68 protein-coding genes and 1 tRNA gene are annotated in these 82849 nt (G+C 31.3%); 26 read left to right on the top strand and 43 right to left on the bottom strand.

What is annotated here, in order from left to right; all coding sequences use genetic code 11:
• Nucleotides 1–227 precede the first annotated feature (227 nt).
• The 6 genes from IU405_RS05465 to IU405_RS05440 all read right to left on the bottom strand — a co-directional run bounded on the left by IU405_RS05465 (nt 228) and on the right by IU405_RS05440 (nt 5889).
• Complete coding sequence (locus tag IU405_RS05465; RefSeq protein WP_197437604.1) at nt 228–2570, bottom strand: TonB-dependent receptor; 2343 nt, start codon at nt 2568–2570, stop codon at nt 228–230.
• Between the two features lie 282 nt (nt 2571–2852).
• Nucleotides 2853–3260 (bottom strand): alternative ribosome rescue aminoacyl-tRNA hydrolase ArfB, encoded by a 408-nt coding sequence (gene arfB / locus IU405_RS05460; protein WP_197437603.1) that lies wholly within the window; start codon nt 3258–3260, stop codon nt 2853–2855.
• A 13-nt stretch (nt 3261–3273) separates the two neighbouring features.
• Entirely contained in the window at nt 3274–4020 is a 747-nt protein-coding gene (locus IU405_RS05455; RefSeq protein ID WP_197437602.1) for a YoaK family protein, read from the bottom strand.
• A 19-nt stretch (nt 4021–4039) separates the two neighbouring features.
• A complete protein-coding gene (locus IU405_RS05450) occupies nt 4040–4636 on the bottom strand; it encodes an AAA family ATPase (RefSeq protein ID WP_197437601.1) in 597 nt (198 codons plus the stop codon).
• Nucleotides 4597–5229, bottom strand: coding sequence for a nicotinamide riboside transporter PnuC (pnuC, locus tag IU405_RS05445; RefSeq protein WP_197437600.1), 633 nt, complete (start codon nt 5227–5229; stop codon nt 4597–4599). The genes IU405_RS05450 and pnuC overlap by 40 nt, the downstream gene beginning before the upstream one ends.
• Before the next feature lie 33 nt (nt 5230–5262).
• Entirely contained in the window at nt 5263–5889 is a 627-nt protein-coding gene (locus IU405_RS05440) for a 4'-phosphopantetheinyl transferase family protein (RefSeq protein WP_197437599.1), read from the bottom strand.
• A gap of 60 nt (nt 5890–5949) precedes the next feature.
• Here IU405_RS05440 and ahcY point away from each other — a divergent pair, with 60 nt between their 5' ends.
• The 5 genes from ahcY to IU405_RS05415 all read left to right on the top strand — a co-directional run bounded on the left by ahcY (nt 5950) and on the right by IU405_RS05415 (nt 11587).
• Nucleotides 5950–7257 carry an adenosylhomocysteinase gene (gene ahcY, locus IU405_RS05435; protein WP_197437598.1) on the top strand — a complete coding sequence of 436 codons (1308 nt, stop codon included), beginning with the start codon at nt 5950–5952 and terminating at the stop codon, nt 7255–7257.
• Between the two features lie 150 nt (nt 7258–7407).
• Complete coding sequence (locus tag IU405_RS05430) at nt 7408–8832, top strand: alpha/beta hydrolase (protein WP_197437597.1); 1425 nt, start codon at nt 7408–7410, stop codon at nt 8830–8832.
• Nucleotides 8833–8895: 63 nt separating this feature from the next.
• Nucleotides 8896–9261, top strand: coding sequence for a S24 family peptidase (locus tag IU405_RS05425; protein ID WP_197437596.1), 366 nt, complete (start codon nt 8896–8898; stop codon nt 9259–9261).
• Nucleotides 9258–10565, top strand: a complete 1308-nt coding sequence (locus IU405_RS05420; protein ID WP_197437595.1) for a Y-family DNA polymerase — start codon at nt 9258–9260, stop codon at nt 10563–10565. Before IU405_RS05425 ends, IU405_RS05420 begins: the two co-directional genes overlap by 4 nt.
• 248 nt (nt 10566–10813) lie before the next feature.
• Complete coding sequence (locus tag IU405_RS05415) at nt 10814–11587, top strand: hypothetical protein (RefSeq protein ID WP_197437594.1); 774 nt, start codon at nt 10814–10816, stop codon at nt 11585–11587.
• Nucleotides 11588–11853: 266 nt separating this feature from the next.
• On the opposite strand, the gene IU405_RS05410 is transcribed toward IU405_RS05415, so the two are convergent.
• From IU405_RS05410 to lpdA, 9 genes are all read right to left on the bottom strand, one after another.
• Nucleotides 11854–12996, bottom strand: coding sequence for an AEC family transporter (locus IU405_RS05410; protein ID WP_197437593.1), 1143 nt, complete (start codon nt 12994–12996; stop codon nt 11854–11856).
• Nucleotides 12997–13002: 6 nt separating this feature from the next.
• The gene (locus tag IU405_RS05405; protein WP_197437592.1) at nt 13003–14193 is read right to left on the bottom strand and encodes a pyridoxal phosphate-dependent aminotransferase; all 1191 of its coding nucleotides are present in this window, start codon (nt 14191–14193) and stop codon (nt 13003–13005) included.
• Nucleotides 14194–14342: 149 nt separating this feature from the next.
• The gene (locus tag IU405_RS05400) at nt 14343–15881 is read right to left on the bottom strand and encodes a YifB family Mg chelatase-like AAA ATPase (RefSeq protein ID WP_197437591.1); all 1539 of its coding nucleotides are present in this window, start codon (nt 15879–15881) and stop codon (nt 14343–14345) included.
• A 418-nt stretch (nt 15882–16299) separates the two neighbouring features.
• Nucleotides 16300–18879, bottom strand: a complete 2580-nt coding sequence (locus IU405_RS05395; RefSeq protein ID WP_197437590.1) for a phosphoenolpyruvate carboxylase — start codon at nt 18877–18879, stop codon at nt 16300–16302.
• Nucleotides 18880–19032: 153 nt separating this feature from the next.
• Nucleotides 19033–21021 (bottom strand): protein-disulfide reductase DsbD family protein, encoded by a 1989-nt coding sequence (locus IU405_RS05390; RefSeq protein ID WP_197437589.1) that lies wholly within the window; start codon nt 21019–21021, stop codon nt 19033–19035.
• Nucleotides 21018–22334, bottom strand: a complete 1317-nt coding sequence (tilS, locus tag IU405_RS05385) for a tRNA lysidine(34) synthetase TilS (RefSeq protein WP_197437588.1) — start codon at nt 22332–22334, stop codon at nt 21018–21020. The genes IU405_RS05390 and tilS overlap by 4 nt, the downstream gene beginning before the upstream one ends.
• 21 nt (nt 22335–22355) lie before the next feature.
• Nucleotides 22356–23177 carry an alpha/beta hydrolase gene (locus IU405_RS05380; RefSeq protein ID WP_197437587.1) on the bottom strand — a complete coding sequence of 274 codons (822 nt, stop codon included), beginning with the start codon at nt 23175–23177 and terminating at the stop codon, nt 22356–22358.
• Nucleotides 23178–23228: 51 nt separating this feature from the next.
• Nucleotides 23229–24524, bottom strand: a complete 1296-nt coding sequence (locus IU405_RS05375; RefSeq protein WP_197437586.1) for an anthranilate synthase component I family protein — start codon at nt 24522–24524, stop codon at nt 23229–23231.
• A gap of 89 nt (nt 24525–24613) precedes the next feature.
• Nucleotides 24614–26014, bottom strand: a complete 1401-nt coding sequence (gene lpdA, locus IU405_RS05370) for a dihydrolipoyl dehydrogenase (protein WP_197437585.1) — start codon at nt 26012–26014, stop codon at nt 24614–24616.
• 97 nt (nt 26015–26111) lie between these two features.
• Between lpdA and IU405_RS05365 the strand changes: the two genes are divergently transcribed.
• Nucleotides 26112–26585, top strand: coding sequence for a heme-binding domain-containing protein (locus tag IU405_RS05365; protein WP_197437584.1), 474 nt, complete (start codon nt 26112–26114; stop codon nt 26583–26585).
• Entirely contained in the window at nt 26586–27824 is a 1239-nt protein-coding gene (locus tag IU405_RS05360; protein ID WP_197437583.1) for a glycosyltransferase, read from the top strand.
• 21 nt (nt 27825–27845) lie between these two features.
• Here the strand turns inward: IU405_RS05360 and IU405_RS05355 are convergent, their stop codons facing one another.
• The 4 genes from IU405_RS05355 to IU405_RS05340 form a co-directional block, all read right to left on the bottom strand.
• On the bottom strand, nt 27846–29861 hold the full coding sequence (locus IU405_RS05355; RefSeq protein WP_197437582.1) for a M3 family metallopeptidase: 2016 nt from the start codon (nt 29859–29861) through the stop codon (nt 27846–27848).
• Nucleotides 29862–29908: 47 nt separating this feature from the next.
• Entirely contained in the window at nt 29909–30391 is a 483-nt protein-coding gene (gene purE / locus IU405_RS05350) for a 5-(carboxyamino)imidazole ribonucleotide mutase (RefSeq protein WP_197437581.1), read from the bottom strand.
• A gap of 130 nt (nt 30392–30521) precedes the next feature.
• Complete coding sequence (locus IU405_RS05345) at nt 30522–31679, bottom strand: 5-(carboxyamino)imidazole ribonucleotide synthase (protein WP_197437580.1); 1158 nt, start codon at nt 31677–31679, stop codon at nt 30522–30524.
• Nucleotides 31680–31729: 50 nt separating this feature from the next.
• Nucleotides 31730–32149 carry a phosphoribosylaminoimidazole carboxylase gene (locus tag IU405_RS05340; RefSeq protein ID WP_197437579.1) on the bottom strand — a complete coding sequence of 140 codons (420 nt, stop codon included), beginning with the start codon at nt 32147–32149 and terminating at the stop codon, nt 31730–31732.
• Between the two features lie 106 nt (nt 32150–32255).
• On the opposite strand from IU405_RS05340, the gene greA reads away from it, so the two are divergent.
• Together greA and IU405_RS05330 are read left to right on the top strand one after the other, a co-directional pair.
• The gene (gene greA / locus IU405_RS05335; protein ID WP_197437578.1) at nt 32256–32729 is read left to right on the top strand and encodes a transcription elongation factor GreA; all 474 of its coding nucleotides are present in this window, start codon (nt 32256–32258) and stop codon (nt 32727–32729) included.
• Nucleotides 32730–32782: 53 nt separating this feature from the next.
• Nucleotides 32783–33175, top strand: a complete 393-nt coding sequence (locus tag IU405_RS05330) for an HIT family protein (RefSeq protein WP_197437577.1) — start codon at nt 32783–32785, stop codon at nt 33173–33175.
• On the opposite strand, the gene IU405_RS05325 is transcribed toward IU405_RS05330, so the two are convergent.
• Nucleotides 33155–34306 carry a sensor histidine kinase gene (locus tag IU405_RS05325; RefSeq protein WP_197437576.1) on the bottom strand — a complete coding sequence of 384 codons (1152 nt, stop codon included), beginning with the start codon at nt 34304–34306 and terminating at the stop codon, nt 33155–33157. The two genes, IU405_RS05330 and IU405_RS05325, sit on opposite strands and share 21 nt — an antisense overlap.
• A 79-nt stretch (nt 34307–34385) precedes the next feature.
• On the opposite strand from IU405_RS05325, the gene IU405_RS05320 reads away from it, so the two are divergent.
• Nucleotides 34386–35246, top strand: coding sequence for a flavin reductase family protein (locus IU405_RS05320; RefSeq protein WP_197437575.1), 861 nt, complete (start codon nt 34386–34388; stop codon nt 35244–35246).
• Nucleotides 35247–35254: 8 nt separating this feature from the next.
• Nucleotides 35255–35632: a DUF3127 domain-containing protein gene (locus IU405_RS05315; protein ID WP_197437606.1), complete on the top strand. Its 378-nt coding sequence runs from the start codon at nt 35255–35257 to the stop codon at nt 35630–35632.
• A gap of 93 nt (nt 35633–35725) precedes the next feature.
• Here the strand turns inward: IU405_RS05315 and IU405_RS05310 are convergent, their stop codons facing one another.
• Nucleotides 35726–35965 carry a DUF1456 family protein gene (locus IU405_RS05310; protein WP_197437574.1) on the bottom strand — a complete coding sequence of 80 codons (240 nt, stop codon included), beginning with the start codon at nt 35963–35965 and terminating at the stop codon, nt 35726–35728.
• A gap of 20 nt (nt 35966–35985) precedes the next feature.
• Entirely contained in the window at nt 35986–36561 is a 576-nt protein-coding gene (locus tag IU405_RS05305) for a YqaA family protein (RefSeq protein WP_231749562.1), read from the bottom strand.
• Between the two features lie 199 nt (nt 36562–36760).
• Between IU405_RS05305 and aat the strand changes: the two genes are divergently transcribed.
• Nucleotides 36761–37393: a leucyl/phenylalanyl-tRNA--protein transferase gene (gene aat / locus IU405_RS05300; protein ID WP_197437572.1), complete on the top strand. Its 633-nt coding sequence runs from the start codon at nt 36761–36763 to the stop codon at nt 37391–37393.
• A gap of 47 nt (nt 37394–37440) precedes the next feature.
• On the opposite strand, the gene tsf is transcribed toward aat, so the two are convergent.
• From tsf to rplM, 4 genes are all read right to left on the bottom strand, one after another.
• Nucleotides 37441–38412, bottom strand: coding sequence for a translation elongation factor Ts (gene tsf, locus IU405_RS05295; protein ID WP_197437571.1), 972 nt, complete (start codon nt 38410–38412; stop codon nt 37441–37443).
• A gap of 29 nt (nt 38413–38441) precedes the next feature.
• Nucleotides 38442–39218, bottom strand: coding sequence for a 30S ribosomal protein S2 (gene rpsB / locus IU405_RS05290; RefSeq protein ID WP_197437570.1), 777 nt, complete (start codon nt 39216–39218; stop codon nt 38442–38444).
• A 199-nt stretch (nt 39219–39417) separates the two neighbouring features.
• Nucleotides 39418–39804: a 30S ribosomal protein S9 gene (gene rpsI, locus IU405_RS05285; protein WP_197437569.1), complete on the bottom strand. Its 387-nt coding sequence runs from the start codon at nt 39802–39804 to the stop codon at nt 39418–39420.
• Nucleotides 39804–40259: a 50S ribosomal protein L13 gene (gene rplM, locus IU405_RS05280; RefSeq protein ID WP_197437568.1), complete on the bottom strand. Its 456-nt coding sequence runs from the start codon at nt 40257–40259 to the stop codon at nt 39804–39806. Before rplM ends, rpsI begins: the two co-directional genes overlap by 1 nt.
• A gap of 438 nt (nt 40260–40697) precedes the next feature.
• Here rplM and IU405_RS05275 point away from each other — a divergent pair, with 438 nt between their 5' ends.
• Nucleotides 40698–43322, top strand: a complete 2625-nt coding sequence (locus IU405_RS05275; RefSeq protein WP_197437567.1) for a DUF5916 domain-containing protein — start codon at nt 40698–40700, stop codon at nt 43320–43322.
• A gap of 114 nt (nt 43323–43436) precedes the next feature.
• Here IU405_RS05275 and IU405_RS05270 read toward each other — a convergent pair whose 3' ends face one another.
• The 3 genes from IU405_RS05270 to IU405_RS05260 form a co-directional block, all read right to left on the bottom strand.
• The gene (locus IU405_RS05270) at nt 43437–44519 is read right to left on the bottom strand and encodes a YbjQ family protein (RefSeq protein WP_197437566.1); all 1083 of its coding nucleotides are present in this window, start codon (nt 44517–44519) and stop codon (nt 43437–43439) included.
• 23 nt (nt 44520–44542) lie between these two features.
• Nucleotides 44543–44995, bottom strand: a complete 453-nt coding sequence (locus IU405_RS15760) for a hypothetical protein (RefSeq protein ID WP_197437605.1) — start codon at nt 44993–44995, stop codon at nt 44543–44545.
• A 645-nt stretch (nt 44996–45640) separates the two neighbouring features.
• Entirely contained in the window at nt 45641–47326 is a 1686-nt protein-coding gene (locus tag IU405_RS05260) for a glutamine--tRNA ligase/YqeY domain fusion protein (RefSeq protein ID WP_197437565.1), read from the bottom strand.
• A 107-nt stretch (nt 47327–47433) separates the two neighbouring features.
• Here IU405_RS05260 and IU405_RS05255 point away from each other — a divergent pair, with 107 nt between their 5' ends.
• The 4 genes from IU405_RS05255 to IU405_RS05240 all read left to right on the top strand — a co-directional run bounded on the left by IU405_RS05255 (nt 47434) and on the right by IU405_RS05240 (nt 48637).
• Nucleotides 47434–47649 (top strand): zinc ribbon domain-containing protein, encoded by a 216-nt coding sequence (locus IU405_RS05255; RefSeq protein WP_197437564.1) that lies wholly within the window; start codon nt 47434–47436, stop codon nt 47647–47649.
• Nucleotides 47650–47724: 75 nt separating this feature from the next.
• On the top strand, nt 47725–48141 hold the full coding sequence (locus IU405_RS05250) for a DUF2452 domain-containing protein (RefSeq protein WP_197437563.1): 417 nt from the start codon (nt 47725–47727) through the stop codon (nt 48139–48141).
• 6 nt (nt 48142–48147) lie between these two features.
• Complete coding sequence (gene folB / locus IU405_RS05245; RefSeq protein ID WP_197437562.1) at nt 48148–48504, top strand: dihydroneopterin aldolase; 357 nt, start codon at nt 48148–48150, stop codon at nt 48502–48504.
• Between the two features lie 62 nt (nt 48505–48566).
• A tRNA-Cys gene (locus IU405_RS05240) sits at nt 48567–48637 on the top strand.
• Between the two features lie 63 nt (nt 48638–48700).
• Here IU405_RS05240 and IU405_RS15895 read toward each other — a convergent pair.
• Nucleotides 48701–48928 (bottom strand): T9SS type A sorting domain-containing protein, encoded by a 228-nt coding sequence (locus IU405_RS15895; RefSeq protein ID WP_197437561.1) that lies wholly within the window; start codon nt 48926–48928, stop codon nt 48701–48703.
• Between IU405_RS15895 and IU405_RS15755 the strand changes: the two genes are divergently transcribed.
• Entirely contained in the window at nt 48885–49007 is a 123-nt protein-coding gene (locus tag IU405_RS15755) for a hypothetical protein (RefSeq protein WP_262894633.1), read from the top strand. The genes IU405_RS15895 and IU405_RS15755 overlap by 44 nt on opposite strands.
• A 258-nt stretch (nt 49008–49265) precedes the next feature.
• Here IU405_RS15755 and IU405_RS05230 read toward each other — a convergent pair whose 3' ends face one another.
• Nucleotides 49266–51836: a lectin-like domain-containing protein gene (locus IU405_RS05230; protein ID WP_197437560.1), complete on the bottom strand. Its 2571-nt coding sequence runs from the start codon at nt 51834–51836 to the stop codon at nt 49266–49268.
• A 221-nt stretch (nt 51837–52057) separates the two neighbouring features.
• Here IU405_RS05230 and IU405_RS05225 point away from each other — a divergent pair, with 221 nt between their 5' ends.
• The 4 genes from IU405_RS05225 to IU405_RS05210 all read left to right on the top strand — a co-directional run bounded on the left by IU405_RS05225 (nt 52058) and on the right by IU405_RS05210 (nt 58095).
• A complete protein-coding gene (locus IU405_RS05225) occupies nt 52058–54847 on the top strand; it encodes a two-component regulator propeller domain-containing protein (RefSeq protein WP_197437559.1) in 2790 nt (929 codons plus the stop codon).
• A 42-nt stretch (nt 54848–54889) separates the two neighbouring features.
• Nucleotides 54890–55507 (top strand): response regulator, encoded by a 618-nt coding sequence (locus tag IU405_RS05220; protein WP_197437558.1) that lies wholly within the window; start codon nt 54890–54892, stop codon nt 55505–55507.
• Between the two features lie 90 nt (nt 55508–55597).
• Nucleotides 55598–56881: a BspA family leucine-rich repeat surface protein gene (locus tag IU405_RS05215; RefSeq protein ID WP_197437557.1), complete on the top strand. Its 1284-nt coding sequence runs from the start codon at nt 55598–55600 to the stop codon at nt 56879–56881.
• A 188-nt stretch (nt 56882–57069) separates the two neighbouring features.
• A complete protein-coding gene (locus IU405_RS05210; protein ID WP_197437556.1) occupies nt 57070–58095 on the top strand; it encodes an alpha/beta hydrolase family protein in 1026 nt (341 codons plus the stop codon).
• A gap of 129 nt (nt 58096–58224) precedes the next feature.
• Here the strand turns inward: IU405_RS05210 and IU405_RS05205 are convergent, their stop codons facing one another.
• The 11 genes from IU405_RS05205 to IU405_RS05155 form a co-directional block, all read right to left on the bottom strand.
• Nucleotides 58225–59934, bottom strand: a complete 1710-nt coding sequence (locus tag IU405_RS05205; RefSeq protein WP_197437555.1) for a glycosyl hydrolase 53 family protein — start codon at nt 59932–59934, stop codon at nt 58225–58227.
• Nucleotides 59927–60796: a glycerophosphodiester phosphodiesterase family protein gene (locus tag IU405_RS05200; RefSeq protein ID WP_197437554.1), complete on the bottom strand. Its 870-nt coding sequence runs from the start codon at nt 60794–60796 to the stop codon at nt 59927–59929. The genes IU405_RS05205 and IU405_RS05200 overlap by 8 nt, the downstream gene beginning before the upstream one ends.
• 32 nt (nt 60797–60828) lie before the next feature.
• Complete coding sequence (locus IU405_RS05195) at nt 60829–61608, bottom strand: polysaccharide deacetylase family protein (RefSeq protein ID WP_197437553.1); 780 nt, start codon at nt 61606–61608, stop codon at nt 60829–60831.
• A complete protein-coding gene (locus tag IU405_RS05190) occupies nt 61609–64158 on the bottom strand; it encodes a cellulase family glycosylhydrolase (RefSeq protein WP_197437552.1) in 2550 nt (849 codons plus the stop codon).
• A gap of 98 nt (nt 64159–64256) precedes the next feature.
• Nucleotides 64257–64916 (bottom strand): T9SS type A sorting domain-containing protein, encoded by a 660-nt coding sequence (locus IU405_RS05185; RefSeq protein ID WP_197437551.1) that lies wholly within the window; start codon nt 64914–64916, stop codon nt 64257–64259.
• 99 nt (nt 64917–65015) lie between these two features.
• Entirely contained in the window at nt 65016–66236 is a 1221-nt protein-coding gene (locus IU405_RS05180) for a glycosyl hydrolase 53 family protein (protein ID WP_197437550.1), read from the bottom strand.
• Nucleotide 66237: 1 nt separating this feature from the next.
• A complete protein-coding gene (locus IU405_RS05175) occupies nt 66238–66984 on the bottom strand; it encodes a GDSL-type esterase/lipase family protein (protein ID WP_197437549.1) in 747 nt (248 codons plus the stop codon).
• A gap of 25 nt (nt 66985–67009) precedes the next feature.
• Nucleotides 67010–67837, bottom strand: coding sequence for a SusE domain-containing protein (locus IU405_RS05170; RefSeq protein WP_197437548.1), 828 nt, complete (start codon nt 67835–67837; stop codon nt 67010–67012).
• A gap of 48 nt (nt 67838–67885) precedes the next feature.
• On the bottom strand, nt 67886–69439 hold the full coding sequence (locus IU405_RS05165) for a RagB/SusD family nutrient uptake outer membrane protein (protein WP_197437547.1): 1554 nt from the start codon (nt 69437–69439) through the stop codon (nt 67886–67888).
• 32 nt (nt 69440–69471) lie between these two features.
• On the bottom strand, nt 69472–72375 hold the full coding sequence (locus IU405_RS05160; protein ID WP_197437546.1) for a SusC/RagA family TonB-linked outer membrane protein: 2904 nt from the start codon (nt 72373–72375) through the stop codon (nt 69472–69474).
• A 229-nt stretch (nt 72376–72604) separates the two neighbouring features.
• On the bottom strand, nt 72605–76537 hold the full coding sequence (locus tag IU405_RS05155; protein WP_197437545.1) for a two-component regulator propeller domain-containing protein: 3933 nt from the start codon (nt 76535–76537) through the stop codon (nt 72605–72607).
• A gap of 506 nt (nt 76538–77043) precedes the next feature.
• On the opposite strand from IU405_RS05155, the gene IU405_RS05150 reads away from it, so the two are divergent.
• The 4 genes from IU405_RS05150 to IU405_RS05135 all read left to right on the top strand — a co-directional run bounded on the left by IU405_RS05150 (nt 77044) and on the right by IU405_RS05135 (nt 82415).
• Nucleotides 77044–77238, top strand: coding sequence for a hypothetical protein (locus tag IU405_RS05150; RefSeq protein WP_197437544.1), 195 nt, complete (start codon nt 77044–77046; stop codon nt 77236–77238).
• Between the two features lie 9 nt (nt 77239–77247).
• A complete protein-coding gene (locus IU405_RS05145; protein WP_197437543.1) occupies nt 77248–77994 on the top strand; it encodes a hypothetical protein in 747 nt (248 codons plus the stop codon).
• A 256-nt stretch (nt 77995–78250) separates the two neighbouring features.
• Complete coding sequence (locus IU405_RS05140) at nt 78251–80761, top strand: hypothetical protein (RefSeq protein WP_197437542.1); 2511 nt, start codon at nt 78251–78253, stop codon at nt 80759–80761.
• A complete protein-coding gene (locus tag IU405_RS05135) occupies nt 80754–82415 on the top strand; it encodes a hypothetical protein (RefSeq protein WP_197437541.1) in 1662 nt (553 codons plus the stop codon). Before IU405_RS05140 ends, IU405_RS05135 begins: the two co-directional genes overlap by 8 nt.
• A 337-nt stretch (nt 82416–82752) precedes the next feature.
• On the opposite strand, the gene IU405_RS15890 is transcribed toward IU405_RS05135, so the two are convergent.
• Nucleotides 82753–82845: an integrase core domain-containing protein gene (locus IU405_RS15890; protein WP_410896734.1), complete on the bottom strand. Its 93-nt coding sequence runs from the start codon at nt 82843–82845 to the stop codon at nt 82753–82755.
• Nucleotides 82846–82849: the final 4 nt, after the last annotated feature.

Raw genomic sequence — 82849 nt, 5'->3', positions numbered from 1 at the left:
ATGGCAACAATCTGGTTTTCGGTAAATTGGGTTGTCTTCATAAGTTTTCGGCTTTAAATTTAATAATTTTTACTGAACGCGCTCCTGCGTCGCTTGTCGAATTCTATTTTTAAATGGCCGAATTTTGGGGAAGCTTACACTAAGGTACAAAAATTAAGCCGTTTTAACTAAAAAACGGCTTATTATAATGGAATTTTAACCAAATTCGGCTAAAAATTAAGAAAAGTTTAAAAACTTAGTGTAACTCCTAATAAAAAATTTCTGGTTGCTTGAGGATAATATCCAGCTCCATCCAAAGTGGTTACTGAATTCGGATTTGACCACGTATCATCAAACGTGTAATAATAGCCTCTATCCACATATTCTGCATTGAAAATATTGTTGATCAATGCAGTAAAGGTCACTGATTTGAATATTTTGGATGGTTTTAGTTGATACACCACATTCAAATCGCTTGTAAAAAAGGAATCCAACACATCATTTTCAGAAATGCTACTACTCAAATTGCTCATCCATTGATTGCCAACAAATTTTGATAAAAATGAGATTTGAAAAGCTTCTTTTGGCTGATAGGTAAAAATATTTCCTAGAATTACATTGGGCGAAAATGACAAATTTGTGTTGCCTAAATTTTGCAAAACACCATCAATTTCCGAAACAAAATCTCGGTTTTTATTCGAGCTAAATGCCGCATTTGGTTTGATAGAAAACTGATTACTTAACTGAATATCAGCATCAATTTCTAGTCCCAATCTATAACTTTTTCCTGAAGTTGCTCTTATTGGCGCGCCAACTCCATCAATGGCGCCTGTCAATACCAACTGATTTTTATAATCCATAAAATACACATTTGTATTTAATTTGATGTTTTCTGTGTTCAAACGCCAACCCAATTCATAATCAAAAAGAGTTTCATGAGTAGAAACGCCTACTTCAAAATCATTTCTATTTGGTTCTCTGTTTGCCACTGCAAATGAGGTGTAAAAATTGTTATTTTCATTGCTTTTATAAGTAAAACCAAACTTCGGATTGAAGAAATTAAAATTTCTATTCACATCAATAGGAACAATATCGTTGGTAATTCCTTGGGTTTGATAATTCACAAAACGTCCTTGCAAATCTGCATACGCAGAAAGTTTTTCACTAAGACTAAAGTTCGCTTTTGCAAACAAAGAAAAGTCCGATTTTTTTGCATCCGAAAAATAATAACGGTCTCTAATTTGTGTGTTTGGCGCCAAATTTTCACCCCAAATTACCTCACCAAAATGATCTCCAGTATAATTAGAATAGGAAATTCCTGTGATGAAATTCAGTTTGTCAGTTTTATAATTGGTGTTGAAATTGATGACATAAAAATCGTTGTCAAGCCAACGTCTCACAATGGCATTTGTTCCATCAACAATCAAATTATTGAGTGCAGTTGCATCTTCTGTTTCTTTAAATTGTTCAAAATATCCTGCACCTTTGGTGTAGTTCAAACCTAGATTTGAGGACCATTGTTCATTCCATTTTTCGTTCCAATGCAATTGATAATGATCTTGCTGATAATTGTCTGTTTCATTTTCGTAGGTGTATGGATTTTGTCTTCTATTTTCAGCCAATTCATCTGCTGTTAATCCAAACCAGGATTGATAGGTGCGTTCATTTCCGCCAAAAGCAATCGCTTTGATGAGCGTATTTTCATCCACAAAACTCGCTTGTAAAAAGTAGGATTTCAAATCCGAAAAAGCACGATCTACATAGCCATCAGAATAAATATTTGAAAATCGACCTGCAATTTCGATGTTATCATTGATTTTTCCTGTACTGAATTTTACAGTGTGTTTTCGGGTGTTGAATGAACCAAATGAATTGGAAATTTCGCCAAAAGCTTTTTCAGAAATGGCATCTGTCAAGATGTTTAAACTCGCACCAAAAGCTCCAGCACCATTGGTTGATGTACCAACTCCACGTTGCAATTGCAAGTTTTCTGTGGAAGAAGCAAAATCGCCCAAATTCACCCAAAAAGTACCATGACTTTCTGCGTCATTGTATGGAATTCCGTTGACAGTTACGTTAATTCGCTCGTTATTGGAACCACGAACGCTCATGTATGTGTAACCAATTCCTGCTCCAGCATCAGAAGATGACACTACAGAAGGCAAATAATTGAGCAAAATGGGAATGTCTTGACCCAAATTTCGCTTGGCAATTTCCTTTTTTGACAGATTTGAAAACGTCACAGGAATGTCCGCATTTACACGAACTGCAGAAACCAACACTTCGTCTAAAAGTGTTTGATTGGTTTTTAAAGCAATCGTAATTTCATCATTTTTTGTTGCATTAACTTCTTGGTTCACAGTTTTGTAACCAATAAATGACACTTGAAAAACATAGGTTCCTTTGGAGAGCGTCAAACTGAATTTTCCTTCATTGTCAGCGGAAGTACCTTTGTTGATTTTTTGAACCAAAATACTTGCATTTGGCAAAGGTTCGTTGTTTTCATCTACAATTTTTCCTGAAATTGTGACTGTTTGTGCGTTTGCAAGCATGCTTACAAACAAGAATAAAAAAATGGATATTTTTTTCATTTTAAAAAAATTTAAAACGAATAAAAAGAGGTAATTATTCTTGTGGTTATTGTTGAATAATTCATTTTTTGACATCAAAAGATGTCTTTTTCCCTAAACAGCATTACCTGTTCCAGGTTCATTGGGTATGATCTCAGCCTTTTTAGTTCAAAATTTTTAGTTCAAAATTCAACATTGCTGTAAACTAGAAACTATCAACTGACAACTAAATCAGCACCCCTTTGTGAGAACGATGCAAAAGTAAGCACGAAAAATGAGATTTAAAACAGAAAACTAAAAATATTATGAATCAAGCTTCGGTTTTTTACGCAACGCTTTTTTTACGGATGTTTTTTCTTTGGTTTCCAATCTTTTTTTAATGACAGCTTTGCTAGGTTTTGTGGGCGTTCTTTTTTTTGGTTTTTTTAGATTTGTTTCCATCAAAGAAATAAATTTTTTGATCGCCAATTCTTTGTTTTTATGCTGAGAACGTGTTTCTTCAACAGTTAAAATCAAGCTGTTTTCAGTAGTTAATTTGGAAGAAAGTTTCGATTTTAGGAGTGTTTTTTCATCATCATTCAATGCTTCAGAATTTTCCAAATCAAAGGTCAGTTCAATTTTTGAAGAAACTTTATTCACATGTTGACCACCTGCGCCTGAACTTCTGATGGCTTTGAAATGGAGTTCTTTGAGGATGATTTCTTTATTCATTTTATGACAAAATTTATTTATTTACTCCGTGTTTTCTAATGTGTTTTCTTTTCGTTTTGATGATTTTATATCTAAAATCGTCATAAAAAAGACTCATTACTAAAATAATTCCAGCAATTGTAAGCGTAAATAATTCTAAATTTATTTCTGAATATAAAAATCCACCAAACAAACCTCCTGCAAAAAAGGAAGCAATGATATAAATTCTGAGTTTGATATTTGCAATCAATTTTTCTTTTTGTGAATCCTCTTTTTTGAAAAATAAAAGAGAAATATCTATGCCCAAATCTGTAAATAATCCAGTGAGATGTGTGGTTCTTACAATCGCATTTGAAATCTTTGTTACAAATGAATTTTGAAGTCCCATGGCGAAAAGCATCAAACAAGCAATTAAATTATAGGAATTAATTTCAATAAAAATAGTTGAAATTCCAATGGAAAATAGCACAAAACTTTCGAGTAAAGTTGGGAAAAGAAATATGTTTAGTTTTTTACTTTCAGCATATTTTTCAATCAAAAAGCTTGACAAAAACGATCCAAAAAGAAAAGAAAATATGTAAATAAAGTAAATTGTTCCTTTCCAAAAATCTAAATTTGCCACATCGTAAATGAACAAAGCGAAATGTCCTGTTACATTTGTTGTTAATTGCTTAAAAGATAAAAAACCTGTAACATTTACAATACCTGCCACAAAAGATAAAATCGTTGCGATTCGAAGATTGTGTTGTAAAGTTCTGCTTTTTCCTTGATGGCGAAACATTTTTTAGTGGGTTGTTTTTTTAAAAATTAGTAGAAAAAGAATGCAAATTTTCTTTACTCGAAATGATTTTATTGATGGCTTCAGTGGCTGTGAAAAGTCTTGTTTTTTTGTCTCCTTTTAATAAAATATAAGGACGTTTGTGTTGTATCAACGCATTTTCAAAAGCGGTAAACATTTCCAATCGCTGTTCAGGTCTGTCACGCAAATCGTCCTTTTCCCAAGGTGTATCAATGTAGGTCAATAAATACAAATCATAGGAGTTTTCTAAAGCCGCTTTTTCCAAAGTTGCCTCTACAAAACCATTATAAAATTCTTCTGAATATACTTTGGTTTCTAATAAATCAGTATCGCAAATCAATACTTTGTCTGCTTTGATAGCCAATGTATTTTCGAGTTTCATTTGCCCAATGGCAATGGGTAAAAAATCTGACATTTCGCAAGTTTTACGTTCGTTATTCCATTTTTGTTGTAAATAATCTCTTGCAAATTCTGGCACCCAAACTGTGTTATAATAGCGAGCCAATTGTTGAGAAAGGGTTGTTTTGCCAGAAGATTCTGGACCAAACAACACTACTTTTACAAGATTGATGGGGTGTTGTTGAAGCTTTTTTTCCATGCGAAATATCCTTGAATGGCTAAAATAGTAAAAATTAGATATTGTAAAGACAACATTCCTAAACCGCGATACGCGTATAAAGGAATGGTAATGATATCAGCAAAAATCCACAATGTCCAATTTTCTATTTTTTTAGTTGCCATAAACCACATGGCTGTAAAAAAGATGCCAGAAGTGAAAATATCAATATAGTTTTCCAGTAAAATCTCATTTTTAAAATAAGAATACACTCCATAAGTCACAATCATTGTTATCAAAACAAGCACAAAACCAATGATTTTCTCCCTAAAAGTGGTTCTTGAAATTGGCAAAGAAGTGCTGTCGTTTGTTGTTCTAGACCAATTCCACCAACCATAAATACTCATCACAGAGTAATAGAAATTCATCATCATATCTCCAAAATAGGCAGCTTTGTATAACAAGTAAACAGTGATCGTTGTTGCAATCAATCCTGTGGGATATACCAAAATATCTTCCTTTTTAGCATACCAAACACTGGCGATTCCAAATACAAAAGCAATCGCTTCTAAAATGATATCAATAGTGGATGCTTGTTGATAAGCAGCTAAAAAAAAGTCGAAAAGTTCATTCATTATCCGTGCAATGAAGTGTAAAAGTAACGGTTTTTAATAGGCAAATACGCACGTAAAGTCTTCAAATTCTAAAAAATTGATGTGATGTTTGGATTCTTCTCCTTCATAACGAATGATTCCTGTGGTTTTTTCATCCTCAAAATTGAAATCTTCAATAAAAATATGATGCAAAAAGAGTAGTTTTTTCTTGCCATAAATTTTGTACAAACTCTCTTTGCCTCCCCAAACAATCGTCAATTTTCGAGTCAAAGCAGCCACATTTGCAATGGTTTTATACTCCTCAATTGGGGTGAATTTATGCGCAATTTTCAATATTTTTTCACGCTGTTTTTCAATGTCAATCCCTACGCTTTTTTCTTCAGAAACAATCACTCCAGTAAACTGAAAAGAATGTGTCATCGAAATAAATCGCCCATCTTTTAAGTGTGGTTTTCCATGTTCATCATAGTGTAAATCAGTATCTTGTAAATCAAATTCTTTCAACAAATGTCTGATACTTAAAAATCCTTTTTGATGAATTTCCGATTTCATAGAGTGCAATCGGTTTTTACTATTTACAGAAAGCGAAATCCCTTTCTGTAAATCATCGATTGTTTCTTCAATTTTCCAAATAACAACTTTTGTTTTTTCGTTGACCGTTAATGTTTTGTAAAGTGGCATATTTTTAAAATGGAGTTCGTAACTTTGCACTCGCAAAAATAGACCATAAATATACAGAATATGAGCACAAAAACAGCGTATGTACCTTATAAAGTAAAAGATATTTCTTTGGCAGCTTGGGGTAGAAAAGAAATTGAATTGGCAGAAGCTGAAATGCCAGGTTTGATGGCATTGAGAGAAGAATACAAAGAATCGCAACCTTTACAAGGAGCAAGAATTGCAGGATGTTTGCACATGACGATTCAAACTGCGGTATTGATTGAAACTTTACAAGCTTTAGGAGCAGAAGTTACTTGGAGTTCATGTAACATTTTTTCAACTCAAGACCAAGCAGCAGCAGCCATTGCAGCGCAAGGAACAGCAGTGTATGCATGGAAAGGAATGAATGAAGTAGAATTTGATTGGTGTATAGAACAAACCTTATTTTTTGGTGAAGACCGCAAACCATTGAACATGATTTTGGATGATGGTGGAGATTTAACCAACATGGTTTTGGACAGATATCCTGAATTGGCAGCTGGCATCAATGGTTTGTCAGAAGAAACCACCACAGGAGTTCACAGATTGTATGAGCGTATGAAAAACGGCACGTTGCCAATGCCAGCCATCAATGTGAACGACTCTGTTACCAAATCAAAATTTGACAATAAATATGGTTGTAAAGAATCTGCAGTAGATGCCATTCGTAGAGCAACAGATATTATGTTAGCAGGAAAAAGAGTGATTGTTTGTGGTTATGGAGATGTTGGTAAAGGAACTGCAGCATCATTTAAAGGCGCAGGTTCTATTGTAACCGTTACTGAAATTGACCCAATTTGCGCTCTGCAAGCAGCCATGGATGGTTTTGAGGTAAAGCGTTTGGAAACCGTGATTACAACTGCGGACATCGTAATTACAACCACAGGAAATAGAGATATTGTGCGTGCTGAACATTTCAAAATGATGAAAGACAAAACGATTGTGTGTAATATTGGTCATTTTGATAACGAAATTGATGTTGCTTGGTTGAACAAAAACAGCGAAAAAATCGAAATCAAACCACAAGTAGACAAATACAATATCAATGGAAATGACATCATTTTATTAGCTGAAGGACGTTTGGTGAATTTAGGTTGTGCCACTGGTCACCCAAGTTTTGTAATGTCAAATTCATTTACAAACCAAACGTTGGCTCAAATTGAATTGTGGACAAACAAAGATGCCTACGAAAATAAAGTATATATGTTGCCAAAACAGTTGGATGAAAAAGTTGCCAAATTACACTTAGAAAAATTAGGTGTAGAATTGACAACCTTGCATCAAGAACAAGCAGATTATATTGGTGTTTCTACAGAAGGTCCTTTCAAACCAGAATATTATAGATACTAATTTTTAAGAATCCTTTTAACTTCAACAACCTGCAAGGTTTTAAAAACCTTGTAGGTTTTCAGAATCAATACTCTTACCATCAAAATGTAAGGGTATTTTTTTTTGTCAATAAATTGTATCTTTATACCGTCAATAAAAAAATGATATCCAATGAAATACCTTTTTCTAACTCTTTTTTTTATTTTTTGTTCCCTCACGCATGCACAAAAAAACCAAGTTGTTTTTGAACTTTCTGACAACACAAAAACGTACAACCTTACCAATTGTTTAAACAATCTTACGGATGATGCTACCCTGCAATTAAAAATTGTTGAAGGAGATGAATCCATGATTCAGTCTTTCAAGATTCTGGTTTTTTTAGATGATAATTTCAGCATTACGTTTACGGATTACAATCAATTTAAACAAACACAATTGATAGGTTTGCTCAGTGGCAACAATGCTTTTCAGAATTTTACAGCCATCACATTTACGATTGATGTTACTCTTCAAAATCAACAAACGGAAACTCAAATTCTGAAAGTTTGTCTCCAGCAAGAAGCATCAGAAAAAATCATAGCTTCTTCAGGCAATTCCAAAAAAGAATTTATTGAAATTCCGGTTTCTTTTGCAACCGATAGAAATGATACAAAAAACAGCGATTTAAACGAGCGTTTTGGCGGAAAAAGAAGCGAACTTCAATATGGTAGAATTGTAGTTAGTGTTCCTTACACACATACTTTGGGCGAAATTGAAAGACCTTCTTATTGGCGATTGGAATTTTCTGAAGACCCAAGCAAGCACATGATGATGCAATCATTGCGAAAACAAAACAAGGAAGATTTTTTCAAACAGATGAAAGAACGCATTGCCAAAAATGGGAAAAGTACCTTCCTTTTTGTGCACGGTTACAACGTTTCTTTTGCAGATGCTGCTTTTAGAACAGCACAAATTACCTTCGATTTACGATTTTCAGGAGAAGCCGTTTTTTATAGTTGGCCATCACAAGCCTCTACCACAAGTTACACTATTGACGAAGCCAATATTGAATGGGCAACCTACAATATGAAAAATTTTCTGAAAGATTATTTGACAAAAACCGAAGCAAAAAATATCTATTTGGTGGCTCACAGTATGGGAAATCGAGGTTTGACGAAAGCGTTGATTGAGTTGATGAACGAACAACCTGAATTAAAAAACAAAATCACAGAAATCATTTTAGCTGCGCCAGATATTGATGCTGATGTTTTTAAAAGAGATATTGGCCCCAAAATGATATCAAAAATTGGAAAACCAATCACGTTGTATGTTTCTTCTGATGATTTGGCATTGTTGGCTTCCAAAAAAGTGCATGGCAATCATAGGGCAGGTGAAGCTGGCGAAAAAATAGTGATTGTAAAAGGCATTGAAACGATTGATGCTTCAGGCCAAGATTCCAGTTTTTTAAGCCATTCCTATTTTGCAACTACGAGCAATCTCATCAAAGATATTTTTGATTTGATGAAATCAGGAAAACGCGCCACAGACAGAGAAACTCTGGAAAGAGTCAGCAAAGCAAATGTCACTTACTGGAAAGTGAAAAAGGGGCAGGAGTAGTTTTTTGTTCATACTTTTTTTAATTTTAACAATACCGTATTTCTTTTTCTGCTATTTTTAAGCATGGAATTTGGCAAAGCAAAACAGGTAGAAAAATCAAAGAAAAGCTATAGAGTGGCACGCTCCACGCAAACAGGCTTTGCGAGTCCTGCTACGCATTATACAGAACCAAGAATCGATTTGAACGACGTTTTGGTGGCAAATCCTGCAGCTACTTTTTATGTTCGAGTTGCTGATAATAGTTTCAGTGAATTCGCTATTCTTGAAAAAGACGTGTTGATTATTGACAAATCATTGACTCCTAAAGACAATCAATTGGCAGTTGTTATTGAGGATGGATGTTTCAATATTATTCGAATTGATAGCAATTCAACAAAAGAAATTCAGTTGTGGGGCGTCATTACCTATATCATCAAACACACGTTATGATTGCGCTCGTAGATTGTAACAGTTTTTATGCTTCTTGTGAGCAAGTTTTCAGACCCGATTTGTTAGGAAAACCGGTGGTTGTTCTCAGCAATAATGATGGCTGTGTGATTGCAGCTACGAAAGAAGCAAAAGCATTAACACAAATTCCGATGTTTGAACCTGTGTTTAAAATAAAGCACATTTTAGAGGCAAATAACGTTGCTTGTTTTTCGTCAAATTATACGTTGTATGCTGATATGTCACAACGAGTGATGGAAACCTTGCGAACATTTTCGCCTTTGGTAGAAGAATATAGTATTGACGAAAGTTTTGTGGATGTTTCTCAGTATCCTGAAAATAAGTTGCACGAAATCGCCAATAAAATTAAAGATGCCGTTTTTAAAAACACTGGAATTCCTGTAGGTGTTGGGATTGCCAAAACAAAATCATTGTCAAAAATTGCGAACAAATTTGCTAAGAAAATTCCCGAAAATAAGGGAGTTTATGTAGTAGATTCTGAAGAAAAAAGAATCCATTTATTGACAAAAACTTCTTTGAAAGATGTTTGGGGAATTGGACGAAAACATGCCATCCGAATTTCAAATACAGGTGCCAAAACAGCCCTCGATTTTGCAAACATGCCTTTGCCTTGGGTGCGCAAAGAAATGACAGTTGTGGGCGAACGTTTGTGGCGTGAACTCAATAATCATCCGTGTTTGGAAATGACAACTTTGCCCGACATTAAAAAAGGAATTGGCACTGCAAAATCTTTTGGTCAAAAGCTAACAGATTATCATTTGATTGAAGAAGCGACCAGTTATTATGTGGCAGAAGTAGCAGATTTATTGCGTCAACAAGGTTCTGCAGCTACCTGTATTGAAGTTTTTTTACAGACCAATTTTTTCAGTAAAAACGAAAACCAATATTTCAAAAACATCTTTATCACGTTAGATTCACCCACGAATAATACCATAAAACTCACCAAAGAAGCCTTGTCAGGTTTGCGAAAAATATACAAACCTGGTTATCGTTATAAAAAAGTAGGCGTTCATTTGCATCATTTGGTTTCAGAAAATGAGCTACAAATGAGTTTATTTCATGAAGAGCACAAAGTTGAAGACAATCGTTTGTCAAAAGCGATGGATGCCATCAACAGCAAATATGGCAAAAACAAAGTAAAGTTGGCAACAGTTGGCAACAGAGAAAAAGAGTGGGCGCTCATCAAAGAACACAGAAGTCCTAGATTTACCACGCAATGGGATGAATTGTTGACGATTGGGAAAAAAGATAAATCCATGCAAGCGGAGAAAACCTGCATGAAATAGGGAATAACTTCCATCTGATAAGAGAAGTAAACTAAAACTAAACTTAATCTCACAATTTGTGACATCAAGTTTAAAAAAGGAAGCATTTTTCATTGAAGATTATTATTTTAGTGCTGCAAGAAATGATGCAATAGTGGAAAATGAATTGGATGTAAATGTTTGTGATTTGTTTTGAATGTTGTTGTTACGGATTGGAAATCCTCACTATTGGTGAATAGAATTTTAGATTTTAAAACCCATTGAAAGCTATGAAACCTAATTTAATTTTTTTTTTAATCTTCTTATTAACTTCCAATTTTATATTTGGACAATCTAAAGTTTTTGTTGGATATAAGAATGATAAACCTGTTTTTGATTCGTTTAATGAGAATATAATATATTTCCAAAACGATGAAAGATTAGAGATATTAATAAATTATCCCAAAGACTATACAGTTCAGCAAGTCAAAGAAAATTTCATATGTTACATTCAAGAATTAAATAATGGACTAAATATAATTATAAACAATGGAAAAGAAGAAATAAAGTATTTTAGTTCTACCGAAGTTTATTATTTAAATTTGGATATCAATGGAGGGTTATATTTTACAAATACAAAAAATGAAATTAACTATTTAAAAGATGGAATATTAGTAAAAACAGGGCTTGAGGGTATAGTGGAAAGTGTTATAAATAATTGTTTATATTTTACTAAGATTCATAATCCTGATTTATTTTATGCCAATGTTGATTTATTTGAAAAAGATCTTTTAAACTCAACTAAAAATCCAGAATTAATTTTATCAAATATTTCTGGCGAATCCTTAAGAATAGATAAAACAGGAAAATATATTTATGATAAAAAATTAAGTAATGGAACATTTAAACCATTTATTTACAATAAATTCAAAAAGAAACTAAAAATAATAGAATCAATTGATAAAAATTTTTTAAAAGCCACTCCTTTTTTCTCATACAAGAAAAATGAACTAATATTCTATAATCCTAACACCATGGAATTTTTTGAAACTTTTTTTGAGTAGTTAATTTAAAAATACACCCCTAATCGCTCGAATATTTTCAACGTCCAATAGGCAGATTTACAATCTATGCCCATCACTAACATCAAACAAAGAATAAACTAAAAAGGAAGCATTTTTCATTAAAGATTATTATTTTAGTGCTGAAAGAAATGATGCAATTGTAGAAAATGAATTGGATGTAAATGTTTGTGATTTGTTTTCAATGTTGTTGTGGGAAAGGATTGGAAATCTTTGCTATTGGGGAAAAAGAGAACATCTAGTGGTCCTTATTCCGTAAATCGAACTTCTTTTTTGCTTTCTATAATTTTTTCAGAAGTTGTTTCATCAATTGTAGTGCTTTTTATTTTCAAAAAAACGGGATACATAATTCCAACTAAAAAGAGCACACCACTTAGTGCAAAAATTGAATTGAGTTCAGTAAAAGTGTCACCAGCACTAAAAATCCCTAAAATCAAAAGCACAGAAATTGGCAATGACAATCCAATAATAGACAATGCAAAATTGACATCAAAAGTCATTTTTTCTTCATGTTGATTCATTTCTTTCGCGCTTATGCTCGAAATATGTGCAAAAGGCCAAAAACTACAGGAACTCAAACCAAAAACAAGCATTACTAGCATATCGTTTGTATCAGAAACGTTTAGCAATAGTGCAATTCCTGCAACAACTAGCAGTGTAAAGGAAGCTCTTAACAATAATAAAGAAAAGATTTGGAAAAACTGCTTCTTTTTTAATTGTACAGCCAATCCAATAAATAAAAGTACCAAAGGTGTCATCATCAAACTGAGTCTATCAATGGTTGATGCTATAAAATTTGGGATTTTATCAAATGTAATTCCAGAAAAAATCAACACAAGAGCCACAAAAATGAACATATTTACAGGTTCATAAATGAGTGCTTTGCACAGCGATTTTAGTTTTGATTTTATGGATGTTTTTCCAAAATCGATGGCATTCTTGTAATGCCATTTCAATGCAATCAAATACAAGAGAAATAACACAAAAAACTTGTTTCCCAAATCGGCCATTGCTGCTTTTGCTAAAGAATCGTTTCCTAAAAATTCTAAGATAAAAGGAAAACAAGACAATCCAGGAGCTAAAGAAGGAATCAATAATTGCGCACTTCTGCCAGAAGGAGATGTTGGAGAAACTCCAATAATTTTTAATAAAAGAGGCGTTATTGAAAATAAAATACTGTTGAAAAAGAGGGCAATTACAGGCAGCCATAACAAACTGCTAGTCACTTGAATTTTTAACAGCGCAATAAAAATGGTTGCTGGTAAAGCAATTGTTAAAATGATACTTTTGATGCCATTGGTTTGTTCAGCTTTTGAAATTTTCGTTTTCAAAAGAATTCCAATAACAATAAATAGCAAGAATGAAATGGATTTTTCTAGTGCATTATCCATAGATGTCTAGGCAAAAATCTCACCCATTGCTTTGGTAAAAAGTTTCATTTCATCCATCGTTCCAATACTTACTCTACACCAATTTTTATCCCAAAATTTGAATGATCTCACAGCAACATTTTTTGCATATATTTTTTGTAGAAATTCTTTTCCTTCCATTGGAATTTCGAAAATCACAAAGTTGGTTTCTGAAGGTAAATACGAAAACTTTTTAGTTTCTAAGAATGAGATTGTATATTCTCTTGCTGCTGTAATTTTTGCTCTACAGTCATCTAAAAAATCAGTATTTGCCAAACTTGCACTTGCAGCAGCAATAGAAGGTCCAGTAATTCCCATGCCACCTCTGGTAATTTCGTTGATGCTGTCTAGGGTTTCTTTTTTGCCAATGGCATAACCAATTCGTAAACCTGCCATTCCATGAATTTTAGAAAAAGTTCGGGCAACAATCACGTTTTTCCCTTCAGCAACTAAGGTATTCATAGAATCTTTGAGTCCGTTTTTAGACAATTCAATATAGGCTTCATCTACAAAAACAGGGACTTTTTCAGAAACTCTGCTGCAAAAATCTCGCAATTTTTTAGCATCCGTAATAGAACCTGTTGGATTGTTGGGGTTGCAAATGTAAACGAGTTTTGTGTCTGCATCAATGCCAGCTTCCATGGCATCTAAATCGTGCTGAGAATCATCTAACAATTTGTATGATTTCCATTGCCCTCCAACTGCTTTTGCTACAATCATTAACGACATATAACTTGGGTCTGCACTAATCACATTTCCGCCATTTTGAAAAAGCACCATAGCCACTTTTTCTAAAATGTCTGATGAACCTGGAGCCATCAATATTTGGTCGGTTTTTACCCCTTCGTTTTTAGCAATGGTTTCCATCAAATCATCCAATGTTTTCCAAGAATAGCGATTTCCTGTAAACACCTCATCCTGAAACGCTTTTGCAGCTTTTGGTGGTGGACCATAAGGGTTTTCATTGGCTCTTAAAATGACCAACGATTCATTTTCTTCAACAATTGGTGGCGTAAATTCATTAAAATAATTGCTTGAATTGTATAAGAATGGGCTGTTTTCACTTTGCGCCTTTAGTACATTATTCGTCCAAATTTCTGATGGAATTAAGGTTAATGCACCTAAAGTAAGGGTACTTTTTTTAAGCCAATCGCGTCTTGAAAAATTTGTTGTATTCATAATAAAAGTTTGGTTTTTTATTCGTCACTAAAAGTATGTAATAAAAAGAAATAAACAGCTATAGCATATTTAATAAATCATCAGCTAAAATTCATTTTTAATAAAAATAACGCAATAAAAATGCGTTTTATGTATTTAAAAACAAAAATTTACCCCAACCAACCATCTCTATCCAAACTGCGATATTGAATGGCTTCTGCAATATGTTCAGGTGCGATGTTTTCGGAGTTTGCCAAGTCTGCAATGGTTCTGGATACTTTTAAAATTCGATCATAGGCTCTTGCAGAAAGGTTTAGTTTTTCCATGGCAGTTTTGATTAACTGTTTGCTTTGTTCGGACAATTCGCAATATTTTCGGATGTGTTTTACATTCATTTGCGCATTGTAGTGTAAGTTTTCAGTGTCTTTAAATCGCTCTGTTTGAATTTCTCTTGCTGCAGTTACTCGCTTTCTAATTTCTACAGAAGATTCTCCTTTTCTCTCGTCAGATAATTTTTCAAAAGGCACAGGAGTAACTTCAATATGGATGTCAATTCGGTCTAATAAAGGCCCAGAAATTTTACTTAAATAACGCTGCATTTCATGAGGAGAAGAAGTCATTGGCGAATTTGGGTCGTTAAAATAACCACTGGGACTGGGATTCATACTTGCCACCAACATAAAACTACTGGGATAAGTTACTGTAAATTTAGCTCTAGAAATAGATACTTCACGGTCTTCCAAAGGCTGACGCATCACTTCTAAAACAGAACGTTGAAATTCGGGCAATTCATCTAAAAACAACACCCCATTATGTGAAAGTGAAATTTCGCCAGGTTGAGGTAAGTTGTTTCCTCCACCAATTAATGCAATATTTGAAATGGTATGATGTGGACTTCGAAAAGGTCGTTGATACATCAAACCTGCATTTTTTACCTTGCCAACAACTGAGTGAATTTTTGTAGTTTCTAAGGCTTCATGCAATGTCATTGGTGGTAAAATGGAGGGCAAACGCTTGGCTAACATCGTTTTTCCAGAACCTGGAGGGCCAATCAAAATAATGTTATGACCACCAGCAGCTGCAATTTCCATACAACGTTTGATGGATTCTTGTCCTTTGACATCGGCAAAATCGTGTTCAGGAAAATCAACATTTTTATAAAATTCGGCTCTTGTATCAATAATGGTAGGTTCAATTTTTTCTTCGCCGCTAAAATGATTGATGACTTGCTGAATAGTATCCACTCCCAACACTTGAATATCATTCACAATGGCAGCTTCTTTGGCATTTTGTGTGGGTAAAATAAAATATTTAAAACCCTCTTCTCTGGCTTTTATCGCAATTGGCAAAGCGCCTTTGATGGGTTGCAAACTTCCGTCCAAAGACAGTTCGCCCATGATGATGTATTCTTCAATGGCGTCTGATTTTATTTGATGAGAAGCAGCCAAAATTCCTACAGCTAAGGTTAAATCATAGGCAGCACCTTCTTTTCTGATGTCTGCAGGAGCCATATTGATGATGATTTTTTTCCCAGGAAGATTGTAGTGATTGTTATTGAGCGCAGCAGAAATTCGGAAAGAACTCTCGCTGACAGCTTTATCTGGCAAACCAACTAAATGATAACCAACACCTTTATCGATATTTACTTCCACAGTGATGGTCGTGGCTTCAATACCAAAAACGGCTGATCCATAAACTTTTACTAGCATATTTTTTTGGTTTTAAAAATACAGAAAAAAACCATACTAGCTGTGATTAATTTTGATGGTATAAATTCTAGCTATTATTAGACCTTGAATGTCAGGAATTCAAACTTACCATGTCTAAAAATCATTCAAAATTAGTGGGATTCGCGGCTAATAAGTATTCTATAGTATTTTACAATAAAATGTATTGCTATACCCTTGTTGCAATTAAGACAAAAATTGAAATAACGTATTATATAGCCACATAGAAACATAGAAAAAAGGTATAGAAAGCCCAATTTTTGGGATTCACATAGCTTTGGTTTTCTAAAATTGAGTGAAACGACTATAAAAAAAGTATTAACTATGTTTCTATGTGGTTTATATTATTAAAAGCTTAATGACATCAAAGAGTTTATTACTAACGATATCAAAACTAAATTTACGCCGAATTTCTACTAGCATTGATATTCCCAAACAACGAACGCATCACCATTTTTTCGAAAACTTCAATTTCTTTCGATTCTGGATTTGTTTTTTGCAATTCCTGAATTTTTTTCAATGCATATTGTTGAATTGTTAATAAAGGCAACACAATTTTTTCTCGAATTTCAATAGAGGCTTTTCCGACAGGGAAATCTTCCATCAATTCTTGATAGCCTGCTAATTTAAGAAGCAATCGTTTTGTAGTTTTATATTCTTCGTAAATCAGTTTCCAAAAATCGCCAAAAACAGGATCATCAGCCATGTATTGTGTCAATCCAAAAAAGGATTTTTTCAAACTCATCATACTGTTTTCAAGCAATGTTTTGAAAAAGTCAGAAGTATTGTAAAATTCTACAATTTCGTCAAAACGTCCTGCATCTTCATATTTTTTTAAGGCAGTTCCTACTCCAAAAAATCCTGGAACATTTTGTTTTAATTGACTCCAACTTCCTACAAATGGAATGGCTCTCAAGGAAGCAAAATCCAACTTATCTGAAGTGGAACGTTTGCTTGGTCTGCTACCAATATTGGTTTTTGCATAGTATTTTAGCGTACTCATTTTTTCCAAATACGGCAAAAACTGTGGATGATTTTTAAAATCTATATAGGTTTTATAACTTGTTGAAGCCATGTCTTCCATCAGTTTTCTGTGATGGTCATTCAATTGGTCTTTGGTAAACATCTCATTTTTGATACCCGAACTCAACAATTGTTCTAAATTGAATTGCGAAGATTCTTCTGTGCCAAAATTAGAGCTAATTGTTTGACCTTGAATAGTTAACTGAATTTCTTTGTCTTCAATAGTTGGGCCTAAAGAAGCGTAAAATTGGTGTGTTTTTCCTCCTCCTCTTGCAGGTGGTCCTCCACGTCCGTCAAAGAAAATAACTTCCACATCAAACTCTCTTGAAATTATAGTAAGTGCTTCTTTGGCTTTGAAAATTCCCCAATTTGCCATCAAATAACCTCCATCTTTTGTACCATCAGAAAAACCTAGCATCACTGTTTGTTTGTTTTTTCTTTTGGTTAAATGATATCTATAGGCATGATTGGAATATAAAGTTCGCATGACATGACTTGCGTTTTCCAAATCATCAACGGTTTCAAAAAGCGGAATGATATCTACTGGCAATTCATTTTCAAAACCACATAAATTGAGCATGGCAAAGGTTTGCATCACATTCAAAGCAGATTGATTATTACTGATGATATACCTATTTGCTCCACGTTCGCCATTTCGTTGCTGAATGGTTTTTAATGCATAAATAGATTCAATGGTACTTACGGACATTTCATCTGACAAAATACTTGGGTCAATACTTCCCTTTACCAAAGATAAAATTTCGATTTGTGCAGCTTCAGAAAGCGAATGATAATTGCTTGGAAATGTAGTATCGCCAGTAGTTAATAAATCAGTGACAATTTGTGTAAACGCTTGGTGATGCACTCTGCTATCTTGTCTGATATCAAGCGTTGCAAAATGGAATCCAAAAATGCGCACTTTATTGATAAAATCATTCAATTCTTCAATAAATAATGACTGATGTTCTTTTTCGATGATATCTCTGGCTTCATACAATTCTTCTAATAAAATTTTTTGCGAAAAATTGATTTTTTCATAACTGCGAATCACATGTTTATACAAGCGTTTTTCAACTCTTGTCAATATTTCTTGAACGCCATCAAAAGTGAAACGTCTTTTTAGCCTTCTAACATCTCTGTAGTAATTTCTTAAAATCGTTTGACGCAAACGTTCAGCAACATCCAACGTAATTTGGGTAGTTACATAAGGATTTCCATCTCTGTCACCTCCAGGCCAAAAACCAAGGTCAATAATCTCATTATCAATGGGTTTTCCGTCGTAAATATTGTCTTGAATGTAATTATAAATTTTACTTACGGAATGATAAAATACGTTTTCTAAATACCAAATCAAACTAACTGCTTCGTCAAAAGGTGTTGGTTTTTTCTTTTTATAAAAAGGTGTTTTTCCTAATTGCGCCATCAATTTTTTGATGAGCAACAAATCGTCTTTTCTGATGGCTTTGTCCAAATCCGTAATGATTCCTAAAACGCTTCCAGGGTAAAATTGAGTTGGATGCGCTGTTAAAACAACACGTACTTTAAACTCTTCCAAATGTCTTTTTAACGCTTCCTTTTTATCGTTCAAAAATGCAGTTTCTTTTGAATTTCTGAGGGTTCCAATTCCATCCATATTATTTACGATAGGAAAGGCTGCATCTTCAATAGCATCAAACAAAACTACTTGACGTTCAATGTATTGAATAAAACGAAATAGCAAATCATTTTCTTCTTTTTCTGATGGATTTTCTTGGTATTTTTTGAAAAAAGTGGCAACAATTTCTGTTGGATTTTTTCCTTCTTGAAATCCTTTTTCACAGACTTTATGGAAAAGCGGTAGCAAAACGCCAGTATTGGTAATTGTATCAAATGGAAGCGTTATAAAAATGCTATTATAAATTTGATATTTAGTCAGCACATTGTTATGGAATCTTGCCAATTTGGGAATTGCAGTCATTGTCTATATGTTTTAAGTTGTGAAATTACAAAAAACCAAAAACAAAGAAGCTAGCTTTCTGCAAATAATATGCAAAATAATTACGAAAACGATATAAATTATGAAGATAAATTATCAATAGTTTAGTTTCTAAACAAAATCAGTTTTTTTTGTTTAAAATTTGATAATCATTTTTTTAGTATCGTTAAATTTTTTCAACCCAACTTCTAACCAATTTTGATAACTTTTGATATCTGTGTATTGCTGAGGTGAGTTTAAAATTTCCAAATCTGGACTCATCAAAACATAAAAAGGTTGAGAAGCGTTGTTGAAATTTACTACTTGAAAAGTTGCCCATTTGTCGCCCACAGTTTTGATTTCTTTGGTTTTTCCATTGTCTTTTAAGAAGGTAAATTGCGCTTCTTTTGGCAATTCCTTTTCATTGTCATCCACATACAATGAAATCAAAATATACTCGTTTTTCAGAAGTGAATATATTGCAGGGTCACTCCAAACATTTTCTTCCATTTTACGACAATTTACACAAGCCCAACCTGTAAAATCAAGCAAAATTGGTTTGTTTTGCAATTTTGCAGCAGCCAAACCTTCATCAAAATCTTTGTAACAGTCCAATCCTAAAGGACAATCGTTTTCTTGGTCATAAATACTGTAAAATTGTGGTGGAGGAAAACCACTCAGCAAACTCAAATTCCAAGTTGGATTTTTCAAAACGCCAGGTGAAATATACACTACAAACGCAAAAATGAAAATACCAAAAGAAATTCTTGAAAACGACAACTTTTTGATGGGAGAATCATGTGGAAATTTGATTTTTGCAAACACATACAAGGCAAGAAGTATGAAAATCAGCATCCAAATTCCGATGAAGATTTCTCTTTTTAAAATGCCCCAATGACCTACTAAATCTGCATTTGACAAAAATTTGAACGCAAAAGCCAACTCAATAAAACCCAAAACAACTTTGGTAGTATTCAACCATCCACCAGATTTTGGCAAGGAATTCAACCAATTTGGAAACAACGCAAACAATGCAAAAGGCAATGCCAATGCCAAACCAAAACCAGTCATTCCTGCTGTTAATTGCATTGCGCCACCATCAGAAGTTAATGAACCAGCCAATAACGAACCTAAAATAGGCCCTGTGCAGGAAAATGATACAATGGCCAATGTCAATGCCATAAAGAAAATTCCGATAAAACCTCCCACAGAAGAGGCAGAATCCATTTTGTCTCCCCAAGAATTGGGCAGCGTGATTTCATAAAATCCAAAAAACGAAAATGCAAAAAATACTAAAATGGCAAAAAAGAACGTATTCAACCAAATATTGGTAGAAATGGTATTTAAAATTTCAGGGTTTATATTGTCTAAAAAATGAAAAGGCGCACTTAATAATATGTAAATCAATACAATAAAAAAGCCGTATAAAATCGCATTCCAAGTTCCTTTCTTCTTGTTAGAGGATTGTTTTGTGAAAAATGACACTGTCAAAGGAATCATTGGAAATACACATGGAGTTAACAAAGCCAACAATCCACCTACAAATCCTAATAAAAAGATGCTTACGAAACCTGATGATTTTTGAGAAGTTGGAGAAGTTGAAGATGTCAAAAGCTCCGTATTTTTTAAATCTAATTGTAATTCTTGTGATAATTTTTTGCTTTTTTCATCAATAGAAATGGTGTCTGTGATGGCTTTTCCTGTCAATGAAATGGTAAAATTTTCATCCACATTGATACAAGCAGTTTCACAAACTTGTCCGAAAAAATTCAGTTTTATTTGTGTAATTTCTTTGTTCGTCAGTTGAATTCTTTGGGTGATTTTTGCGGTTTCTTTAAAAACAATTTCTTCTTGTTCCCAAACTTCCGAATATTTTTTAAAAGGATTTTCTTCTTTCGCTTTTCCCACTAAAACATAGCCTGTTTCTCCTTCTTGCATCGTAATTTCTAAAGGCAAAGAAGCGCCTTCAGGATTGTATTGAGAATACAAATACCAACCCTTAAAAAGTTGTGCTTTGAAGACGATGTCATATTCCGTTTCAGAAATTTTTTGAACTTCTGTGGTAAGTAAAATAGGGTTGTCAGCAGTTTGCGCTTTTGAATAAAAAACACTTAAAAATGAGAGTATAATAAGGAATTGCTTCATGTTGTATAGGTAATTTGTACGCTATTTTCAGTAGCTGAGTTTGCTAAAAAACGCCTGTCTTGTCTGTGATTAATGACCCAAATAATTTCATTATCAGCAGTGCATAACAGCCAAATTTTCTCTTTTTCAATGACTGAAATTTTTTCATCTTTGAAATACTTGCTCAATTTCTTTTTCCCTTGCATTCCTGATGGACAAAAGTAGTCCCCATTTTGCCATTTTCTTACAATTAATGGATATTTTAACAACTTTTTAGCTACTGAAATAGTATTTCTATTTTCGATATTTTTGTAAGAATTCTCCTCAAAGTTTAAAAAAATAGGGCTTGAAATTTTTGATTGATGTTCCAAAATCTCAAAGTTTTCTGAATCTCTTTTTTTAGAAGGGATTTCGGACAAAATCAAAAAATCTCTATCTTTCAGCAATATATGTGTTTTAGAAAAAACCTGTTTTCCTGATTGTGATGTGAGCAAATCAACAACATTATTCCATTCCGTAAACTGATATTTTTTCAAGAGTTGATACAAATACGCTTTTGGATTTGACAATTGGTTGATTTTTGAAATATCAAAAAACAACATTCCGTCTTTTTCATTTATAACTTTCGCTTCAATTTCATCAATTTGATCATCAATAATTTGTTGTGCATCTTGTAAATATTGAATTGTATTTGCAAAGGAATCTAACAAACTTGGATTGATTTCTTTCAAAATCGGAATTATTTGATGCCTGATGTTATTCCGAAGGTATTTTGTAGTTGTATTGGAGCTGTCTTCTCTCCATTCTAACTGATTTTCAGTAGCATATTCCAAAATTTCAGCTCTTGAAAATGGCAATAAAGGACGAATAATATTTCCGTTTGTTGAGGGAATTCCAGTAAATCCTTCCAAACCTGAACCGCGAGTTAGATGTATCAAAAAAGTTTCAAGAGAATCATCTAAATGATGTGCTGTCAAAATAAAGTCAAATTGATGTTTTTTTACCAATTCTTGAAACCAAGTATAGCGCAATTCTCTTGCTGCAATTTGTATAGAAATCTGTTCTTTTTTAGCGACTAATTCAGTGTTAAAAAATGTTGTAAAAATCTGATTAGACGATATTTGAGAAATATATTTTACAAATTCTTCGTCCAAATCACTTTCTTCATTTCGTAATTTGAAATTGCAATGTGCTAATGAAATTTTCAATTGTAGTTGATTGCACAAATGCATCAATACCACAGAATCCAATCCGCCAGAAATCGCCAACAATAGTTTTGAATCCTTTAAAAAAGGAAAATTCGTATGTATATGTTTTTCAAATTTTTGGAGCATTTCAAGTCAAAAGTACGTTTTTTAGAGTTGTGAGTTCAACCAATCAATCACATCTTGCCCTAATTCATCTTTACACAAATCATGCTGCAATTCGTGATAACCACCTTTGTAGAGTTTTAGGGTTGCTTTTTTTGAATTTTCAACAAAAGCTTTACTGCCTTTATAATCGATAATTTTATCTTCAGTTCCGTGTGCAATCCACATTGGAATGGACAATTTTGAGGCATTTTCAATGGCCCATTTTCCTGATTCAATGAACGTTATGGAAAAATTAGGACTGATTTGATTGTGAACCAATGCATCATTTTTATAATTCTTAACGGCTATTGGATCTCTGGAAATATCAGTTGGATTCAGTTCATTTCCCATTGTTATGGAAGGCGCAATATGTTGTAAGATTTTTCCTGCAAAAAGTTTGATTTTTGGTGGTTCAAATGCCAATTTCAAAAATGGACTTGTAGCAATAACCCCTTTTAAATGATGATTTTTTCGCAATACAAAATTGATGACTGCATTGCCACCCATAGAATGACCATATAAGAATATTGGTTTTTCAGGAAATAAATTTGCTGCTTTTTCTATTGCTTTTTGGATGCTTTCTAATACCGCTTCAAAATTGGGATTGTGGCCTCTTTTTCCCTCAGTTTTACCATGGCCAAAATGATCAAAAGCAACCACAGAAAAATCATTCTCTGTCATTTTTTTTGCTATATGCGCAAACCTTCCTGAATGTTCTCCCATTCCATGAACCAACACAATTACGGCTTTTGTGTTTGCTGCTTCCCAATATTGTCCATAAAATTCGGTATCAAAAAATGTGAAATTGAATTCTTGATGTATCATTTTACTTGAATTTATGGTAAATTTAATCAATTTCTAGAAGCGATAAAAAACTTATTTTGAAAGCACGAATTTCATCGCTTTTGCTTTCAATAAACATTCTTCGTATTCTTTTTCGGGATTTGATTTTGCAGTAATGGCACTACCCACTGAATACGAAACGTATTTTTTTTCCTGATTGTATAAAATGCTACGAATGACCACATTAAAATCAAAATTACCATTTGGAGTGAAATATCCAACTGCTCCAGAATACAATCCACGTTTGGTATTTTCGTATTTTTCAATGATTTTCATCGCAGAAACTTTGGGTGCACCAGTCATACTTCCCATAGGAAAAGTGTCTTTTAACACTTGAATTGGTGCTATTTTTTCATCGATTTCACAAACAACCGTTGAAATCATTTGATGCACTTGTTTGAAAGAATACACTTTGCACAATTCTTCCACTTTTACACTTCCTTTGATGGCAGATTTTGACAAATCATTGCGAACCAAATCTACAATCATCACATTTTCAGAACGTTCCTTGGCGTCTTTTGCCAAATCTGAAGCAATTTTTTCATCATCGAATTTACTTTTCAAACGTTTTGCAGTTCCTTTAATTGGCTGTGAAATGATTTTATTTCCCTCTTTTCTGATATATCTTTCAGGTGAAGCAGACAACAAATAGTGATGATTTATTTTCAAAAAAACCGCAAATGGAGGTTCAGAAATTTTGTTCAAATCCTGATATGTTTTCAATGGATTTATTTCGGTATTTTCAGCATAAAATTCCTGACAAAAATTTGCTTCATAAATATCACCTCTGTGAATATGTTGTAAAATAGCAGTTACTTTTTCTTGATATTCATCTTTGTGGGTTCGTAATTTTATTTTGATATCAGGAGTAGATTGTTGGATTTCTTGATGATTAGTTTGTTGGATTTTTGCAAAATCACTTTCCATTTCATCATCCACCATTTTTAAATACTGTAATTCAACGATATTTCCTTTGATAAATATGATTTTCTGAGGTTGAAAAAAGAACAAATCCGCAAAGTCCAATCCATCAAAATTGTTAGAAGAAAGTTGTTCAATATCATTTTTGACGTCATAAGAAACGTATCCGAAAATATAATCTTTTGTAGTAGTTTGATATTCTTGTAATTTCCCGAAAGCGTTTTGAAAATCGGTTTTAATGGACGTAAATTCATCTACTGCAAGCACTGCATCAAAACTAGTATATTGCTGTTTATAGTTGTTTGAATCTAAAAAAATAGCCGTTTCAAATTGCTGAGACCAACACAATAATTGCTGCTTGAATTGGGTAATATCCTCAATTGAAAAACTAAAAATAGTTCGTTGCATTTTTTTTGTAAAAATACTCTAATGTTTTTTAAAAGAGAAGACCTCACAGGTTTTTAAAACCTGTGAGGTCTCATCAAATAGAATGAATTTTAAGCATTCAAAGGTTTGCCATCCCAAGCCGCTTTTGCAGCTTCTTTTACAGCCTCAGCATATGTTGGATGTCCATGACAAATTCTTGCTAAATCTTCAGCAGAAGCTCTGAACTCCATAGCAACAGCAGCTTCCATAATCAAATCAGCTACTCTTGCACCAACCATGTGAACTCCTAAAATTTCGTCTGTTTTTTTATCAGCCAATACTTTTACAAATCCGTCAATATCACCACTCGCTCTTGATCTTCCCAAAGCGCGCATTGAAAATTTACCAAGTTTATAATCGATTTTTGCGGCAATTAATTCTTCTTCAGTTTTTCCAACAGCAGCTACTTCAGGCCAAGTATATACAATTCCTGGAATCAAATTATAGTCAATATGTGGTTTTTCGCCAGCAATAAATTCGGCTACAACAACACCTTCTTCCTCAGCTTTGTGCGCCAACATGGCACCTTTCACAACATCACCAATTGCATAAATATTAGATACATTGGTTTGTAAATGACTATTGATGTCAACTTGTCCTTTTTCGTTTACTTTTACGCCTACTTTTTCCAAACCTAAACCTTCTGTATACGGTTTTCTTCCCACAGAAACCAAGCAATAATCACCTGTAAAAGTAACTTCTTCACCTTTTTTATTGGTAGCAATAACCGTAATTTCATCGCCTTTTCTTTCTACAGATTTTACACCATGACTTACAAAAAAGTCCATGCCTTGTTTTTTCAATACTTTTTGTAATTCTTTAGAAATATCACCATCCATAGTTGGTGTAATTTTTGGAGCGTATTCAATAACTTGAACATTTGCACCTAAACGCGCGTACACAGAACCCAATTCAAGACCAATAACTCCACCACCAATGACAATTAGATTTTTAGGAACTTCTTTTAATTTTAGAGCTTCAGTAGAAGTAATGATGCGTTCTTTATCCAAATTGATAAAAGGCAAATTCGCTGGTTTTGAACCTGTTGCAATGATGATGTTTGCGCCTTCAATAATTTCTGACGAACCATCATTTTTAGTAATTTTTACATGCGTTGCATCTTCAAATGAACCCAAACCTTCAAAAACATCAATCTTATTTTTATCCATCAAATATTTGATTCCTGCTGTGGTAGTTTCTACAACATTTGCCTTGCGTTCAATCATTTTTGAAAAATCAAAAGAAGGTTTTTCTACCGAAATTCCATGCTCCTCAAAATGGTGTACAGCATCATAAAAATGATGAGAAGAATCCAACAAAGCTTTTGAAGGAATGCATCCAACATTTAAACAAGTTCCTCCTAAAGTGCTATATTTTTCGATGATAGCTACTTTTTTCCCTAATTGTGAGGCTCTCACTGCAGCAATATATCCTCCAGGACCAGAACCAATAACAATGATATCGTATTTCATACTAAAAATTATTTTGGGTTACAAAAATACAGATAATTTTAAAGAATGAAGCTAGAATTTTGTAGATTTACTTGTTGAAAATTTTAAAATCTGAATTATGAAAATTTTAAAAAAAATAGGAATTGTTTTATTGATAGTAATTGTTGTTGCACAATTTTTCCGTCCTGAAAAAAACGAAGGAGATATGACATCTGTAAATGCATTTATTGCTGAGACAAATCCACCAAAAGAGGTACAAGAAATTTTGAAAAACACCTGTTTTGATTGTCATTCTAGCAACACAAGATATCCTTGGTATAGCAATATTACGCCTGTAAATTTTTGGTTAGCAGACCATGTAAAAGATGGAAAAAAACACTTGGATTTTTCGAATTGGAATTCTTATGAATTGAAAAGAAAAGAGCACAAAATGGATGAATTGCATGAAGAAGTTGCCAAAGGAGAAATGCCTTTAAATTCATACACTTGGACACATGCAGATGCAAGATTGACGCCAGCACAAGTTGAAGCTATTGTGGCTTGGGGAAAAAAAGCGCAAGCTGATTATAAGCAACAAATGAGTGTAGAATAATTGTCAAAAAAATCACTTTTAATCATTGGAACAGTTTGGGTAGCACCCAATGCTTCTGCAGCTGGCAGTAGAATGTTGCAGTTGATAACTGTTTTTCAACAACAAAATTTTCAAATAACTTTTGTGTGCGCAGCCAAAAAAGTTGCGCCTTTTTTTTCATTAGCTTCTCTTGGAATTGAGGAAGTTGAGATTCAATTAAACGATGCTTCTTTTGATGATTTTGTCAGAAAATTGAATCCAGAAATGATTCTTTTTGATCGATTTTTGACAGAAGAGCAATTTGGATGGAGAGTTTTCGAAAACTGTCCAAATGCAATGACGATTTTAGATACGGAAGATTTGCATTGCTTGCGAAAAACGCGTGAAATTTGTTTGCAAAAAAACAAAGATTTTTCGATTGACGAACTCAAAAAACAAGAGATTACCAAACGTGAAATTGCTTCGATTTTACGCTGCGACGTTTCTTTGATTATTTCCACTTTTGAAATGGAAATCTTGACTTCCGTTTTTAAAGTTGAAGCTGCTATTTTGTATTATTTACCTTTTTTATTAGATAAAATTGAAGATTCAAAAGTCAATAAATGGTTGTCATTTGAGGAAAGAAATCACTTTGTTTTTATTGGGAATTTTTTTCACAAACCAAATATAGATGCTGTTCAAACACTCAAAAATCATATTTGGAAAAACATTAGAAAACAACTTCCAAAAGCTGAATTGCATATTTATGGTGCTTTTTTAACTGTGCAAATCCAACAATTACACAATCCAAAAGAAGGATTTTTTATCAAAGGATTTGCAGAAAATGCGGAAGAAATTATTACAAATGCAAAAATCGTTTTGGCACCTTTGCGTTTTGGAGCAGGAATCAAAGGGAAATTAACAGAAGCTATGTTGTGTGGAACACCAAGTATAACTTCAACAATTGGCGCAGAAGGAATGCATCAAAATTTGCCATGGAATGGTTTTATTACGGATGATTTTGAAGAATTTGCCAACAAAGCCGTAGAATTGTACACCAACCAAATTGTATGGGATTCTGCTCAAAAAAATGGCATAGAAATCATCAATGCATTTTATGACAAAACGAAACTGGAACCCCCTTTTATCAATCGTATTTTGGAAATTCAGCAAGATTTAGAAAACCATAGAAGTGAACATTTTCTTCAAAGTTTGTTACAATATCAAACATTGCAAGCCACTAAATATTTGAGCAAATGGATTGAGGCGAAGAAAGGTTAAAACGTTTTTGAGAATTTCATTTTAAATCAATCCAGCACGTTTTAACAACGCATCAGGTTTTGGTTCTTTCCCTCGAAAACGTTTATACAGATTCATTGGTTTTTCTGTTCCGCCTTTTGAAAGCACATTTTCTTTGAATTTCGTAGCGATTTCTTTGTTGAAAATTCCGTTTTCTAAAAAATATTCAAACGCATCTGCATCCAACACTTCTGCCCATTTATAGGAATAATAGCCTGCAGAATATCCGCCCTGAAAAATATGGGAAAACGAAGTACTCATACAATTTTCGGCCACATCAGGATACAATTTCGTGTCAGAAAATGCGTCATTTTCAAATTCCTTTATGGAAGCTATTTCTGATGGATTTTCACTGTGCCATTTCATGTCCAAAATACCAAAACTCAGTTGACGTAAGGTTTGCATTCCCTCATGAAAACTCGCTGATTCTTTAATTTTCTCCACATATTTCATCGGAATAATTTCGCCAGTTTTATAATGTTTTGCGAACAATTCCAACGCTTCTTTTTCATAACACCAATTTTCTAAAACTTGACTTGGCAACTCTACAAAATCCCAAGAAACAGACGTTCCTGACAAACTTGAGTAGGTTGTGTTTGCCAACATTCCATGTAAAGCGTGTCCAAATTCGTGAAATAATGTAGTTACTTCATTGAAAGTCAGTAAAGAAGGTTTTGTGGCTGTTGGTTTTGTAAAATTGCAAACAATAGAAACATGAGGTCGTTCATTGATGCCCTCTTTGATATATTGCGATTTATAGGAAGTCATCCAAGCGCCATTTCTTTTCCCTTTTCTAGGATGAAAATCGGCATAAAAAACAGCAATAAAATTGCTTTTTGAATCCGAAACTTTATACGTTTTTACATCTTGATGGTATTTGTCAATGTCAAAAACTTCTTCAAATTTCAGGTCAAATAATTTATTTGCAATCGTAAAAACACCTTCAATCACGTTTTCTAATTGAAAATAAGGTTTTAGTTGTTCTTGATCTAAATCAAACAATTCTTTCTTTAATTTTTCTGCATAAAAAGCGCCATCCCATTTTTGGAGTTGCTCAATTCCGTCTAATTTTTTAGCATAATTTTCAAGATGTTTGAACTCTCTTTCAGCAGCAGGTTTCGCTTTTTGAAGCAATTCGTTGGAAAATTCAATGACTTTTTCTGGAGTTTCGGCCATTCTTTCTTCTAAAACAAAATGTGCATGAGACTTGTACCCCAACAAATTTGCTCTTTTATGACGCAATTTTACGATGTTTAAAACAATTTGTTCATTGTTAAATTGATTGCTTTGAAACCCTTTTTTGCCAGCGGCAATTGCCATTTTTTTGCGCAATTCTCTGTTTTCTACATAGGTTACAAATGGAATATAACTTGGAAAATCGAGGGTAAAAACGAATCCTTCTTTGCCTTTTTCTTTTGCTATTTCTTGTGCTGCTTCTTTGGCAGATTCAGGTAAGCCTGTCAATTCTTTTTCATCTAAAATATGCAATTCAAAATTGTTAGTTTCAGCTAATACATTTTCACCAAATTGCAACGTAAGTTTTGATAATTCAGCGTCAATTTTTCGCAAAGTATCCTTTTTTTCTTCTGATAAATTGGCGCCATTTCTTGCAAAACTTTTGTATTGTTTTTCTAACAACATCTCCTGTTCTGACGATAATTGCAAACTGTCTATTGTTTCAAAAACCGCTTTTACTCTTGCAAATAATCCTTCGTTTAAAGTTATATCATTTTTGAATTCACTCAACCAAGGTGAGATTTCTTGTGCAATTTTTTGAATTTCGTCATTGGTTTCAGCGGCATTCAAATTGAAAAAAATACTCGTTATTCTGTTCAGTTTTTCTCCAGCAAAATCTAAGGTAACTGTGGTGTTTTCAAAAGTTGGTTTTTCAGGATTTGAGACAATCGCATCAATTTCTGCTTTTGCCATTTCAATTGCTTTTTCAATAGCTGGTTTGTAATGTTCAGGAGCAATTTTAGAAAATGGCGCTGTATTAAAATGGTGTAATAAAGGATTCATACGGTAAGTTCAAAGTTTAAAATTCTAGGTTCAGAGTTAATTTTGAATTATGAATTTCGAACCTTTTTTGAAGCTTCTTCCACTTTCATTTTCAAACCTTCTTTGTAGGCAATAATTTTGTCTAAAACGCATTTGTCAGATGCTCCAATAATTTGAGCTGCTAAAATACCCGCATTTTTAGCGCCATTCAACGCTACAGTTGCCACAGGAACGCCTCCAGGCATTTGTAAAATAGACAACACAGAATCCCAACCATCAATAGAATTGCTACTTTTTACAGGCACTCCAATTACGGGTAAAGGGCTCATACTTGCTACCATTCCTGGTAAATGCGCTGCACCTCCTGCACCTGCAATAATCACTTTTATGCCACGTATATGGGCATTTTTTGCGTAATCGAACAATTTTTCTGGAGTTCTGTGCGCAGATACAATATCCACTTCAAATGGAATGTCAAAACTTTCTAAGACATCAATGGCATCTTGCATTACTGGAAGATCAGAGTCACTTCCCATTATGATTCCTATCATGATTTTAGTTTATTAGGTTGATAATTCTTAATTTTTCAGTATTAAAAAAAATCTATTTATTCATTTGAATTTGCATTATGCATTTTTTACATATTTCTTATTAGATGTAAAATTATGAATTTAGATTCCATCATTTACTAATCACTCTAATAGTTTCTTTCACTTTTTGGGCAATTTCTCTAGCTTTGTCAAGGTCTTTATTGACAATCGTAACATGTCCCATTTTGCGAAATGGTCTTGTTTCTTTTTTTCCGTAAATGTGAGGAGTTACACCAGGAATCTTTAACACTTCTTCGATATTTTCATAATAAACATCGCCTGAAAATCCTTCTTCACCTACCAAATTTACCATAATTCCTGCAACTTTACTTTCTGTATTTCCCAAAGGAAGATTTAAAATCGAGCGCAAATGTTGTTCAAATTGATTGGTAAAACTCGCTTCAATAGAATAATGACCCGAATTATGAGGTCTTGGAGCAACTTCATTTACCAATATTTCGTCATTGATTGTTTGAAACATTTCAACGGCCAACAATCCAATAAAATCCAATTCATTGACTACTTTTAGAGCTACTTCTTTCGCTTTTTTTGCCACTGATTCTCCAATTCTTGCAGGACAAATTACATATTCTACTTGATTTGCTTCCGGATGAAATTCCATTTCTACAACTGGATAGGTAGTTGTTTCGCCATTTTTATTTCTGGCGACAATGACTGCCAATTCATTTTTGAAAGGAATCAGTTGCTCAGTGATGCATTCTACATTTGGTAAACTTTCCAAATCAGCAAAACTTCGCACAATTTTCACGCCATTTCCATCATAGCCAAAACGTGCAGATTTCCAAACAAATGGAAAATCTAAAGCATCATTTTCAATAGCATGTTTTATTTCTTCTAAATAGGCATAATGAGAAAAAGGTGCTGTTGGGATTTGATGATCAATATAAAAATGTTTTTGACGCGCTTTACTTTGAATAACTCGCAAGTTTTCGGGTTTTGGAAAAATTGGTAATCCTTCTTTTTCCAATTGTTCTAAAGCATCAATATTTACATTTTCGATTTCGATGGTCAGTAAATCAACTGATTTTCCGAAGTTGTAAACTGCATCATAATCTAGTAAATTCCCAATTTCAAATCGATTGCAAATTTCAGCACAAGGAGCATTTTTACTACTATCTAAAATGGCAGTATTGATATCAAATTTGTGCGTTTCCGCCAATAACATTTTTCCTAATTGACCTCCACCAAGAACGCCTAAAGTAAAGTTGGATGAGAAATAATTTTTCAATTGTAAGTGTGTTGAATTTCAGCAAAAATAAACATCTTCTCGCTAAGAAACTAGTTAAAACTACTGATTTGAAGTGTACTGCCATTTTTCACAACGCGATATTCTATAGCTGGACATTCAAAACCATTGGTTTGAGGGGCTCCTCCAAAATCAACGCTATATTCACTGTTATCACAGGAGCATTTTAACTTTCTATTTTCAAAAATCATTGGCGAAGTGCAATCATTTACAGGGCACATTTTGTCAAAAGCTACAAATTCAGTTCCGTTTTTATTGAACAGTAAAATGCCTTTATTTCCACCCACAATTTCTGCAAATCCACCTGGAGTTTGCACATTGATGAGTTCAGGATTGTTCAAATCTCTTAAAATATTTAAAGGCAACGTTCGGATACAATTTTGCAAATTTGCTGTATCTGAGCAGTTTATCATCAATAAAAAACTAAAAAGCAGTGTTATTTTTCGAATCATTTTTCAAGACTGTAATTACAAAACGATGCCAAGTTACAAATATTTTGTATATTTGTTTCACAATCTCATTCCCAATAAGGTAATGGGATTTTTAAATTTTAGAAACATGAGCAACATATCGTATTATTCGCCAGAAGGATTAAAGAAATTGAAAGATGAATTGTTGTATCTAGAGCAAGTTGAGCGCCCAAGAGTTACTCAAGAAATCGCAGATGCAAGAGATAAAGGAGATTTAAGTGAAAATGCAGAATACCATGCTGCAAAAGAAGAACAGTCGCATTTAGAAACGAAAATCGCCAAACTAAAAAATGTCATTTCCAATGCTCGAATTTTGGATGAAAGTCAATTAGACACTTCAAAAATATTGATTCACTCCATAGTGAAAATCAAAAACACTGCCAATAAAATGGAATTTGTGTACACTTTAGTTGCTGATTCTGAGACGGATGTTCGCAATGGAAAACTATCCGTAAAATCGCCCATTGGACAAGGATTATTAGGAAAAGAAGTTGGTGATATAGCAGAAATTAAAGTCCCAAATGGCATTATGAAGTTTGAGATTTTGGAAATTTCAAGATAAAAGAGTTCAAAATTCAAAGTTTAAAATTCAAGACTTAATTCTACAAACGAACAATGAGCATTTTTACTAAAATTATTACAGGAGAAATCCCAAGTTATAAAGTAGCAGAAAACGACCAGTTTATTGCTTTTTTAGACATCAATCCCAATGCAAAAGGACATACGTTGGTGGTTCCAAAAAAAGAAGAAAATAAGCTTTTTGATTTGTCAAAAGAGGAATATAGTGCCTTGATGGATTTTTCATATAACGTTGCAAAAGCATTGGAAAAAACACTGAATTGTAAACGAATTGGAATGACTGTTATTGGTCTGGAAGTTCCACATGTTCATGTGCATTTGATTCCAATTAATGAAATGGCTGATATGCAATTTCAACGAAAAATTAGTGTAACAAAAGAGGAATTTGAAGATTTAGCCAACTCTATTTCAGCTAATTTTGGGAACTAAAATCTCAAAAGTAGTGCCTTTTCCAAGTTCCGATTTTTGCACGAAAATTTTTCCTTTGTGATATTCTTCTACAATTCGTTTAGAAAGGGATAATCCTAAACCCCAACCTCTTTTTTTGGTGGTAAATCCTGGTTTAAAAATTTGGTTGAACAGTTTTTTGGGCATTCCTTTTCCTGTATCAGAAATTAATATTCTAACATTTTTTGCTGAATTTTCTATGACTAATGAAACTTCGCCCTTTCCAAGCATGGCATCAATGGCATTTTTTATCAGATTTTCTATTACCCAGCCAAAAAGTTCTTCGTTTAAAAGCGTTTTAATTTCGGTTTCTGACGTAGAAAAAGAAAAGGAAATTTGCTGAGAACTTCGTGATTGTAAATAATCAAATGCTTTTTTTGTGATCAACACAACATCTCTTTTTTGTAATTCTGGAATGGAACCAATTTTTGAAAATCGATTGGCAATGATATTCAATCTGTGAACATCTTTTTCTATTTCGTCTATATAAGTTTCATCTACTTTTTCGGCTTTCAAAATGGCAATCCAACCCAATAATGATGACAAAGGTGTGCCAATTTGATGTGCTGTTTCTTTGGCCATTCCTGTCCATAATTTATTGGTTTCAGCAGCTTTATTGGAACTATAAAAAAGATAAATAACGGATAAAAACAGCACTAAAATTAGGATTAATGCCAATGGATAATAGGTCAATTTTTTTAGCAAATCTGAATCTCGATAGTAAATATATTGCTTGTTTTTTCCATCATAACTGATTTCAATTGGCTTGTTTTCTTTTTTCATAATCGCCAGTTGTTCTCTCAAATACAAGGGATTTAATGATTTTATTGAATCCAAATTATTAGCATAAATGATTTCGTCTTTATCATCTACCAAAATCATGGGAATGCTATTATTGGTTGTAATTATTTTATCAGGTAATGCAATGTTTGAGTTCAAATCTGCTGTGGACAATTCTTTTTGGGCTTCTGCCAAAATTTCCATTTTTATACGCTCTTCTTGTTTGAATTTTTGGAAAAAAGTGTACGTATTCCATAAAATCAAGGAGACAATCACAAACGAAACAATGATGCTAATTCGTTTAAATAAAAGTGGTTGGTTCAAAATATTCATTAAAACAAATATAAAGTTTTCTTGATATAACTCATGTAAAGATTTGATAGTATCTTTATGGCATAAAAAAAAATATGTCATGCTTACAATTACTCCCCATGAAATTTCCACTGGAAAATTACATTCCTACCTTTTAGGAGCCATTGCGCCAAGACCTATTGCGTTTGCTAGTACCATTGACGAAGAGGGAAATCCTAATTTATCTCCTTTTAGTTTTTTCAATGTCTTTGGTTCAAATCCTCCAACATTGATTTTTTCTCCTGCAAGAAGAGTGAGAGGAAATACCACAAAACACACGTTAGATAATGTTATGATCAACAAAGAAGTGGTTATAAATGTGGTGAATTACGATATTGTTCAACAAATGTCATTGAGTAGTACTGAATATCCAAAAGGAGTGAACGAATTTGTAAAAGCAGGTTTCACCATGTTGAAATCAGAGGAAATCAAACCATTTAGAGTGGCAGAATCTCCTGTTCAATTTGAATGCAAAGTGAAGGAAGTTATTATTACGGGTGATGAAGGAGGTGCAGGAAATTTGATTATTTGCGAAGTGGTAAAAATGCATATTTCTGAAAGTGTTTTGGATGAAAATGGCGAAATTGACCAATATAAAATAGATTTGGTTGCCAGAGCAGGAGGTAATTTTTACTCACGTGCAAGAGATGGTTTTTTTGAAATTCCAAAACCACTTTCCTCACTTGGAATTGGAATTGATCAAATTCCTTTAGCGATTAGAAATAGCGAAATTTTATCTGGGAATGATTTAGGAATGCTAGGAAATGTCTCAGAATTGCCATCAAAAGAAACTGTTGATAACTTTGGAAAAGAACATCCGCAATTTATTGGGCTAGAAACCATAAAAAAACATATTTTTGCGAAAGAGTTTTTAAAAAATAATCAAATTGAAAGTGCTTGGAACGTACTTTTGTTAAATTAAAAAATAGTATGGAAGTTATTGGAAATATAAAATTGATAGGAGACGTTCAAACGTTTGGTTCTGCTGGATTTAGAAAAAGAGAATTGGTGGTCACTACAGATGAGCAATATCCACAAATGATTATGGTTGAATTTCTACAAGACAAAGTAGATTTATTGAACAATTATAAAGTGGGGCAAGATGTTAAAGTTTCTATCAATTTACGTGGTAGAGAATGGATCAATCCACAAGGTGAAGCAAAATATTTTAATTCTATCAATGGTTGGAGAATAGAGAGTTTGGCTCAAGCTTCTTCAAATACACAAAATTTACCTCCTGTTGATCAGTTTCAAAAAGCAGCAACTAATTTCACTCAAGAAGAGCCTGAAGATGATTTGCCTTTTTAATTTTTAGAAATTAGAGAAAAGAATACAAAAAAGAGAGTTAAAAATGACTCTCTTTTTTTATTTTTATAAATATAAGCTTTCTAAAAATCTATTTTATGCGTCTTTTTTAGGCATTGGACCTCTCAAATGAATAATCAATCCATTGAGGAAATTTCTTAAAAATTGGTCTCCACATTCCACATATTTTGGATGGTCTTCATTCCTGAAAATGGCACCAATTTCTCCCTTTGCCACTTTAAAATCGACCAAAGCACAGATGTCAATAATATCTGAATCACGCAATTTGTGCGCAACTCTTAGTTTTTTAAAAATGTCGTTGTTTGATAATCCCATAGCGTCAAAAATACAATTTTTTAGTGAACAACTTGAAATATTGCCCAAGCATAAATGGCAAAACGAGCAAATCTAAATAATCCATAAAAAGCAACATTTTTAAAAGGATATTTAATCATTCCTGCAGTCATACAAGCAATTGAAAAAGGCAATGGTAGTAACGCGCCAACTAAAATTAAGATACCTCCCCATTTTCTGGAATTTTTCAAATTTTTTTCCATTTTTACTTCTAAATAATCTCTTAATGAATCAATTTTAAGTGTTAATTTTCCTAAAAAATAGGAAATCAAACCGCCTAAATATGACAAAGCTGCCAAGAAAAATAAATTCAAAATTGGTGTTTCTGTCTTTTTCGTCCAAGCAATAAATATTTCTGGCGGAACCAATCCCAACAACGTTTCTGAAATAAAAAAAGTGATTAAAATTCCGATTCTAGAAAAAGTTTCGGTCATGTGTTGCAAAGCTTCATTGATATTGAAAATATATTTATTGACCAAGAAAACTAGTAAAACAACTCCTACTATTGGTAAAAATGCTTTTTTTAAACTCGTCCAAACAAACAAATAAAATCCAGTTCTATGAAAGTAATGGTGCATTAGCTTTGCACGATGTGAATTTGTTTTTTTCTTTTTTAGATATTTCATAGATGGTTTAAAAAAAATTTTAAAAAGGAACACAAAAGTACTCACAATCTTTGTGCTAATCGCAATCATTTGAAAGATTAACGCTTTTTTAAAATTTCAAAATTTATGACTTCCCTATTTTTTCAATTTTCATAATTTGTACCTTTGAAAAATGATGTGGTTAACCGAAAAAATAGCATTTCCTCCGTATGAAAACACTTCCAGAGAAGGCATTATTGCGTTGGGTGGAGATTTGTCAGTGGAGCGTTTGATTTTTGCATACAAAAAGGGCATTTTTCCTTGGTTTTCAGAAGGAGATCCTATTGTTTGGTATTGTCCAAAAAAGCGAATGGTGTTGTTTCCTGATGAATTGAACATCTCAAAATCAATGAAAAAAGTCATTCAAAAAAATCAATTTCACATCACAGAAAATAGGGCTTTTGAAGAAGTAATTCGTCAATGCAAGATGATTCGTAGAAAGGATGAATTGGGCACTTGGATAACAGATGAAATGGAACAAGCTTACATCCATCTTCATAAAATAGGTGTAGCTAAATCTATAGAAGTTTGGCTTGATAATCAATTAGTTGGAGGCTTATATGGCATGGAAATGAACGAAATCTTTTGCGGAGAAAGTATGTTTAGTTGCGTTTCAAATGCGTCAAAAGCAGCTTTTATACATTTGGTAACAAGCAACAAATATGCTTTGATAGACTGTCAAGTGTACAACAAACATTTGGATAGTTTGGGCGCTAGAGAAATTGACAGAAAGGTTTTTTTAGAATTGCTAGAAAAATATCAATAAAAAAACCTCGTCTTTTGAACGAGGTTTATGTGAACTAACAAAAAATGTTATCCTAAAGTTACTCTTTTAAATCCAGTTACTTCAACGTCTCCATAAGTTTTAACATATGAAGCAACATTTTTCTTATCATCTTTGATAAAAGCTTGGTCTAACAAACACAATTCTAAATCTAAAGTAGTGTTGTCAGAAATAAAACGCTCCATTTTTCCTGGTAAAATTTTATCCCAGATTTTTTCTGGTTTTCCTTCAGCAGCCAATTCCGCTTTTGCAGTTGCTTCAGCTTCCGCTAAGATTTCAGGAGTTAACTGAGACATTGAAATGTATTTAGGAACATTTTTCAATGTTTTTCCTAATCTTGCGAATTCAATATTTTCTTTCTCAATAACTGCGATTCTTGCTTCAGTTTCTGCAGCTACGAATGCTGGATCAAAGTCTTTGTAAGACAACGTTTTAGCACCCATAGAAGCAACTTGCATTGCTACATCTTTCGTTAAAATATCAGCATTTTTTACAGGAGCAGACAATCCAACTAAAGCAGCAATTTTTCCAATGTGAGTGTAAGCACCTACATAAGCAGCTTCAATTTTTTCGAAAGCAGTGATGTCTAACTTTTCACCAATAACACCAGTTTGTTCAACTAATTTATCAGCAACTGTAATTCCACCAAAATCAGCAGCTAAGAAAGATTCTTTTGTGTCATGATTGATAGCAATTGCAGCGAATTCTTCACCCAATGCAACAAATTTTTCATTTTTTCCAACAAAATCAGTTTCACAAGCCAAAACGATTGCAACACCTATAGTTTTGTCATCGTTGATTTTAGTCACTGCTACACCTTCAGTAGATTCTCTATCTGCTCTGTTTGCAGCAATTTTTTGACCTTTTTTGCGTAAAATATCAATTGCTTTGTCAAAGTCTCCACCAGCTTCTACTAATGCCTTTTTACAGTCCATCATTCCAGCTCCAGTGGCTTCTCTCAAATTTTTAACATCAGCAGCACTTACATTTACTGTTTCCATGATCTATTTTTTTTAGTATTAAATTAAATTTACTCTTCGTCAGAAATTTCGATAACTTTTTTTGTTACGATTTCTACTTCTTCTTCTTCTTGATCGTCTTTGCCTTTATCTTTATCAGCTTTTCTGTCTGATAAACCTTCTGCGATTGCATTAGTGATGTAAGACAATACTTTGTCAATAGATTTTGAAGCATCATCATTTGAAGGGATAACAAAATCAACCAATCTTGGGTCAGAGTTTGTATCAACCATTGCAAAAATTGGAATGTTCAAATTTTGAGCTTCAGCAATTGCGATGTGTTCTTTTTTGATGTCAACTACAAAAATAGCTCCTGGCAAACGAGTCATATCAGCAATAGAACCTAAGTTTTTTTCTAATTTTTCTCTTTGACGGTTAATTTGTAATTTTTCTCTTTTAGATAAAGCATCGAAAGAGCCATCTGTTTTCATTCTATCAATAGAAGCCATTTTTTTAACAGCTTTTCTGATAGTTACAAAATTAGTTAGCATTCCACCTGGCCATCTTTCAGTGATGTAAGGCATCCCAACAGCTTTTGCTTTTTCAGCAACAACGTCTTTAGCTTGTTTTTTGGTAGCTACGAATAAAACTTTACGTCCAGAGTTTGCGATTTTTTTCAAAGCTTCTGAAGTTTCTTCTATTTTAGCAGCTGTTTTATACAAATCAATGATGTGAACACCATTTCTTTCTGTATAAATATATGGAGCCATGTTTGGGTTCCATTTTCTAGTAAGGTGTCCAAAATGTACACCACTATCTAATAATTCTTGAATGTTTACTTTTGCCATTTTTTATAAATGTGTTTACTTTCTGTTTTTTTAAATCAATATATAAGTAGTCTTTTCGAGTCTTATATATTTAGATACTAAACCGTTATTTGTTTTTTTAATAACAGTCTCAAAACGATAAATAAGAAAAGAAAACAATGAGAAAAGAGGAAAGACTTGTTGTCCTGATTCTTTATTCTTGTTTCTCTTCTCCAAAATATTAACGTTTAGAGAACTGGAATCTTTTACGAGCTTTTTTCTGACCAAATTTCTTACGCTCTACCATTCGTGGATCACGAGTTAATAAGCCTTCTGGTTTTAAAACTGCTTTGTTTTCAACATCAATTGCTACTAAAGCTCTTGTAATTGCCAAACGAATTGCTTCAGCTTGACCAGTAACTCCACCACCATAAACACTTACTTTGATATTGTAAGAAGATACATTTTCGGTAAGCATTAAAGGCTGTTGCACTTTATATTGCAAAGAAGCAGTTGTAAAGTAATTTTTAAATTCTCTTTTGTTGATGGTAATTGTACCATCACCATCTGAAAGATAAACACGCGCTACAGCTGTTTTTCTTCTACCTATCTTGTGTACAGTTTCCATTATTTGTAATCGTTAAGGTTAATAGCTTTAGGTGTTTGACCTGCTTGTTTGTGTTCAGTTCCTGCATATACATACAAGTTTCTAAACAAAGCTGCACCTAATGTGTTTTTTGGTAACATACCTTTCACTGCTTTTTCAATCAATCTTGTTGGATCTTTGTCAAACATTTCTGTTGCAGTTAACGATCTTTGTCCTCCAGGATAACCAGTGTGGTGAATGTAGGTTTTATCAGCCCACTTTTTTCCTGTTAAATTAATTTTTTCTGCGTTGATAACCACCACATTGTCTCCACAATCTACGTGAGGAGTAAAATTTGGCTTATATTTACCTCTAATTAGCTTTGCTACTTTAGAAGCAAGACGACCCAACGATTGACCGTCCGCATCAACCAAAACCCACTCCTTGTTAACGGTAGCGCTGTTTGCTGATACTGTTTTGTAACTTAATGTGTTCATAATTACACTTTTAGTTTTTGTTCAATTAATAATTTATTTTTTTCCTTAAAAAAGGAGTGCAAATGTACTGCTTTTTATTTGATTGACAAATAGTACTTTACATAAAAAATAATTGATTAATTTTAAGAAAAACGATTGGCTACTTGTTCTTTGAAAAACGATATTGATTTTCTTTAATGTATTCTTAATTTTTCATAAAATTGTTAAGATTTTTGAAATAAAAAGCTTTTGATTATTGCAAAATTGTTAACTTATTTTTTAAGATATTTAAAATAAAATACTCTTAATTCATATAATTTTTATGAGATTTGTAAATTATTCCGAATAAAAACCTTTTAATTTTCATTTAAATTAACATATAGTTAAGAAAATAGAAAGGTATTTTTGCCATTCATTTTAATGCTTTTTATAGCTTTTTTAATTCAATCAAATTTTAAAATGAAATTTGTCTTTAACTACCTTCTAGTGTTTCTTTTTTGTTCAACAGTTTCTTTTTCACAAGAAGTTTTAACGAATAAAATTCCAAAGAGAGTTTACACTACAAAAAAACTCACAAAAACACCCATCATTGATGGTGATGTTACTGATGAAGCATGGAATGTAGTGGAATGGTCATCAGAATTTACTGAAAAAGAACCAGATGAAGGAACGCCTCCAACATATCAAACCTTATTTAAAGTTATTTATGACTCAAAATATTTATATATCGCAATTAAAGCGTTAGATGATGAACCAGATTTAATTCAAAAAAGATTAAGTAGGCGTGATGGTTTTGCAGGTGATAGAGTCAATGTAATTATTGATAGTTATCACGACAAACGAACCGCTTTTGTTTTTACAACAACTGCTGCTGGAGTTAAAGGCGAGGAAATTGCGACGCAAAATGGACAAAGTTGGGATGAAAGTTGGAATCCAGTTTGGTATACAGATGCTAAGGTTGATGATAAAGGCTGGACTGCAGAAATGAAAATTCCTTTTAGCCAATTGCGTTTTGGAAAATCAAAAGAACAAGTTTGGGGATTTAATATTAACAGAAATATTTTCAGATTAAACGAACGTTCTTTATGGCAACGAATTCCAAATGATCAAGCAGGTTTTATTAGTGAAGCAGGTGAGTTGCATGGTTTAATAGATCTGCCTTCTCAAAAACAACTTGAAATTCAGCCTTTTACATTATTGCAATATGATTCGTATCCAAAAGAAGGAAACAATCCTTACAGAGATGGAAGCGATTTTAAAGCCAATATTGGTTTGGATGCTAAAATTGGTGTCACCAATGATTTAACACTCGATTTGACAATCAATCCTGATTTTGGACAAGTTGAAGCAGATCCTGGAGCCATTGCTTTGGATGGTTTTCAATTATTTTTTAGAGAACAAAGACCTTTTTTTGTAGAAAATAAAAACATTTTTGATTTTCAGTTTGCCAATGGGAGTGACAACCTCTTTTATAGCAGACGAATTGGAAGAAATCCGCATAGAAGTGCTAATTTATCTTCTGGTGAATTTGCAGATGAGCCTTTAAATTCGGCTATTTTAGGAGCTGCAAAGTTTTCGGGAAAAACAAAAAATGGTTGGTCAATTGGTATTTTAGAAAGTGTAACAGCCAATGAATTTGCCGAAATTAAACAAACAAATGGCAACACTAGACAAGAAATTGTTGAGCCTTTAACCAATTATTTTGTAGGTAGAGCTCAAAAAGATTTTAACGAGAGAAACTCATTTATTGGAGGAATTTTTACAGCTACAAATCGTAATTTGAATGGTAATTTTAACGAATTGCACAAGGCTGCTTATTCAGGAGGAATCGATTTTCAGCACAATTGGAAAAATAGAGAGTATTTTTTAGATGGTAATGTCATTATGAGTCACGTTTTAGGAAGTGCTGAAGCGATTGAAAATACACAACGTTCTATAACACGTTTATTTCAAAGAACAGATGCAACTCACGTAAATGTTGATCCAACAAGAACATCATTAACAGGAACAGGAGGGAGAATTGAATTGGGGAAGGCTGGAGGAGGAAATTGGCGTTATAATGGTGGATTTATTTGGCGTTCGCCTGAATTAGAACTAAATGATGTTGGATTTTTAAGAAATACGGATCAAATGATTCAGTTTGCAAATTTGAGATATTTATGGCAAGTTCCTACAAAAACGTATAGGAATGCATCAATAGAAGCCTCACAAGTTACAGAATATGACTTTCAAAAAAATCTAAACAGAATTCGTTTTGAAGGAGAAGGAAATATTAATTGGGCCAATAACGCAACCACCAATCTTGGTTTAGGAACAAGTTTTCGTTCCTATTCTAACGCATTTTTAAGAGGTGGTCCAAGATGGAGAACAGCAAACAACAGGTATGTATTTGGTTCTTTTGGTTCTGATAGAAGTAAAATATTTAGCTATAGCATGGGGTTTACATTTGTTGATGCTGATGAAAATGTGTTTAAAAGACAACGATATTCAATAGGATTCAATTACCAACCTACAGATGCATTAAATATTTCTTTGGAAAATCAATTAGAATTGACACAGGACCGCGCGCAATACGTTACAAGCCTTGATTTTGGAAATGATAAAAGATATATTTTAGGAAACATCAATAACGATGAATTTTCTACTACCCTTCGTTTTACGTATAGTATAAATCCTAATATGTCTATTCAGTTTTATGGTCAACCATTTATTTCAAGAGGACGTTATTCAGAGTTTAAATTTGTGAATACTGCAGCAGCTGATCGTTTTACAGATCGTGTAACGATTTATGATACCAATCAAATTTCAACTAGAGCAAACGTTTATACTATTGATGAGAATAGTGATAATACGATTGATTATCAGTTTAATAAACCTGATTTTTCTTTCGCACAGTTCCGCTCAAATTTAGTTGCAAGATGGGAATACATTCCTGGGTCTGAAATCTTTTTAGTGTGGGCTCAAGGAGTTGTTGGAAACGAAAATCCAGATGCAAGTTTATCAACTTCACTCAGCAACCAAGTTTTTAGTCAGCGAAAAGAAAACACTTTTTTATTAAAAGTTACCTACCGTTTTGTGAGGTAGGGTTTTGAGATTTGAGGGTTTAATGTTTGGAAAAGTGGAATGGAATTACTCTAAACTCTATTTAGAATCCAAATAATTTCATTTTTCTCTTTTAAATTTTCCCTTAAAATATTTCTAAATCAATTCCCTGATAAGATTTATTTTATCACCTAAATGACTTATTACTTTTTCTGGTCGTAAATCAATTTTTTCAAACCCAAAAATATCTTTCAAACAACTTTCACAATATTCATTTTCTGAGTTATTAACTTTCGAACATTCACAAACCCAAACTTCCTTTTCTTTACTGGAAAGCATTTGTTTTTTTGTGGTTCTTTCTCCTCGTTCTGTAAAAGTTATTTCAATTGTTTTTTTAAGTAATTGCAAGTTGTCAATATCATTTTGTGAATAATTGAGTTGATCATATGTTGAAATAAGTAATCCTAATTTTTTAACAGATAGCTTTTCGTTTTCCAAAAGTCCAATTGTTTCTGATACATCAAGAAGGTATAAACTTTTTATTATATCTAAAATAATTTTATTTGAATTTTCATTTTTATTATTTTTCAGCGAATCGTATAAATATTTTTTCTTTTGACTTTCAGGTAAATTTTCAATAAATATTTTTAATTTTTCACTAAAATCATCAATATGAGAATTTCCATAATTAGCTCCTGCATAGGCTACTTTTTTCATTAAAAAAGGGAGCATTTCAACCATTCTATTATTAGTAATAAAACTCCATATTTCAGCTGTTAATTCTAAATTAGAGTTTTCAGCTTTATAAATAATTGACTTTTTTGTTCTCAATTCATTGAGTTCATCTACAGAAACATGTTCATTTATTTTTTGATAAATATCTTCATCTTTTTTGTCTGATTCAACAATTACAGCTGTTCCAATTGCAGTTATCATAAACATTGACTTTCCTTTTCCTGAAATTTCATCAATATCTATTTTTAATCCTAAAACACAATTTCCTCCTACTTCATTGCAAGCAAATTTTATTTCTTTGATTGCGTCTTCATAAATTTCTTTCAATTTCTTTTGATAAGAATTTGATTTTCCACCAAAGACATCTGTTAAACCACCTAAAAAATCACTAAAAATATTCGTTCCAATTACGATATGAGCAGAAATTGGTTTTAAGTGTTTTACAATATTCATTCCTTCTAATGAGGAAGTTGTTGTCACGATAATGTCTTTTGATTTTTTCATATAATTTTGGTTTTAAATATTTTTTAAGTTTTAAACTTATTTAACCTATCAATTCTTTCTCTTTTTTCAGATGCTAAAATTTTGATTATTCCAGAAGGTTTTTTAAAGATATGACGATTTTCAATTTCAGCATGACTATTAAAAACAGTAAAATAAATTTCCTTAACTATATTTTCTACAATCATTAATAGTTTTTCTGTTTGTTCAAAGGTAGGAGTATCTATATTGTTAGTGATTGTTTTATTATCTGTATGGGCATAAACTTCATCTCTTAATTGCAGTATTAAATCTATTGTATCTTTATTTTCTAGTATTTGATTTTCCCACTCTTTAATTTTGATTTGATTAATATTAAAACCACCAAAATATTGATCTTTCTTTAACTTTTTTAAAAAATGGATTAAGTTGAACTTATTATTTCTAGAAGGATTACTAAACAGTTTGGATAACTCTATTACACTATTTCTCCATAATATATGTCGTTAAATATAAATTCTCCAGAATTATTTAAAAAATTCAATTCTTCTTCTGTGTCTGGTTTGTGCATATAATAGGAATATATCAAGCACTTTTTTGCAAGTATAGAAATCTTCCATATTGCCCAAATATTATCCTTAAGTTCTTTTTTATTTGGCATTTAAATTTATCAGGTTAATTAATAAGCAACTTTTATAACTTTTTCTGATACTTACCTAATTTAATTCCCCACTAAAGTAATTAATATTTTATAGCAAAGAGTTTCTTTTAAATTAAAAAACACATAGGTATATAAAAAAATCGTATACGTATGTAAATAAAAACACATACGTATGTAAAGTTCAACGTATACGTAAACGAATAGAAACGCATACGTATGTAAATTAAAAATTATGTAGATTATTTTTCAGTATAATCTACATAATTTTTTAAAAAGTACTAGTTAATTTTTTAGGAAATATTACAATAAATAGACTTTATTGTTTGCTGTTTAATAAGATATACACAGCATATATAATTGTAAAAGTAAGCAATTTAAGTTGTAAAAAACAAAAAAAAAGGCACAATTTAGTCCTCTTTTTTCTTGTCTCTTGGTTCTAATTTCTTATTTTCAAAAACCAAAAACCAAAAACCAAAAACCAACCCTAATTCCCACCCCAAGAATCACGCAATCCAACAGTTTTGTTGAATACTAATTTGCTTGCAGTCGTGTCATTATCCACACAAAAATAGCCCAAACGTTGAAACTGAAAACGCTCGCCAATCTTGGCAGTTTGCAAACTTGGCTCTACAAAAGCATCAATAATTTCTAAAGAATTTGGATTTAAAAACTCCATGAAATCTTTGTCTTTATGTGCATCAGGAGCTTCATCTAAAAACAAACGATCATACGCTCTCACTTCTGCTTTTACAGCATGTTTTACAGAAACCCAATGCAATGTTCCTTTCACTTTTCGCAAACTTTCTTCAGTACCACTCCCTGATTTACTGAGTGCGTCATAAGTACATTGAATTTCAATCACATTTCCGTTTTCATCTTTGGTGCAACTCTCAGCTTTGATGATGTAGGCGTTTTTCAATCGAACTTCGTTTCCCAATTTCAATCGGAAAAACTTCTTATTGGCTTCTTCTTGAAAATCTTCTTTTTCAATAAAAATTTCTCTTGAAAAAGGCAGTTCTCTGAAACCTGCAGTTTCGTCTTCTTGGTTGTTTTCAGCTTGTAAAATTTCCTCTTTTCCTTCAGGATAATTGGTGATGACCACTTTTACTGGGTCTAAAACAGCCATGACTCTGTTGGCAGTTTTGTTTAAATCTTCACGAATTTTAAACTCTAAAAGCGCCACATCAATCACATTTTCACGTTTTGAAACACCCACAGTTTCCACAAAACTTCTGATAGAGGCAGGTGTATAACCACGTCTGCGCAAACCAGAAATCGTTGGCATTCTTGGATCATCCCAACCTGAAACGATATTTTCTTCAACCAATTTCAGCAATTTTCGTTTGCTCATAATGGTATAACTCAAATTTAAACGCGAAAATTCTCGTTGTTTTGGAATCAAAGGATAGGCATCAGCACTGTAACCATGCACATTGTCTTTGAACCAATCATACAATTCTCTATGAGGTTTGAATTCTAATGAACACAAAGAATGTGAAATTTGCTCCACATAATCACTTTCGCCATGAGCCCAATCATACATTGGATAAATGCACCATTGATTTCCTGTTCTATGATGTGCTTTGTGTAAAATTCGATACATTAATGGGTCACGCATCAACATATTTGGCGAACTCATATCGATTTTTGCACGCAAAACATGTTCGCCTTCTTTAAACTTTCCGTCTTTCATATCTTGAAATAAGGTCAAGTTTTCTTCCACTGAACGATTTCTATAAGGACTATTTGTTCCAGCTTCTGTTGGAGTTCCTTTTTGGATTCGCATTTCCTCTGAAGTTTGAGAATCCACATAAGCTTTTCCATCTTTAATCAATAAAACAGCCCAATCATACAATTCTTGAAAATAATCTGAAGAATAACATTCATTTGCCCAAGTATACCCCAACCATGAAATGTCATTTTTGATCGCATCAACATATTCTTGCTCTTCTTTTGCAGGATTAGTATCGTCAAAACGCAAGTTTACAGGCGCATTGTATTTGATACCCAAGCCAAAACTAATTCCAATGGCTTTGGTATGGCCAATATGTAAATAGCCATTTGGTTCTGGTGGAAAACGAAAACGCAAGTTTTCTTTAGGCATTCCGTTTGCTAAATCTTCTTCAATGATTTGCTCTAAAAAATTGAGCGATTTTTTCTCTTCAGACATTATTTGTATGCAAAAATTAAGGTGCAAAATTACATAAAATACTTGATTGGCATTGACTATAGTTGACAAATTTGTATATTCAACGTCAAATACTAAAACGTAAAAATATGAGCGATCAAATACGGAATTACACCTGTCCAAAATGTAATTGTAAAACATACAAACTAGGGCAAATGCGAGCAACAGGAGGAGTTTTCTCGAAAATGTTTGATATCCAAACTGAAAAATTTACGAGCGTTACTTGCGAAAGATGCACCTATACTGAGTTTTACAAAACAAAAACAAGTTCAATAAGCAATGTGTTTGATTTTTTTACGGGATAAAATTGATGCTTTTTTGAGCGTTAAATTTTTCACAAACCAATTTGCAAACTTCTTTTTGTAGTAAATTTGCATCGTATGAAAAACGGAGCAAAAAAACCAGATTTGGTTGTTTTTAACGAAGAAACTCAGCAATATGATGCTGCGTTAAAACCTTATGGAACTTCTGCAAGTGCGCCTGCAATTAAACCTTTAAATACGGCAACTTGGAGAAATGATGGTGTGATTAGGGTCAATAAAAAGATAAAATCAGAGTTTGAGGAAGTAAAAAAACAATACGAAATGTTGATGGAAAAATTCCATTATAACGATTTGGTGTACAACTCAAAATTTAATTTTGAACCCAATATTGGAGAAATCTATCATTTATATCAAGGAAAAAATCAAGACAATTTTTTATCCATCATTCATCCAGATCAATGTAATTTCGAATATTTGGGCTCATTTCGATTGAATTCTGATAAAATGTGGGAAAAATCGGATGTATCAAACTAACTAACTATGGGTATCATCAGGGTTAACAATATTAAATTGTATGCTTTTCATGGCTGTTTGGATGAAGAAGCAAAAATTGGTTCGCCATATAGAGTAGATGTTAAAGTAAAAGCTGATTTAAAAAAATCAGCAAAAACAGATGAATTAACAGATACTGTTGATTATGTGCATTTAAATCATATAGTTAAAGAAGAAATGGCCATTCGTTCAAAATTATTGGAAGAAGTTGCACAAAGAATCTTAGATCGGTTTTTTAAAGAAATACCTATGATACAAAAAGCAACAGTTGGAGTTTCAAAAATAAACCCACCAATAGGAGGGAATGTAGAAGAAGTGGTAATTGTTTTGACAAAAAAGCGATAACATTAAAAAAATCTTGCAGTAATTGTAAAATTGCGTAAATTTGCACTCCTTAATTCAAATAAGGTGTCGTGGCCGAGTGGCTAGGCAATGGTCTGCAACACCATCTACAGCGGTTCGAATCCGCTCGACACCTCAAAAAAACCGCAATAATTATTTGTTGCGGTTTTTTGTTTTTGGAAATGTAATTTTGAAACTTCTACTTTTTCAAAAACCGCAATGACTTTTTATGATTTATTTTTACGAAATAAATTCCTTTAGATAAGTGCGCTATTTTCAAGGATTCTGACAAATTTGAACTGCTTTTTTGAAAAATCAAACGTCCATTGATATCATAAATTTGGATTGAAGTGACTCCTGATTCCGATTTAAACGATCGTAAAATGGCAAGTATCAAAACGAAAATAGAAACCAATAAAAATTTCACCTTGTTGGGTGCTTTAAAAGTAAGTTACAACGCGCATCTTGGATGGGAAACTGAGCTAAAAGTAAATAGTATCTATTGATAATCAATTGGGTAAAAAAGTCATTACTTCCAAAAAACTTCTTTACCATTCCTGTCAATTGTTGGATTGTAAATGCATCCGCTGGAATTTCAGTGAAATATGGAAAATTTGTCTTTAAAATCACTACCAAAAAATCATTTATAGAGTTGATTGGTCGAGAGAAGTTGTCAGAAAATAAGGCTTTTGCTTTCTGCTTTCGAATGAAATAGCAGATCAATATAAAAGAAAATATTGATAATATGAATGCTCGATTTTAAATCAACGAATTAATGAAAAGTGCGAAGTAAACAATTTTGGTTTTCCATCATTCCCTAAATATTCTGCTTGAAACCAATAATCGTTAGATGGCATTAATTTGTTATTGAATTTTCCATCCCAACCAAAAAGGCTTGGATTTATGATTGCTACCATTTTACCATATCTATTAAAAATAGTAATCCTAGCTTCTGTTTGATTTTTAAGGCACTCTATATTCCAAGTATCATTTTTATCATCTCCATTTGGAGTAAAAAACTTTGGATATTCTAAAATTTTGAAAGTTTGAATAGCGATGTTACTACACTTTGATAGTTCTCTCACTTTCACCAAATGTTCTCCACAACCAGTAATTCCGCTAAAGCTATTATTAGTTTGCCAAGGCAATTCATCTAATTGATATTCATAACTTCCTGTTCCTCCTTTTACATCTATACTAATTGCTTGATTATCGGAAAAGTCATCTGAATTCATCATAATATCAACAACTAATTCAGTGATTGGTAATACCTCTATTTTTAGTGTAGTTTGGTTTGCGCATTGCCCTAAATTGGGAATAAATGTATACGTTGTAGTCTCTAAATTATTTAATTCTGGAAACCAACTACCTGTAATTTGGTTCTTAGATATTTGAGGAAGTGCTTCTAAAGTTTCTCCTTCACAAATTGGGCTTATACTATCAAAAATTGGCACTATGGGTTCAGTAATAACGATTGTAATGGTCGTTTCTAAAACACAATTCTGACCTTCATCTGGTGTAAATGTATATGTTGTTGTCAATTGATTATTAAGCGCAGGAAGCCAAGTTCCTACTATTCCGTTCGCAGATTGTGTAGGTAACTCATCTAAAGTTTCACCAAAACAACTACTTGTTTTAATATCATCAAATAAAGGCAGTATGTTTGAATTCACAATTATTTGATGAGTGGTACTTAATGCACATTCAAAATCATAAGGTGTAAATGTATATAAAGTAGTAGTGGTATTATTTACTTCAGGAGTCCAAAATCCTTCAACTCCATTATTTGAAATTGAAGGCAGTTCAGCAATATTTTGACCTTCGCAAATTGAACCTTCAATACTAAATTCGGGAATAATTCTTTTTTTAATTGTAATTGCTATACTTATTGAAGAAACACAACTTTCATCAATAGGCGTAAAAGTATATACTTGACTTAGCCCAGCATTAAATTCAGGTGACCATTCACCCTCAATTCCATTATTAGCTATTGATGGGAATTCAAATGAAGTACCTTCACAAATGGTCGTTTCAAAATCAAATTGTGGGATTTCTATCTGATTTACAATAATTTCTAGAAAACCATTCGCAACACAACCTTGATCGGGATTTGGTGTAAATGTATATAATGTTGTAGATGTATTATTTAATGAAGGAGACCAAATTCCTGATATTCCATTGTTGGACATGGTGGGGAGTTCAGTTAATAAATCGCCTTTACAAATTGGTGCTATGGCATCAAAAGAAGGAATTACCAACGGATTTACAATAACTTCTAACGTTGTTGTGGTTACACAAGGATCAGAAAATGGTATAAATGTATAGGTTGTGGTTGTTGTATTATTTAGCTGTGGTGTCCAAAATCCTGTAATATTATTTTTTGAAGTTGTTGGTAATGGGTCTATGATGTCCCCTTCACAAATTGGATCAATACTATCAAAGATTGCTGATTTAAATGAAGCTATTGTAACAGTTACTTCTTCAACAATAACATCACCACAAACATCTTCAATTGTTACTGTATAGGTTGTTGTTTCATTAGGTGAAAAAACAGGATTTGCACTATTTGGATTACTTACGCCATCTCTTGGCGACCAACTATAAGATACACCACTTGCTATAGTTGCGTCAATTTCAGACGATTCTCCTTCACAAATTGTTACATCTTGTAACTGCAAATTATCTACAAATGATACCCTATTTAAACATACTTGATGTAAATTAGAGTTTCCTCCTGTAGAACTAACAAAACCAAAATAAACGGAGTCATCACCTCCAAAAATTGATGCTTTTATGTCCATAGTAATTTGAATTCTTGGAATACAATCAAAATAAACGATCAATACTTGTTGAAGAGCAAACCATTCAATTTTTACTTCATGATCACTACCATCTTCAATATTAGGATTTGACAAACTTGCTTGAACAGGACCTGCCAAATTATTTACTGGATTACTATGATTTGCATCCCCATTTTTCATTATTGAAATATGATCAAAAATTGGATCTCCAAAATCACTATTTTGCCAAGTATCAAACTCAACTATTAATGAAGGTGTGATGCCTTGATAACTCAATCCTCCTCCATCATTTCCCAATTCAGGTTGTGGATTTCCTTTAAAAACCAATGCCATTCCATCAGCACCATTACTATTTTTTGAGCCAAAATTTGCTTGATAATAAATTGCAAAATCCTTTGAAAAATCAATTGGATTGTTATACCAAACACCACCCTTTTGACTTTTAACATCTTGAGTTAATATGTAACAATTATTTCCTAAATCGATAGCATCTCCAATGAGACTAGCATTTATTTGCGCTAAAGCTGTTGGCATGTTTATGAAAAAAACGAAAATAAAAACAAGAAATCTAAACTTCATTTTATACCTGATACTATTTTATTTTTTGAGGTTATAATTGAATTCTCAATTTAATTAATTTTAGTCGAAGTTTAGCCTATCCAAAAAGGGTAGTTTTTTAAAATGACTTGTTTTTTATCAAAAAAACACAAGAGCTATCTAATTTTTTTATTTACTTAGCTACTAAGTATTTATTTATGTGTAAAAAACTAGCCTCAAGTTTACTGATTTTTTTAATTGTTTTTGTTACCTCGGCACAAAACAACTATCAACATTATACCTCTTCAGATGGTTTGCAGCATGATGTAACCTACAATATGATTCAAGATTCTAAAGGCTATATTTGGATTGGGACAGATGATGGCCTGAGTAAATTTGATGGGAAAGATTTTAAAAATTATTCGTTAAAAGATGGTTTGACCTCAAATTATGTGATGGATGTTAAAGAACTTCCTGATGGGAATTTTGCCATCGCAACTTGGGGGGGAGGGTTGCATTTTTTAGAAAATGACACTATTCACAAAGCTCCAAGTTTTAAGGATACAAATGTAAAGTCTTACGAAATTACTTTTTTTGATAATAAATTATATACGGATTCAGGAGTTGAAATTGCTATTTATGATTTAAAAACAAAGCGTTTTCAATCTAAAGTATATGTAAAAAATGAGCAAAATTTTGTTGATGATTTAGAATTAGATGTTGAATATCATAAATTAAAACCTTTTATTATTAATAACAAGGTTTATGTGCATAATCAAGAATTATCAAACGATAATTTTAAAGGAGTCAAAGAGTTATCATCATCATTTAAATTACAGTCCGTTTTTCCGTTTTTATCAGAATTTGAGATTTCATCTGCTTTAGAGATCGAGATAGATTCCTATGTTTTTGCAACGAAAACAACTCTTTTATTTTCTAATAGAAACAACATTCATAAAAAAATTACAATTCACGGAATTAAAGAAAATGAGTTTGTCGTTAAAATTTTAAAAGCTCCCCATGAAAAAAATATTTTTTTGTTAGTTGTAAAAAATGAAAAGGGAGAAAAACGGCTCATTCAATTTAATATTGAGACAAAAAAAACAATGGATTTTAGTCAAATAATTGGATTTAACACAACAATATCTGATGCCATTTTTGATTTTGAAAACAATCTATGGATTTCTACTTTTGGTGACGGAATTTATTGTTTTTACTATTCCAATCCAACAATAAAAACAGTTTTAGAGGGCGCATACATTATTGATATTTTAAAAATAGACTCAACAGTGTATGCTCAAACTTCCTCTAAATTGTATGTGTTTACAAAAGATAGTTTGACGGATAACCTGACAACGGATGGTTTTGCTAAACATTTATCGAATATAAATAATAAAGTTACAGTGTCCTCTTTAAGAGCAAAACCTTCTAAAACGCCTAAATTTAATCTTGTAAGTGGTCGATTTTATAGCAAAACAAAAGGTGGATTTATCAGGCAAGGAGACACACTTTTTATAAATCAAAAACAAGTTTTAATTAGTAATGAGTTATTTGTTAATCTTGTAGAAGAAAAGGAACATTCAATTCATCTATATACAAATAAAGGTAGATGGATGTATGATTTAAAAAATGAAACTTTTACTAGAGATTCACTTTTTCAAATAGGATTGCCATCAGAAAAAATAAATGACGCTATTATAAAAGATAATACATATTATATTGCAACAGATAAAGGGTTGGTTATTAAAAACAAAGATTCTATATCTTTATATAACAATAAAACAGGCCTAAAAAATGAACGAATAAACTGTATTCTTTTAAAAGAAAATACAATTTATCTTGGAACGCAATCAGGATTATCAGTAATTAAGGATTCAAAAGTGTATCACTTTTCAAAATCATTTGGTATTCAGTCTTTGGCAATTCATAAAATTATTGAGCTAAATAATCATTTATGGCTTGCGGGAAATAATGGGATTTCTATCGTAAATTTAAAAGATGTAAAAGCTACAAACCCTCCAAAAATTCATATTTCTCAAAACAACAAAAACTTTGTTTATGAGGTAATTACCTATCAAGATAGGAATGCCATCAACGTTGAATATCAACTAAATAAAAATCAATGGCTTTCATTAAATCCTAATGAAAATAGTCTTGACTTTACCAATTTCGCTCCAAATAAGTATCAAATTCAATTTAGAGTTCAAAACAGTCATAGCGATTGGATGTACAGTTCTATTTTCAATTTTGAAATTAAACCTCCTTGGTATAAAGTATGGTGGATACTACTGCTTTTATTTTTATGTTTTTCATCATTTATAGGTGTTGTTTTTTTAAGTAGATTAAAAGCTGTATCAAAAAGAAATGAGATTCTAAAAAATGAAATTTCTAAACGAATTTTAGCAGAAAGTGAACTTACAGAAGCAAGAGATACTATTGCAAGAGATTTTCATGACGATTTAGGAAATAAATTAGCTAGTATATCATTGCTATCAGAGGTATTATCAACAAAAGTCAAAAAAGAAAATAGTAACATGATAATGACCATAAAAAATGATGCAGATTATTTATATAAAGGCACTAAAGATTTTATTTTTTCATTGCAAGAAAAAAGCAATTATCTGGATGAGCTAAACATCTATCTTACAGATTTTGCTGAAGACTATTTATACCAATTTGGCGTTGATTTAGAAGTTGAATCTACTATTAAAAGCAATATAAAATTACCCTATTATTGGAGTAAACAAATCATTTTTATTTTTAAAGAAGCCATCACAAATATTGTAAAACACGCAAATTCGAATTCAGTAAAGTTTATTTTCAATTGTAATGACACCCATTTAGAGATCAAACTCTCTGATGATGGCAAAGGATTTAAAGAAGGCGCAATACAAAGTAATGGTTTAAAAAACATGAAATCAAGAGCTAAAAAAATTGATTGTGAATTAAACATTACATCAATTCCAAATCAAGGCACAACAATTACGTTTCTAGGACAACTACCTTAAAAGGGTGGTTTTATAATTCGTTTCATAAAGTATTTTTGTAATATGAATAAAGTAGTCATCATTGAAGATAATGTTTCCTTAAGCATTGCATTAAAAGAAGTAATTATTGCTGCTGATAATTTTACAGTTATTCAAAGTTATTTAAATGCTGAAAATGCGATTGCAAATTTTAAAGAAGATAGCCCTGATATTGTTTTAATGGATATTGAATTGCCAAAACTAAATGGTATTGAAGCTACAAAAAAACTAAAGGAATTGAAACCTTCTTTACTAGTTTTAGTAGTAACTGTTTACGAAGATTCTGAAACTGTTTTTGATGCCTTATGTGCTGGTGCTAGTGGTTATCTAACAAAAAATGCCAGTAGTACTCAAATAGTAAATGCTTTAAACGAATTGGTTTCAGGAGGCGCACCAATGAGTATAAAAATTGCACGAATGGTTGTGAGTTCTTTTAAAAAAGAAACCCATGCTGATTTGTCTGAACGTGAAACAGAAGTATTAACGTTGTTATCAACAGGAAAAAGCTATAAAAGTATTGGAGAAGCACTTTTTATTAGCAGAAATACAATCAAATTTCACATAAAAAATATTTACGATAAATTGCAAGTAAACTCAAAAGAAGAGGCGCTTAAAAAAGCCAATGAACAAAGATTAATTTAATTCCAATTTAAAAAACTACCCTATTTGGGTAGATGCTCCAGTTTCCTATTCCTATAGATTTGTTTAAGAATTTTTAAACGAAGTCTATTTATGAAAAAAATATTACTAACATCAGTAATTTTATTAAGTATTATAACACTTAATGCTCAAACCGAATTTATTACCACTTGGAAAACCGATAACCCAGGAACTTCAAATTCATCATCCATAATAATCCCAACATTTCCTGGGGAAACATATAACTACGATGTTGATTGGAACAACGATGGTGTTTATAATTTGGTAGATATTGGTAAAACAGGAAGTGTTACCCACGATTTTGGAACACCAGGTACTTATACGATTAGAATTAGAGGAACTTTCCCTAGAATTTATTTTAATGGTAGTGGTTCTACTGGACTTGGTGATAGCCGAAAGCTTATTTCAATTGATCAATGGGGAACAATTTCTTGGACATCAATGGAATATGCTTTTAGCGGTTGTTATAACCTTCAAGTAAATGCCAATGATGCACCAAATTTAAGTGGTGTTACAAGTTTGGAAGGAATGTTTCTAGGTAATTTTATAAATTTAAATCAAAACTTCAATAATTGGGATACTTCAACAATAACTAATATGAGTCGCATGTTTACAGATGCACATTCTTTTAATGGAAATATAAGTAATTGGGATACATCAAATGTAACGAATATGAGTTCGATGTTTACAAATGCTTTTGCTTTTAATCAAAACCTTAATTGGGACACTGGTAAAGTTGTAAACATGCAAGGAATGTTTTCTAATGCTTCTTCATTTAATGGTGATATTAGTTCATGGGATACATCTTCTGTAACAAATATGACCTTAATGTTTTCACAAGCATCTAATCCTAGTTCTTTTAATCAAAATCTGGGAGGTTGGAATGTAGAAAATGTAACTGAATTGTCTGGTATGTTTAATGGAGTTACTCTTTCAGACGCAAATTACGAAGCCTTATTAATAGGTTGGAATTCTCAAAACTTACAACCCAACTTAAACTTTGATGGTGGTAACTCTCAATATTGTACACAAGCAGCAGCAGATGCAAGAGCAAATATGATTGCTTCTGATGGTTGGACAATTACTGATGGTGGTGCATGCTCAGCATTAAGCACTGAAAATATTGATCTTGAATCGGTTTCACTTTATCCTAATCCTTCTAGTTCAAAAATAGCAATTAAAGGTCTTACTGAAATTGCTAAAATTTCAATTTTTGATATCTCAGGTAAACAAGTGTTTAGTGCACGAAACCACAACAATGAAGTTATAAACATCACGAACTTTAAACCAGGCTATTATTTAGTGAAAATTCAAAATTCAAAGGGTTCAAAAACTATAAAAATATTGGTTGATTAGTACTTCTTAAGTATTTAATTTAAGAGCATACTTTTTAAAAAGTATTCTCTTTTTAAGAATTATATACTAGCTAAACTTTCATAAAACAATATTAAATAATTCGAAGCTTTTGTAACTACTACCCTTTTTGGGTAGTTTGATTATTGACTAAATTCGTTAAATTTGAAATACTAATTTCTCAAAACAAAATGACATTTTTAATCAAACTGAATACTCTAAAAAAAACTTTTTTATTAATCTTATCTCTACTTTTTGCAATTTTATCTATTGCACAAAAAAGTGCCGAAGATTTTGGTTACAGACATTTAAAATTAGAATATGAAAAAGATACCGTTCATATTTTAGTCAAATCAAAAAAAGGAGAAGAACTCAATAAAAAACCCATCATTTTTGAAGTACAAGGATCTACTGCTGTCCCTCTTATTGTGTATGATGGAGAGCGTCAAGTATCCTACGTTTCTATATGTGAAGGGTTTGTAGAAAATGAATATCATTTAGTATTAGTTAGCAAACCTGGACTTCCTTTAATTGCTCATAAAAACGAACTTACTAAAGGGAAATATAAAGAACCAAATACAAATTCCTATCCAGAAAAATATTTGGAGAATAACAATTTGGAGTATTACGTAAAACGTAATAATACGGTATTTAATTTTTTAAAAAAGCAAAAATGGGTGGATACCACAAAAGTGGTAGCAATTGGTCATTCTGAAGGAAGTACAATTGTAGCCCATATGGCTAATAAAATTGATGGTATTACGCATCTTATTTATTCAGGAGGAACACCCTATTACTCTAGAATCTTAGCCATGGTGCAACAAGACAGAAGAAGAGAGCTTCAAGAAGATACAGAATTTGCACAGGATGTTTATGATTATTGGGAAGACGTTATAAAGTACCCATTTGCTTTTGATAGAAATAAAGGTTGGAATACCAATTATGGGTCAATTTCTTTTTCTCAAAATGAAAATGATATTTTAAAACAGTTAAAAATTCCGATTTTAATGTCTTATGGCACACTTGATGAAGGCGCTCCTTTTGTTGATATGTTTCATATAGAAACCATGAAAGACAGGCATACTAATTTTACATTTAAAGCGTATGTAGGACTAGATCATTACTACAAAAATGTAAATCCAAATTCAAAAAATCTAAATGAAGATAGTCTTTCAAAGGTTGTAAATGATTGGCTTCATTGGATAAAAATAAATTAATAAAATAGTTGAGTTTATAAAACCCACATCAAAATATATCATAATTCTTGTTTTTAATCGGGGGATTAAAATCAATGAGTGGAAAATGGTTCTGAAAAGAACCATTTTTTTATTAAACAGTTTTAATATTTAATTTTTGATAAATTTTATTGTTTCTTCATTATTTATTCTTAAAAAATAAACACCTTTTAAAAGGTGAGAAATTGAGAAAGATATTTCTAATTTTCGAGAATTTATTTCTTGAATCAAACGTCCATTCATATCATAAATTTGGATTGATTTCAACACTTCATTCAATGATTGAATTTGTAAAATTTCGGAACTTGGATTTGGAAAAATCTTGAAAGAATCGTTTTTTTCTGAGGTGATTTCATCAATATTCAGTGTTGATTTGTCAATAAAAGCATCCATTGCAATTGACGGACTTCCATCTTCATCCCAAGCGCCTTTTGAATACGAATTCCAGTTTTTATGCGCAATAGGTTCCCAATAAAAAACACCCAAACCATTGGCTTGTCTTGTTTTTTCAATAATGTACGTTAAAAATTGATGAGAAATATCAGGTCTTGTACTAGAAAAACCAACTTCAACCATCATCACATCTTTAGTATATCTCGTTTTCATATCCAACATATTGTTATAGGTGTTATTGACCATAGAAATCCAATTATTTTCATCAGGATATAAAGACATTCCAATGATATCAAATCTGTTAAAAACCATTCCGTTATTCAGTAAACCATCAATATTCCATCGAAATAAACCATTTTCATTGCCACTAGCAAGATGTAAAATGGTTTTTATATTGGTGTTGAAAGTTTTTACAGCATTGGTTCCAGCATTTAAAAATTTCGCATAATTAGCAAAACCACCTGTGGAAGCTTTTCCAGTATTCCATAACATTCCATCATTAGTTTCATTGCCAATTTGAACCCATTTAGGTGTAATTCCTTTTGCAGATAAAGCAGTTAAAATATCGGTTGTATGATTGTAAACGGCTGTTTCTAATTGAGAAACTGAAAAATTTATCCAAGCTGCAGGTTTTGTTTGTTGACCAGGATCTGCCCACCAATCACTGTAATGAATACAAATCATCACTTCTAAACCAGCAGCTTTTGCGAGTTCAGCTTTGGCAACCAAATCGTCAATATCACACCAACCATTTGCTTGCGAAACATCAGGATTTACCCAAACTCTCAATCTTACAGCATCCAAATCATATTCTTTTAACAAAGGCATCAATTGTTTTGAAACACCATTATTATCTTTCCAAATAATACCATTTGATTGCATTTCTGTCATCCAACTAATGTCTGCACCTTTGCTAATTGGGTTTGTGCTGAACGTATAATTTTGGGTATTTTGAAGTACCAAAGCTGGAGTATTCCAATGACCTGCCCAAGCATTTTCAGTCCAACCTCCACTTTTATACAAGGTTGCTTTTACTTGATAATAATTTCCATTTGGCAAATCAGAAGTTAATGGATTGCTACTTCCTACAAAAAAACTAACAGATTTTTGAACTTCATTTCCTGTTTGTTGATTTAGCAGAGTAACACCATCAATCGTTTTAACATAGGAATTATTTGAGTCCAATATTTCTAAACCAATATAAATATGATTTCCAGATGAACCAACTTCGCTAGAATATTTGAAATTTATGGTCAAAGTTGCTCCTAATAAAGGACTTACTTCAAGCGGATTTTCATTAAAAGAAGAAATTTCTATGGATTGAGAAAATAGTAAATTGGGGAAATTCAAGCAAACAAACATCAAAAACCAAAAGAAAGGAAACTTTTTTTTAGTTGTTATTTTGTGAAGTAAGGTTTCATTATTCATGTAAATTTAATTTTTGTAAATACTTGATTAATAATACTGGATGATCTGTTTGAATGATTGCAGGACGAAGTTCAATTATTTTATTCATTGATGCAGTATTATTTTTTTCAAACAGCTTATCCACATGCCATAAACTATTCATAAACACTTGAATAGCATTCTTTTTTGCCCAATTCATGTTTTCCGAATTTAATGATTTCTCATCAAAATGTTGAAGTTTTGATGTAATATTTTTAGCATAATACATCATTTCTTTGCTGTTTGAAACTAAAGGTAATACAGCATAAGTTGCATCAATTGCTAAGATTTCTGCGATTTTTTTTCGATCCCAAATAAATGAAAACACGTCATTTTGCATCTTGTTTTCTTTTAATTGTTGATACAGTTTTGAAATTTCCACATTTTTAATGTCTAAATTCAGTATTATTTTATTTTTTGAAATTTCTAAAACCTCTTGCAAAGTTGGGATTTTATGAGTTGTTACAGAATCATTCATCACAAGAAAAAGATTGCTTAATTCCGCAAATGTAAAATCGCGAATATATCCAGTTCCATTGGTTGTCCTATCAATTTTATTGTCGTGCATCAATACAAGAACGCCGTCTTTTGTGGTGTTAACGTCGATTTCAACAATGTCTATTTTTGCTTCAATTGCTTTTTTTATGGATTCTAATGAGTTTTCTGGCGCAAATTTGTGGTAAGCTCTATGTGCACAAACTAAAATTTCCTTTTCAGTTCTTTTCTGAATTTTTTGAATTACAGTACTTTGAATTTTGGAATTTTCGGATTTTTTGATGGTGTTTTTAACTTCCGAACAAGAAAAAAATGTAAAAAATAAGAGAACAAACGAAATTTTATACATGTACTATTTTTGATTTATTTTAGTTTTTCAGACTATAAAATAGTCTCAACAGTCACAAATTTGTAACCATTTTTAATGCCATATTGAAGCATTTTCTCTAAATCTTTTAGTTTTGCGTCCAAATTGCTATAATCAAAATCGTGCATCAAAACCACTGCTCCATTGTGAATGTAATTTTTAAATTTCTCAAATAGTTGACCTTCTTTATTTTCTTTTGGATCCCAATCATTGGTCGTTATTGACCACAAAACCGTTTTGATGTTTTTTGAAGCTAAAAAATCAATCTGATTTTGAGTGATGGCACCAAAAGGAGGCCTGAAATACCTAACATTTTTTACACCATAATTTGACAATTCAGTATTGCATTTTTCAACCTGATTTTGCCATAATTGTTCATTTGAAAACGTCCAACCATTTTCATGATTCCAACTGTGATTTGCAATTAAATGCCCATTTTTTTTGGCAATATTGATGACATTAGGATTTTCTTTGACGCGTTCTCCCACCCAAAAAAAAGTTCCTTTTGCGTTGTATCTATCTAAAATTTTGATGATTTTTTTTGAAACTTCTGTTGGGCCATCATCAAAAGTTAAGGCAATTTGTTTTTTGGTTGAATCGCCTTTTGTAATACAAAAACCTTGACTGTTTTTCTGAAAATCCAAAAATTGATTTGGAATTAATGGAAGACTGTCATTTTTTTGATTGCTATTTATTTTCCAATTCACTTTTTCTGCACCGTTTTTTTCGCTTTTGGAAAAGTTTGTCAGAAAAACTACAAAAATCAATAATAGTAACTTTTTAAAAATCTTCATTTATTTGAGCACAATTTTATGGAGTAAAACCCCTTGTTTTTCTGAATAATTTTCTGGGTTTAGATCTGGTCCAAAACTAATTTGTAGTGATTCAATCGCAGATTTTTCAAATTTTTCTGTGGATGAAGAAGTAAACCAATACGATTGAAATCCTGGATAAGGTCTTGGTAATAAAACCATTGGAACTGCTTTTAACGCTGAAAGTGGAATAAAATGGATTTCTTTTTTGGGTGTTACTTCTATTACTTTTCCAAAAACGGTTCCATTATTTAATTGCAAAGCAATTTGTACTTTTTGATTTTTAGTGGTTCCAGATGAAGCTTCTATCATCAAAGAATCAAGAGAATTTAGATGATGAATTTCATTTTTGATATTTTTTTCAACCAAAATTTTAAACGTAAAATCAGGAATTTCTCCATTTAAATTGTTGACTGTTACATTCAATGTATTTTCAGTCGGAATTTTATGAACAATAGTTTCAAAACGATAGCCTCTTTGATTTGGCCATAAAAAATTATTTTCTGATTCCACAGCAGCATCAAACAAAACGATGATTGGTGCTGATTTTACAATTTTTGTACTATATCTTTTTTCAGGAATAAAATCCCAATCAATAGGATTTCCAGCCACATTATCAGGAAAAACAGTTGTGCCATTTTCAGTATAAACAACGATATGATAATTGAATGAATTTCCATACAATTTCTCTTTCGGAATTAGCACTTTGTAGTGATAATTTCCTGATTTTTCCATCACATAATTATCCGTTTTTTGATACCCTGAAGGCAAAACAACTTCTACTTTTTTAATTTTTGTTGGCGAAATAATGTCAGCTTCAATGTTTAAATCAGTCTTTTTTTCAATCGATTTTAAAGGTTCATGAACCACATAAATTTGCTTGATTTCTTGATTGATATTTGCAAATTCATTGGTTTTGATATTTCCTAATTTTTGAGTTGAAATAGCTATATCAAGCTCATTTTTTGCATGTAAAATATACGTTCCAGGTTTGATTTTGAATTTTTGAGCACTTGATTTTCCTGAAAATGTATTGCCTTTATCAATTGCAGAAATATGGAAATTTGCTCCCAAATCCGAAAGATTAATTTCTATCTCATTGTCATTATTTTCTAAAAAAGCCACTGTTTTTTTAAGACTTGCTTTTTCAAAAGGATCATTTACCCAAATCACGTCAGGAAGGATTTCTAATCTCCAAATTCCATTGTCAATTTTATCCAAAAAGTAAGCGCCACTTCCAGCATAAGAAACCAATTTTGAAGAACCAACTCCTGCAATTTCTTTTAATTTGTTAGTGTTTTTAGGAATTTCATCAGTTGAATTTGTGTAATAAAAAGCAGTTTCAGTAGTGTAAATCGCTAAATTTTGACTAGGAATCAAGGTTGTATTCATGAAATTTGTGTTGTTTGGAAACTTCCCAAAAGAAGCTCCTAAAGGCGTTTCATGAAAAACTTTTGAAGCAATTTTGAAAGAAATCGCTTTTGAAGGCGTGTACGCAAGGTTGAAATAATGCGTTTGATATTCAGTATTTGCAAAAGCTAAATCAATTGGATCATAAGCAAATTGCGCTGCAAACTGAAATTTAGCGCCTCTAAAACTTCTTGCCATTGCAGGAAATAAAGAAGATTGATTGGTGTCTCCAGGGTCAAATTCATAAATGATTCTTGCTTTATTTTGGAATTCTTTTTTAGAATCAAAAGGAATTTCATACGAATCAACATTGGGTAAATTATTCATTTCAAGTAAATTCCCTCTTACTAATCCAGTTGGATACCATTGAAAAGTACACCCTTGAATATTGGCTTTTAAATAATCATCAATAAATTCTGGTCTTTCAGAAACGTTGTAAAAAATAGGATTTTTAAAACCAGCTTTGCGAATGACATCAACCATTCTGTTGATATATTTTGTGGCAATGGGTCCATTAGTATGCGTTGGTTCGTTGTTGATTTCCAGCGCAATAATATCAGGATCATTTTTATATGCCAAACCAGTGTAAGGATTTACATGATTTAATAATTGTGTAAAATAGCGTTCTTGTTTTTGTAAGACTTTTTCATCATCATAGGTTTGCCATTTTTCCAATTTATTGGAAAATCCATCTACAGGAAAATTCTTTTCAGGATAGCCATTATCACCCACTTTGAAAGGAGTTACAAGGGTTTTGAATCCTCTTTCTTTCATTTTTGCGAGGGTATAATCTAACAAATCAAGCTGAGGAGAATCAATTAAATTTCCCAAACTGTCAGTGACTTCTGTATCCCAAATGTGCACTCTAAAAGCATCAACGCCCAAACGTGACAAATGATAAACATCTTTTTCTATGGCATTTTTATGATTTTTATTTACATAATTTATGGCTCTGTAACCATGTGCAAAAGGCAGTGTGTAATTGACGCCAAAAAGTCGGATTTCCTCCTTGTTTTTTGACCATCTAAAAACACCTTTTGAGTCAACAAACGTTGATTTTTGACTGAAAAAATTATAATTTACAGCAATAAAAAGGACAAAAAAAACTATTTTAAATTTCATTGAAAAAGATTTTAAACCTTACACTTTATAAAATTCAACATTTTTAGGAGATTTATGAATGAATTTTCCTAAAAATGTTGAATTTAAAAAAAATTGATTTAATTTTTAATGAATTTCATTCTCTTTTGATTATTTTCTGAAGTCACTGTAAGAATATAAATTCCTGAATTTAATTGAGAAACATCAATTTTAGAATTCGAAATTTTTGAGGAAGCATACACTTTTTTACCCAAAACATTTACAATAGAAACTTGAGAAATTGCACTATTTTCAATTCCTTTTAATTGAATAACATCCCTTGTAGGATTTGGAAAAATAGACACATTTTGTAAATTTTTTGAAATATCATCTACACTTAAAGCAGCAGCAGTAAGATTAATTGGTGTTGCTGGATAAGCACCTGCTAACCAATCAAAAGTGCTTGTTTTTAATTCGATGTTAATTTTATAATTCAAAGCTCCTGTTAAACTTGAAGAAGGAGCTGTGCCCTCAGGAATTGTAAAAGTTATAGATCCAGTAACGTCTGTTCCTGCTGGAGCAGGACTTAGTTCTCCACCTGCAACATAGCTTACCCAAGTCCAATCATTTAGTAAATTGATTCCACAAAAAATATATCCGTCAGCAGCAACTGTGTATTTAAAATCTACTTTGATGGTTTTCCCAATTTCTGAAGTTGAAATATCTGAAGTAAATGCTATGGATTGAGCATTGATAAAACTTGTTAAAAGTAACGCAATAAAAAGTAATTGTTTTTTCATAATTTAAAGATTTAAGTGAATGGTTATGAGTTAATTATTGTTTAGTTTGATAGAGCTTAACTCTGAATCTCTATTTTCTTTTATATTGATTTATTTTTTTTAATATTGAATTATTTCGTTCATCCAATTGACACCATCATGAAGATTGTGATTGAAATCCCAAAAAGCTTTGTTTTCCCATGAAGAACCAGCACCATATTGATCAGGAAAAATTAAGGTGTTAGATCCAACCCATTCTCCTCCCCAATAAATGATTCCAATGCCACCTGCATCAAACAATTCTTGTCCAAAATCTTTTAAATACTTTTTTTGTGTATTTGTATTTGGTGGATTGTCATAACCTCTTGGAATATTTTCAACTCCCAAAATATCCACATGACCATCATTTCCACCAGTTCTAAAAAGTTGTGCAGTTTCCATGATTAAAAATTCTTTTTTGTAGGTATTTTTTACAAAAGACACAACCTCTGTCCAGTTCTTAAAATCTCCCAAAGAATGCCAACCATGATAATGAGAAAGTGCCAAAATATCAAAATCCAAATTATTTCGAACGTGTACTTTTAACCAAGTTTTCAGATAGGAAGCATTAAATATATGACAGGCTATTTTGATGTTTAATCCATATTTTGAGTTGATATCTCTTACCGCTTTTGTGCCTGCATTTAATAATTTTACAGTTCTCACAACACTATAAGGAGGCAAATCACTTTCAAGCATGTTAGGCTCTAAAAAACGTTGGTTTGTTTCATTGCCAATCGCAACAATCTCCGGAATTAATCCTGATTTTATGAAATCTTCTAAAACTGTTGTGGTGTGTTTGTATACTGAATCTTTTAATTTTTCTACATCACTAGCTATAGATTGCCATTTTAGTGGCGCAACATAACCATTTAATCTATCATTGTCATTTAATGCCATTGATTGATAACCAAATGTTAATAGCGTTTTTAAACCTGCATTTTTGGCTCTTTGCATTTCTATTTTTACTTTTGCTGGTGAACCAAAATCTACATCAGCAAAACCAGTTGTGTAGCTGCTTCTATAAGGAGGATTGTCAATTCTTAAACGAGCAATATTTGCACCATGATCTGCCAAACTTTGAAAAGCGTCTTTGGCGATGCCATTTTCTTTGAAAACAACTCCTCCATAAGTTTCTTGGTGCGAAACATATGCCATGTAAGAACCTTTGTAAAATACGGAACTTGGTGTTGGAAATGGTACTTCTTCTACAGTTGGAATGCCACTTTCTACAGTGCAACTTACTTGAAATAATAAACTTAAAGCAATGATAATCTGATATATATAAATTTTTTTAAACATTTTATAATGATATTAAATTGATTATTTTTTTCATCCAAACTCTATATCCTGTTTCATTTAAATGAACTCCATCATGAGATAAATTCATGTTCATCAAACCATCTTTATCTGTAAATTCAGTGTGTAATTCAATGAGTTGATACGGATTTTTTGATGCCGAATTTCTGAGCAATTCATTTGTCATTTGAATTTTTTCTCTAATTTTTAAAGTACTTGTTGGTAAAATTGTATGAACAAATATGTTGGTATTTGGAGATTTTTCATGAATTTGATTGACAATTTTCAGGATGTTTTCATACACTTTTTCGGATGTCATATCATCTCTAAACAAATCATTGATACCTATTAAAATGAAAATTTGTTTTTGTTCGCAATACGTAAGTTCATCCAATCTTGCCAAAACACCTTCAGTGGTATCTCCTGCAATTCCTCTATTTTTTATTTTTGAATTATTGAATCTTTTGCCCCAATCTCCACCATTTTCGGTGATGCTATTGCCTAAAAAAACAATACCATTTTTTGACAATGGATTCTCTTTGAAACTTGCAATTCTCTCTGGATAATGCTTTTTAGTAAAATCAGTATGTGAAGCAATTACCAAGTTTTTTGATGGATACATTGCACTTGGAATTGTGCAAGTTAAATTTTCATTATCAAGTTCATTTGGATTATTACTACTTTGTGTACATGCTTTTAATGACATGAAAAGCGAGATAGAAACTATCACTCTTAAGCTTAAATATTTCATATAGAATCCCATTTATACAATTTTTTTATTGAGGCGTTACTGTATATTTTCCTGTTACAAAATCAATCGTAATCTCATAAATCCCAGTAATTGGAGGAGATTTTATAGGGCTTCCAATCCAAGGTGGATTTGTATTTGAGCCATTTTCTGTAAATGAACCTCCTGTAGCTGGTTGATTTGCAACCAAACCTACATACGCAGGATTTCCCCAACCCATATTGCTACTAATAAATGCAAAATTTCTGTTTCCAATTAATTCTCTTGTAATCGTAAAAATGGCTTTGTTAGGAATTTTTGTCAATTTTTGATTTGCAGGAACTGGATAACCCCAATTGGATGGCACTGCATCACCTTGAAGATATAATTCTCCAGATAATGGAAGTGGAAAAAATAAATCTTCATAAGGTGTTACTGTTATCGATTCAATTTTTGAATAAGAAGGCAAAGCACCATAATTTAGAGATGTTTTTAGTCTTACTTTAATTTTTCCTTCAACATTTGTATTTAAATCCATGCTTAATGCGATTGCATTTAATTTTGCATGCGTAAGAGACAAAGTTGTATTTTCGGTAACTTCGGTTTCAGGATCAGAAAAATCGCCATTTTCAGCATCAATTTCTAAAGTATATTGCAAAGGAGTATTTACGCCATAATCAGAAACATTCCAACTAAAACCAATGGCTGTTTGGTCTTTATTGGCTTTGCTTAAAATTATAGTTGTCGCTGTTGGATTTATCAGCAATTCACCATCAATTGGAGGTATTGCAACATACGTACTTTCACTATCTGTACACGAATTGAATAGGGATGAAGTGAGCAGTATTCCAATAAAAATTTTTAAAATATTTTTCATACTATTTGTGTTTTATTATTATTTATTTTAGTGATTTAAAGCACTATTTTAAAAACCATCTATTTGTTTTAAATTAGGATTTGCCAACAAATCTGAAGTTGGAATTGGAAATAAATTGTACTTGTCGTCAACTGCTCTTCCAAATTCGGAATTTCCTTTCCAAGCCCATAAGTAAGCTCCTGTAGTCAATTTATTATATCTAATTAAATCAGTTCTTCTATGAGTTTCCCAGTACAATTCTCTAGCTCTTTCATCTAAAATGAAATCAAGCGTAAGTTGTGTATTGGTAATATTTCCAGAAGTACTTGAAGGATTATTTGCATAAGCACGACCTCTAATTTGATTTATATAACTCAAAGCCAATGCATTACTTCCTCCTGAGCCACCTCTTAAAACAGCTTCAGCATAAGTTAAATAAATTTCTGCCAAACGAAATACTGGAAAATCAATATCAGAAAGATTTCCAAAATTGTTATTTTGTTCTATTGGATTTCCATTTCGATCTTTGTTTCTGTATTTAAAAGACGAATATCCATCTGTACTTGTTGAAATTGATTTTACTACTAAGTTTTGTCCACTTGTAAAAAACATTCCACGTTTGTCAATAGAAGTATCAGGTGTTGGAAATAACGCAGGAACTTGTTGTGTAAAACGAAACGATTGCCAACTGCTTGACATTCCATTAATACTTGCTGGAACACCTGCAGGACCCAATGCTAAAAAATTTGTAGAATACCAAGTTTGGTTTGTATTGTCATAATTTATCGTGAAAATAAATTCGTTGATGTTCAAATGATTATCACCCAACATCAACCACTCATATCTTGTTTCTAATGCATATCCTTCGTTAATTATTTTGGTAGCATATGTAATTGCTTCTGTATAATATTCATTTCCTGTATAGGTTTTTCCGTTCAAATACATTCTAGAAAGCAATGCCCAAGCTGCAGCTTTGTCTGGTCTGCCCCATTCATTTGTTCTTGCATCTGCCAATTCAGTTTCAATTTCTTTCAATTCTGTTTCAAGAAAAGCGAATAAATCAGCACGTTGAATTTGACTTGGTGGAGTAGTTCCTAAAGTTTCTTCTGTTGGAAAAGGAGGATTTCCATAACTATCCATCAAAATCCAAAAACAATACGCTCTTAAAAATCGTACTTCAGCTTTGAATTGATTTATTTCTGCAGCTTGTGATGCAGTAAATCCTCTTGCAGCTATTTTTTCAGATGAAGATTCATTGATAAAATTGTTGCACAATGTGATCATGTTCATTGCAGCTGTATACACATTTGCGATGGCTGGCGAATCTGCACTCCAAGCCAATTCATGATAAATTCCATCACCACCATCATTCCAAGTACTTACTGCCATGTCTGTAGAATATTCTTGCATGCTCCAATAAAACCTCAAAAAGGTGCTGTAAGCCAAATTAGAATACACAGAAACCAATCCTTGTTTATACCCTTCAACACTATTAAATTGTTTGTCAGAAGTAACTGTATTCAGTGGAACTTTGTTTAAATCTTCTGTACATGAATTCAAATTGACGATAAAAATCAATATCATTACCATCAAAAGAAACCTGTTGTTTTTGAATTTTTCCATTTGTTTTTCTTTTAGTTATTATCTCTATTTTTTTAAAAATTTAAGTTTATGCCCAAAGCAAAAATTCTAGGAACTGGATAGCCATTTTCACTTCCATTGTTTGATTCTGGGTCTAATCCATCATAATTTGTGATGACAAAAACATTTTGAACGGTGAAATTTAAACCCAAGCCAAGTTTAGAATTCATCAATGTTTTTCCGAAATTATATCCAATATTGATGTTATCCATCTTTAAGAAAGAGGCGTTTTGTAAATAAAAATCACTGAATCTTTGGGTGTCATTATTAAATCTAAAAAGGGTGTCATAGTACAATCTGTTTAGATTTTGTGAAACTTGAAAATCAGTAATGGCAACAGTACTATTGTAAGGTTGAAAAAATAAATAATGACCCAAATTGGCATGAAAAGCAGTGCTCAAACTCCATTTTTTATTTTGCAGACTCGTGCTAAATCCTAATAAATATTTTGGCAATGCTGATTTATTGGTAATATATCTATCAGCTGCATTGATATTTCCATCATTATTTACATCTACAACTTGACCTTCAATGGGCATTCCATTAGCATCATACACTTGGTTGTATAAGTAAAAAGTGTTTCTTGGATAATTGACAGTATTTACCAAAGTAGCATCACTAAACAACCCAACTCCATCATCATTACCATTTGTTAATTTGGTGATTTTATTGATATTATAAGTAGCATTGAAATTTAAAGTCCAATTGATGTCATCTGTTTTTACAGGAGTTGCATTGAAGTTAAATTCTATACCTTTATTTTCCATAGAACCAATATTCAGCAGCAATTGATTTCCGAAATTAACACCTAAAGGAATGGTTGTCATGTTCAATAAATCTTTGGTGTTTTTTTGATAGATGTCAACACTTCCTGAGATTCTGTCATCCAAAAAACCAAAATCTAAACCAATATTAAAAGAGGCTGTTTGTTCCCATTTCAAATCAGGATTGTAGGCTTGAGGCGAAACAGTGATATATGGAGTGTCACCAAAAGTATATCTGTTATTCAAAAAACCGATGTTATAACCTGTTTGATAATAATAATTGGCAATTCCATCTTGTTGACCTGTGATTCCATAACTTGCTCTTAATTTAAGATTTGATAAAGATTTTACGTCTTTCAAAAAACGTTCTTCTTTCATTTTCCAGGCCAATGCTACAGAAGGAAATGTTCCCCAACGATTATCACTTGAAAATCTTGAAGACCCATCTCGTCTTAAAGAAGCAGTCAATAAATATTTGTCATCAAAATTATAATTTACACGACCATAAAATGAAATGATGGCATTACTTGGTTTATCAAAAGGAAATGGAGGTTCGCTATTTGGAAACTGAGTACCATCTGCTCGAAATGAAGGATATGAATAATTGGTTGATAAAAAATCGTTGTAAGAATATCCTGCTGTAATATCAAAATTACTCTTTATAGAAGTCATTTCTTTGCTATAAAAAAGATAAGATTCTAACAATAGATTTCTAACTTCACGTGAAGGATTTGCATAATAAATATACCCTCCAGAAAGATCACTAGGAAAATAATTTGGTTGTGCTGCATCTCTAAAAACACCTCTAGAAATATCATATCCTGCATTTACATTTACATGCAAATCTGGCAAAAAGTGCGTGGAATAATCCAATTGAATATTTCCCAAACTTCGATAACTTTGGTTCACTCTATCCACTTGTTCTAGCATACTTACAGGATTTATAAGCGCGATTGCTGGATTGTCTGCAAATTGAATGTACTGAAAATAACCACCATACGTTTGGTCTTCTACACGAACTGGTTGTGTTGGATCAAAAGCTGTGGCAGTCCAAATGGCATTTTGATTGGCAATTTTATCATCTTCAAAAGAACCTTTTAAATTGATATTCACTTTTAAATGATTGTCAAAAAACTTTGGATTCAAGTTTAATAAAGCAGTCAATCTTTTATAATTTCCGGTTTTTAAATTTCCTTCTTGGTCTAAATAACCCACTGAAGCACGATAAGGTAGTTTTTTAATGGCGCCACTTACACTCACATTAAATTCGGATGTAAATGCTGGTTGATAAATTTCATCTTGCCAATTGGTATTTGCAGTTCCTAATGGAGTTCTGCTTGTTCCAAGCGTATTTACAACGGCTCTATATTCATCTGCGCTTAAAACATCTGCATTTCTGATGATTGTTGAAACTCTAGTATTTGTGGTTATATTTACTTTGAATTCGTCAATACTTCCTTTTTTAGTGGTGATAATTACAACACCATTAGAAGCTCTTGAACCGTAAATTGCTGCAGAAGAAGCATCTTTTAAAACAGTAAAACTTTCAATGTCATTTGGATTTAATTGACTCAAAATTCCAGGACCATTATTTGAACCTTCAATCGGAATTCCATCAATGATAAATAACGGATTGTTGGTAGCACTTAATGACGAACCTCCACGAATTAAAATAGAACTTCCAGCACCTGGTCTTCCTCCAGCTGGGGTTATTTGAACTCCTGGCAACTTGTTGGCAACTAAATTTTCAACATTTGTTGCAGGAATGTCTTGAAAATCTTTTTCACTAATACTTGCTACAGAGCCTGTTAAATCTTTCTTTTTCTGAGTTCCATATCCAATCAATATAATTTCATTCAAACTTTCTGTTGCTTCCAATAACGAAACATTTAAATTGGATGAAGTAATTTTAATTTCCTCACTTTTATATCCCAAATAGGAAAACACTAAAACATCACCAATACTTGCTTTTATAGAATATTCTCCATTAAAGTCAGACAAACTTCCAATGGTTGTGCCTTTGAGTAGCACACTAACTCCAGGCAAAGGAGTATTAGAACTTTTCTCTTTCACAATTCCACTAACAGTGATTTTTTGGGCTTGTGATACTAATGAAAAACTCAGCAACACAAATAGACAGATTATTTTTTTCATTCTTTTTGATTCTTTTTTCTTGATTAAGAAAATCATCTTTATGAGATTTATTTTTAGTTGATTGTTTATTGGAGAAAAAAAATTTCCAATATTTTGGTTTTTTACTTCTACAATATTATGCGAAATGAGAGGCAATAGGAGGGGTCAAATTCATTCAATAAGTAGGAAGAACTCATTGATTTTAGAAAATTTCTATAGATTTAGGGTAATTTAGGACAACAACGTCCAATTAGGATTTCGTAAAGTCTGAAGGATTTTTCTTAAACTTTTGTTTGAACAATTTGCTAAAATATTTTCTGTCAGAATAACCCACTTTATAGCAAGCATCAGAAACGGAATACCCCATTTCTTCAATAAGTTGTTTGGCAATTGAAAGTCTATAATCTCTGATAAATTCAATAAAAGTCAATCCAGTCAATGATTTTATTTTCTTATACATTGCTGAATGACTCATGTTGATGTTTTCTGAAATGGTTTGTGCATTCAAATTATTGGATTGCAAATTTTCTTCCAATGATTTGTAGAGGTTTTCAAGAAAAATCTGATCTTGTGAATTGATAGCTAGTTCTTTAGGATTCAGCAAAATGCTGTTTGCGAATTTTTCTTTGAGCAATTTTCTGTTTTTCAGCAGGTTTTTAATCCTATTTTTTAAAATATCTTCATTATAAGGTTTGATAATATATTCATCTGCACCAGTTTCAAAACCTTCCATTTTATCTTTTTCAGCTGTTTTTGCAGTTAAAATAATTATAGGAATATGACTTGTAATTCCGTTGATTTTTATTTTTTTAGACAGTTCAATTCCGTCCATTTTTGGCATCATAATATCGCTAATAATCAAGTCTGGTAGTTCTGTGGATGCTTTTTTAAGTCCATCTTCACCATCAAAAGCTTGAATCACTTCATACGATTCTTGTTCTAAAATTTCCTTTAACGATTCTTGAATTTCAAGATTGTCTTCCACAATTAAAATGGTGGTAATTTGCTTCTTTTTATCTGAAATTTTTTTCTCTAATTTTTCAATGGTGTTGGTATTATTTTCTAATTCCGAATCCATATTTTCATCCGAATCAAAATGATTTCCTTTCATTAAATGAACTTCAAACGAACTTCCTTTTTTATAATTGCTTGTCACGTTTATGTTGCCTTTGTGCAATTCAACAACATCTTTTACGATTGCCAAGCCCAATCCAAAACCCCTATTATTTTTAGATTGAACATTTTTTACTTGATAAAATCTGTTGAATATTTTCTTCAAATCTTCAGTAGAAATCCCAATTCCATTGTCTTTGACAGTTAAAATTACCTCGTTATTGGTGTCTTCAATAAAAACTTCGATAGTACCACTGTCATTGGTGAATTTAAATGCGTTTGAAATCAAATTAAAAACGACTTTTTCAAGTTGATTTCTGTCAAAAAAAAGAAATTGTGTAGTGTTGTCTGTTCTAAAAGTGTATTTTATATTTCTATCCAAAGCAATGTCCGAAAATGACAAATAAATTTCTTTGACAAAGGAGACAAATTCATTTTTTGAAACATTCAACACAATATCATTGGATTCTAATTTTCGAACATCCAACAATTCATTGACCAATCTTAGCAGCAAATTACTATTTCTTCTAATGGTGTGTGCTGCCTTTATTTGCTTGCTATCTTGCAGTTTGTTGTTGTCAAAAAGACGATTGATGGAACTTAAAATTAATGTAACTGGCGTTCTAATTTCATGAGAAATATTGGTGAAAAACTGCTGTTTTAAATTGTATAATTCCACATCTTTTTCGTGTGTTAACTTCTCTAATTCTAAGGAACTTTTCAGTTTTGCCCATGAAATACTGTTTTTTCTGAAAAGATATAGAAAGAATAAAATGAGCAAAGAATAAATGATATATGCCCACCAAGTCAGCCAAAATGGTCTTAAAATCTTGATATTTATGGAGGTAAATTCTTCACCCCAATTTGCGCCAACTTCTTTACTTTTTACTTTAAAAACATAATTTCCAGGAGACAAATTCGTAAAAGTTGCTGTTCTGTCTTTTCCAATTGTTCTCCAATCTTGTTCAAAATTTTCCATTTTAATGGCATATTCGCAATTTTGTGAAAACGGAAATTTTAATGCCGAAAATTCAAAAGTGATGACATTTTGAAAATGTTTGAGTGTAATATCTGTAACACTTTCAATATTTTTTTGGATGATTTCTTCATCGCCAACAGTGACTTCTTTATTGAATAATTTAAAATTTCGAATGGCTACTTTTGGTTGTAAATTTTCATTATTCAATTTTCTTGGATCAAATTTCAGAACACCATTGATGCCTCCAAAATATAAAAATCCTTTGTCATCTTTAAAACTCGAATTGATGTGAAAATCGCCTGACAAACCCGTAAAAGTGCTAAAAGTTTTATTGGAATAATCATATTTTACAATTCCATTTTTACTGCCAAACCAAATATTTTTTTGGTCATCTTCTTCAATTGAAGTGATGTTTTTATATTTTACGTTTTCGTCATTTTCAAATCGCTCAATTTCTCTTGTTTTAAGGTTCATTCTGTTGATTCCTTCTCCAGAAGTTCCAATCCATAAATTTCCTTTTGAGTCTTTTAAAATCGAAAAAAGGTTATTACTACTGATTGTTTTTGAATCTTTTTCATCAAAAGTATAGGTTTCTACCTTTTTTGTTTCAATATCAAAAACACTCAAACCTCCTCCAAATGTGGCCATCCAAATCTTTTTTCCGTCTTTTAAAAGCGAAATAATATTGTTATTTGGAATCGTAAATCTTGAAAATTTATTGGTTGTAACGTCAAGATAATTCAAACCTCCACCCCAAGTTGCAATCCATAAATTTTGATTTTCGTCTTCAATAATATCTCTTACATCATTAAAACTCAATGAATTTTCATCTTTGAAATCATTGAGATATTGTGTCGTTTTTTTACGATTTAAATCAAATTTTATAAGGCCATTTCCAAAAGTCCCAAACCAAAAATTGTTGTCTTTTGTTTGAATAATTTTTTGAATGTATTTTGCTTTGACTATTTTTTCATCAAAAAACTGCGTTTTGTTCGTTTTTTTATCAAAAACATTGAGTCCATTTCCATCCAAACCTAAAAATAAATACTCTTGATTCTGGAAAATTGACAACACAGGATTTGGATTTTGACCAATAAAATCGCTAAAAATTATTTCTGTTTGATTTTTATTGTCCAAAATGCTAATGCCATTCCAAGCTGTTCCAATCCAAATAGTGGCATTGTCATCTTCAGTAATCACATAAATCGCATTTCCAGCCAAAGATGTTGACAATTGAGAATTGTACATATAATTGTTCACAATTGGGTCTTTGCTATTTGGATGTTTCAATTCAAAAAGTCCATATCCATCAGTTCCAACCCACAAATTGCCTTTGCTGTCTTTTTTCATAGAACGAATAATTTTGAATTTCTCATTCAATGGATCATCATTCTTGAAAAAATCAGCGATTTTATAATTGTTCAAATCAATAGTAAGCAATCCTTTTCCTGAGGTTCCTAGTATAATTTTGTCTGAATTTAATTCAGTAATTGCATTTATCGAGTTCGAAATTTGTTGCTTTTCTTGAGGAATATTTTTGAACTTTTTAGTCTGATTATCAAATAGAAAAATACCAGATGAAAATGTTCCAATCCAAATTCGTCCATTGGAATCTTCGTAAATACTTACTACATTAACGGTTTTATATTCATCAAAAGGATAATTATAAAACTTTTTTTCATCAAAATTTAATATTGACAATCCCTTTTCAGTTCCAATCAACAGATTGCCATTTTTATCTTCAATAAGCGTATTAATTCTGTCAGATAAAATAGAATATTTGTCGTTTTTTGCATTTTTGAAAGAGATAAATGTGTCATTTATTCGGTCATAAAGATTCAATCCACTTCCATAAGTGGTGAGCCAAATTCGGTTTTTACTGTCCAAATAAAGTCCTGAAATGTCATTGGAAACAATATTGCTGTTTTGTTTTGTGTACGCTTTTATGCTATGACCATCATATCTATTGAGTCCATATTGCGTACTTATCCACACAAAACCATTTTTTTCTTTTGCAATTCCTGTAATTCTTGAGCTTGACAAGCCTTGAGATTGATCTATTTTTTGAAAAATAGGTTGTGTTTGTGTCAAACTTTTCGACACAAATAATCCAAAAAAAGAGAATAAAAAAAAGTGTTTCAGAAATCTCAAAATACCATGAATTGATTGTGATTTTTTAAAATGAATTTCAGCTACAATATCAATTTTAATAAATTTCAAAAAGTAGGACAATTTAAGATTTTTAGGGTGTCAAATTCTGACTTTTTAGAGAATTATTTTTTTTAGAAGCCATTTCCTGCTGTCCGTTTCAAGTCCGCACCAAAAACAGCATTTTTGTAAGTCTTTTTGTTGGCTTCTTACAGTCGCCATAAAAAGCCAACAAAAAGTAGCTGTTTTTGGTTTACGGGCTTTCCACTATCATCAGGGCTAGGGATTTGTTATGATATGAACTTTCTGTTTGTAAATTAAACTTTCTAAATTACTTTTTTGATTCTTTAGTGAAAATGTTTAGAATGAAAAAGAAAAACCCAAAATGAAAAAAAATATGCTTTGGAATAAAATTTGTGTTATATTTGAAACAATAAAACTTTAAAATTATGAAAACACTAGAAAGAATACTTAGGGACTCAAGAGGAAAAGATATTGGAGTGAGAGAAAACGAAAGAGGAGCAATGTATATTGATCATAAAGTTTTCTTTTCCCTAGATGAAACAAAAAATGCGATGAAAGCTTTACGTGATTCTAAATTAGTTTCAGATATTAGGGCTAAAAGAGATAAACAACGTAAATAGTATTATACTATGCCCTATAATCTTTGGATATTTCCGCTTTTAAGTGGTTTTTATTTTCTAATGAAATATAAATATAACACTTATAAATATCAAAGATTAGATTCCCAAATTTTAATTTTTCATTCAATTTTATATGGGATACTTATATTTCTTGGATTGTATACAATAAGGGTAATCATTTCATTAATATTTCCAACAGTAATCCCAGCAATTTATAGTTTTCTCTATAAATTACCTATAAAAAAACAAGACTTTTTATGGAGTTCATTATTTTGTTTTATTATAACTTTTTTAGTAGTTGAGATATTAAACCTCATAAATGAGAAAAACGAATATTTTTCATGGAGAAAACCAGTAGATAAAGCCATAGATGAAATAGGTGATGAAGTTGAACAACTTTTTAAGCAATCATTTGTCGATAAACTTTTTATACAAATAACACTAAAAAATAATAAAGTTTATGTAGGTTTTGCAGACACAATACTTCCGCCAAAAGAAACCAATTATTTAAAAATTGTACCATTAATAAGTGGATATAGAAAATCTGAAACTAAAGAGGTTGAATTTACGACAGAATACTTCGAAGCATTAGATTTTTATGACAAAAATCCATCTAAATATAACACTTTTGATATGGATATTATAGTAATGCAAAATGAAATATTAACAGCACAAATTTTTGACTGGGATATTTTTAGACTTTTTAACTATCCAACAGAAGATATCAAAGAAAATAAAAAATCAAAAAAGAAATAACAATCCAAAATTTTAAATTATTTACTCTTAATGGAATTTTGTAAAATGGGATAATTTTTTTTAAAGAAAGATATTTTATTCAAGAGTCAAATAATGAATTAAAAAATATAGCTTTGAAATTAAGTGACCAAGATTTAAAATAAATTGAATTAAAAATTGACAAGAATAATACTTTTATCACTGGAACAAAAAAATACCAGAAATGAGTATTACTTAATATATTGAATATTCAGAAAAAAACTAAAAAATTAAACAAATGAAAAGAGGTTACATAAGTAATGACTTATTTAGCTATAAGGAAGATTCAAATCTAAGACTCTCAAATAATAATTATGTTTTAGCAATTAAAGACGAGGATTTTCCAGATAGAAATATTATACCACTATTTTATTACGATAATGGTATCGTCAGAGATATTGATGAATATGATATGGAGAGAATAGTTGTAGTTCCTCATAAAACTATAAACAACAAATCTTTATCCCGTTTTAATCTAAATCAATTAATAAAAATTTCTTTCGGAAACATATCAAGTAATGAAAGATTCTATGAGGGCTCCAGGCTACCAAAGTGTATTACAATTGATTCATATATTTATCCAACTGATAAAAATGACATTATAGAAGTATTTAGTGGAATAATTGATGAGTCCAATTCTAGAATTAAACTTTCTAACTCATATTTAGATTCTTTAATATTAGATATTTATGTAGAGGAAAACTCACCAATTTTTATAGAAACAAATGATATGATAATTGGTCCTTTTAAAGTTTTAAGAAAAGATAGTGAAGGATATTTTTATGTTGAGAAAAATTTATGGAAAACTTTTGGAGAGTATAAATTAACGGAAGATTCTTATATTGAATTTACTTCAAATGAAATTGATCGTAAAATTCATATTCCTTCATTTAATAAGTTTGAACTTGTTAAAACACTCGATTTTAAAGATGATAATGAGGTAATAAAAGAATTTAAATCCTTATTAATAGAAAATTCAGAAAGTTTTAATAGCCAATACATAGAAAACCTATTGGGTATTTTAAACAAAACAAAACAAATAAAATCAATTGATAAATATATTTCTGAAAATAAGAGAATTGCTGAAATACTTAAAAACACAGAAAATGTTATTATCTCAAACAAGGAACTTGCACTTTTAATTCCAGAAATAAATAATATAAAAAGTGAAATTGAAAGACTACAAAACGAGGAATTTGAATTAAAAAGTGCTGTTGACACATTTTCGACAAAAAATGAAGATATTCAGCAAAATATAATACAAAAACAAGTAAAACTTGATTTATTAAAAATTGAATTAGAGAATCTTAGTAAAACAAAAGAGGAAGAATTACTAAAAATAAAATCAGGATTAGAAAATGAAATAACTCTTTTACAAGAAGAAAAAGAGAATTTAGAAAATGATATTAAAATTGAAACCGAAAAAAAATCAAAAGAATTAAACTTACTAAAAGAAAACTTAGAAAAATTAGAAAAAGAAAAAGAAGATTTAGATTTTACGGTTACAGAATTAAGACAAGAAAATAGAAAGGTTCAAAGAGACGCCCAAGAGGAGTTAATAAATGTATTTAGACACAAAAAATATTTTGATTTCTTAAGTGGAAGAGATTTATCTGAATTTGATAAAACATTTGAATATAATTTTAGTGATTTTTCAATTTTAGATAGTCATACAGATTATATTGAATTTAGAAAAGATTTAAATTTAATTTTAAATAAAAACGGAAGGAACTTTGATGCTCATTTTATAGATAATTTATTAATTTCAATTCATCAAAATACATTAACTGTATTGGCGGGGTTACCTGGAACTGGGAAAACCAGTTTAGCTAGACTATTAACAAAAATATTAGCACCAAAAGATAGAATTACTGAGGTTTCTGTAAATCGTGGCTGGTCATCACAAAAAGATTTAATAGGTTTTCAGAATCCATTAACAAATAAATTTCATTCTGCACCTACTGGTATTTATGAATTATTAATTCAACTTGACTTTGAATCAAAAAATAATAAATATTTAGACTCACCAATGGCTTATATAATTTTAGATGAAGCAAATCTAAGCCCAATTGAACATTATTGGTCTACATTTTATAATTTAACAGATTCAATTGCTAAAAAAAATAGTCTTTTATCAATTCCATTAGGTAATAACTTAAATATTGAATTTGCTAATAATTTACGTTTTATAGCTACAATTAATTATGACCAAACAACAGAAAGTTTGTCGCCAAGAGTAATAGATAGAGCAAATATTATTCAAATTGCTGAAAACAATTTTAACATTGATGCTGTTTCAGTTGAAGAAATAGAACAATTGAATATTTCATTTCAAAAATGTATTGATTTTTTTAATCTACTTGATTTTCAAGAAAAAAAACAAAATGTTGTACTTTCTGATGAACTAAATTTAATATTTAACGAGATTAAGAAACGATTTAAAACCCTAAGAGTGCCTATAAGTCCAAGAGTAGAGATTGCAATAAAAAAATATTGTGCAGTAGCAAAAAATTTGATGAAGAAGGAAGTTTCTCGTCCATTAGATTACTGCGTTTCTCAGAGGCTTTTACCAATGATAAATCTTCAAGGTGACACTGCAAAAAATAATCTTGAAGATTTGTTAAATGTTTTTGAAAAAAATGATTTGAAAAAATCTAGTGATATTTTAAAAAGAATAATTGAAACTGGAAATGAGGACAGCATTTATGAAGGTAATTATAATTATTTCTTAACACTTTCTCATGCTTAGGGTTTTTCAAGTTATTAAGGATAAAAAGATAGAAATACACCAATCAAACAATATTTATACAGTTTTTGAACTAGGAAAATATGAATTAATTTATTTTTCAGATAATTTAATATATAACAACATTTTTATTGAAGATATACCTGTTGATTTTAATAAAATAATTCAAACTCAAAATCAGATTATCTTATCAGAATTTAGATATTTTGAAAATTATTTTGGTTTTGCTAGTGTGAAAATAAATAATGAAATTTTTTTATTTAATATTAAAATTGAAAAATTAAAATTATCAGAAATTGAGGATATTTTTACTTATTTATGGAAGAAAGAAGATAAACTATTTAACATATTCTTTTCTAAAAGTACTTATGAATTAGACTTTAAAAGAAAAGGGTTTGAATTGGGTCATACCTCAAAATTAATTTCTTTCATTGAGACATTTGTTTCTACTTTTGAAAAGTTATATTTTTCTTTTGAAAATCTACCACATACTATACTAAGGAAATTTTATGTAAAGACAAAGTATGATTCTCATAAGGTAACATCAGATACTGTAGACTGGATGTTAAATAATTTGGATGAAATTTATTTTGACAGTTCTTTTAAAGGTCATTATAATTCAATAAAAATAAATAATAAATATGGTATTATTGATAATATAAAAACATCAGAAAGTATTAATTCATTTAACAATTATGAAAACCAAATTATATTAGGTGCTTTTATCACTATTTTAAGAAAACTAAATCAATTAAAATCTGAAATAAGTTCAAGTATAAATATCCAACCTAATAAAGATGAATTGTATGCTGATTTTAAAGACTTAAAAAGAATCCCTTTTATAAAATTGTTTGAAGATTCTACTTCATTAGAAAGAAAAGTAACTAAACTTTTTAATAAGTATCGAAAACTTTTTAAAGAAGTTGAACCTAAAACAGAAAAACCTATATTAACAACAGTCTTTGCACAAAAATTACATTACAAAAAAGCTTTTAGTTTAATAAAAAATTTAAATGACTACAAATTTGATTTGTTTGGTGAATTTAAACTTTTAAATATTAGTAAATTAAGTAAGCTATATGAGGTTTATAATCTATATATTATCGTTGAATTAATTAAACAAAAATTAAAAATTGAATTATTTAATATAAATGGACATTCTAATAGGGTTGATGAAATTGTTGAAAGAATAACTTTTGATAATAGTAATTATAGAATTTCACTTTTTTATGAACAAAAATTTTATGGGATATCAAAAGCTGATCAAGAAACAGAACTAAGAAGAATAGATTTAAAAAAGGGAAGTTATTATAATCCAGATTTTATTGTTGAAATATTTAATAAAGTAGACCAAAAAAAGAAATATTATATTCTTGATGCGAAATACTCTAAACTATATACAGTTAAAAATGTTTATTTATTTGATTTAATTGAAAAATATATTATAAATACCGGAATTAATAATTATCCGAATCTAAAAATAAATTCTTTAGTTTTAATTTTTCCAAATGAAAAAGGCGATAAGATAATTAATAGTGAATTTTTTGAACCTACAATTGAACTTATAGCTTCTAAACCAAATTTTGAAAAAGAATTAAACGTATTTATTAGCCAAGTTATCGAAAAGAATCTCCCTGATAATTTAATTTTAAAATAAAAATTCTCTTATAAATTATTGTAAATAATGAGAGTATCTACTTATTAGTAAAATCCTATTTCTATTTCCTACAAATAAAACAATCAATTTTTCTAACACCTGACAGGTTTCCAAAACCTGTCAGGTGTAACCTCCTTTAAAGAATAAAAATCAAAATTATTTTTTTTCAAATAGTCCTTTTCTGTTTCAATATTTTTACTATTTTTAGAACATTATAAATCTATTAAAAGAAAAAGTATCATGGCTTCAACCTCAGAAACAGGTCACAGTAAAAACGTGGCTAATTTTAGCAGTGTGTAAGCTTCCCTTAAATTCGATCCATTCAAAAATAGAATTTTTATTCATTTAATCTGTATTCAATTGGTGATTTATTTTTAAGTGATTTATGTGGTCTATTGTAATTGTAATCGTTTATCCACTCTTGACTTATATCT

It is taken from the genome of Polaribacter sp. BAL334 (assembly GCF_015767435.1).
Lineage (GTDB): Bacteria > Bacteroidota > Bacteroidia > Flavobacteriales > Flavobacteriaceae > Polaribacter.
The sequence above is the reverse complement of the archived record's forward strand: the minus strand, read 5'-3'. Positions and strand labels throughout refer to the sequence as shown.

Excerpts from the sequence above, each read along its gene's own strand:
- IU405_RS05450 (WP_197437601.1), bottom strand. The coding sequence starts at position 4,636 with ATGGAAAAAAAGCTTCAACAACACCCCATCAATCTTGTAAAAGTAGTG.
- IU405_RS05180 (WP_197437550.1), bottom strand. The coding sequence starts at position 66,236 with ATGTTTAAAAAAATTTATATATATCAGATTATCATTGCTTTAAGTTTA.
- lpdA (WP_197437585.1), bottom strand. The coding sequence starts at position 26,014 with ATGAAATACGATATCATTGTTATTGGTTCTGGTCCTGGAGGATATATT.
- IU405_RS05330 (WP_197437577.1), top strand. The coding sequence starts at position 32,783 with ATGAGCATTTTTACTAAAATTATTACAGGAGAAATCCCAAGTTATAAA.
- IU405_RS05225 (WP_197437559.1), top strand. The coding sequence starts at position 52,058 with ATGTGTAAAAAACTAGCCTCAAGTTTACTGATTTTTTTAATTGTTTTT.
- IU405_RS05170 (WP_197437548.1), bottom strand. The coding sequence starts at position 67,837 with ATGAAAAATATTTTAAAAATTTTTATTGGAATACTGCTCACTTCATCC.
- IU405_RS05315 (WP_197437606.1), top strand. The coding sequence starts at position 35,255 with ATGGAAGTTATTGGAAATATAAAATTGATAGGAGACGTTCAAACGTTT.
- IU405_RS15755 (WP_262894633.1), top strand. The coding sequence starts at position 48,885 with ATGGCAAGTATCAAAACGAAAATAGAAACCAATAAAAATTTCACCTTG.
- IU405_RS05270 (WP_197437566.1), bottom strand. The coding sequence starts at position 44,519 with ATGAAAAAATCAAAAGACATTATCGTGACAACAACTTCCTCATTAGAA.
- IU405_RS05190 (WP_197437552.1), bottom strand. The coding sequence starts at position 64,158 with ATGAAATTTAAAATAGTTTTTTTTGTCCTTTTTATTGCTGTAAATTAT.
- IU405_RS05455 (WP_197437602.1), bottom strand. The coding sequence starts at position 4,020 with ATGTTTCGCCATCAAGGAAAAAGCAGAACTTTACAACACAATCTTCGA.
- IU405_RS05420 (WP_197437595.1), top strand. The coding sequence starts at position 9,258 with ATGATTGCGCTCGTAGATTGTAACAGTTTTTATGCTTCTTGTGAGCAA.
- tilS (WP_197437588.1), bottom strand. The coding sequence starts at position 22,334 with ATGCTCCAAAAATTTGAAAAACATATACATACGAATTTTCCTTTTTTA.
- tsf (WP_197437571.1), bottom strand. The coding sequence starts at position 38,412 with ATGGAAACAGTAAATGTAAGTGCTGCTGATGTTAAAAATTTGAGAGAA.
- aat (WP_197437572.1), top strand. The coding sequence starts at position 36,761 with ATGATGTGGTTAACCGAAAAAATAGCATTTCCTCCGTATGAAAACACT.
- IU405_RS05425 (WP_197437596.1), top strand. The coding sequence starts at position 8,896 with ATGGAATTTGGCAAAGCAAAACAGGTAGAAAAATCAAAGAAAAGCTAT.
- IU405_RS05165 (WP_197437547.1), bottom strand. The coding sequence starts at position 69,439 with ATGGAAAAATTCAAAAACAACAGGTTTCTTTTGATGGTAATGATATTG.
- IU405_RS05135 (WP_197437541.1), top strand. The coding sequence starts at position 80,754 with ATGCTTAGGGTTTTTCAAGTTATTAAGGATAAAAAGATAGAAATACAC.
- IU405_RS05250 (WP_197437563.1), top strand. The coding sequence starts at position 47,725 with ATGAAAAACGGAGCAAAAAAACCAGATTTGGTTGTTTTTAACGAAGAA.
- IU405_RS05400 (WP_197437591.1), bottom strand. The coding sequence starts at position 15,881 with ATGCTAGTAAAAGTTTATGGATCAGCCGTTTTTGGTATTGAAGCCACG.
- IU405_RS05255 (WP_197437564.1), top strand. The coding sequence starts at position 47,434 with ATGAGCGATCAAATACGGAATTACACCTGTCCAAAATGTAATTGTAAA.
- IU405_RS05310 (WP_197437574.1), bottom strand. The coding sequence starts at position 35,965 with ATGGGATTATCAAACAACGACATTTTTAAAAAACTAAGAGTTGCGCAC.
- IU405_RS05430 (WP_197437597.1), top strand. The coding sequence starts at position 7,408 with ATGAAATACCTTTTTCTAACTCTTTTTTTTATTTTTTGTTCCCTCACG.
- IU405_RS05275 (WP_197437567.1), top strand. The coding sequence starts at position 40,698 with ATGAAATTTGTCTTTAACTACCTTCTAGTGTTTCTTTTTTGTTCAACA.
- ahcY (WP_197437598.1), top strand. The coding sequence starts at position 5,950 with ATGAGCACAAAAACAGCGTATGTACCTTATAAAGTAAAAGATATTTCT.
- IU405_RS05195 (WP_197437553.1), bottom strand. The coding sequence starts at position 61,608 with ATGAAGATTTTTAAAAAGTTACTATTATTGATTTTTGTAGTTTTTCTG.
- IU405_RS05325 (WP_197437576.1), bottom strand. The coding sequence starts at position 34,306 with ATGAATATTTTGAACCAACCACTTTTATTTAAACGAATTAGCATCATT.
- IU405_RS05410 (WP_197437593.1), bottom strand. The coding sequence starts at position 12,996 with ATGGATAATGCACTAGAAAAATCCATTTCATTCTTGCTATTTATTGTT.
- IU405_RS05440 (WP_197437599.1), bottom strand. The coding sequence starts at position 5,889 with ATGCCACTTTACAAAACATTAACGGTCAACGAAAAAACAAAAGTTGTT.
- IU405_RS05215 (WP_197437557.1), top strand. The coding sequence starts at position 55,598 with ATGAAAAAAATATTACTAACATCAGTAATTTTATTAAGTATTATAACA.
- pnuC (WP_197437600.1), bottom strand. The coding sequence starts at position 5,229 with ATGAATGAACTTTTCGACTTTTTTTTAGCTGCTTATCAACAAGCATCC.
- IU405_RS05340 (WP_197437579.1), bottom strand. The coding sequence starts at position 32,149 with ATGATTCGAAAAATAACACTGCTTTTTAGTTTTTTATTGATGATAAAC.
- IU405_RS05465 (WP_197437604.1), bottom strand. The coding sequence starts at position 2,570 with ATGAAAAAAATATCCATTTTTTTATTCTTGTTTGTAAGCATGCTTGCA.
- IU405_RS05320 (WP_197437575.1), top strand. The coding sequence starts at position 34,386 with ATGCTTACAATTACTCCCCATGAAATTTCCACTGGAAAATTACATTCC.
- IU405_RS05185 (WP_197437551.1), bottom strand. The coding sequence starts at position 64,916 with ATGAAAAAACAATTACTTTTTATTGCGTTACTTTTAACAAGTTTTATC.
- IU405_RS05380 (WP_197437587.1), bottom strand. The coding sequence starts at position 23,177 with ATGATACATCAAGAATTCAATTTCACATTTTTTGATACCGAATTTTAT.
- IU405_RS05200 (WP_197437554.1), bottom strand. The coding sequence starts at position 60,796 with ATGTATAAAATTTCGTTTGTTCTCTTATTTTTTACATTTTTTTCTTGT.
- IU405_RS05415 (WP_197437594.1), top strand. The coding sequence starts at position 10,814 with ATGAAACCTAATTTAATTTTTTTTTTAATCTTCTTATTAACTTCCAAT.
- IU405_RS05150 (WP_197437544.1), top strand. The coding sequence starts at position 77,044 with ATGAAAACACTAGAAAGAATACTTAGGGACTCAAGAGGAAAAGATATT.
- IU405_RS05160 (WP_197437546.1), bottom strand. The coding sequence starts at position 72,375 with ATGAAAAAAATAATCTGTCTATTTGTGTTGCTGAGTTTTTCATTAGTA.
- IU405_RS05365 (WP_197437584.1), top strand. The coding sequence starts at position 26,112 with ATGAAAATTTTAAAAAAAATAGGAATTGTTTTATTGATAGTAATTGTT.
- IU405_RS05220 (WP_197437558.1), top strand. The coding sequence starts at position 54,890 with ATGAATAAAGTAGTCATCATTGAAGATAATGTTTCCTTAAGCATTGCA.
- IU405_RS05375 (WP_197437586.1), bottom strand. The coding sequence starts at position 24,524 with ATGCAACGAACTATTTTTAGTTTTTCAATTGAGGATATTACCCAATTC.
- IU405_RS05390 (WP_197437589.1), bottom strand. The coding sequence starts at position 21,021 with ATGAAGCAATTCCTTATTATACTCTCATTTTTAAGTGTTTTTTATTCA.
- purE (WP_197437581.1), bottom strand. The coding sequence starts at position 30,391 with ATGATAGGAATCATAATGGGAAGTGACTCTGATCTTCCAGTAATGCAA.
- IU405_RS05260 (WP_197437565.1), bottom strand. The coding sequence starts at position 47,326 with ATGTCTGAAGAGAAAAAATCGCTCAATTTTTTAGAGCAAATCATTGAA.
- rpsI (WP_197437569.1), bottom strand. The coding sequence starts at position 39,804 with ATGGAAACTGTACACAAGATAGGTAGAAGAAAAACAGCTGTAGCGCGT.
- IU405_RS05355 (WP_197437582.1), bottom strand. The coding sequence starts at position 29,861 with ATGAATCCTTTATTACACCATTTTAATACAGCGCCATTTTCTAAAATT.
- IU405_RS05175 (WP_197437549.1), bottom strand. The coding sequence starts at position 66,984 with ATGAAATATTTAAGCTTAAGAGTGATAGTTTCTATCTCGCTTTTCATG.
- IU405_RS05140 (WP_197437542.1), top strand. The coding sequence starts at position 78,251 with ATGAAAAGAGGTTACATAAGTAATGACTTATTTAGCTATAAGGAAGAT.
- IU405_RS05395 (WP_197437590.1), bottom strand. The coding sequence starts at position 18,879 with ATGACTGCAATTCCCAAATTGGCAAGATTCCATAACAATGTGCTGACT.
- IU405_RS05405 (WP_197437592.1), bottom strand. The coding sequence starts at position 14,193 with ATGAATACAACAAATTTTTCAAGACGCGATTGGCTTAAAAAAAGTACC.
- rplM (WP_197437568.1), bottom strand. The coding sequence starts at position 40,259 with ATGAACACATTAAGTTACAAAACAGTATCAGCAAACAGCGCTACCGTT.
- IU405_RS05205 (WP_197437555.1), bottom strand. The coding sequence starts at position 59,934 with ATGAATAATGAAACCTTACTTCACAAAATAACAACTAAAAAAAAGTTT.
- IU405_RS05210 (WP_197437556.1), top strand. The coding sequence starts at position 57,070 with ATGACATTTTTAATCAAACTGAATACTCTAAAAAAAACTTTTTTATTA.
- IU405_RS05145 (WP_197437543.1), top strand. The coding sequence starts at position 77,248 with ATGCCCTATAATCTTTGGATATTTCCGCTTTTAAGTGGTTTTTATTTT.
- folB (WP_197437562.1), top strand. The coding sequence starts at position 48,148 with ATGGGTATCATCAGGGTTAACAATATTAAATTGTATGCTTTTCATGGC.
- rpsB (WP_197437570.1), bottom strand. The coding sequence starts at position 39,218 with ATGGCAAAAGTAAACATTCAAGAATTATTAGATAGTGGTGTACATTTT.
- arfB (WP_197437603.1), bottom strand. The coding sequence starts at position 3,260 with ATGAATAAAGAAATCATCCTCAAAGAACTCCATTTCAAAGCCATCAGA.
- IU405_RS05230 (WP_197437560.1), bottom strand. The coding sequence starts at position 51,836 with ATGCCAACAGCTTTAGCGCAAATAAATGCTAGTCTCATTGGAGATGCT.
- IU405_RS05305 (WP_231749562.1), bottom strand. The coding sequence starts at position 36,561 with ATGCACCATTACTTTCATAGAACTGGATTTTATTTGTTTGTTTGGACG.
- greA (WP_197437578.1), top strand. The coding sequence starts at position 32,256 with ATGAGCAACATATCGTATTATTCGCCAGAAGGATTAAAGAAATTGAAA.